108 protein-coding genes and 3 tRNA genes (2 of these 111 cut by a window edge) are annotated in these 111549 nt (G+C 71.5%); 64 read left to right on the plus strand and 47 right to left on the minus strand.

From position 1 onward, the window contains the following. Positions 1-25, minus strand: the 5' end (the start) of a protein-coding gene (locus tag P5G50_RS05835) for an SDR family NAD(P)-dependent oxidoreductase (protein ID WP_301210398.1). It extends 953 nt beyond the left edge of the window; 25 of the gene's 978 nt are visible here — the first part of the coding sequence; the start codon lies at positions 23-25; its stop codon lies off the left edge, out of view. A gap of 75 nt (positions 26-100) precedes the next feature. Between P5G50_RS05835 and P5G50_RS05840 the strand changes: the two genes are divergently transcribed. Then, positions 101-709, plus strand: a complete 609-nt coding sequence (locus tag P5G50_RS05840) for a DUF2231 domain-containing protein (protein ID WP_301210399.1) — start codon at positions 101-103, stop codon at positions 707-709. Positions 710-766: 57 nt separating this feature from the next. On the opposite strand, the gene P5G50_RS05845 is transcribed toward P5G50_RS05840, so the two are convergent. Both P5G50_RS05845 and P5G50_RS05850 read right to left on the minus strand, forming a co-directional pair. Further along, positions 767-1033, minus strand: coding sequence for a hypothetical protein (locus P5G50_RS05845; protein ID WP_301210400.1), 267 nt, complete (start codon positions 1031-1033; stop codon positions 767-769). 3 nt (positions 1034-1036) lie between these two features. Then, complete coding sequence (locus tag P5G50_RS05850) at positions 1037-1501, minus strand: Hsp20/alpha crystallin family protein (RefSeq protein WP_301210401.1); 465 nt, start codon at positions 1499-1501, stop codon at positions 1037-1039. Between the two features lie 141 nt (positions 1502-1642). On the opposite strand from P5G50_RS05850, the gene P5G50_RS05855 reads away from it, so the two are divergent. Both P5G50_RS05855 and P5G50_RS05860 read left to right on the plus strand, forming a co-directional pair. Continuing rightward, on the plus strand, positions 1643-1921 hold the full coding sequence (locus P5G50_RS05855) for a MerR family transcriptional regulator (protein ID WP_301210402.1): 279 nt from the start codon (positions 1643-1645) through the stop codon (positions 1919-1921). A 100-nt stretch (positions 1922-2021) separates the two neighbouring features. Next, positions 2022-3698 (plus strand): RecQ family ATP-dependent DNA helicase, encoded by a 1677-nt coding sequence (locus P5G50_RS05860; RefSeq protein ID WP_301210403.1) that lies wholly within the window; start codon positions 2022-2024, stop codon positions 3696-3698. A gap of 58 nt (positions 3699-3756) precedes the next feature. Here the strand turns inward: P5G50_RS05860 and P5G50_RS05865 are convergent, their stop codons facing one another. After that, the gene (locus tag P5G50_RS05865) at positions 3757-4548 is read right to left on the minus strand and encodes an MBL fold metallo-hydrolase (RefSeq protein WP_301210405.1); all 792 of its coding nucleotides are present in this window, start codon (positions 4546-4548) and stop codon (positions 3757-3759) included. A 169-nt stretch (positions 4549-4717) separates the two neighbouring features. Here P5G50_RS05865 and P5G50_RS05870 point away from each other — a divergent pair, with 169 nt between their 5' ends. From P5G50_RS05870 to P5G50_RS05895, 6 genes are all read left to right on the plus strand, one after another. Next, on the plus strand, positions 4718-5491 hold the full coding sequence (locus tag P5G50_RS05870; RefSeq protein ID WP_301210406.1) for an ABC transporter ATP-binding protein: 774 nt from the start codon (positions 4718-4720) through the stop codon (positions 5489-5491). Beyond that, entirely contained in the window at positions 5473-7044 is a 1572-nt protein-coding gene (locus P5G50_RS05875; RefSeq protein ID WP_301210408.1) for a transporter, read from the plus strand. The genes P5G50_RS05870 and P5G50_RS05875 overlap by 19 nt, the downstream gene beginning before the upstream one ends. Positions 7045-7094: 50 nt before the next feature. Next, positions 7095-7502 (plus strand): SRPBCC family protein, encoded by a 408-nt coding sequence (locus P5G50_RS05880; protein ID WP_301210410.1) that lies wholly within the window; start codon positions 7095-7097, stop codon positions 7500-7502. A gap of 16 nt (positions 7503-7518) precedes the next feature. After that, positions 7519-8073, plus strand: coding sequence for a dihydrofolate reductase family protein (locus P5G50_RS05885; protein WP_301210412.1), 555 nt, complete (start codon positions 7519-7521; stop codon positions 8071-8073). A gap of 207 nt (positions 8074-8280) precedes the next feature. Next, positions 8281-10023 (plus strand): ABC transporter ATP-binding protein, encoded by a 1743-nt coding sequence (locus tag P5G50_RS05890; protein ID WP_301210414.1) that lies wholly within the window; start codon positions 8281-8283, stop codon positions 10021-10023. Position 10024: 1 nt separating this feature from the next. Next, positions 10025-12118, plus strand: a complete 2094-nt coding sequence (locus P5G50_RS05895; protein ID WP_435870842.1) for an ABC transporter ATP-binding protein — start codon at positions 10025-10027, stop codon at positions 12116-12118. A gap of 97 nt (positions 12119-12215) precedes the next feature. Here P5G50_RS05895 and P5G50_RS05900 read toward each other — a convergent pair whose 3' ends face one another. The 6 genes from P5G50_RS05900 to P5G50_RS05925 form a co-directional block, all read right to left on the minus strand. Next, entirely contained in the window at positions 12216-12797 is a 582-nt protein-coding gene (locus P5G50_RS05900; RefSeq protein ID WP_301210416.1) for a hypothetical protein, read from the minus strand. Positions 12798-12812: 15 nt separating this feature from the next. Continuing rightward, positions 12813-13958, minus strand: coding sequence for a zinc-dependent alcohol dehydrogenase (locus P5G50_RS05905; protein ID WP_301210418.1), 1146 nt, complete (start codon positions 13956-13958; stop codon positions 12813-12815). Beyond that, positions 13958-15031, minus strand: coding sequence for a YihY/virulence factor BrkB family protein (locus P5G50_RS05910; protein ID WP_301210420.1), 1074 nt, complete (start codon positions 15029-15031; stop codon positions 13958-13960). The genes P5G50_RS05905 and P5G50_RS05910 overlap by 1 nt, the downstream gene beginning before the upstream one ends. 77 nt (positions 15032-15108) lie before the next feature. Continuing rightward, entirely contained in the window at positions 15109-15708 is a 600-nt protein-coding gene (locus P5G50_RS05915; RefSeq protein WP_301210422.1) for a DUF3618 domain-containing protein, read from the minus strand. After that, entirely contained in the window at positions 15705-16121 is a 417-nt protein-coding gene (locus P5G50_RS05920) for a phage holin family protein (RefSeq protein WP_301210424.1), read from the minus strand. The genes P5G50_RS05915 and P5G50_RS05920 overlap by 4 nt, the downstream gene beginning before the upstream one ends. After that, positions 16118-16984 (minus strand): hypothetical protein, encoded by an 867-nt coding sequence (locus P5G50_RS05925; RefSeq protein ID WP_301210425.1) that lies wholly within the window; start codon positions 16982-16984, stop codon positions 16118-16120. The genes P5G50_RS05920 and P5G50_RS05925 overlap by 4 nt, the downstream gene beginning before the upstream one ends. A gap of 233 nt (positions 16985-17217) precedes the next feature. Here P5G50_RS05925 and P5G50_RS05930 point away from each other — a divergent pair, with 233 nt between their 5' ends. Genes P5G50_RS05930 through P5G50_RS05940 form a run of 3 tightly spaced genes read left to right on the plus strand, consistent with a single transcriptional unit; the run spans position 17218 to position 18333 of the window. Continuing rightward, positions 17218-17508, plus strand: coding sequence for a hypothetical protein (locus tag P5G50_RS05930; protein WP_301210426.1), 291 nt, complete (start codon positions 17218-17220; stop codon positions 17506-17508). Positions 17509-17560: 52 nt separating this feature from the next. Continuing rightward, entirely contained in the window at positions 17561-17914 is a 354-nt protein-coding gene (locus P5G50_RS05935; RefSeq protein WP_301210427.1) for an ArsR/SmtB family transcription factor, read from the plus strand. Continuing rightward, positions 17911-18333, plus strand: coding sequence for an SRPBCC family protein (locus tag P5G50_RS05940; RefSeq protein WP_301210428.1), 423 nt, complete (start codon positions 17911-17913; stop codon positions 18331-18333). Before P5G50_RS05935 ends, P5G50_RS05940 begins: the two co-directional genes overlap by 4 nt. A 79-nt stretch (positions 18334-18412) precedes the next feature. Here P5G50_RS05940 and P5G50_RS05945 read toward each other — a convergent pair whose 3' ends face one another. Both P5G50_RS05945 and P5G50_RS05950 read right to left on the minus strand, forming a co-directional pair. Continuing rightward, positions 18413-18694, minus strand: a complete 282-nt coding sequence (locus P5G50_RS05945; protein ID WP_301210429.1) for a Fe-S cluster assembly protein HesB — start codon at positions 18692-18694, stop codon at positions 18413-18415. Positions 18695-18839: 145 nt separating this feature from the next. Further along, complete coding sequence (locus P5G50_RS05950; RefSeq protein ID WP_301210430.1) at positions 18840-19385, minus strand: type 1 glutamine amidotransferase domain-containing protein; 546 nt, start codon at positions 19383-19385, stop codon at positions 18840-18842. A gap of 58 nt (positions 19386-19443) precedes the next feature. Between P5G50_RS05950 and P5G50_RS05955 the strand changes: the two genes are divergently transcribed. Next, entirely contained in the window at positions 19444-20268 is an 825-nt protein-coding gene (locus tag P5G50_RS05955) for an aldo/keto reductase (RefSeq protein ID WP_301210431.1), read from the plus strand. Positions 20269-20305: 37 nt separating this feature from the next. Here P5G50_RS05955 and P5G50_RS05960 read toward each other — a convergent pair whose 3' ends face one another. After that, on the minus strand, positions 20306-22435 hold the full coding sequence (locus tag P5G50_RS05960) for a S9 family peptidase (protein ID WP_301210432.1): 2130 nt from the start codon (positions 22433-22435) through the stop codon (positions 20306-20308). A 107-nt stretch (positions 22436-22542) separates the two neighbouring features. On the opposite strand from P5G50_RS05960, the gene nagE reads away from it, so the two are divergent. Continuing rightward, a complete protein-coding gene (gene nagE, locus P5G50_RS05965) occupies positions 22543-24492 on the plus strand; it encodes an N-acetylglucosamine-specific PTS transporter subunit IIBC (protein WP_301210433.1) in 1950 nt (649 codons plus the stop codon). Between the two features lie 99 nt (positions 24493-24591). On the opposite strand, the gene P5G50_RS05970 is transcribed toward nagE, so the two are convergent. The 7 genes from P5G50_RS05970 to P5G50_RS06000 all read right to left on the minus strand — a co-directional run bounded on the left by P5G50_RS05970 (position 24592) and on the right by P5G50_RS06000 (position 30818). Next, a complete protein-coding gene (locus tag P5G50_RS05970; RefSeq protein ID WP_301210434.1) occupies positions 24592-25581 on the minus strand; it encodes an ROK family protein in 990 nt (329 codons plus the stop codon). Beyond that, positions 25578-26333: a copper homeostasis protein CutC gene (locus P5G50_RS05975; protein ID WP_301210436.1), complete on the minus strand. Its 756-nt coding sequence runs from the start codon at positions 26331-26333 to the stop codon at positions 25578-25580. The genes P5G50_RS05970 and P5G50_RS05975 overlap by 4 nt, the downstream gene beginning before the upstream one ends. After that, positions 26330-27346: an asparaginase gene (locus P5G50_RS05980; RefSeq protein WP_301210437.1), complete on the minus strand. Its 1017-nt coding sequence runs from the start codon at positions 27344-27346 to the stop codon at positions 26330-26332. Before P5G50_RS05980 ends, P5G50_RS05975 begins: the two co-directional genes overlap by 4 nt. Next, the gene (locus P5G50_RS05985; protein ID WP_301210439.1) at positions 27339-28304 is read right to left on the minus strand and encodes an amino acid ABC transporter permease; all 966 of its coding nucleotides are present in this window, start codon (positions 28302-28304) and stop codon (positions 27339-27341) included. Before P5G50_RS05985 ends, P5G50_RS05980 begins: the two co-directional genes overlap by 8 nt. Next, the gene (locus tag P5G50_RS05990; RefSeq protein ID WP_301210441.1) at positions 28301-28945 is read right to left on the minus strand and encodes an amino acid ABC transporter permease; all 645 of its coding nucleotides are present in this window, start codon (positions 28943-28945) and stop codon (positions 28301-28303) included. The genes P5G50_RS05985 and P5G50_RS05990 overlap by 4 nt, the downstream gene beginning before the upstream one ends. A gap of 113 nt (positions 28946-29058) precedes the next feature. After that, complete coding sequence (locus P5G50_RS05995) at positions 29059-30003, minus strand: glutamate ABC transporter substrate-binding protein (RefSeq protein ID WP_301210442.1); 945 nt, start codon at positions 30001-30003, stop codon at positions 29059-29061. A 62-nt stretch (positions 30004-30065) separates the two neighbouring features. Then, positions 30066-30818, minus strand: a complete 753-nt coding sequence (locus P5G50_RS06000; RefSeq protein WP_301210443.1) for an amino acid ABC transporter ATP-binding protein — start codon at positions 30816-30818, stop codon at positions 30066-30068. A gap of 139 nt (positions 30819-30957) precedes the next feature. On the opposite strand from P5G50_RS06000, the gene P5G50_RS06005 reads away from it, so the two are divergent. From P5G50_RS06005 to P5G50_RS06020, 4 genes are all read left to right on the plus strand, one after another. Continuing rightward, positions 30958-32160, plus strand: a complete 1203-nt coding sequence (locus P5G50_RS06005) for an ROK family transcriptional regulator (protein ID WP_301210444.1) — start codon at positions 30958-30960, stop codon at positions 32158-32160. Next, positions 32157-33098 carry a Gfo/Idh/MocA family protein gene (locus tag P5G50_RS06010; RefSeq protein WP_301210445.1) on the plus strand — a complete coding sequence of 314 codons (942 nt, stop codon included), beginning with the start codon at positions 32157-32159 and terminating at the stop codon, positions 33096-33098. The genes P5G50_RS06005 and P5G50_RS06010 overlap by 4 nt, the downstream gene beginning before the upstream one ends. 25 nt (positions 33099-33123) lie before the next feature. Beyond that, the gene (locus P5G50_RS06015) at positions 33124-34824 is read left to right on the plus strand and encodes an alpha-glucosidase (RefSeq protein WP_301210446.1); all 1701 of its coding nucleotides are present in this window, start codon (positions 33124-33126) and stop codon (positions 34822-34824) included. A 102-nt stretch (positions 34825-34926) separates the two neighbouring features. Then, entirely contained in the window at positions 34927-35367 is a 441-nt protein-coding gene (locus P5G50_RS06020; RefSeq protein WP_301210447.1) for an SRPBCC family protein, read from the plus strand. Positions 35368-35397: 30 nt separating this feature from the next. On the opposite strand, the gene P5G50_RS06025 is transcribed toward P5G50_RS06020, so the two are convergent. The 3 genes from P5G50_RS06025 to P5G50_RS06035 all read right to left on the minus strand — a co-directional run bounded on the left by P5G50_RS06025 (position 35398) and on the right by P5G50_RS06035 (position 38938). Then, positions 35398-35961 carry a TetR/AcrR family transcriptional regulator gene (locus P5G50_RS06025; RefSeq protein WP_301230573.1) on the minus strand — a complete coding sequence of 188 codons (564 nt, stop codon included), beginning with the start codon at positions 35959-35961 and terminating at the stop codon, positions 35398-35400. Between the two features lie 142 nt (positions 35962-36103). After that, positions 36104-38428 carry a transglycosylase domain-containing protein gene (locus P5G50_RS06030; protein WP_301210449.1) on the minus strand — a complete coding sequence of 775 codons (2325 nt, stop codon included), beginning with the start codon at positions 38426-38428 and terminating at the stop codon, positions 36104-36106. Between the two features lie 45 nt (positions 38429-38473). Beyond that, a complete protein-coding gene (locus P5G50_RS06035) occupies positions 38474-38938 on the minus strand; it encodes a MarR family winged helix-turn-helix transcriptional regulator (protein WP_301210450.1) in 465 nt (154 codons plus the stop codon). Between the two features lie 425 nt (positions 38939-39363). Here P5G50_RS06035 and P5G50_RS06040 point away from each other — a divergent pair, with 425 nt between their 5' ends. From P5G50_RS06040 to P5G50_RS06050, 3 genes are all read left to right on the plus strand, one after another. After that, positions 39364-40044: a PadR family transcriptional regulator gene (locus P5G50_RS06040; protein WP_301210451.1), complete on the plus strand. Its 681-nt coding sequence runs from the start codon at positions 39364-39366 to the stop codon at positions 40042-40044. 138 nt (positions 40045-40182) lie between these two features. Beyond that, positions 40183-41217: an ABC transporter ATP-binding protein gene (locus P5G50_RS06045; protein ID WP_301210453.1), complete on the plus strand. Its 1035-nt coding sequence runs from the start codon at positions 40183-40185 to the stop codon at positions 41215-41217. Continuing rightward, positions 41214-42044, plus strand: a complete 831-nt coding sequence (locus P5G50_RS06050) for an ABC transporter permease (protein ID WP_301210454.1) — start codon at positions 41214-41216, stop codon at positions 42042-42044. The genes P5G50_RS06045 and P5G50_RS06050 overlap by 4 nt, the downstream gene beginning before the upstream one ends. A 113-nt stretch (positions 42045-42157) precedes the next feature. On the opposite strand, the gene P5G50_RS06055 is transcribed toward P5G50_RS06050, so the two are convergent. Next, entirely contained in the window at positions 42158-42889 is a 732-nt protein-coding gene (locus tag P5G50_RS06055; protein WP_301210455.1) for a winged helix-turn-helix domain-containing protein, read from the minus strand. Positions 42890-43301: 412 nt separating this feature from the next. Beyond that, positions 43302-43934 carry a uracil phosphoribosyltransferase gene (gene upp / locus P5G50_RS06060; protein ID WP_301210456.1) on the minus strand — a complete coding sequence of 211 codons (633 nt, stop codon included), beginning with the start codon at positions 43932-43934 and terminating at the stop codon, positions 43302-43304. Positions 43935-43971: 37 nt separating this feature from the next. On the opposite strand from upp, the gene tadA reads away from it, so the two are divergent. Beyond that, positions 43972-44439, plus strand: a complete 468-nt coding sequence (gene tadA / locus P5G50_RS06065) for a tRNA adenosine(34) deaminase TadA (RefSeq protein WP_301210457.1) — start codon at positions 43972-43974, stop codon at positions 44437-44439. Positions 44440-44457: 18 nt separating this feature from the next. Here the strand turns inward: tadA and P5G50_RS06070 are convergent, their stop codons facing one another. Together P5G50_RS06070 and P5G50_RS06075 are read right to left on the minus strand one after the other, a co-directional pair. Continuing rightward, the gene (locus tag P5G50_RS06070; protein ID WP_301210458.1) at positions 44458-45216 is read right to left on the minus strand and encodes a glutamine amidotransferase; all 759 of its coding nucleotides are present in this window, start codon (positions 45214-45216) and stop codon (positions 44458-44460) included. Then, complete coding sequence (locus P5G50_RS06075) at positions 45213-46175, minus strand: cation diffusion facilitator family transporter (protein ID WP_301210459.1); 963 nt, start codon at positions 46173-46175, stop codon at positions 45213-45215. Before P5G50_RS06075 ends, P5G50_RS06070 begins: the two co-directional genes overlap by 4 nt. Before the next feature lie 23 nt (positions 46176-46198). On the opposite strand from P5G50_RS06075, the gene proC reads away from it, so the two are divergent. Beyond that, complete coding sequence (gene proC, locus P5G50_RS06080; RefSeq protein WP_301210460.1) at positions 46199-47047, plus strand: pyrroline-5-carboxylate reductase; 849 nt, start codon at positions 46199-46201, stop codon at positions 47045-47047. 81 nt (positions 47048-47128) lie between these two features. Here the strand turns inward: proC and P5G50_RS06085 are convergent, their stop codons facing one another. The 3 genes from P5G50_RS06085 to P5G50_RS06095 all read right to left on the minus strand — a co-directional run bounded on the left by P5G50_RS06085 (position 47129) and on the right by P5G50_RS06095 (position 50235). After that, a complete protein-coding gene (locus P5G50_RS06085; RefSeq protein WP_301210461.1) occupies positions 47129-47974 on the minus strand; it encodes a hypothetical protein in 846 nt (281 codons plus the stop codon). 163 nt (positions 47975-48137) lie between these two features. Next, positions 48138-48809, minus strand: coding sequence for a potassium channel family protein (locus tag P5G50_RS06090; RefSeq protein ID WP_301210462.1), 672 nt, complete (start codon positions 48807-48809; stop codon positions 48138-48140). After that, positions 48802-50235, minus strand: a complete 1434-nt coding sequence (locus tag P5G50_RS06095) for a TrkH family potassium uptake protein (RefSeq protein WP_301210463.1) — start codon at positions 50233-50235, stop codon at positions 48802-48804. Before P5G50_RS06095 ends, P5G50_RS06090 begins: the two co-directional genes overlap by 8 nt. Before the next feature lie 68 nt (positions 50236-50303). Between P5G50_RS06095 and P5G50_RS06100 the strand changes: the two genes are divergently transcribed. The 5 genes from P5G50_RS06100 (at position 50304) to P5G50_RS06120 (ending at position 51848) form a co-directional block, all read left to right on the plus strand. After that, complete coding sequence (locus tag P5G50_RS06100) at positions 50304-50732, plus strand: ArsR/SmtB family transcription factor (RefSeq protein ID WP_301210464.1); 429 nt, start codon at positions 50304-50306, stop codon at positions 50730-50732. 82 nt (positions 50733-50814) lie between these two features. Continuing rightward, the gene (locus tag P5G50_RS06105) at positions 50815-51024 is read left to right on the plus strand and encodes a helix-turn-helix domain-containing protein (RefSeq protein ID WP_301210465.1); all 210 of its coding nucleotides are present in this window, start codon (positions 50815-50817) and stop codon (positions 51022-51024) included. A 70-nt stretch (positions 51025-51094) separates the two neighbouring features. Next, positions 51095-51193 carry a 30S ribosomal protein bS22 gene (locus tag P5G50_RS06110; RefSeq protein ID WP_003792170.1) on the plus strand — a complete coding sequence of 33 codons (99 nt, stop codon included), beginning with the start codon at positions 51095-51097 and terminating at the stop codon, positions 51191-51193. A gap of 98 nt (positions 51194-51291) precedes the next feature. Next, complete coding sequence (locus tag P5G50_RS06115; RefSeq protein ID WP_301210466.1) at positions 51292-51552, plus strand: glutaredoxin family protein; 261 nt, start codon at positions 51292-51294, stop codon at positions 51550-51552. Further along, the gene (locus P5G50_RS06120; RefSeq protein WP_301210467.1) at positions 51549-51848 is read left to right on the plus strand and encodes a Dabb family protein; all 300 of its coding nucleotides are present in this window, start codon (positions 51549-51551) and stop codon (positions 51846-51848) included. The genes P5G50_RS06115 and P5G50_RS06120 overlap by 4 nt, the downstream gene beginning before the upstream one ends. A 75-nt stretch (positions 51849-51923) precedes the next feature. Here P5G50_RS06120 and P5G50_RS06125 read toward each other — a convergent pair whose 3' ends face one another. From P5G50_RS06125 to P5G50_RS06135, 3 genes are all read right to left on the minus strand, one after another. Then, positions 51924-52625: a GntR family transcriptional regulator gene (locus P5G50_RS06125; protein ID WP_301210469.1), complete on the minus strand. Its 702-nt coding sequence runs from the start codon at positions 52623-52625 to the stop codon at positions 51924-51926. Then, a complete protein-coding gene (locus P5G50_RS06130) occupies positions 52625-53251 on the minus strand; it encodes a GntR family transcriptional regulator (RefSeq protein ID WP_301210470.1) in 627 nt (208 codons plus the stop codon). The genes P5G50_RS06125 and P5G50_RS06130 overlap by 1 nt, the downstream gene beginning before the upstream one ends. A 135-nt stretch (positions 53252-53386) precedes the next feature. Continuing rightward, on the minus strand, positions 53387-53773 hold the full coding sequence (locus P5G50_RS06135; protein ID WP_301210471.1) for an SHOCT domain-containing protein: 387 nt from the start codon (positions 53771-53773) through the stop codon (positions 53387-53389). A gap of 110 nt (positions 53774-53883) precedes the next feature. Between P5G50_RS06135 and P5G50_RS06140 the strand changes: the two genes are divergently transcribed. Together P5G50_RS06140 and P5G50_RS06145 are read left to right on the plus strand one after the other, a co-directional pair. Then, a complete protein-coding gene (locus P5G50_RS06140; RefSeq protein WP_301210472.1) occupies positions 53884-55851 on the plus strand; it encodes a hypothetical protein in 1968 nt (655 codons plus the stop codon). Positions 55852-55948: 97 nt separating this feature from the next. Continuing rightward, on the plus strand, positions 55949-56803 hold the full coding sequence (locus P5G50_RS06145; RefSeq protein ID WP_301210474.1) for a polyphosphate kinase 2 family protein: 855 nt from the start codon (positions 55949-55951) through the stop codon (positions 56801-56803). A gap of 19 nt (positions 56804-56822) precedes the next feature. Here the strand turns inward: P5G50_RS06145 and P5G50_RS06150 are convergent, their stop codons facing one another. Next, positions 56823-58166, minus strand: coding sequence for an isochorismate synthase (locus P5G50_RS06150; protein WP_301210475.1), 1344 nt, complete (start codon positions 58164-58166; stop codon positions 56823-56825). Between the two features lie 122 nt (positions 58167-58288). Between P5G50_RS06150 and ubiE the strand changes: the two genes are divergently transcribed. From ubiE to P5G50_RS06165, 3 genes are read left to right on the plus strand one after another with little or no spacing between them, the layout of a single operon-like run. Next, the gene (gene ubiE, locus P5G50_RS06155) at positions 58289-59509 is read left to right on the plus strand and encodes a bifunctional demethylmenaquinone methyltransferase/2-methoxy-6-polyprenyl-1,4-benzoquinol methylase UbiE (RefSeq protein ID WP_301210476.1); all 1221 of its coding nucleotides are present in this window, start codon (positions 58289-58291) and stop codon (positions 59507-59509) included. After that, positions 59509-60588 (plus strand): polyprenyl synthetase family protein, encoded by a 1080-nt coding sequence (locus tag P5G50_RS06160; RefSeq protein ID WP_301210477.1) that lies wholly within the window; start codon positions 59509-59511, stop codon positions 60586-60588. The genes ubiE and P5G50_RS06160 overlap by 1 nt, the downstream gene beginning before the upstream one ends. An 18-nt stretch (positions 60589-60606) precedes the next feature. Beyond that, positions 60607-61980, plus strand: a complete 1374-nt coding sequence (locus tag P5G50_RS06165) for an FAD-dependent oxidoreductase (RefSeq protein ID WP_301210478.1) — start codon at positions 60607-60609, stop codon at positions 61978-61980. Positions 61981-62009: 29 nt separating this feature from the next. Here P5G50_RS06165 and P5G50_RS06170 read toward each other — a convergent pair whose 3' ends face one another. From P5G50_RS06170 to P5G50_RS06200, 7 genes are all read right to left on the minus strand, one after another. Then, positions 62010-64112 carry an acyltransferase family protein gene (locus P5G50_RS06170; protein ID WP_301210479.1) on the minus strand — a complete coding sequence of 701 codons (2103 nt, stop codon included), beginning with the start codon at positions 64110-64112 and terminating at the stop codon, positions 62010-62012. A gap of 68 nt (positions 64113-64180) precedes the next feature. Then, complete coding sequence (locus P5G50_RS06175) at positions 64181-64669, minus strand: YajQ family cyclic di-GMP-binding protein (RefSeq protein WP_301210480.1); 489 nt, start codon at positions 64667-64669, stop codon at positions 64181-64183. A 59-nt stretch (positions 64670-64728) separates the two neighbouring features. Continuing rightward, a complete protein-coding gene (locus P5G50_RS06180; protein ID WP_301210481.1) occupies positions 64729-67113 on the minus strand; it encodes a glycosyl hydrolase family 95 catalytic domain-containing protein in 2385 nt (794 codons plus the stop codon). Then, on the minus strand, positions 67110-68069 hold the full coding sequence (locus P5G50_RS06185) for an acetylxylan esterase (RefSeq protein ID WP_301210482.1): 960 nt from the start codon (positions 68067-68069) through the stop codon (positions 67110-67112). The genes P5G50_RS06180 and P5G50_RS06185 overlap by 4 nt, the downstream gene beginning before the upstream one ends. Then, complete coding sequence (locus P5G50_RS06190) at positions 68066-69154, minus strand: enolase C-terminal domain-like protein (protein ID WP_301210484.1); 1089 nt, start codon at positions 69152-69154, stop codon at positions 68066-68068. The genes P5G50_RS06185 and P5G50_RS06190 overlap by 4 nt, the downstream gene beginning before the upstream one ends. Positions 69155-69234: 80 nt before the next feature. Beyond that, positions 69235-71745 (minus strand): X2-like carbohydrate binding domain-containing protein, encoded by a 2511-nt coding sequence (locus P5G50_RS06195; RefSeq protein ID WP_301210486.1) that lies wholly within the window; start codon positions 71743-71745, stop codon positions 69235-69237. A gap of 101 nt (positions 71746-71846) precedes the next feature. Next, on the minus strand, positions 71847-74051 hold the full coding sequence (locus P5G50_RS06200; RefSeq protein WP_301210487.1) for an alpha-galactosidase: 2205 nt from the start codon (positions 74049-74051) through the stop codon (positions 71847-71849). An 86-nt stretch (positions 74052-74137) separates the two neighbouring features. On the opposite strand from P5G50_RS06200, the gene P5G50_RS06205 reads away from it, so the two are divergent. From P5G50_RS06205 to P5G50_RS06235, 7 genes are all read left to right on the plus strand, one after another. Continuing rightward, a complete protein-coding gene (locus P5G50_RS06205; protein WP_301210488.1) occupies positions 74138-75103 on the plus strand; it encodes a carbohydrate ABC transporter permease in 966 nt (321 codons plus the stop codon). Continuing rightward, on the plus strand, positions 75103-76059 hold the full coding sequence (locus tag P5G50_RS06210) for a carbohydrate ABC transporter permease (RefSeq protein ID WP_301210490.1): 957 nt from the start codon (positions 75103-75105) through the stop codon (positions 76057-76059). The genes P5G50_RS06205 and P5G50_RS06210 overlap by 1 nt, the downstream gene beginning before the upstream one ends. Continuing rightward, a complete protein-coding gene (locus P5G50_RS06215; protein WP_301210491.1) occupies positions 76056-78482 on the plus strand; it encodes a glycosyl hydrolase family 95 catalytic domain-containing protein in 2427 nt (808 codons plus the stop codon). Before P5G50_RS06210 ends, P5G50_RS06215 begins: the two co-directional genes overlap by 4 nt. Before the next feature lie 7 nt (positions 78483-78489). Next, positions 78490-79833: an ABC transporter substrate-binding protein gene (locus tag P5G50_RS06220; protein ID WP_301210492.1), complete on the plus strand. Its 1344-nt coding sequence runs from the start codon at positions 78490-78492 to the stop codon at positions 79831-79833. Positions 79834-79900: 67 nt separating this feature from the next. Continuing rightward, complete coding sequence (locus P5G50_RS06225) at positions 79901-81067, plus strand: ROK family protein (RefSeq protein WP_301210493.1); 1167 nt, start codon at positions 79901-79903, stop codon at positions 81065-81067. A gap of 44 nt (positions 81068-81111) precedes the next feature. Then, complete coding sequence (locus P5G50_RS06230) at positions 81112-82203, plus strand: mandelate racemase/muconate lactonizing enzyme family protein (protein WP_301210494.1); 1092 nt, start codon at positions 81112-81114, stop codon at positions 82201-82203. Positions 82204-82226: 23 nt separating this feature from the next. Beyond that, the gene (locus tag P5G50_RS06235; RefSeq protein ID WP_301210495.1) at positions 82227-83084 is read left to right on the plus strand and encodes a PHP domain-containing protein; all 858 of its coding nucleotides are present in this window, start codon (positions 82227-82229) and stop codon (positions 83082-83084) included. 156 nt (positions 83085-83240) lie between these two features. Here the strand turns inward: P5G50_RS06235 and P5G50_RS06240 are convergent, their stop codons facing one another. Then, entirely contained in the window at positions 83241-84005 is a 765-nt protein-coding gene (locus tag P5G50_RS06240; RefSeq protein ID WP_301210496.1) for an SDR family oxidoreductase, read from the minus strand. A gap of 173 nt (positions 84006-84178) precedes the next feature. Between P5G50_RS06240 and P5G50_RS06245 the strand changes: the two genes are divergently transcribed. The 14 genes from P5G50_RS06245 to P5G50_RS06310 all read left to right on the plus strand — a co-directional run bounded on the left by P5G50_RS06245 (position 84179) and on the right by P5G50_RS06310 (position 98909). Further along, positions 84179-84940 carry an SDR family oxidoreductase gene (locus P5G50_RS06245; protein ID WP_301210497.1) on the plus strand — a complete coding sequence of 254 codons (762 nt, stop codon included), beginning with the start codon at positions 84179-84181 and terminating at the stop codon, positions 84938-84940. 9 nt (positions 84941-84949) lie between these two features. Beyond that, positions 84950-85843 carry an RNA polymerase sigma-70 factor gene (locus P5G50_RS06250; protein ID WP_301210498.1) on the plus strand — a complete coding sequence of 298 codons (894 nt, stop codon included), beginning with the start codon at positions 84950-84952 and terminating at the stop codon, positions 85841-85843. Between the two features lie 85 nt (positions 85844-85928). After that, positions 85929-87326 carry an NAD(P)/FAD-dependent oxidoreductase gene (locus tag P5G50_RS06255; protein WP_301210499.1) on the plus strand — a complete coding sequence of 466 codons (1398 nt, stop codon included), beginning with the start codon at positions 85929-85931 and terminating at the stop codon, positions 87324-87326. Continuing rightward, positions 87326-88996: a cytochrome bc1 complex cytochrome b subunit gene (gene qcrB / locus P5G50_RS06260; protein WP_301210500.1), complete on the plus strand. Its 1671-nt coding sequence runs from the start codon at positions 87326-87328 to the stop codon at positions 88994-88996. The genes P5G50_RS06255 and qcrB overlap by 1 nt, the downstream gene beginning before the upstream one ends. Further along, positions 88944-89348, plus strand: coding sequence for a sigma-70 family RNA polymerase sigma factor family protein (locus P5G50_RS06265; protein WP_301210501.1), 405 nt, complete (start codon positions 88944-88946; stop codon positions 89346-89348). The genes qcrB and P5G50_RS06265 overlap by 53 nt, the downstream gene beginning before the upstream one ends. Before the next feature lie 105 nt (positions 89349-89453). Further along, entirely contained in the window at positions 89454-90455 is a 1002-nt protein-coding gene (locus P5G50_RS06270; protein ID WP_301210503.1) for an SIS domain-containing protein, read from the plus strand. A gap of 10 nt (positions 90456-90465) precedes the next feature. Continuing rightward, positions 90466-91389 carry a PfkB family carbohydrate kinase gene (locus tag P5G50_RS06275; protein WP_301210505.1) on the plus strand — a complete coding sequence of 308 codons (924 nt, stop codon included), beginning with the start codon at positions 90466-90468 and terminating at the stop codon, positions 91387-91389. A 35-nt stretch (positions 91390-91424) separates the two neighbouring features. After that, entirely contained in the window at positions 91425-92516 is a 1092-nt protein-coding gene (locus tag P5G50_RS06280) for a LacI family DNA-binding transcriptional regulator (protein ID WP_301210506.1), read from the plus strand. A 175-nt stretch (positions 92517-92691) separates the two neighbouring features. After that, on the plus strand, positions 92692-94008 hold the full coding sequence (locus P5G50_RS06285; RefSeq protein WP_301210507.1) for an ABC transporter substrate-binding protein: 1317 nt from the start codon (positions 92692-92694) through the stop codon (positions 94006-94008). Then, positions 94005-94994 (plus strand): carbohydrate ABC transporter permease, encoded by a 990-nt coding sequence (locus P5G50_RS06290; protein WP_301210508.1) that lies wholly within the window; start codon positions 94005-94007, stop codon positions 94992-94994. Before P5G50_RS06285 ends, P5G50_RS06290 begins: the two co-directional genes overlap by 4 nt. Next, positions 94988-95824, plus strand: a complete 837-nt coding sequence (locus P5G50_RS06295) for a carbohydrate ABC transporter permease (RefSeq protein ID WP_301210509.1) — start codon at positions 94988-94990, stop codon at positions 95822-95824. Before P5G50_RS06290 ends, P5G50_RS06295 begins: the two co-directional genes overlap by 7 nt. Before the next feature lie 7 nt (positions 95825-95831). Then, the gene (locus tag P5G50_RS06300; RefSeq protein ID WP_301210510.1) at positions 95832-97019 is read left to right on the plus strand and encodes an MFS transporter; all 1188 of its coding nucleotides are present in this window, start codon (positions 95832-95834) and stop codon (positions 97017-97019) included. Between the two features lie 125 nt (positions 97020-97144). Next, positions 97145-97918, plus strand: coding sequence for an alpha/beta fold hydrolase (locus tag P5G50_RS06305; RefSeq protein WP_301210511.1), 774 nt, complete (start codon positions 97145-97147; stop codon positions 97916-97918). A gap of 10 nt (positions 97919-97928) precedes the next feature. Beyond that, positions 97929-98909: an alpha/beta fold hydrolase gene (locus P5G50_RS06310; protein ID WP_301210512.1), complete on the plus strand. Its 981-nt coding sequence runs from the start codon at positions 97929-97931 to the stop codon at positions 98907-98909. 32 nt (positions 98910-98941) lie between these two features. Here the strand turns inward: P5G50_RS06310 and P5G50_RS06315 are convergent, their stop codons facing one another. After that, a complete protein-coding gene (locus tag P5G50_RS06315) occupies positions 98942-99085 on the minus strand; it encodes a hypothetical protein (protein WP_301210513.1) in 144 nt (47 codons plus the stop codon). A 59-nt stretch (positions 99086-99144) separates the two neighbouring features. Beyond that, positions 99145-99765 carry a TetR/AcrR family transcriptional regulator gene (locus P5G50_RS06320; RefSeq protein WP_301210514.1) on the minus strand — a complete coding sequence of 207 codons (621 nt, stop codon included), beginning with the start codon at positions 99763-99765 and terminating at the stop codon, positions 99145-99147. A gap of 66 nt (positions 99766-99831) precedes the next feature. Between P5G50_RS06320 and P5G50_RS06325 the strand changes: the two genes are divergently transcribed. From P5G50_RS06325 to P5G50_RS06335, 3 genes are all read left to right on the plus strand, one after another. Then, a complete protein-coding gene (locus P5G50_RS06325; protein ID WP_301210515.1) occupies positions 99832-100641 on the plus strand; it encodes an SDR family NAD(P)-dependent oxidoreductase in 810 nt (269 codons plus the stop codon). Between the two features lie 86 nt (positions 100642-100727). Continuing rightward, a tRNA-Tyr gene (locus tag P5G50_RS06330) sits at positions 100728-100812 on the plus strand. Between the two features lie 63 nt (positions 100813-100875). Beyond that, on the plus strand, positions 100876-101688 hold the full coding sequence (locus tag P5G50_RS06335; RefSeq protein WP_301210516.1) for an inositol monophosphatase family protein: 813 nt from the start codon (positions 100876-100878) through the stop codon (positions 101686-101688). Between the two features lie 48 nt (positions 101689-101736). On the opposite strand, the gene P5G50_RS06340 is transcribed toward P5G50_RS06335, so the two are convergent. Together P5G50_RS06340 and P5G50_RS06345 are read right to left on the minus strand one after the other, a co-directional pair. Further along, entirely contained in the window at positions 101737-103482 is a 1746-nt protein-coding gene (locus P5G50_RS06340; RefSeq protein WP_301210518.1) for a glycoside hydrolase family 13 protein, read from the minus strand. Between the two features lie 7 nt (positions 103483-103489). Then, on the minus strand, positions 103490-104563 hold the full coding sequence (locus P5G50_RS06345; protein ID WP_301210519.1) for a LacI family DNA-binding transcriptional regulator: 1074 nt from the start codon (positions 104561-104563) through the stop codon (positions 103490-103492). 234 nt (positions 104564-104797) lie between these two features. On the opposite strand from P5G50_RS06345, the gene P5G50_RS06350 reads away from it, so the two are divergent. Beyond that, complete coding sequence (locus P5G50_RS06350) at positions 104798-105004, plus strand: cold-shock protein (protein WP_301210520.1); 207 nt, start codon at positions 104798-104800, stop codon at positions 105002-105004. Between the two features lie 216 nt (positions 105005-105220). Beyond that, positions 105221-106315 carry a fatty acid desaturase family protein gene (locus P5G50_RS06355; RefSeq protein WP_301210521.1) on the plus strand — a complete coding sequence of 365 codons (1095 nt, stop codon included), beginning with the start codon at positions 105221-105223 and terminating at the stop codon, positions 106313-106315. Here the strand turns inward: P5G50_RS06355 and P5G50_RS06360 are convergent. Then, the gene (locus tag P5G50_RS06360) at positions 106300-107241 is read right to left on the minus strand and encodes a pentapeptide repeat-containing protein (RefSeq protein ID WP_301210522.1); all 942 of its coding nucleotides are present in this window, start codon (positions 107239-107241) and stop codon (positions 106300-106302) included. The two genes, P5G50_RS06355 and P5G50_RS06360, sit on opposite strands and share 16 nt — an antisense overlap. A gap of 95 nt (positions 107242-107336) precedes the next feature. Between P5G50_RS06360 and P5G50_RS06365 the strand changes: the two genes are divergently transcribed. The 5 genes from P5G50_RS06365 to P5G50_RS06385 all read left to right on the plus strand — a co-directional run. Next, positions 107337-108293 (plus strand): aldo/keto reductase, encoded by a 957-nt coding sequence (locus tag P5G50_RS06365; protein ID WP_301210523.1) that lies wholly within the window; start codon positions 107337-107339, stop codon positions 108291-108293. Between the two features lie 154 nt (positions 108294-108447). Then, positions 108448-108519 (plus strand) — tRNA-Thr (locus P5G50_RS06370). A 42-nt stretch (positions 108520-108561) separates the two neighbouring features. Continuing rightward, positions 108562-108635, plus strand: a tRNA-Met gene (locus P5G50_RS06375). Positions 108636-108803: 168 nt separating this feature from the next. Beyond that, positions 108804-110873: an endonuclease/exonuclease/phosphatase family protein gene (locus P5G50_RS06380; RefSeq protein ID WP_301210525.1), complete on the plus strand. Its 2070-nt coding sequence runs from the start codon at positions 108804-108806 to the stop codon at positions 110871-110873. Between the two features lie 9 nt (positions 110874-110882). After that, positions 110883-111549: the beginning of a discoidin domain-containing protein gene (locus tag P5G50_RS06385; protein ID WP_301210526.1), read on the plus strand. Its footprint extends 3326 nt past the window's final position; 667 of the gene's 3993 nt are visible here — the first part of the coding sequence; it begins with the start codon at positions 110883-110885; its stop codon lies beyond the right edge, outside the window.

The following is a 111549-nucleotide window of genomic DNA, read 5'->3' on the forward strand; positions in this document are numbered from 1 at the left end:
TGACGGCGACGGGGCTGTGAGTCATGCGCGGGACGCTAGCCCGGCGGAGGGAGGCCGCCCAGCCCTTGACTTGACGGCGCCGGAGGGCAGCATTCGTGCCATGAGCGCACCAGCATCCCCGTCAGCCGGACAGGACCCCTTCGGTCGTCAGGAGCCCGTGCCCGATGCCGCCGTGAACGCCCCAGGTGTGCTCGGGAGCCGCGCGGGCGACCCGGCCGCGGAGGCCCGTCTGCGCGCCGCCAAGCGACCGCGCAGCGTGATCGCCGGGCCGTACGGCCACCCGTTCCACGCCACGGCGATCACCATCCCGATCGGTGCGTGGACCGCCGCGATCGTCTTCGACATCGTCGGCCTGGTCGGCGCCGCGCCCGACGCCTTCGCGACGGGGGCGCTGTGGCTCGTGGTCATCGGCGTCATCGGGGCGGTCCTCGCGGCCGTGTTCGGACTCCTGGACTTCTCCAAGATCGCCCGCGGCACGAAGGCGCACCGCACGGCCCTCGCGCACCTCAGCCTCAATACGGCGGCCGTCATCCTGTTCGCCGTCAGCATCCCGGTGCGGGCCGCGGCCGACGGCCCGAGCGTCGGCGGCTTCGTGCTGTCGCTGATCGGCTACCTGATCGTCGGGGTCTCCGGGTTCCTCGGCGGGGAGCTGGCGTACCGCCACGGCGTGCGCGTCGCCGACGAGACGGATCAGGTGCGGGCCTACTGACGCGCTGCAGGCGCGGGACCCGAGCGGTCCCGCGCCCGCAGTCGTTCCGCCCCGCCCTCAGAACGCGATGCCGAGCGGGCGCGCCGCCTCCGCCAGAGCGGGGGTGACGACCTCCACGAGCAGCAGCGCGCAGCCGACGAAGAGCAGCGCCAGGGCGGTGCCGGAGGCCGCCAGTCCCGCGGCGAGCCGCAGGGCGTCGGAGCGGCGGATCGTGCGTCGCAGCGCCTCTACGCGGCGCCGGATTACGGTGCGGAGCCCGGTGCGGAGCCCGGCCGCGACCTCCGTCAGCCTCTCGGTCGAGAGCGGTGAGGGCAGAGCGGTCATGGGTTACGCGGTCACCTCCTTCTGCGCGTCTCCCGACTCGCGCGCCGACATCACGCGGTCGCCGTGGTCGCGGACCGACTCGACCGCGATCTTGCGCGGCTTGGCCCGCTCGGCGATCGGGATGATGACGCTCAGCACGCCGTTGTCGTAGGTGGCGCTGATGCCGTCGGTGTCGACGTCGTCGCCGATCGTGAACTGCCGCATGTAGGCGCCGAACGGGCGCTCCTGCACCAGCCAGCGGGTGCTGTCACGACCGCCGGCCGAGCGCTGTGCCCGCAGGGTCAGCAGGTGGCCGTCGACGTCGATGTCGACCGAGCCCGGGTCCACGCCCGGAAGGTCGGCACTGAGGATGTACTTGTCGCCCTCGCGGAACAGGTCGACAGGCATCATCCGCGGTTGGCGGCTGGTGTCGAAGACGCTCTGCGCGATCCGGTCCAGCTGGCTGAACGGGTCGAACGACATGGCCATGATGTGATCTCCTTCCTGCGATCTGAGTGTGTGCGCGGGATGGAGACTCCGCTGATCGGCGGAGGTCATCTCCATCGATTGCAGTAGATTTTATAGCCCATTCGCTTGACAAGCGCAAGAGGGAGGAACCACACTTCAGGGATGACCGATCGCGCCGGCGACACCCCGCTCTACAGCATCGCCGTGGCCGCCCAGCTGTCGGGACTGACGCCGGCCGCCCTCCGGCTGTACGAGGAGAAGGGGCTGCTCACGCCGGCCCGCAGCGAGGGCGGCACCCGCCGCTACAGCGAGGACGACCTCGCCCGCCTGCGCGAGGTGGCGCGTCTGCAGGACGACGGGATCAACCTCGCCGGCATCGGTCACGTCATGCGCCTCCAGGACGAGAACGCCGAGCTGCGCCGCCGCCTCGCCGAGTCGTGACATGACGTCGCTTCTCGGCGCGCGAACCCGCGTCTAGTCACGACTCGATCGCCGGTCAAGCGGGATGTCGTGCCGGGCTCCTCCCGGTACCGTCGAACACATGCAGCCCGAAGAGCGGAACCAGCACCGCGACCGGAACCAGCACCGCGAGCGGATCCGGCAGGTGGCGCGCGACTCCTTCGGCTGGGAGGAGCTGCGCCCCGGCCTCGCCGACGGCATGGCCGCGCTGCTCGACGGCCGCGACGTGCTCGCCGTCATGCCCACCGGCTACGGCAAGTCGTCGCTCTACCAGGTGACCGGCACGATCCTCGACGGCGTCACCGTCGTCGTCTCGCCGCTGATCTCGCTGCAGGAGGACCAGGTCAGGGCGCTCTCGGAGGCGCACGACGTGCCCCGCGCCGTCGCCATCAACTCCTCGGCGGGCGAGCGCGAGCGCGAACGGGACTGGGAGGCGCTCGCCGACGGCAGCGCGCGGTTCGCCTTCCTGGCTCCCGAGCAGCTGGCCAACGAGGCCGTGCGCGAGCGCCTCGCGGCGCTGACCGTCTCGCTGTTCGCGGTCGACGAGGCGCACTGCGTCTCGGCGTGGGGCCACGACTTCCGCCCCGACTACCTGCAGCTCGGCGACGTGATCGAGGCGCTCGGCCATCCGCCCGTCGTCGCGATGACCGCCACGGGCGCGCCGCCCGTCCGCGCAGAGATCGCCGAGCGGCTGGGACTGCGGCGGCCGCTCCGCCTCTCCACGGGGTTCGACCGGCCCGAGCTGCGGCTGGAGGTGGTGCGGCACGAGTCGGATTCCGAGAAGCGGGAGGCCGTGCTCGACCAGGCCGCGGCGGTCACGGGTTCGCGGCTGATCTACGCGGCCACCCGCGCCGAGACGGAACGGCTGGCCGAGGCGCTCGAGGAGCGCGGCGTCAGCGCCGCCGCCTATCACGCGGGCCTCAAGCGGGCCGAGCGCGACGACGTGTACGAGCGCTTCATCGAAGACAGGGTGGAGGTGGTGGCCGCGACGAGCGCCTTCGGCATGGGCATCGACAAGCCCGACGTGCGCGCGGTCGTCCACGACGCGGTCACGGAGTCGCTCGACAGCTACTACCAGGAGGTGGGCCGCGCCGGGCGTGACGGCGAGCCGGCGACCGTGACCCTGCATTACCGCCCGGAGGACTTCGCGCTCACGCGGTTCTTCGCGGGCGGCGAGCCCGACGCTGACGAACTGGCCCGTATCTTCACCGCCATCCGCGCCGAGCCCGGCATCTCGCGCACGCAGCTCGCCGAGCGCCTCGACGTGAGCACCCGCTCCCTCGGCCGCCAGCTCGGGCTGCTGCGCGACGCGCGAGTGCTCGACGGCGGCGACGATGCCCTCGAGCCGGCCGACGTGCGTCCTGGCCAGGCGGCCGCCGCAGCGGTGGCGGAGGCGGAGGCGCGGCAGCGCATCGAGCTGTCGCGCGCGCAGATGATGCAGGAGTATGCCGAGACGGGGATGTGCCGCCGGCAGTTCCTGCTCGGCTACTTCGGCGAGGAGCTGGCGGAGCCGTGCCGCAACTGCGACACCTGCTCGTCGGGCAGCGCCGACCGCTGGGCGGAGGAGCACGACGCGGGCGTCGAGGACGCCTTCCCGCTCGCGGCGCGCGTGCGTCACCAGTCGTGGGGCGCCGGCGTGGTGATGCACACCGAGGCCGACCGGCTGACGGTGTTCTTCGACGACGCCGGCTACAAGGTGCTGTCGCTCACGGCCGTGCGCGAGAATGACCTGCTGGAGGTCGTGAGCCCGGCGGCGTAGCCGTTCAGCCCTTCTCGACCGTTCAGCCCTTCTCGACCGTTCAGCTCTGGCCGACCGCTCAGCTCTTCCCGACGGCCCTGGCCGCCGCGACCGCCGCCTCCACCCCGTCGAGCCACGGCTCTCCGTGGCCGGGCAGCAGCACGCGCGCGCCCGTGATCCTCAGCGCGTCGAGCGACGCGAGTGCGCGCTCCGAGTTCGCGGTCGCGGCGCCCGCGATGATCTGCGCGCCGCGCTCGCCCTTGTACGGGTCGAGCGTGACGAGCGCGTCGCCGGTGAGCAGCGCGTCATGGTCGGGCAGATGCAGCGCGCAGTGACCGTCGGTGTGGCCGGGGCTGAAGACCACCTTCGGCCGGCCGGGAACGAGCACTGGGCCGGCCCCCGTGAGCTCGCGCGCCTCCTTCACGCCCTTCACCCGCAGCGCGCCCGCCGCCACCATCGCGGCGACGGGACCCACGGCTCGCGGATAGAGGAACGGATAGACCGCGGGCGTGCGCTCCCGGCGGTACCGGTACGGGTGCTCGGCGAGGTGCCGGTCGGCCGGGTGCACGTACACCGGCGTGCCCAGCTCCTCGATGGCGCGCTCGGCGAAGCCGACGTGGTCGAAGTGGCCGTGGGTGAGGAGGATCGCCTCCAGGTCGCGCAGGCGCAGGCCGACGTGGTGGGCGGCACGGGCGAGCACCTGCCACGTGGCGGGGAACGCGGTGTCGACCAGCGTCCACGCCGACCCCTCCTGCAGGATGTAGCAGTTCGTGGAGGCGTGCTCGATCCGGTGCACGCCGGGCACGACGTCCGGGGTGAGCCGCGGTGCACCGGGCCGGCGGCTGGAGGTGAGGGTCAGGGTGGAGGCCATGCGCCCGGTCTACGCGCCGGTCCCGCACGCGGTGAGCCCTTGACAGCGCCGGATGTCGTGTGGACCGGACGGGGGCCGCGGGCCCGGCGCGGCGTCCCCTACGCTGGGATCGAATCCATGACGCGAGGGGCGTGATGGTGCGTGGGTGCAGAGCGCCCGAGGAGGGGGAGTGCGCGTGGCCGACGACCACGGGCTCGCGGTGAGCATCCGCGGGCTGCACAAGCGATTCGGCGAGAAGATCGCCGTGGACGGCATCGATCTCGATGTGCCGTCCGGCAGCTTCTACGGCCTGGTGGGCCCGAACGGCGCCGGCAAGACCACGACGCTGAGCATGGCGACCGGCCTGCTGCGACCGGACGCCGGACAGGTGCTGATCCACGGCGTCGACATGTGGGCGCAGCCGCTGCAGGCGAAGGCGCTGGTCGGCGTGCTCTCGGACGGCGTGCGCCTGTTCGACCGGCTGACCGGCGAGCAGCTCGTGGAGTACGCGGGACTGCTGAGCGGCATGGACCGGCCGACCGCCTCGGAGCGCACCCACGACCTTCTGCGCCTCCTCGACTTGGAGTCGGCCGGCGGCACGCTCGTCGTCGACTACTCCGCGGGCATGACCAAGAAGATCGCGCTCGCCGCCGCCATGGTGCACGCACCGCGCGTTCTCGTGCTCGACGAGCCGTTCGAGTCGGTCGACCCGGTGTCGGCAGCGAACATCCGCGACATCCTCCACGGGTACGTGCAGGGCGGCGGCACCGTCATCGTCTCGTCGCACGTGATGGACCTGGTCGAGCGGATGTGCGACCACGTCGCCGTCATCACCGCCGGCCGCGTCGTCGCCGCGGGGACGGTGGACGAGGTGCGTGCCGGCTCGACGCTCGAGGACCGCTTCGTCGAGCTCGTCGGCGGCCGCCGCGTGGGGGAGGGGCCGGAGTGGTTGCGACGCTCGTAAGGCTGCGCCTGCTCGTCCTGCGCAATTCGTTCCGCCGCAGCACCGGGCAGCTCGTGGCCGTCATCATCGGCGCGATCTACGCCGTCGGCGCGCTGCTCGTCATCCTCGCCGCGCTGATCGGCCTCTCGTTCGTTCCCGCGGAGATCGCGCGCACGGCCACGGTCCTCGGCGGCTCGGCCGCGGTGCTCGGCTGGGCCGTGCTGCCGCTGCTGCTCTCGGGCGTGGAGCAGACCCTCGACCCGGCGCGGCTCGCGGTCTTCCCCATCCCGCTGAACACCCTGATGGTCGGGATGCTGCTGAGCGGCGCCGTCGGGGTCGCGGGAGCGGCGACCACGATCGCCTCGCTCGCGACTGCGTTGAGCTGGCTCACGGCGCCCGGCGTCGCGATCGTCGCCCTGCTGACGGGGGCTCTCGGCGCCGCCACCTGCATCGTCGCCTCGCGCGCGGTCACCTCGATGGCGAGCGGGCTCGCCTCCGGGCGGCGGTTCAAGGAGGCGTCGGGCCTCCTGGTGCTCATCCCGCTGATCCTCGCCGGCCCCATCATCATCGGCGTCACGCGCGGCCTGCGCTCGTCGGCCGACGCCCTCCCTGCTGTTGCCGACGGGCTGTCGTGGTCGCCGCTCGGGGCGGTCTGGGCGATCCCGTCCGCCGTCGCCGCCGGGGACCCCGTCGGCGCTCTGCTGCGGCTGCTGATCGCGCTCGCGACGATCGCGCTGCTGTGGCTCGTCTGGCGCTGGGGGCTGGCCCGGTCGCTGGTCACGCCGACCCGTGCCTCCTCGCGCTCCAAGGGGCAGGGCAAGCTGGGCCTTTTCGGCATCCTGCCGGGCACGGCTGCCGGCGCCATCGCCGCGCGCTGCCTCACCTACTGGTTCCGCGACCCGCGGTACCTGCGGCAGCTGCTGATCATCCCGCTGATGCCGCTGTTGATGTGGTTCTACTCGAGCCTCAACCACTCCACCGGCTACATCTTCGCCTCGGCGCCGGCGGTCGCGTTCGCGCTGGGGATCGGGATGATCGCCGACGTCTCGTACGACTCCACCGCCTTCGCGCTGCACATCTCCAAGGCCGTGCCCGGCCGGGCGGACCGCTGGGGCCGCGCCTCGGCGATGCTGACCTTCGGCGTCCCGGCCGTCGTGATCCTGTCGCTGCTCTCGGGCGGGCTGGAGGGCGACTGGCTGCCGGTGCCCGGCATCCTCGGGCTCTCGCTCGGCCTGCTGCTCTCGGGGGCGGCGGTGTGCTCGGTCACCTCGGCACGATTCGTGTTCCCGGTGCCGGAGCCGGGCGACAACCCGTTCCGCTCGCGTCCGGGCTCCAACATCTCGCTGATCGGCCCGACCTTCGCAGCCTGGGGCGTGATGGCCGTGCTGTGCCTGCCGGAGCTGGTGCTCTTCATCGTCTCGCTGGTCACCCGGCAGGCGGTGTGGGGCTGGCTTGCGCTGCTCGTCGGCGCCGTTGTCGGAGCGATCCTCCTCGTGGTCGGTGTGCGCGTCGGCGGCGCCGTGCTCGACCGGCGTGCACCCGAGCTGCTGCTCCAGCTGCGCAAGGACAAGTAGCCGCACCTGCACCCTGGACGCGGCGCGCTCGGTGCCGCAGGATGGACCGCATGAGCGGCCTCACCGTCGACCGCCGGCTGGCGGCGCCTCCGGACCGGGTCTGGCGCGCGCTCACCGACGCGGACGCGCTGGCGAGCTGGTTCTGGCCGCCGCGCTTCGCCGCCACCGCCCGGGTGGAGGCGCGCGAAGGAGGCGTGTTCCGCGTGGTCTCCGAGCCGGTCGGCATCGGCGTCACCGGGCGGGTGACCACCGTCGAGCCGTCCCGGTTGCTCGCGACCACCTGGCGCTGGGACGGCGATGACGACGAGACGGCCGTCGCCTTCTCGCTGGAGCCGTCGGGCGAGGAGACCGTGCTGACCGTGCGTCACGACGGCTTCCCGACCGACGACGCCGCGCGGGAGCACGAGCAGGGCTGGAACGACTGCCTCGACCGGCTTCCCGCCGCGCTGGGGCACTGAACAGGAGGAGGAGACGATGGGCGCCATCGCAGTCCACGAGTTCATTTCGCTCGACGGTGTCTTCGAGGACCCGCGCTGGACGGCCGAGTTCGGCTTCGACCCCGAGATGAGCGAGGACATCGGCCGGATCACCCGCGCCTCCGACGCCATCCTGCTCGGCCGCACGACGTTCGAGATGTTCGCGCCCGCCTGGTCGACGCGCACCGCCGAGGACGACCCCGGCGCTCCCTTCTTCAACGACACGCAGAAGACGGTGGTCGGCGACCTCGACGACGCGACCGCGGAGGCGACCTGGGCGAATTCGCGCTCGCTCGGCGCCTACGACACCGAGCGCGTGCGCGCCTTCAAGGAGAGCGTGGGAGGCGCTATCTACGTCAGCGGGAGCGGCACGCTCGTGCGCTCCCTCCTCGCCGACGGGCTCATCGACCGGCTCCACCTCTTCGTCTACCCGATCGTGCTGGGCAGCGGCGCCCACCTGTTCCCGCAGGGCTCGCCGACGACGCGGCTGCGGCTGCGGCAGCAGGACGTCTATGACAACGGCGTGCTGCACCTGGTCTACACGCCCGCCTGATTGCGGACACGAGCTGGCCGCAGCGCTCCATACGCTGGAGGCGAACGGATGCACCAGCACGGATGTCGTCCGGTCGCGCTACGGTAGACGCTGTTGGGGGGCACTCAACACAGCGTCGTGACGGTTCGGGGCCGGCGGGAGGCTGATTGACTGGGGCGTTCGCGCGCTCCACGCACCCACTCCACACCACGAATCCGGGGAATCATCGTGACTCTCGTTCGAATGACGCTGCGCTTCATCCGTCCCTATTGGCGGTCCGTCGTCGCCGTCGTGCTCCTGCAACTGATAGCGACGCTCGCGGCGCTGTACCTGCCCACCCTCAACGCCCAGATCATCGACAAGGGCGTCGTCACCGGCGACACCGACTTCATCTGGCGCACCGGCGGCATGATGCTGATCGTCTGCTTCGTGCAGGTCGCCGCCGCGATCACCGCGACGTACTTCGGCGCCCGCGCGTCCATGTCGGTCGGCCGCGACATCCGCCGCTCGTTCTACAGCAAGGTCGACAGTCTCCCATCGCTCGATCTCGCCCGCTGGGGCATGCCGACCCTGATCACCCGCAACACGAACGACGTGCAGCAGGTGCAGATGCTCGTGCTGATGACGCTGAACTTCATGGTGTCGACGCCGATCATGTGCATCGCCGGCATCATCCTGGCCGTCGGCGTCGACCCCGGGCTGTCGTGGTTGATCTGGGTCTCGGTGGTGGTGCTGTTCGTCGTGGTCGGCATCCTCGTCACGATGCTGCTGCCGATGTTCCGGGTCATGCAGGAGCGCATCGACGGCGTCAACGGCGTCATCCGCGAGCAGATCGTCGGCATCCGCGTGATCCGCGCCTTCGTCCGCGAGAAGTTCGAGACCGCGCGCTACGACGACGCCAACGCCGCGCTCACCCGCATCTCGGTCAAGGTCGGCAACGTCTTCGTGCTGATGTTCCCGCTGATCATGCTGATCCTCAACGCGGCGACGGTCGCGGTGCTGTGGTTCGGCGGGCAGCGGGTCGACGCGGGCGACATCCAGATCGGCGCGCTCACCGCGTTCCTGCAGTACCTGCTGCAGATCCTGGTCGCGGTCATGATGGGCGTCTTCATGGCGATGATGATCCCGCGCGCGATCGTCTGCGCCGAGCGCCTCGACGAGGTGCTGAGCGCCGAGCCGTCCGCATCATCCGACGAGAGCCGCGGCGGGCCGGCTGCGGAGCTTCCGGCCGACGGCCGCGTGCAGGTCGACGGCGTCACGTTCGGCTACCCGGGCGCCGAGCACCCGGTGCTCAGCGACGTGAGCTTCACAGCCGAGCCCGGCAAGGTGACGGCGATCGTCGGCTCCACCGGCTCCGGCAAGTCGACACTCGTCTCGGTGATCGCCGACCTGTTCACCCCGCAGTCCGGCCGCGTCCGCATCGGCGGCGTGCCGGTCGACACCCTGACCCGCCAGCAGCTCGCCGGCGTCCTGGGCCTGGTTCCGCAGCGGCCGTACCTGTTCTCGGGGACGATCGCGAGCAACCTCCGCTTCGGCCGCCCCGACGCGACGGACGAGCAGCTGTGGGAGGCGCTGCGCGTCGCCCAGGCCGAGGACTTCGTCCGAGCGAAGGACCATGGCCTCGCCGAGCGCGTCGCCCAGGGCGGCACCAACGTCTCGGGCGGGCAGCGGCAGCGGCTCTGCATCGCTCGCGCGCTGGTCGCGCACCCGAAGGTGTTCCTGTTCGACGACTCCTTCTCGGCGCTCGACGTCGCGACCGACGCGCGGCTCAGACAGGCGCTCTCCCGATCGACCGGCGACGCGACGGTGATCGTCGTCGCGCAGCGCGTGTCGACCATCCGCGAGGCGGACACCATCGTCGTGCTCGACGACGGCAAGGTCGTCGGCAGCGGCACCCACGACGAACTCATCGAGACGAGCGAGACCTACCGCGAGATCGTGGAGTCGCAGCTGAGCCTGGAGGTGGCCTGAGATGGCAAGCACCGACAAGACCAACGGACGTCGCAACCCTCGCGGCAAGCGCTCCGAGGCCGACGAGGCCGCCCGCCGGCTCGCCGAGGAGGCGACGCTCGAGGAACTCGACTACGAGTTCGAGCCGACGGAGTCCGACGGCGACATGTTCGGCGGCACCCCCGCCAAGAAGGCGGAGCACTTCTGGCCGTCGTTCAAGCGCCTGCTCGGCCTGCTGCGACCGGAGTGGCTCGGGATGGCGTGGGTGACCCTCCTCGTCGTCGTCTCGGTCGCCCTCACCGTCATCGCGCCGAAGATCCTCGGTCAGGCCACCGACGTGATCTTCAACGGCGCCATCGGGGGAGCGCTGCCGAAGGGCATCACGCTCGACCAGGCGGTGCAGGGCGCACGCGCGGCCGGCCAGGACCAGTTCGCCGACATGCTCTCCGGCTCGAACATCGTCCCCGGCCAGGGCATCGACTTCACCGAGCTCGGCCGCCTGCTGATGATCGTGCTGGCGATGTACGTGGTGGCGTCGCTGTTCTCGTGGTGGAACGGCTACATCCTCAACGCGCTCGTCATGCGGGTGATCTACCGCCTGCGTGCCGACGTGGAGTCGAAGCTGAACCGCCTCCCGCTGAGCTACTTCGACACCCGCCAGCGCGGTGACCTGATGTCGCGGGTCACGAACGACGTCGACAACATCCAGACCGCGCTGCAGCAGGCGTTCTCGCAGCTGATCCAGTCGGTCCTGATGGTGATCGGCATCGGGATCGCGATGTTCCTGGTCTCGTGGCAGCTCGCCCTGATCGCGCTGATCTCCATCCCGCTCTCCGGCATCATCGCGGGCGTGATCGGCTCCCGGTCGCAGAAGCTGTTCAAGCAGCAGTGGAACGCGACCGGATCGCTCAACGGCCACATCGAGGAGTCGTACTCGGGTCTCGACCTGGTGCGCGCCTTCGGCCGCGGCGAGGTGATGTTGGAGGAGTTCGACGAGCGCAACGGCAAGCTCCACGCGGCGCAGGTCGGCGCGCAGTTCGTGTCGGGCATGATCATGCCGGCGATGAACTTCGTCTCGTACCTCTCGTACGTGCTGATCGCCGTCGTCGGCGGTCTGCGCGTGGCGGCGGGCCAGATGACCATCGGAGACGCGACCGCGTTCATCCAGTACTCGCGCGAGTTCTCGCAGCCGATCGGCCAGATCGCGGGCATGGCGAACATGCTCCAGTCGGGCGTCGCGTCGGCCGAGCGCACCTTCGAGTTCCTGGACGCGGAGGAGCAGACGCCCGAGCACGACACGCAGCACCTCCCGGAGCGGGCGGACGGGCGCGTCGAGCTGGAGCAGGTCGACTTCTCGTACGACCCCGCCGTGCCGCTCATCCACGACCTCAGCCTCTCGGTGAAGCCAGGTCAGACGGTCGCGATCGTCGGTCCGACCGGCGCGGGCAAGACCACGCTGGTGAACCTGATCATGCGGTTCTACGAGCTGAACGGCGGCACCATCCGGCTCGACGGCATCGACACCACCGAGCTGTCGCGTGCCGAGCTGCGCGGCCAGGTCGGCATGGTCCTGCAGGACGCGTGGCTGTTCTCCGGCACCATCCGCGAGAACATCCGCTACGGCCGGCTCGACGCGACCGACGAGGAGGTCGTGGAGGCCGCCAAGGCGACCATGGTCGACCGCTTCGTGCGCCAGCTGCCCGACGGGTACGACACGAAGATCGAGGCCGACGGCTCCAACGTCTCTGCGGGCGAGCGGCAGCTGCTCACCATCGCGCGGGCGTTCATCGCGAACCCGTCGCTGCTCATCCTCGACGAGGCGACGTCGTCGGTCGACACGCGCACCGAGCTGCTGGTGCAGCACGCGATGGCGGCGCTGCGCACCGACCGCACGTCGTTCGTGATCGCGCACCGCCTCTCCACCATCCGCGACGCCCACACCATCCTCGTGATGGAGAACGGCAGCATCGTGGAGCAGGGCGACCACGCCACCCTGCTTGCGAAGCGCCGCGCCTACTACGACCTCTACATGACGCAGTTCCAGGGCGCCGCGACGGAGGAGCCGGAGCGGGAGGCCGACCGGCCGGCCGAGCCCGAGGAGGTCCCGGCCTCGTAGCCCGCCCACCACGGCGTCGAGGGGCGTCATCCGGTCGTGATTCCTGCGGAACAGCGACCGGATGACGCACCTCGTTCGGTGCGCGTGGGCGAGCGGGCTAGCGGCGGGCGAGCTTCGCGATCAGACGCACGGCCACCACGCCCGTGAGCACCCAGGGCCCGACCACGATGATCGGGTCGAGCCAGGTGTGCTTGAGGTCCGCGCGGTTCTGTCCGAAGCGCGACGAGATCGGGCGGTGCCCGGGCTCGGCGAGGATGCCCGTCTCGGTGACCGGGTTGTCGGGCCGCGCCGTGGCGAAGGATCGCAGGTGGCTGCCGACGGCATCCACCCGGTCCCCGAGCACCAGCAGCAGCCAGTGCGCCGTCTGACCCTCGCTGTAGCGGTCGTAGGCGAACCGCCGGATCGCGCCGGAGACGCCGTGGAGGGGCTGCGCCGTGCCGAAGACCGGCGGCAGCATCTCATGCTCCACCGACCGCTCCCGGTTGCCCGACGGCTCCTGGCGAGGGGGGAACGTCCAGTGGACGCCCGGCGCCGGCTCGCCCTGGCCGTCCGGCCCGCGCCGCTCACGCGGGTACGAGGGCCGGTCGGCGGGATCGCTGTCGACGCCCCACCCGGGGATGCGTGCCCGCAGCTCCTCGGGCGAGTACTTCTTCACGTGCTGGGAGGCTGTGTACGGCATGTCTGCTCCTCGCTCTCACGCGCCGGGGACGACGAGCGTCTTGATGCAGTCGTCCAGCTTGTTCGAAAAGATGTGGTACCCCTCGGCGATGTGCTCGAGCGGAACCCGGTGGGTGACGATCTCACTCGGCTTGAGATAGCCGTTGCGGACGTGCTCGAACAGCCGCGGCCACTGCCGCTTGACCGGGCACTGGTTCATCCGGAGCGTGAGCCCCTTGTTCATCGCGTCGCCGAACTTGATCGAGCTGAACAGCGGACCGTATGCGCCCATCACCGAGATGGTGCCGCCCTTGCGGACGGAGTCGATGGCCCAGTTGAGGGCGACCGGTGAGCCTCCCTGCAGCTTGAGCTTCGCCGAGGTGATGTGCTGCAGCACGGCGCCGTCCGCCTCCGCGCCGACCGCGTCGATCACGACGTCGGCGCCCAGGCCGTCGGTGTCGTGCTTCAGCGTGCGCACGATGTCGCCGGCCTCCACGAAGTTGTACGTCTCCGCATGCGCGAACTGGCGCGCCTTCTCCAGCCGGTAGTCGAGGTGGTCGACCACCACGACCCGGCCGGCGCCCATCAACCAGGCGGAGGCAGCGGCGTAGAGCCCGACCGGGCCGGCGCCGAACACCACTGCGGTGTCACCTTCCGAGATGTCCGCGAGCTGCGCACCGAAGTAGCCGGTGGCGAGCGCGTCGGTCAGCAGCACGGCGTCCTCGTCCGCCATCCAGTCGGGGATGATGGAGGGGCCGACGTCCGCGAGCGGCACGCGCACGTACTCGGCCTGGCCGCCGTCGTAGCCGCCGCAGGTGTGCGAGTACCCGTAGATCCCGCCGACCGCGGTGGCGTTGGGGTTCACGTTGTGGCAGTTGGAATACAGCCCCCGCACGCAGAAGTAGCAGGAGCCGCAGAACACGTTGAACGGCACCATCACGCGGTCGCCGACCTTCAGGTTCTGCACGTCGGGCCCGACCTCGTCGACGACGCCGATGAACTCGTGGCCGAACGTGTGCCCGATCCGCGTGTCCGGCATCATCCCGTGATAAAGATGCAGATCGGAGCCGCAGATCGCGGCGAGCGTCACCCGTACGATCGCGTCGCCGGGATGCTCGATCCGCGGCCTGTCCTTCTCCTCGACCCGGACCTTGTACGGGCCGCGATACACCATGGCTTTCATCAGTTCTCCTTCGATTCCGGGTTGTTCCGCGCCGCTTCGGTGCGGAGAGTACGCGCCTCGTCGACGAGCTTCTCCTCCTTGTACGCGCTCTTCTCGCTCTTGGCGGTGTCGCGGGGAGGCAGCTGGATGGTCTCCTCCGCCTCCATCCCCGCCTGCAGCTGGCGGCCGCGCTCGGTCTCGGCGTCGAACTCGGCGCCGAAGAGCAGGGCGAGGTTGGCGATCCACACCCAGAGCAGGAAGACGATGACGCCGGCCAGCGAGCCGTACGTCTTCGCGTAGTTGGCGAAGGTGGCGACGTACAGGCCGAACAGGAAGGTCGCGACGGCCAGCACGAGGATCGCGATGATCGCGCCCATGCTGATCCAGCGGAATCTCGGCTGCTTGGCGTTGGGCGTCGCGTAGTAGAGCACGGCGATGACCAGCACGACGATGACGAGCAGCAGCGGCCACTTCACGATCTCCCACACCACCTGGGGTGCGGTGCCGAGCCCGAGGGCGTCGCCGATGGCGCGCGTGACCGGGCCGGAGACGACGAGGATCACCGCGCAGATGCCGACCAGGACCAGCGTGATGACGGTGACGAGCAGCTGCGTGGGACGCAGCTTCCAGAACGGCCGTCCCTCGTCGATCTCGTAGATGCGGTTCATCGCACGCGAGAAGGCGCCGACGTAGCCCGATGCCGACCAGATCGCGAGCACGATGCCGAGGACGAGGCTGATGCCGGCCGCCGGGGAGTTCACCGCGTTCTGGATGGGTTCCCGCAGCAACTGCGCCGTGGAGCCGGGCGCGACCTGCTGGAGGATCTGCAGCAGCTGGTCGGCGGCCTTCTTCCCCTGGCCGATCACGCCGAGCAGGGAGACGAGCGCCAGGATGCCCGGGAAGAGCGACAGCACGCCGAAGTACGTGAGCGCCGCCGCCATGTCGGTGCACTGGTCGGTGGAGAACTCGCGGACGGTGCGCTTGAAGACGTGCTTCCACGACGGCTTCTCGAGCTTCGTCGGCGTGCCAGGCTTGCGGGAGTCCTCGGGGTGGGGAGCGTCGGCGAGCCGCTCGCTCGCGCCGATCTCTGACATGGCTGGTTCCTCTCAGGAAAAAGAACGCGGGCGGACGGCCGTCATCCGGCCGTCCGCCCGCGTGCGGCGTCCGACTGTCAGGAGTCGCCCTGCACGCGCTCGCGCGCGCCCTGGGCCTCGTCCTTCACCTCGCCCGCCTTCGTCTGGGCCTCGTCCTTGACGGTGGAGGCGGCCTCCTGCGCGGTCTCCTTGACCTGCTGGGCGGCCTGCTGAGCCGGCTCCTTGAGGTCATCGGCGACCTGCTTGGCCACGCCCTGCACCTCCTGCACCAGCGGCTGAGCCTTCTCCTTAACGTCGGCCGCGAGCTCCTGCTCCTTCTGGCTCGGCGGGATGAGGGAGGCGACCAGCGCGCCGACGCCGAAGGCGATCAGGCCGACGGCGAGGGGGTTGCCCTGCGCCTTCGCGACCGCCCGGTGGCCGACCTCGGAGACCTTGTCACCGGCGTCGCTCGCGAGCTCGCCGGGGGAGCGGTGACCGCTGCCGGTGCCGTAGCCGTCGTCGTCGTCGGAGCCCATGACTTTCTCGCTGAGCGAGTGGAAGGCGCCCTTGACCTTGCGGACCTGCCGGTCCGCGATCTTGCTGGGGGTGACCTTGTCGGCCAGCGCGTCCACGTCGCCGCTCAGATCGCGGCGGGTGGCCTCGATGTTGGCGCGGATCACGTCGGGGTCGTCGCTCATCGGTTCTCCTCATTTCGCTTGATGGTGTCCGGGAATTCTTTGACGGTCTCCACGGTCTGCGGAGCGCCCTTGATCTGGGCGAGCTGCTTGCGGCCCACCAGGTAGAGCACGAGGGCGACGATGGCCCAGATGATCGCGACGATGACGCCGGACCAGGCGTTGCCCACCAGGTAGCCGAGCGCCCACCAGAGGGCGATCGACAGGAAGAAGACGGCCATGAGGCCGGCGTATCCTGCGCCGCCCAGGAGGCCGGCGCCCTTGCCCGCGCGGGTGGCGGACTGGCGGATCTCGGCCTTGGCGAGCTCCATCTCCTGCCGGATCAGCGTCGACAGGTCACGGCTGACCTCGCCGAGCAGCTCGCCCAGGGAGGCGTTCGCGGCCCGCTGCTCGGAGGGGGTGAGCGGGTCGGTCATCGTCGGCCTCCGTCGAGGCCGGTGTCGTCCAGACCGCCCGTCCCGGTGAAGCCGCCCGGCTCGGTGTAGATGCCCGTGTCGGCTGCGCCGGGCCCTGCTGCACCGGGAGCGCCGAAGCCGACGTCCCCGACGCCTCCGACCGTTCCGGTCTCATCGAAGCCGGTCGGCGGGGCGGTGTAGGTGGCGGGCGGCGTGGTCGGCGGCGCGTCGTGCGAGCCGGCCGTGCCGGTGGTTCCCGAGCTGTCGGCGTCGTCGGAGGCGTTCGCGGCGAGCGACCGCCCGAGGCGACCCACCAGCGCGCCGGCGACGGCGGCGACCGCGATGAAGGTGCCCGGATTGCGCCGGGCGTACGACTTCACTTCGTTGAGCAGCGAGCCCGGGTCGCGGGCGCCGAGCCATTCGGCCACCGAGTGCGTGCGGTCGGCGGCCTGGCGGACCAGGTCGCTCGCGACGCCGTTCGAGTCCGACGCTGCGGCCATCTGGTGCAGCTCGTCGCTGACCGAGCGGAGCCCGTCGGCGACGCGCTCCTGCTGCTGAGCGGCCTGGTCGCGCAGCTCGCGCTGCGACTGGTGGTACAGGTCGCGGACCTGCGACTTCGCCTCGCCCGCGACGTTCTTCGCCTGCTCCTTGGCGACGCCGGCGACTTCGCGCCCGGCGTCCGCGGCGGTGCCGGCGACGTTCTTGGCCTCGTCCTTGACCTGGCCGGCGGTGCCCTGGCTTCCGCCGCCCTGGCTTGAGCCGCCCTGGCCTGCGCCGGCGGAGGTCGCGGTGTCGGTCTCGCTCCAGCGCGTCGCGTCCACCTGGCTGTCGTAGATCGGCGTCGTGGCCGGGGTCGTGGCAGACGGGTCGTCTGACGTGGTCATGGTGCCTCCGTTTCGTTCGCGGGGTGCTCCCCGCGTTGCGGGTGGTTCGCGTGGTTGCACAGCCACTGAACCTTCGGATCGGAGGCGGGTGGAGTCATTGACATCGGAGAGGCAGGGGCGGATAACTCGTTCCAGGAGTGTGCTCGGCACATCCCGCCTCCGCTGTCCGGGATACGGATGACTAGGCAGATGAACTAGTTGTGCGTCCGGCCGCGGCGGCGTATGACGGAGCGGTGACTCTCGATGAACGCCCCGCTCCGGTCTCCCCGGACCCCCGCTACGACTACGGCGGCTACCACGTCCGCATCGAGCCCACCGGCGGCTCCCCGGTGCGCTGGCGGGTGGTGGACGTCGAGGACGAGGACCGCTACTTCGGTGAGCTGGCGACCGCCGAGCCGGTGAAGGGCGAGCCGGAGATCCACTTCGCGGCCCACTTCCCGGACGAGGAGGACATTCCGCCGACGAAGATCGTGGCCGACTGGAGGGATGCGGTCGAGTTCCTGCTCGATGCGGGCAAATACTGATATCCGTCGGAGAATGTTGACACGTCGGGAATCTCCGACGTAACATCGGTGCATGTCCTCGGATGTCTTCGGCGCGCTGGCCAACCCCGTGCGCCGCGCGATCCTCACCTCCCTGCTGGAGGCTCCACGTTCGGTTAACGAACTCGCCGCGGGGCAACCGGTCGGCCGCCCCGCGGTGTCGGAGCACCTTCAGGTGCTCGTCCGCGCCGGCCTCGTGCGCGACGAGCGTCGCGGCCAGCAGCGCATCTACCACCTCGAGGGTGCGGCGCTGGCGGAGGCGGCGGAGTGGCTCCACCCGTTCGAGCGGTTCTGGAGGGGGCGCCTCCGGGCGCTGTCCGCCGCGCTGGACGAGGAGGCTGCGGAGTCCGAGGCGACCACACTCGGAACCACGGAAGGCCGACTATGACCGACACCGCCCCTGCTGTCATCGAATGCGACGAGTTCATCCCGCACCCGCCGAGCGCGGTGTGGCGTGCGCTCACCGATCCCGCCCTGATCGCGAAATGGTGGGCTGCTGCCACCGAGGTGCGTCCGGAGGTGGGCCACCGCTTCACGCTCGACATGGACCAGTGGGGCACGCAGCAGTGCGAGGTGGTGTCGGTGGAGCCGGAGCGTCTGCTCGCCTACACCTTCGCCGAGGGTGTGCTCGACACGATCATCAGCTGGACGCTCGTGCCGGAGGGGACGGGCACCCGCCTCCTCCTCCGCCACGAGGGCTTCGACCTCGACACGCCGCTCGGCCGCCACGCCCTGGAGGGCATGGGCCACGGCTGGCCGCACGTGCTCCCGCGCATCGCGACAGCGCTGGCCGAGCCGGCACGCTAGCCGCCGAGCACAGGAGAATGCCCCGGATCACAGCGATCCGGGGCATTCTTCCTGTGCTCGCGGGCTGACGCCCGCGGGGTTACGCCAGCGCGCCGATGGCGAAGCTGACGGCTCCCTGGTCGTCGACCTGGGCGTCCAGCACCTTGTCGTCGAGGACGACGGCCGCGCTCTGCTCGAGGAACAGGCGCGCGCCTCCCGACTCCACCACCTGGTCGGCGGGCTCTGGCACCTCGGCGACCGAGGCCGCGAAGGCGGTGGCGTCGGGGTTGCTGCTGCTGATGCGCAGGCCCGCGTCCTCCGTCGGCGACTGGTCGGTGAGGGTCTTGACGATCGTGCTGGCGTTCTCAGTGAGGGTGAGCATGTGCTCTCCTTCCGTTCGATTGCTCCAGGAGCCAGCCACGGTTCCGCACTCCGCGGAGGGCCGCAACCCCCGTGGCCGGCATTGCCAGGCAACATCCACGGAGCGTGGATGCCGGGCTCAGCCTGCGCCGTTCAATCTCCGGTGGTCAGCCTCCGAAGGCCGCGACGAGCTCGCGGTTGAAGGCGGGCAGGTCGTCGGGCTTGCGCGAGCTCACCAGGGTGAACGGGCCGTCGTCGACCACGACCTCCTGGTCCTGCCAGGTCGCCCCCGCGTTGCGGTAGTCGGTCTGCAGGCTCGGCCAGCTGGTGAGGGTGCGACCGCGCACGACGTCCGCCTCCACCAGCACCCAGCCGCCGTGGCAGATCACCGCGATCGGCTTGCCCGCGTCGGCGAACGCCTTCACCAGCGACACCGCCTCGGGGAAGGTGCGCACCTGGTCGCCGTTCGCGACGCCGCCCGGCAGGACCAGCCCGTCGAAGGCGTCTGCGGACGCGTCGGCGAGCGTCACGTCGACCGGGAACGTGTCGGCCGGGGTCAGGTGGTTGAACGCCTGCACCTCGCCCTGCTCCTGCGAGATCAGCTTCGGTGTGCCGCCGGCCTCCGTGACGGCCTTCCACGGCTCGGTCAGCTCGGCCTGCTCGATGCCCTCCGGGCCCACCAGGAACGCGATCGTCTTTCCGTCGAGTGCCATGTGCTCTCCTTTCGTCGTACCTCCATCGGTACGCCCGTGGAGCGGCAGAATGAAGGGCATGGCGAGCATCCCCCAGGTCCCTCTCAACGACGGCTCGAGCATCCCGCAGCTGGGCTTCGGCGTGTACAAGATCCCCGAGGCCGAGACGGTGGAGGCGGTGCTCACGGCCCTGGATGCCGGCTACCGGCACATCGACACGGCCGCGTTCTACGAGAACGAACGAGCCGTGGGGGAGGCGGTGCGTCGCAGCGGGCTGGCCCGCGGCGACGTGTACGTGACGACGAAGGTGTGGTGGACCGAGAACGGCTACGACTCGGCCCTGCGCTCCTTCGACGCGAGCCTCGACCGGCTCGGCTTCGACACGGTCGACCTGTTCCTCATCCACTGGCCGGCGCCGAAGCACGACAAGTACGTCGACACCTGGCGCGCGCTGGAGCGGATCCGCGAGGAGGGCCGCGCCCGCTCGATCGGCGTCGCCAACTTCCACACCCACCACCTCGACCGGCTCGCCCGCGAGACCGACGTCGTCCCGGCGGTCAACCAGGTGGAACTGCACCCCTGGCTGCCGCAGCAGGAGGTGCGCCGCTACGACGCCGAGCACGGCATCGTGACAGAGGCGTGGTCGCCGCTGGCCCGCGGCCGCGTGCTGGGCGACCCGACGCTCGACCGGCTCGCCGCGAAGCACGGCGTCTCTCCGGCCCAGGTGGTCATCCGCTGGCAGCTGCAGCTGGGCAACGTCGTGATCCCGAAGTCGGCCACACGCGAGCGCATCCGCGAGAACCTGGAGGTGTTCGGCTTCGAACTCGACGCCGACGACCTCCAGGCCATCGCCTCCCTCGAGACGGGCGAGCGCACCGGCAAGGACCCGGACGACCTGGGCTGACGGCCGGGCTGAGCGCCCGGGGCCGACCGCCCCGTCCTCACTCCCCGCTCGGGTGCGCCCCCACCACGTCGAGCAGCCACGCCAGCGAGAAGGCGCGCTCCCGCCACGCCGAGTACCGGCCCGAGACGCCGCCGTGGCCGGCAGCCATCTCGGTCTTGAGCAGCGCGTCGGCATCCGCGACGTCCCGCAGGCGCGCCACCCACTTCGCCGGCTCGACGTACAGGACGCGCGTGTCGTTCAGGCTGGTGACCGCCAGGATGCGCGGGTACCGGGTGTGGTGGACGTTCTCGAGCGGGGCGTACGACTTCATGTAGTCGTAGACCTCGGGATCGTGCAGCGGGTCGCCCCACTCGTCCCATTCGATGACGGTCAGCGGCAGTGACGGATCGAGGATGGTCGTCAGCGGATCGACGAAGGGCACCTCGGCCAGGATGCCGGCGAAGAGGCGCGGCGCGAGGTTCGCGACCGCGCCCATCAGCAGACCGCCCGCGCTGCCGCCCTGGGCGGCGAGCCGGTCGGGCGTGGTCCAGCCCTCGTCGACGAGCCGCTCGGCGCACGCGACGAAGTCGGTGAAGCTGTTGCGCTTGTGCAGCTTCTTGCCGTGCTCGTACCAGAGCCGGCCGAGCTCGCCTCCGCCGCGCACGTGCGCGATGGCGAAGACCACGCCCCGGTCGAGCAGGCTGAGCCGCGGGATGCTGAACGACGGGTCCATGCTCGCCTCGTACGACCCGTACCCGTACAGCACGAGCGGGGCCGGCTCACCCGGCGTGACGAGGTCGTTGCGGTAGACGAGCGAGATCGGGATGCGGGTGCCGTCCGGCGCGGTCGCCCACTCCCTCCGCTGCTCGAACAGCGACGGGTCGAACCCGCCGAGCACCGGCTGCTGCTTGCGCAGGGTCAGCTCTCCGGAGCGCACCTCGTAGTCGTAGACGCTCGACGGCGTGACGAAGCTGCCGTAGCCGAGGCGCAGGTGAGGCTGGGTCCACTCCGGGTTGCCGCCGACACCGACGGTGAACAGCTGCTCGTCGAAGTGGAGCTCGTGGAGGGTGTCGTCGCGGTCGTCGCCCTGTGGCACGCGCGCGACGGCGACGCGCGTCATGCCCTCGCGCCGGTACTCCAGGCTGACGAAGTCGCGGAACGCGTCGACGCCCTCGATTCGCACCGCGGGATCGTGCGGCAGCAGCATCCGCCGGTCGCCCTGCGGGTCGTCGGCCGCGACGCTGACGAGCTCGAAGTTGACGGCGCCGTCGTTGTGCACGATCAGGAGGCGGTCGTGGCCGTTCGCGACGGCGTGCTCGACGTCGTACTCCACTCCCTCCTTGCGGGGCCAGACGACGGTGAAGTCGCCGGTCGGGTCTGTCGCCCGGAGCAGCCAGGTCTCGCTGGTGATGTTGGAGCCGGCCTCGATGACGAGGAAGGCGCGACTGCGCGTCATCCCGACGCCGATCCAGTAGCGCTCGTCGGGCTCGTGGAAGACCTGGGCGTCCTCGGTCGACGGCCCATCGCCGACGGTGTGCCGCCACACGGTGTCCGGCCGCCAGGCGTCGTCGACGGTCGTGTAGAAGATGTAGTCGCCGCTCGCGTCGAACAGGGCGCCCGCTCCCGTCCCCGTGATCTCGTCGGGGAACGCGGTGTCGTCGACCAGCGATCGCACCCGCAGCGTGTACCGCTCGTCGCCCTCGGTGTCGACGCCGTACAGCAGCCGCGTGCCGTCGGCGCTGACGTCGAAGCTCCCGAGGGCGTAGAAGTCGTGCCCCTCCGCCTCGGCGTTGTCGTCGAGCAGCACCTGCTCGCCCGGCAGCCCGTTGCGCTGCGCCTCGTCGTCGAGCGCCGGCGGCTCCCAGTCGTCGGGCGACGCGATGGGCGCCCGGCAGTGGATGCCGTACTGCTTGCCCTCGACGGTCCGGGTGTAATACCACCAGTCGCCCTCGCGGGTCGGGACGCTCAGATCGGTCTCGCGCGTGCGCCGCTTGATCTCGTCGAAGAGCTGCTCGCGCAGCACGGCGAGGTGCTCGGTGCGGGCGTTGGTGTACGCGTTCTCCTCGTGGAGATGCGCCAGGACGGCCGGATCCTCCTTGTCGCGCAGCCATTCGTAGTCGTCGACCCAGACGTCCCCGTGGTGGACGCGTTCGGTCGGCTTCTTGGCGGTGACGGGAGGAGTGAGCATGCAGTCAGGCTATCGGGGCCGGCCGACAGGAGCATCGGGCGATCTGGAATGTCAGATGTCTCAGATAGTATGTCGCCGTCCTTCCTCACCCGTCGAGAGGTTCCCGAATGAAGTTCATGCAGCGGCTCGGCCGGTCGATCATGCTCCCGGTCGCCGTCCTGCCCGTCGCGGCCATCCTGGTGGGCGTCAGCTACTGGATCCGCTCCGCCGTGGGCGACAACGTGGCCTCCACGTTCCTCAGCGCGGCCGGCGGCGCGCTCCTCGACAACATGCCGCTGCTGTTCGCGATCGGCGTCTCCATCGGCATGGCGACCAAGAGCGACGGCACCTCCGCGCTGGCCGGGCTGGTCTCGTGGCTGACGATGACCCGGCTGCTGAGCCCGGAGACCGTCGCCGCCTTCCAGGGGGTCTCGGCGTCGCGGGTCGACCCGGCCTTCTCGAGCGTCGAGAACGCCTTCATCGGCATCCTGTGCGGGTTGATCGGCGCCTTCTCGTACAACCGGTTCAAAGACACCAGGCTGCCCGACGCGCTCTCGTTCTTCTCCGGCAAGCGGTCCGTGGCGATCGTCACCGCCGGCCTCTCCCTCGTCGTCGCGCTGGCGCTGCTGTTCGTGTGGCCGCTGGTCTACGGCGGGCTCGTGGCGTTCGGCACCTGGGTGGTCACCCTCGGTCCGATCGGCGCCGGAATCTACGGGTTCCTCAACCGGATGCTCATCCCGCTCGGGCTCCACCACGCGCTCAACTCGGTGTTCTGGTTCGACGTCGCCGGCATCAACGACCTCAACGACTTCCTCTCCGGAGACGGCGTCCACGGGGTGACGGGGCAGTACATGACCGGCTTCTTCCCGGTGATGATGTTCGGCCTCCCCGGCGCCGCCCTCGCGATGTACGTGACCGCCAAGACTGCGCGCAAGAAGGCGGTGGCGGGCATCCTGCTCTCGTCCGCCGTGGCGTCGTTCTTCGTCGGGGTCACCGAGCCGCTCGAGTTCTCGTTCGTGTTCCTGGCGCCGTGGCTGTACGTCATCCACGCCGTCTTCACCGGTATCTCGCTGGCGGTCAGCGCCTGGCTGCCGGTGCGCGAGGGCTTCGGCTTCTCGGGAGGCTTCATCGACCTGGTGCTCAACTGGGTGAACCCGCTGGCGGAGAACCCGTGGATCCTGCCGGTGATGGGAGTGTTCTGGTTCGTCGTGTACTTCGTCGTGTTCCGGTTCGTGATCCTGCGCTTCCGGCTGAAGACGCCGGGCCGGGAGGACGACGAGCAGGCTCCCGACGAGGCCGCGGACGCGGCCGAAGCGGGCGAGGACCGCTACGCGGCGACCGCCTCCCGGTTCGTGACCGCGCTCGGCGGAGCCGAGAACATCGTCGAGCTGGACAACTGCGCCACGCGCCTCCGAATGCAGGTCGCCGACGTGTCACTCGTGGACGACGCTGCCCTCAAGCGGGCAGGAGCCGCCGGGACGATGAAGCCGGGCGGGGGCGCCGTGCAGGTCGTCTACGGTCTCAACGTGCAATTCGTGAAGGACGCGATGGAGCGCGTGCTCTCTGGAGGCGTTCCCGCCGCCGTGCCGGCGGGAACCGTCGCGGAGGCGCCCGGGCAGGCAGCCCCTTCCACTGAGCCGTCGGCTGCGACGGAGGCGGACGCCGCCTCGACGGTCCTCGTGCTCCGCCAGCCCATCGCGGGCGCGGTGCATCCCCTCAGCGATGTGCCCGATCCGACGTTCGGCGAAGGGATCATGGGCCCCGGCCTCGCGATCGAGCCGAGCGAGGGACTCGTCGTGGCGCCCGCCGACGGCACGGTCGCGCACCTCACCAAGACGAACCACGCCATCGCGATGGTCCTCGACGGCGGGGTGGAACTCCTCATCCACGTCGGCATCGACACGGTCGAGATGGGCGGGAAGGGCTTCGAGCCCCTGGTGGAGGCGGAGACGGCCGTCACCGCGGGCACCCCGCTGCTGCGGTTCGACCTCGACGCGATCCGCGCCGCGGGTCACCCCACGATCACGCCCGTCGTCGTGCTGAACGACGAGCAGGCGAGCATCCGGTTCGACCGCTAGCCGACCGACAGCAGAGGGGTCCCGACACGCCGCTCCCGCCAAGCGCGGGCGGCGTGTCGGGACCCCTCTGTCGTTGCGCGCCAGGCGGACGGTCCGGCCTCAGGCGCCGGCCGCCCCGAACGCCAGCAGTGCCGCCCCCGCGCGCCCGGCGTCGCCGCCGAACGCGCTCCGCACGACCCGGGGCCGCTCGCGCCAGGCCAGTCCGGCCGACATCCGCTCGCCGAGCGGGTCGAACAGCGCCGCCCCGGCGTGCGAGACGCCGCCACCCAGCACGATCACACCCGGGTCGAGCAGCAGGGTGAGGATGTCGAGGCCCTGGGCGAGGACCGCCACCGCCTCCGACCAGATGCGGTCGGCGAGCGGGTCCGAGCCGAGCCGGGCGACGATCGCGCGGGTGCTCAGCGCCTCGCCGCCGGCCGCGCGATAGCGGCGTGCGACCCCGGCACCCGACATGTACACCTCGAGGCAGCCCCGCTGCCCGCAGGTGCACGGCTCGCCGTCGGGGATCACGGGGATGTGGCCGAACTCGCCCGCAGCGCCCGTCGCGCCGGTGATGGTGCCGCCCGCCGTCACGAGGGCGGCGGCGACGCCCGTGCCGATGGGCACCAGCACCACGTCGTCCTCGCCCTGCGCCGCACCGGCGGTGCGTTCTGCGAGCCCGGCCGCGCGCACGTCGTGCCCGACTGCGACGGGCAGGCCCAGGCGGTCGCGCACGATGTCGAGGAGCGGCACGTCGCGCCAGCCGAGGTTGGAGGCGTAGTGCACGAATCCGCGCGTCTCGTCCAGCATGCCCGGTGTCGCGACGCCCGCGCCGACGACGTTCAGCCCGTCGGCGACCGCGCCGTCGCGCAGGTCGGCGAGGAGGGCGACCAGCGACTCCAGGATGCCGTCGGAGGGTGTCGCGCGCGTGGCTTCGGCGACGACGCGGCCGTCCTCGCTCACGACGGCGCCCTTCATCGCTGTGCCGCCGAGGTCGACGGCGACGACGACGGGGCCGATGGGTGCGGTGGAGGCGGCGGAGGCGGCGGCCGCGGAGGCGGCGGGTGCAGCCGCACCGGCCGCCCCGCCCACGATCACGTCGGCGCTCATGCCGCCACCTCGCTCACAGAGGCCACGACCGCGGCGACGACGGCCTCCGAGGTCACCTCGCGCGTTCCCGTGTCGTACACGGAGGCGGTGGACGATGCGCTCGGCACCGCCTCCATCGCCCGCAGGTGCACCTCGCGCACGCCCGTCCGCCGGACGACCTCAGCCGCGTTGGCGGGCCGCACGCCGCCTCCGGCGAGGATCGTCACCCGGTCACCGGCCCGGCGCACCAGCTCGCCCAGCTCCGCCGCCCCGTCGAGAGCGCTCGGCGCTCCGCCCGAGGTGAGGATGCGCGTGACGCCGAGCGACACGAGTTGTTCGAGCGCCGCGATCCGGTCGGGGACCTGATCGAACGCCTTGTGGAAGGTCACGGGAGCTTCGCCGCACGCCTGTGCCAGCCGCGCGGTGGCCGGCAGGTCCACGGTCCCGTCCGGGGCGAGCGCGCCGATCACGAAGCCGAGTGCGACGCCGTCGGCACGGGGGAGGGAGCGCATGGCACGGATGTCCGCGACCATCGCCTCCACCTCCTCCGCCGTGTAGACGAAGTCGCCGGGCCGCTGTCGCACGAGCACGTTGACGTCGATGCGGCGCGCAGCCTGAAGTGCGCCGGCGACGGTGCCGATCGACGGCGTGATCCCGCCCTCGGAGAGCGCAGCGCACAGCTCGATGCGGTCCGCGCCCGCGCGCTCGGCCGCGCCGACGCCGGAGAGGTCGTCCAGGCAGATCTCGACGAGGACGCGGGAGGAGGGGCTCACGCCAGGCGCTCCAGCGCGGCGGCCAGGTCGCGACCGACCTCGATGGCGCCGACCGGCACGCCGCCGCCGAGCACCGGCAGCTCGACCAGCGCGTGCGCGCCGGCGATCGGGGTGCCGAGCGCCTCCAGCACGCGCAGGGCGAGCAGGGTGGTGGCGCGCGGGCTGCCGTCGACGATCTTCATCGCGACCGCGGTGCCATCGGGCGCCGCGACGCCGATGACGCCTTCCGCGCCGCCCTTGGCGAGCGCGCCGGGCACCGTCTCCATCAGCGTCGAGTTCTGGTGGCCGCTGCCGCCCACGTAGAAGGGGTGCTCGCGCATCGCGTCGGCGACCGCGCGCTCCGGGGTGCCGGGCTCGGCCTGCACCAGGCGGCCGAAGGCGCGAGCGATCCCGCGGACGGTCGTGCCGAAGAGCGGCGCGCCGCAGCCGTCGATCGCGTCGGCGCCGACCGGGACGCCGGTCACCTCCGCCATGGTCGCGCGGATGTGCTGCTGCAGCGGGTGCTGCGGGTCGAGGTAGCCCTCGGTCGGCCAGCCGTTGGTCGCGGCGGCCAGCAGCATCGCGGCGTGCTTGCCCGAGCAATTCATCCGCACGCGGGCGCGCGGCTCCCCGGCGCGGATCATCCGCTCGAACGTGCCCTCGTCCTCCGGCCGGTCGACCGGGCAGCCGAGCGCCTCGTCGTCGACGCCCGCGCGTGCCAGCAGCTCGCGCACGACGCGCACGTGCTCGTCCTCGCCGGTGTGGCTGCCCGCGGCGATGGCGAGCTCGGGGCCGGCGAGCTCCGCGCCCGCGGTCAGGCACGCGAGCGCCTGCAGCGGCTTCACCGTGCTGCGGGGGAGGATCACCGCGTCCGGGAGGCCCAGCTCGAGCACCGTGGCACCCGACGGGTCGACCGCCACGAGGCTCCCGAAGTGCCGGCTCTCGATCAGGCCCGACCGGCGGACGGCGGCCAGCTCGGCGAGCTCCTCGACGGCGGGCTCGACGGCGGGCAGGGGGGAGGCGGTGCTAGGCATGCGGTGCTTTCGTGTTCTCGGTCGACCCGTGCCCGGTGAGCGCGGTGTCGTCGTCCCCGGCGGCCGGCAGGGCGGGCAGCACGGGCTGGGTGGAGGGGCGGCGCCGGCGCGGGCCGCGCTGCAGCCGCGACGCGAAAGCCGACAGGCTGCCGTTGACGATGAGGTAGATGACCGTCACTGCGACGTAGGTGGGGATCAGCAGGTGCAGGTACGACGCGAGCACCTGGCCGCGGTAGAGCAGCTCCGTCCACGCCACGATGTAGCCGAGCGAGGTGTCCTTCAGGAGGCTGACGAGCTGCGTCACGAGCGACGGCGCCACGTTGCGGAACGCCTGCGGCAGCACGACGTAGCGCATCGCCTGGCCCGAGCGCAGGCCCAGGCTGAGCGCCGCCTCCTGCTGGCCCCGCGGGAGGCTGGCGATGCCGGCGCGGATGATCTCGGCGAACACGGCGGAGTTCGCGATGGTCAGCGGCACGACCAGCTTCCAGATGGTCGGCAGGTTGATGCCGAGCTGGGGGAGGCCGAACAGCATCAGGTAGATGACCAGTAGCACCGGCACGGTGCGGGCGATCTCGATGTAGAGCCCGCAGACGAACCGCAGCCAGCGCAGTCCGCTGATCCGGCCGAGCGCGAGCAGCACGCCGAGCGCACCGCCGAGCACGGCGACCAGCGCGGCGGCCTGGAGGGTGCCCCAGAGCCCGTTGAGCAGGTACAGCCAGATCGACCACTGGGTGAAGGGCGCCCAGCGCTCCGGCGCGAGCTGGCCGTGCGAGGCGAACTGCCAGAGCCCGGCGCCGAGCACGGCGACGATGACGAGGATGCTGACGACCGAGCCGATGGCGATGCGACGGCGGCCGCGCGGGCCGGGCACGTCGTACATGAACGCGGCATCGTAACGACGACGCGGCTTGCGGGCACGGGCGGGCGCCGGACGGTCCGGGATGAGCTGCGCGGTCATCGGGCGATCGCCACCTTCCGCTCGACCCAGCCGGCGGCGAGGCCGATGGCGAGCGCGATCGCCATGTAGACGATGCCGGCGCTCGAGAAGATCAGGATGGGCTGGGCCGCAACGAGGTTGATCTTGTTCACCTCGGCGGTCAGCTCGACGACGCCGACGGCGGCGGCGAGCGCGGTGTTCATCGCGAGGGCGATCATGACGTTTCCGATCGGCTGGACCACCGCGCGCAGCGCCTGCGGCACGACGACGTACCGCAGCGACTGGGCGAGGGTCAGGCCCAGCGCGCGCGACGCCTCCACCTGGCCGACAGGGACGGTGTTGACGCCGGAGCGCACGGCCTCCGCCACGTACGCGGCCTCGTAGACCATCAGCACGATGGTGGCCGTGGGCGTGAGGGGGAGGAGGACGCCGGCGTCGGGGAGGGCGAAGACCGCGAGCAGCAGGAGCGCCAGCAGCGGCACGTTGATGAAGAACTGGACGTAGAGGAACGCCGCCGCGCGCAGCACCGGGATCGGGCTGACGCGCGCGACCGTGATCAGCACGCCGAGCACGATCGAGCCGACGCCCGCGACGACGGCCATGAGCAGCGTCGTTCCGAGGGCCTGGGCCAGCGGCCCGAGGTTGTCGATCAGGGGGTTCATCGCTCACTCACTCGCGAAGGGGCGTCAGGGAAGAGGAGGGGAGGTGGGTCGGCCGGACGCGCGCGGACGTGGGGGGCGTCTCCACGCGCATCCGGCCGGTCTGGTGCAGCGGATCAGGAACCGGGGACGGAACCGATCTCCGGTGCGGTCGGGATGTCCGAGTCGGTCACGGTGCCGAGCGTGGTCTTCCACGCCTGGCCCCACTGGCCGCCGTCCTGGATCTTCTTCAGCCACTCGTTGATGAACTTCTTGAAGTCCGAGTCGCCGTGCTGCAGGCCGATGCCGTACGGCTCCTTGGTGAAGGGCTGGCCGACGACCTTGATCTGCTTCTCGCTGGCGGCGTCGCTGGCGAGGAGGGTGTAGTCCTGCACGTAGGCGTCGCCGCGGCCCTGGATGAGCGCCTGAACGGCGGCCGGGTCGGTGCCGAACGCGGTGACGGTCGCCTTCGGGGCGATCTTCGGCACCTCGGTCACGGCCGGGGTGTTGGCGCCGACGATGACCTTCTTGCCGTCGAGGTCCTTCTCGCTCTTGATGTCCTTGTTGTCGGACTTGACGGCGACGGCGAGGCCGGACTCGAAGTAGGGGCCGGCGAAGTCGATCTGCGTCGCCCGCTCCTCGGTGATCGTGTAGGTGTTGAACACGACGTCGACCGTGCCGTTCTGCAGCATCGCCTCACGGGTCTCGGACGCCGGGGGGACGATCTCGACCTCGGGCTTGCCGAGGATGTAGATCGCGAGCAGCTTCGCCAGGTCGGCGTCGAAGCCGTTGACCTGGTCGGGGTTCGTCGGGTCCTGCTGCGAGAGCAGCGGGGCGTCGAGCGCCTCGGCGACGATGAGCTTGCCGCGCTTCTTGATCTTCTCCATGGTCGAGCCGGGGATGATCAGGTCCTTGCCGGCCACGGGCGCGTCGGCGAAGACGGCGTCCTTGGTCGACGAGGAGGCGCTGGGGTCGCTGCCGGGGAGGTCGGCGCTGCCCGAGCAGGCCGTGATGGCCAGCGTCGTGGCCGCGAGCAGGACACCGGCGACGGTGGCCTTCCTGCGGAGGGTGAAGCGGGTCATGGGGAATCGCTTTCTGTCTGACGGGTAGGGGATGTGGAGCGGGTGGTGCGGGTCTCCGGCTGTCAGTGCGACAGGACGGAGGCCAGGAACGACTTCGCCCGTTCGGTGCGGGGCGAGTCGAAGAACTCGGCGGGGGTCGCCTCCTCGACGATCTGACCGCGGTCCATGAAGACGACGCGGTCGGCGGCGCGGCGGGCGAAGCCCATCTCGTGGGTGACGACGATCATCGTCATGCCCTCCTTGGCGAGGGAGGTCATCACGTCGAGCACCTCGCCGACCATCTCGGGGTCGAGCGCGCTGGTGGGCTCGTCGAAGAGCATCACCTTGGGCTGCATGGCGAGCGCGCGGGCGATGGCGGCGCGCTGCTGCTGCCCGCCGGAGAGCTGGGCGGGGTGGCTGTGCGCCTTGTCGGCGATCCCGACCCGGTCGAGCAGCTCCATCGCCGTCTTCTCCGCCTCGGCCTTGCGGGTCCCGCGCACCTTGAGCGGAGCGAGGGTCACGTTGTCGAGGATCGTGCGGTGCGCGAAGAGGTTGAACGACTGGAACACCATGCCGACCTCGGCGCGCAGCCGGGCCAGCGCCGCGCCCTCCTCGGGGAGCAGCTCGCCGTCGACGCGGATCTCGCCGCCGTCGATCGTCTCGAGCCGGTTGATCGACCGGCACAGCGTCGACTTGCCGGAGCCGGAGGGGCCCACCACCACGACGACCTCCTGGGCGGCCACGTCGAGGTCGATGTTCTTGAGCACGTGCAGGTCGCCGAAGTGCTTGTCGACCGAGCGCAGGCTCACCATGGGCCGGGTGTCGGAGACGGTCATCGGGTTCCTCGCATCGTCGGTGGGGCAGGTTGCGACGAGCGTACTAAGTGATCCGCCTTCAGTGCAATATTGGAATTAGTTAATCCGGAATTGGAGGAAGTCGGTACAGTATCCTCACTGCAGACGAGAGGACGGCGCCATGACGAGCACCATCGACGCACCGGGCCACGCCCCGGCGCACGCGGCGTCCACGCCGGGCGGCATCCTCGAGCTAGTGCGCTCCGGCCGCGCCCGGTCGCGCGCCGACATCGCGCGCAGCACCGGGCTCTCTCCCTCCACCGTGGCCCAGCGGGTGGACGCGCTCATCGGCGCCGGCTACCTCCGGGAGGCGGGAGCGGGGGTCTCGCAGGGCGGTCGCCGCCCGCGCGCGCTCGAGGTGGACCCGTCGGCCGGCGTCGTCTGCGCCGTCGATCTCGGGTCGCACCACGCGACCTTCGGCCTGTTCGACCTCGGCGGGCGGCTGCTCGCGCTGCGCAACGAGGCCATGCGGATCGCGGACGGCCCCGAGCGCATCCTGCAGTGGATCAGCGAGGTCGGCGCCGAGCTGACCGCCGCGCACGCCGCCCCCGGCCAGACGCTGCGCGGCTTCGGCATCGGCCTCCCCGGCCCCGTCGACTCCACCAGCGGGCGCATGGTGTCGCCCTCGCGCATGCCCGGCTGGAACGGCGTCGACGTGGCCGCCGAGCTGGCACGCCTCTCGGGCCTCCCCGCCGCCGCCGACAACGACGCCAACCTGATGGCGCTCGGCGAGCTGGTCGAGCTGAGCGAGGCCGGTGAGGAGGCGCAGCAGCTCGTCTTCGTGAAGGCGGGCTCCAGCATCGGCTGCGGCGTCATCGCCTTCGGCGGCGTCTACCACGGTCACCACGGCATGGCGGGCGACATCAGTCACGTCACCGTGCCCGGCGCCCCCGACGTGCTGTGCTCCTGCGGCCGGGTCGGCTGCCTCGACGCGGTCGCGGGAGGCGCGGCCATCGTCGCCTCCCTCCGTCAGTCCGGCGTCGAGGTCGCCGACACCGGCCATGTGCTCGCGCTGGCCCGCGACGCGCACCCCCGCGCGACGCTGATGCTGCGGGAGGCTGGCCTGCGCACCGGCAGTGTGCTGGCGACCATCATGAACTTCTTCAACCCGCAGCGGCTCGTGCTCGGCGGCATCCTCGGCGAGGCGGAGGCCTTCGTCGCGGGCGTGCGCTCGGCGATCTACTCCGACTGCCTGCCGATGATCACCGACCAGCTCGACATCGCGGTGAGCGTCGCGAAGGACCAGGCGGGCATCCGCGGCGCCGGCCGGCTCATCCTCGACGAGCTGTTCGCGCCGTCGCGTGTGAACCTCGTGGTGCGGTGAGCGCGGGCGCGCACGGCGCGGGAGCGGGCGCGGTCGCGATCGTCGGCGCCGGCCGGATGGGCCGGGCGCACGCCGCCGCCTGGGCGGCTCTCGGCGTCCCCGTCCGCTGGGCGGTGTCGCCGCGCACGCGACCGGACCTCCCCGGCGCCCCGGACGCGCGCTGGGCGCGGACACTGGAGGAGGCGCTCGCCGATCCCGAGCTGACCATCGTCTCCCTCTGCACCCCGACGCCCTCCCACGCGGCGCTCGCCACGCAGGCGCTGGAGGCCGGCCGCCACGTCCTGCTCGAGAAGCCGATCGCCCTCACCGTGGCCGACGCGGAGGCGCTGGCGGCGGTCGCCTCGCGGTCGACGGGCATGCTGATGGTGGCGCACGTGGTCCGGTTCTTCCCGGGCTACGCGGCGCTGGCCACGCGCGTTGCCGCAGGCTCGGTGGGGCGACCCCGCCTCGTGCGCGCCTCCCGCGTCTCCGCCGCACCCCGGTGGGCCGACTGGCTCGCCGACGAGGAGCGCTCGGGCGGCATGCTGGTCGACTTCGCCATCCACGACATCGACCAGGCGAACCTGCTGCTGGGCCGTCCGGTCGCGGTGACGAGTGTGGGCGCTGCGAGCGTCGGCGCGCCGGGCGGCGCGTTCGGTACCGCGGTCGCGACCACCATCGAGTACGAGGACGGCGGAGTGGCGCAGCTCACGAGCGCGGCCGACCTGCCGGAGGGCGAGCCCTTCCGCAGCGAGCTGGAGGTCATCGGCGACCGCGGCACCGACCGGGTGGCGGCCGCAGAAGGCGACCCGTTCGTGGAGCAGGCGAGGTACGTCCTGGAGTGCATCGCGTCGGGCGCAGCACCCGACCGCGCACCCGTCGCTGCCGCAGTGGATGCCCTGCGCGTCGCCCTCGCCGCCCGCGAATCCCTCCGCACCGGCGGCCGCGTCGAGCTCTGAGCCCGCTCTGAGTAGGGTGAACCCCGTGAGTGACAAGTGGTGGCAGTCCGCAGTCGTGTACCAGGTCTACCCGCGCAGCTTCGCGGACAGCGACGGCGACGGCATCGGCGATCTGCGCGGCATCATCGAGCACCTCGACCACCTGGAGGCGCTGGGCGTCGACGTCGTGTGGCTCTCGCCCATCTACGCCTCGCCGCATGACGACAACGGCTACGACATCAGCGACTACCGGGCGATCGATCCGCTGTTCGGCACCTCCGGCGACCTGGACGAGCTGCTCGCCGGGCTGCACGCGCGCGGCATCAAGCTGGTGATGGATCTCGTCGTCAACCACACCTCCGACGAGCACCCCTGGTTCGTGGAGTCGGCCTCGTCGCCCGACAGCCCCAAGCGCGACTGGTACTGGTGGCGTCCGGCGCGCGACGGGCGGCAGCCGGGCGAGGAGGGCGCGGAGCCGAACAACTGGGGCTCGTTCTTCTCGGGGCCCGCGTGGCAGCTCGATCCTGCCAGCGGCGAGTACTACCTCCACCTCTTCTCGCGCAAGCAGCCCGACCTCAACTGGGAGAACCCGGAGGTGCGGGAGGCCGTCTACGACATGATGAACTGGTGGCTCGACCGCGGCGTCGACGGCTTCCGGATGGACGTCATCAACTTCATCTCCAAGCAGCCGGGCCTGCCCGACGGCGAGGTGCCTCCCGGCGGGCTGTACGGCAACGCGCACCCGCACATCGCGCAGGGGCCGCGCATCCACGAGTTCCTGCACGAGATGCACGAGCGGGTTCTCGCCGGGCGCGACGACCGCTACCTGACCGTCGGCGAGATGCCGGGCGTCACCATCGACGACGCGGTGCTCTTCACCGATCCGGAGCGCGGGGAGGTCGACATGGTGTTCCAGTTCGAGCACGTCGACCTCGACCACGGCCCCGGCGGCAAGTGGGATCACCGCCCGATCGGCGTGCTCGACCTCAAGCGCAACCTCGCCGCCTGGCAGGAGGGCCTCGCCGAGCGCGGCTGGAACAGCCTGTACTGGAACAACCACGACCAGCCGCGCGTCGTCAGCCGGTTCGGCGACGACGGCGAGCACCGGGTCGTGTCGGCCAAGGCGCTCGGCACGGTGCTGCACCTCATGCGCGGCACCCCGTATGTCTACCAGGGCGAGGAGCTCGGGATGGCGAACGTGCCCTTCGACGCCATCGGCGACTTCCGCGACATCGAGACGCTCAACCACTACGCGCAGGCGGTGGAGCTGCAGGGGCAGCCCGCCGAGGAGGTGCTGGTCGCGCTCCGCCGCACGAGCCGCGACAACGCCCGCACGCCGATGCAGTGGTCCGACGCTCCCGGTGCCGGCTTCACCACCGGAGAGCCGTGGATCGCCCCGAACCCGGACTACCCGGAGGTGAACGCGGCGGCCCAGGTGGGCGACCCGGACTCGGTGTTCGCGCACTACCGGGCGCTCATCGACCTGCGGCACCGCTCCGAGGTGGTGGCGACCGGCGACTTCACGCTGGTGCTGCCCGAGCACGAGCAGATCTTCGCATACGCGCGGCGGCTGGGCGACGCCTCCCTCCTGGTGCTGGCCAACCTCAGCGGGGAGCCGGCGACGTACGACGTGGAGGCGGTCGCCGAGTGGCAGGACGCCGAGCCGCTGCTCGCCAACACCCCCGATGCGGCGCCCTCGCCGACCGGCTCGCTCGCGCCCTGGGAGGCCGTGGTCTACGCCCGCTGACGGCGGCCCGCCCCATCGGACGCTTGTGCCCGCCACCGTCGCTGGTGTGTGATTGCGCCCAGAGAAGGCGGCACAGGGACGGCGGACGGGCGGGAGGCGGCGATGGGGAACTACGTGGCGCGGGCCGAGATCGACGTGGAGGCGCCGCGGCGCACCGTGTGGCGGGTGCTGACGACCAACGGTCGCCATCCCGAGATCATGTTCGGCGCGGAGGTGCGTTCGGACTGGCGAATCGGCTCACCCATCGTCTGGCGCGGCACGTGGGAGGGCCGTTCGTTCGAGGACCACGGCCGCGTCATCGAGCTGGAGGACCGCGAGGAGCCCTGGCGCATCGTGCTCACGCACTTCAGCCCGCTCAGCGGTGAGCCCGACGTGCCCGAGAACTACCACACTCTCCGCTTCGAGCTCGACGAGATCCCCGGCGGCACGCATGTGACGCTCGACCAGGACAACAACCCGACCGCGGAGGCCGCACGCCACTCGCGCGAGAACTGGGTGACGATGCTGGAGGGCGTGCGCGCCGTCTCCGAGCGCGGCGACTGAGCGAGGAGGGGCGACTGAGCGAGGAGGGGACTAGCCCGCCGCCTGCACCGCCCGCGCCTCGGCGTCTTCGAAGGCCTCGCGCTCGAACGCCGCCATGAACACGTCGAAGGCGGCCATCGTCGCGGTGCGCTCGCCGGTCAGCAGGAAGCCGAAGTGGAGGCCGGCCGCGGTGTCGACGAGCCAGTTGGCGAGCACGCCGGCACGTCGGGTGTCGATGCCCTGCTTCTTGAGCCACGCCTTCACGAGATCGCGCCACGCCTTGAACGACGTCGTGACGCGCTGCCCGATGTCGGGGTCGACCGGCTCCAGCGCGCCGGCCTCGAACTGCAGCCGGAGGCTGGTGCGGCTGCCGTCCTGCAGGGAGGCGCGGAACGCCTCCCGGTACCAGTCGTGGAACTGCGCCCGGTCGAAGGCGGAGAGGTCGACGCTCGTGAGCGCCTCGGACTGCTGCCGAACGCCCTCCTCGAGGATGGCGTCGATCATCTCCTGGCGGGAGCCGAAGTGGTACACGAAGGAGTACGTGCTGACGCCGAGCGCGCTCGCCAGGCTGCGGAACGTCATCCGCGACAGCGGCTCCGTGGCGACATGGTCCATGATGCGAGCCAGGAGCTCCGGCTTGCGATTGGGATCAGGTGTACGGCCCACGCTGCTAACGATAACGGCGCGTGTCGGTTTCTCTGCTGGTCAATCCGTGTGCTGAGAACAACTTCAGTGTGTGCTGCGCGGAACCCCGTGATCAGCCGCGGCCGGGCGGGTTGCCGCCGTTGCCGTTGCCTCCGCCGGGCCCGCCGTTGCCGCCGCCGTTCTGCGCGGGCGGCGCCGGCTGCGCGGGCTGCCCGGGCGCGGGCTTCGGAGCCGTCGGCTTCGGCGCGGGCGGGGCGCTGAGGTACTTGGCGGGCGGGGCCGGGAAGGCGGCGCCGCCGTACGTGGCGTTGAGTGCGGCGAGGATCGGCTTGGCGATCGCGAACTTCACGTTGCCGCCGCCGATGCCCTGGAAGCTCTGGCTGCGGAGCGCGACGCCGCCCTCCACGTTGCCCACCCAGGTGGCCTGGGCGACCTTGCTGGTGGAGGTCACGAGCCAGTTCTCGACCGAGTCGTCCGTCGTGCCCGTCTTGCCGAAGATCGGCACGCCGTCGCCGGGGTTCGCCGACACGGCGGTTCCTCCGCCGCGCAGGACGCCCTGCAGCGCGAAGATCGCGGCCGCTGCGACGCCGGGATCGATCGGCGTCGTCGAGCACTGCGTCTTCGGCACGGCGTGGTTGCGGCCCTGCGCGTCCACGATCTTGTCGATCGCGACCGGGCTGCATGCGACGCCGTTGTTGGCGATGCCCGCGTACGCGGTCGCCATCGTCAGGGGGGCGATGTAGTTGGTGCCGAGCACGGAGGAGGGGTTCGCCATGAACGGGTTCACCGCCTCGTCGGCACCGTGCACGAGGAGGTCCTTCGCCCGCTGCTTGATGCCGCAGAGGTCGAGCTGGGTCGCCATCTTGGCGAAGATCGTGTTGATGGACTGCGCCGTCGCGTTCATCACCGACGTGCTGCTGACGGACTCGCCCTCGTCGTTCGCGACGTTCCACGGGAGGCCGCCGATGTCGTTGCACGGGTCGCTGGAGTGGAAGGACGTCTGCGGGAAGGAGTGCTGCGTGCCGTTGACGCTCGCGTACAGCGAGTGCCCCTCCTGCAGCCACTCCAGCAGGTCGAACGCCTTGTACGCGGATCCGGTTTGGAAGCCCTCAGAGCCGCCGTAGTTGCTGTCGGTGGTGTAGTTGACCGCGGTCGTTCCCGGTGCCGGCTCCGCCGTGTTGTCGTACGGCCGGTTCTGCACCATCGTCACGACCCGGCCGGTGCCGACCTCCACCGACACGTTGGCGGATCCGAGGTCGAGGTTGGGGTGCGTCGGCGGGATGTACGCGCTCAGTGCCGACTGCGCCGCGCCCTGCAGGTCGAGGTTGAGCGTCGTGTAGATCTTGAGGCCGCCGCGGTTGAGGTAGCTGGTGCGGGCGTCCTCGGTCTTGCCGAACGCCGGGTCCTGCTCGATGACCCGCTCGACGTAGTCGCAGAAGAACGCGGCGTTGTACTGCTGGGCCGTCATGCAGCCGTTCTGCACGGGCGTGATCTTGGGCTCGACGGGCGACTTGATGGCGGCGTCGTGCTCCTCCTGCGTGATCTTGCCGTTGATCAGCATCCGGTCGAGCACGTAGTTCCGGCGGTTCAGCGTCTCCTGGTAGTGGTTCGCCGCGCCGTTCTCCTTGTCGTTCGGGCGGTCGATGCGGAGGTTGTCCGGGTTGTTGAGGATCGCGATGAGGGTCGCGGCCTGCTGCAGGTTCACATCCTTCGCCGAGACGCCGAAGTAGTAGGAGGCCGCCGACTGCACGCCGTAGACGCGGCCGCCGAACAGCGCGATGTTGAGGTAGCTCTGCAGGATGTCGTTCTTCGAGTACTCCTTCTCGAGGCCGATGGAGTACCGCATCTCCTTGAGCTTGCGGACCGGGTCGACCTCGGTGGCGTCCTGGTAGCACTTCTCGTAGGCGTCCTGCTGCTTCTTACGCACCTCGTCCGACGCGGTCGGGTCGGGCTGCTTGCCCTCGCAGCGCTGCACCAGGATGTTCTTGACGTACTGCTGCGTGATCGAGGAGCCGCCCTGCACGGACTTGTGCAGCGCGGTCAGCACGGCGCCGCGCAGGGTGCCGGTCACGTCGATGCCGCCGTGCTCGTAGAAGCGCGGGTCCTCGGTGGCGACCGCGGCGTCCTTGAGGTTCTGCGAGATGGCGTCCCAGCCGACCTCGACGCGGTTCTGGGAGTAGAAGTTCGCGATCGGCACGTCGCGGCCGTTCGACTTGGCGTACATCGTCGACGCCTGCGCGAGCGGCTCCACCTTGATGTACTCGGGCAGCCCGTCGAACACGCTGATGGTGTTGTCGGCCGCCGACCCCGTGAGCGCGACGGCCGGGGTCACGGCCGCGGCGGCGAGCAGGCCGGCGACGCCGCTCAGCGCGACGAAGCCCACCAGGGCGGGGGCCCATCCCCATCTCCAGCGACGTCTCGGCTCGGTCCGACTCATGGAGTCATGATACGCGGACGGGGTGGAACCCCCCGGAGGGGGCACTCAGGATGCGCCACGCAGCTTGTCGCACAGCGCCGCCAGCTGCTCGAGCTCGTCGGGGTCGAGGCGGCCGCCGACACGGGCCGTGATCGTCTTCATGTGGTCGACAGCGACGCTCCGGAACATGTCGTACCCGGTCTCGGTGAGCCGGATGACCGTGCCGCGCGCGTCGTTCGGCTCGGGGCACTTGGCCACGAGGCCGCGCGCCACCAGCCGGTCGACGAGCCGGCTGACGCTGGGCTGCGTGAGGAGGACGTGCTTGTTGAGGTCGCGCAGCCGCAGCTGGCGGTCGGGCTGCCGCGACAGGTTGAACAGCACGTCGTACTCGTTGAACGAGATGTCCCGCGTCGGGAATTCGGCTGCGAGCGTGCGCATCACCGCGACCTGTGCCCGGAACAGCGACTCCCAGGCCGTCACGGCGTTGATGCGATGCCGGGCGGGCGCCGCCGCCGTGCCTTCGCTGCCCATCCCCAGTGCCTCCCGTGCTCGAACGCGTCATCGATGCATTCGCATCTTCCCATGATGCGCCGACACGCCCATCCGTGCCACCACGGGGATGACACCGCGTGACCGGAGGCGGGAGAAGAGGAGGGATGTGCAGAAGGGTGCCCGAGACAGATCGAGGGCCGACCGCAGAGGCTAGCGGCCGGCCCTCTCCCTTGCACCAAGAGTGTCCTGCAATCACATTCCGCGATGGTCGCCACAGCAAACGACCACTGCCCTTCGACTATATAACGGAAGGGTAACGGTGCCTAGTTATCAAGTCGTTATTTTTTCTGCGAGTTCGCTTTGCGCGCGTGAGCGCCGTCGCAGAGTCCCTGCGTTGCTCTTGCCCCCATACTCGTCGTCGGATACTCTGTCACGAGTAATCGGCAACGAGTAGGAGGTGGCGAATGACCAAGCGCGCGGTGTCCAACCCGTTGGCGCTGGCGGTGCTCGCCTGCCTGTGGGAGAAGCCGATGTACCCGTACGAGATGACGACGACCATGCGCGAGCGCGGCAAAGAGGACAGCATCCGCCTCAACTTCGGCTCGCTCTACACCGTCATCAAGGCGCTGCAGAAGCACGGCTTCATCGAGGTCGCGCAGACCGAGCGCGAGGGCAACAGGCCCGAACGCATCGTCTATGCGATCACCGACGCGGGCCGTCGGGAGTCGGAGGAGTGGTTGCGCGAACTGATCGCGGTGCCCGAGAAGGAGTACCCGGCGATCGAGACCGCGCTCTCGCTGCTCCCCCTGCTCCCTCCCGACGCCGCAGCCGACCTGCTGGAGCAGCGCGTGGCCGGGCTCGACGCCGACCTCGCGTCCCGCCGGGCCGAGAACGAGCGCGCGGCCGGCCTCGGCCTCCCCGAGCTCCTCCTGATCGAATCCCACTACCGGGTGGCGATGCTCGACGCCGAGCGCGCCTTCGTCGCCGATCTCGCCGCGCGCGTCCGCGCCGGCACCGTCGGCGGCGCGGAGTGGTGGCGGCAGCTGCACGCGCTGCTCGCCGACGGCCTCAGCATGGATGACATCCGCTCGCGGGTGACATCGGGCGACTTCGGAACGGAGGCGGCCGAGCTGCTGGGGAACTGACAACGAAGTGATGGCCGGGGAGCGGCAACTCCCCGGCCATCCAGACCACCGATTGCGTTCCGTGAGGAACCTGCGTCAACAGTCACCGAGGGTCGTATTCCATGATATTCCCCCTCGGTGGCGGGAAAGGAGCCCGTCGTGGCACCCACCACCGGCTCGGCGCTCGCCGCCGAGCACCTCGTCAAGTCCTACAGCGGCGGGAGGGGCAAGCCTCCCGTCCGCGCCCTCGACGGCCTCGGTTTCGAGGCCGCCTCCGGCACCGTCTTCGGCCTGCTCGGACCCAACGGGGCCGGCAAGTCGACGACCATGAAGATCCTCTCGACCCTCGCGCGCGCCGACAGCGGCACGGCGTTCGTCGCCGGGATCGACGTCGCCCGCCATCCCGCGCGCGTGCGGAGGGCGATCGGCTTCGTCGCCCAGAAGCCGGTCTCCGACCCCATGGGCACCGGCGTCGAGAACCTCGTCCTCGCCGGGCGCCTGCAGGGGATGCGGGCGGGGGAGGCGAAGGCAAGGGCCGCGGAGCTGCTCGACCGCTTCGGCCTCACCGAGCACGCCCGCCGGCAGGTCAAGACCTACTCCGGCGGCATGGCCCGCAAGCTCGACGTCGCCATCGGCCTCATGCACCGACCGCAGGTGCTCTTCCTCGACGAGCCGACCACCGGCCTCGACCCGGAGGCGCGGGCCGAGCTCTGGCTGGAGCTCGACCGGATGACCGCTGCCGAGAACCTCACCGTGCTGCTGACCACGCACTACCTCGACGAGGCCGACCGCCTCGCCGACCGACTGGCGATCGTCGACCACGGTCACGTCGTCACCGAGGGCACGCCCGACGAGCTCAAGAGCGGGCTGCGCGGCGACGCGATCGTGGTCGAGCTGGCCGCCGACGGCGCCGACCCCTTCACGGCGCTCGGCGCGGTGCAGCGCGTCGACGCGCTCCGCGAGGTCGGCGGCGACGGACGCACGCTGCGCGCACGCGCCGACGACGGCGCAGCGACCCTGCCGCTCGCGCTCGCCGCCCTGGAGGCCGCCGGCGTCGCCGTCGCCTCCGCCACCGTCGCCCGACCCAGCCTCGACGACGTCTACCTGCGGCACACCGGCCGCACCTTCACCCGGGCGCAGGAGTCCGCCTCCCTTCAGACGGGTGCAGAGCAGCTCGTGGAGTCCGCATCATGACCACCATCGCCACCACCACCTCCGCCGCCCGCCCGGTGCGCCGGGGCGGGCCGACGTTCCTCAGCCACACCCTCCTGCTCACCGGTAGGCAGGTGCGAGCCGCACTGCGGATGCCCGCCTTCCTGGTCATGAACATCGTGCAGCCGGTCATCTGGCTGCTGCTGTTCGGCCAGCTCTTCAAGTCGGTGATCGAGATCCCCGGCTTCGGCGTGGGGCAGAGCTATCTGGAGTACCTGACACCGGGCGTCGTCATGATGCTGGCCCTGTTCGGCAGCGCGTGGTCGGGGACCGTCTACATCCAGGACATGGACCGCGGAGTGATGGACCGCTTCCTCACCTCGCCCGCCAACCGGGGCGCGATGATCGTGTCGACGCTGGTCTACCAGTCCCTGCTGGCCGTGCTGCAGTCGCTGGTGGTGCTCGGGATCGCGTTCTGGGCCGGCGCCCGGTTCGAGGGCGGCGTCGCGGGCATCCTGCTGCTCCTGCTCGGGGTGGTGCTGCTGACGGCGGTGTTCTCGTCGCTGTCGAACGCGGTCGCGCTGCTCGCGCGGGACCAGACGGCGCTGATCGGCATCTCGCAGCTGATCACCCTCCCGCTGATGTTCCTCAGCTCGGCGATCATGAACACATCGCTCTCACCCGAGTGGGTGCGGAACGTCGCCGCCTACAACCCGTTCGAGTGGGCGGTCATCGTGGGACGGGAGGCGCTGAGCGCGACCCCCGACACCGGGGCCCTCTGGGGCCACGTCGCGCTGCTGGCCGCGCTGGCCGCCGTGATGGCGACCCTCGCGACGCTCGCCTTCCGCGCCTACCAGCGCCAGGCCTGACCTGCCCCCGCGCCCGCTGGCAAACCGCCGAGTACGCGGATTTTCCGCGTACTCGGCGGTTTCCGGTCGAATTCGCGCGTACTCGCGGGTCCGGGGAGGGCCCGGCCGGCGGGTCAGAAGAGGTCGGGGGAGGGGGCGCCCGAGTGGCGGATGGACACGTCGGCGTGGCGGTCGAAGCGGTAGCCGACGCCGCGCACCGTGCGCACGATGTCCTCGTAGCGGCCGAGCTTGGCGCGCAGGCGGCGCACGTGCACGTCGATGGTGCGCTCGTTCGGGATGTCGTCATCGTCGGCGTTGCTCCACAGCGACGAGATCAGCTCCGAGCGCTCGATCGTGCGGCCCTCGCGCAGCACGAGGTACTGCAGCAGCTCGAACTCCTTGTAGGTGAGCGCGACGGTCTGGTTGTCGAGCACGAGGCGCTTGCGCGAGATGTCGACGACGACGCCGGAGGCGGCGCGGTCCTCGTCCTCGTCGATCGTCGCGGCCTGGCGGTGCTTGGCGATCGCGGACGGGTCCTGCAGCGCGAGGCGGACGACGTCGACGTCGCGGCCGCCGGCGCCGGCCGGGGCGAGGGCGACGGCGGCGTAGGTCTCGGCGGTGGGCGCGAGCTCCGCGGTCAGGCGCTTGAGCGCCTCCACGATGCGGCCGAGATCCGTGCCGGCGGCAGCGGCCTTCGCCTCGTCGATGCCGACGTAGAGGACGAAGCCGCGGGCCTCGGTGCCCTCGGGGACGGCGCGGATGCGGGCGGCCGGCGCGGGCGCCTCGACCGGGGCGGGCGCGGCGGCGACGGGGGCCGGGCGGACGGCGGCGGCGGTGGGGAAGGTGTCGATGGTGGCGAGAGACATGGGAGGAGGGTCCTTCGGATGATGATGTTCCGCGGATCCCGCTGATGCCGGTGGGGCGGTGCCCCGGGTACGAGTGAACGGCGGATGATACGGTGATCCGGTGGGGAGCCGTGTCAGATACGGCGTGTGTGCGCGGGAGGCGGGGTGGCGCTCCCGGGGAGCTCGCGCCTCGTCAGGACCGGATGCGGTCGGAGGGCGCTGCGCTCGGCGAAGGGGTCGTCAGATCAGCGGCACATTCGGCAACACATGACTGCGTCGCGGCCGGCCATCATCATGCCGGCATTCCCAAGGGCCTCGAAGGAGGTCAGGGTACGCGCGTTGTCAGTCATGTGCGGTAGTAAACCCGTGCATGACTCGCCGTGTCAAATCATGACGGAATGTTTCACGCGCTCTGCGAACGCTCAGACCGGCGTCAGACCGTGCCGTAGAGGCGGTCGCCCGCGTCGCCGAGGCCAGGAACGATGTAGCCGTTCTCGTTCAGCCGCTCGTCGAGCGCGCCGAGAACGATGGTGACGTCGCGACCCTCTGTCGCCTTCTCGAGCGCCTCCAGGCCCTCCGGTGCGGCGAGCAGGCAGATGGCGGTCACGTCGACCGCGTTGCGCTGGAACAGGAACTCGATCGCGGCGCCGAGCGAGCCTCCGGTCGCCAGCATCGGGTCGAGCACGAAGCACTGCCGGTCGGAGAGGTCCATCGGGAGGCGCTCGGCGTACGTCGTCGGCTCCAGCGTCTCCTCGTTGCGGACCATGCCGAGGAAGCCCACCTCGGCGGTCGGCATCAGCCGGACCATGCCCTCCAGCATCCCGAGCCCGGCTCGGAGGATGGGGACGACGAGCGGTCGCGGCTGGCTGAGCGCGAGCCCGGTCGTGGTCGTGACGGGCGTCTGGATCTCGACGGGCTCGACCCGCACACCGCGGGTGGCCTCGTACGCGAGGAGGGTGACGAGCTCCTCCGTCAGCTGCCGGAAAACCGGCGACGGGGTCGACTTGTCACGGAGCACCGACAGCTTCTGGGTGATGAGGGGGTGGTCCGCAACGTGCACTCGCATAGGCTCAAGGCTAGCCGAACATCCGCTTGGAGGAGCCGTGAGCCTGCCCGTCCCCGCCGTCTACGAGGAGTGGATGCGCCGAGCGATCGCGGACGCGCGCCTCGCCTTCGACACCGGAGACGTGCCCGTCGCCGCGCTCGTGCTCGACGAGACCGGAACGGTGATCGGGACGGGCCGCAACGAGCGCGAGCTGCACCATGACCCCACCGCGCATGCCGAGGTGCTCGCCCTGCGCGAGGCGGCCTCCACCCGCGACGACTGGCACCTCGAGGGCTGCACGCTCGTCGTCACGCTCGAGCCCTGCGTCATGTGCGCGGGCGCGGTGCTCGCGGCGCGTCTCCCGACGGTCGTGTTCGGCGCGTGGGACGAGAAGGCGGGAGCGGCGGGATCGGTCTACGACGTGCTCCGCGACCGGCGGCTCAACCACCGGGTGGAGGTCTTCGCCGGCGTGCTCGCGGAGGACTGCGGGGAGCTGCTGCTCGACTTCTTCCGCGCGAAGCGCTGAGGCGTTGAGGCCGGGGCGTCAGGCGGCCGGCGCGGCCCCTGCCGCCGTGCCCCGCTTCGCGTCGAGCGCCGACAGCCACTCCGAGAACGCCGCGCGCGACGCCTCCTGCATCCTCGCCGAGTACTCGACGCGCTCGCTGCGTAGGGCGTCCGGGTCGATCGCGAGCTCGTCCAGCTCGTTGTAGCCGTCCGCGACCCACTCCTCGTGCATCTCGTCGGTGACCTCGGGATGGAACTGCACCGCGAGCGCGAAGTCGCCGATCGCGAACGCCTCGTTGGAGTAGTCGCTCGACGAGGCCAGCAGCGTCGCGCGCTCCGGCAGCTCGAACGTGTCGCCGTGCCACTCCACCACCGGCACGCCGTCGAAGTGACGGATGGGGGAGTCGGCGCCCGCCTCGGTCGGCTCGACCCGGCGGAAGCCGATCGCCTTCGTGTCGCCCTTGTAGACGCGCTCGCCGAGGGCCCCGGCCATGAGCTGCGCGCCGAGGCAGACGCCCAGGGTGGGGAGCTCGGCATCGATGCGCTCGCGCAGCAGCGCCTTCTCGTCGTTCAGGAAGGGGAACTTCTCGGTCTCGTAGGCGCCCATCTCGCCGCCGAGGACGACGACGAGGTCGGCCTCGGTCGGGTCGATCGCCGCGACGTCCTCGGTGGAGGCATCGACCACGCGCAGCTCGTAGCCGTGCTCGACGAGCGTCGGCCCGATGTTGCCGAGGTGGATGGTCGGGTCGTGCTGCAGGATCAGCGCGGTGCGAGCGCCTGTCTGCTCTGTGCCGGTCACTCCAGTCCCTTCAGGATGATCGTGTCGGTGGCGGGGGCCGCCTCGTTCGGGTCGACCCAGACGTCCGGCTCGATGTAGATGACGCGGGCGGCGGGGACCGCCTCCCGGATGCGGCGCTCGATGGTGTCGATCGCGGCGGCGACGTCGGCCAGCCGCTGGTCGCCCGCGAGCGCCAGCTTGGTCGCGACCATCAGCTCGTCGGGGCCGAGGTAGAGCGTCTTCATGTGGATGATCCGCTCGGCCTCGTGACCCGCGAGCACCGCCTGCTCGATCGCGGCGACGTCGGCGTCGCTCGCGCCCTCGCCGACGAGGAGGCTCTTGGTCTCGATGCCGAGGATGATCGCCACGGTGATCAGCAGCGCGCCGATGAGGACCGTGCCGATGCCGTCCCACACGGCGTCGCCCGTCAGCACCGTCAGCCCGACGCCGAGCAGGGCGAAGGCGAGTCCGGTGAGCGCGGCCACATCCTCCAGCAGCACCACGGGCAGCTCGGGCGCCTTGGCGCGGCGGATGAACTGCGGCCAGGACAGCGCCTTCTTGTGCGGGCGCGACTCCTTCACCGCGGTGCGCAGCGAGAACGACTCGAGGCAGATCGCGATGACGAGCACCAGGATCGGCAGCCACGCGTTCTCCAGCGGGTGCGGGTGCGTCAGCTTCTCGACGCCCTCGTAGACGGAGAACACGCCGCCGACCGAGAACAGGATGATGGAGACGACGAACGCGTAGACGTACCGCTCGCGGCCGTACCCGAACGGGTGCTCCCTGTCCGCCTTCTTCTTGGCCTTGCGGCCGCCGAGCAGGAGGAGCAGCTGGTTGCCGGAGTCGGCGACCGAGTGCACGCCCTCGGCGAGCATCGAGGACGAGCCGGAGAAGAACCAGGCGATGAACTTGGTGAGAGCGATGCCCAGGTTGGCGGCGAAGGCCGCGACGATCGCTCTGGTCCCACCTGATGCGCTCATGGCCCCCATCCTAGGATGTGCCCATGAGCCAGACGCAGTCCGTGACCCTCCCGACGATCGCCATGCTGGGCGCCGGATCGATGGGGCGTGCCATCCTCAGCGGCCTCCTCGCCCCCGGCGTGACGGTGGAGGGGGGCATCCGCGTCACGAACAGGTCGGAGGAGCGCGCGGCGACGTTCGCCGACACTCCCGGCGTCACCGCGTACGCGACCGAGACGCAGCCGGACGCCAACCGGCAGGCGGTGGAGGGCGCCTCCATCGTCATCGTCGCCGTGAAGCCTGCCATGGTGCCCGACCTGCTGCGCGAGATCGGCGACTCCCTGCTGCCGGGCGCCGTCGTGGTGAGCGTGGCCGCCGGCGTGACGACCGCGACCTTCGAGTCGCTGCTGCCCGAGTCGGTCGCCGTCGTGCGCTCGATGCCGAACACGCCGGCCGTGGTCGGCAAGGCGGTGACCGGGATCAGCGCGGGTGCGCGCTCGGAGCCGTCCGACGTGGAGCTGGTGCGTGCGCTGTTCTCGACCGTGGGGGAGGTCGTGGAGGTGCCGGAGTCGCAGCTGGACGCCCTCGGCACCATCTCGGGCTCCGGCCCCGCGTACGTGTTCTTCCTGATCGAGGCGCTGACCCAGGCGGCCGTCGAGAAGGGCTTCACCCCGGAGCAGGCGGCGACGCTGGTGAACGGCACCTTCCTGGGCGCGGCGGAGCTGCTGGTCGCCTCCGGCGAGGACCCGGCCGAGCTGCGCCGCCGCGTCACGAGCCCCAACGGCACGACGGAGCGCGCGATCGCCGTGCTCGCCGCCGCCGACCTCCCCGCCCTCTTCACGCGCGCCACCGACGCGGCCCTCGCCCGCTCCCGCGAACTCGCCGCCGGCTAGCGCTAGCCGCGCCTGACCGCCGAGTACGCGGATTCTCCGCGTGCTCGGCGGTTCTGGCGCGATTATGCGCGTACTCGGCGGTTACTTCGTGAGGGATCGGCGGAGGGCGGTTCGGACGCGGGATGCGACTTCGGGGAGCGGATCAGCTGCCGTCACGAAGATCACGTCCCAACCCCAGGCCACCAGGCGCTCGCGGCGGTGGATGTCGTCGCGGTATGCGGACGCTGTGGCGCGATGGTGGTCACCGAGGTACTCGATTGCCACGCGGTAAGCGGGATAGGCGAGATCGATCATCGCTCGTGCCTCGCCGGCGGACCCTTCGACGCGGTAGTTGAGCTCGGGACTCGGCAGTCCTGCGTCCTCGAGCGCCAGTCGCACCCGTGTCTCCTGCGGCGAGAGCGACCCATAGCGAACCCGTTCGGCAGCGAGACGCAGGTTGCGCACGCCTCGGTGACGCCCGTGGCGATGAAGCGCTCCGTCCAGCAGCCTACGGGTGGTGGGAGGCGGATCCTCGGAGTAAGGCTCATTGCCCGTGATGACATAGTCGCCCGCGATGATCAGCTCTTCGACGGTCAGCAGTGCTCCGAGCTGTACCCATACCTCCTCAGCCGCGAGGATGCGCAGGCCGTCGCGCTCGACAACGCGTTGCCCGGTCGGGGTCAGCTGGTGTCCGATGACTCCCCGCGCGCGGGGAGTGCGATCGGGCTCGAAGACGGCGACCTCCACCGATTGCGGCTGCGCTCGGAACGGCAGCGGGAACCCGTGCAGCGCGGCCGCCGATCGGTGCGAGAACACGGCGCCGGGCGGTAGCGCGAGAGTGGCGGCGCGGCACAGCTCGCGGTGCTCGGTCGGCGCCGTCCGGGTCCGTACTCCGTGGAAGGGTCGATGGAATCGACCGTTGTAGAGGTCGGCGCGGGTGACGCCCATCGCCGGAGCATCGCGAGATCGGAACCGTTCCATCCCCCCACCCAACCGACCTGGCCCGCGTTCCGCAGATTCTCTCCACAGCCTCACCATCGAGTACGCGCAAAATCGCCCGAAAACGCGCGAGTACGCGGAGAATCTGCGTACTCGGCGGTTGCCGGCGGGGTCAGGACTCGAGGGCCGCGAAGGACTCGATGTCGGTGGAGGTGCCGGCGACGATCACGAGGTCGTGGTTGCTGACGACGGTGTCGGCCGTCGCGTAGGTGAACGGCTTGCCGGGGCTCTTCACGCCGACGACGGTGACGTTGTACTTGCGGCGCACGCCGGAGTCGCCGAGGCGCATGTTGCGGATGGGCTTCGGCGGGTACATCTTCACCAGGGCGAAGTCGTCGTCGAACTCGATGAAGTCGAGCATGCGGCCCGAGACCAGGTGCGCGACGCGCTCGCCGGCCTCCCGCTCCGGGTAGATCACGTGGTTGGCGCCGATCCGCTCCAGGATCTTGCCGTGCGACTGCGAGATCGCCTTCGCCCAGATCTGGGGCACGCGGAGGTCGACCAGGTTCGCCGTGATCAGCACGCTGGCCTCGATGGAGGAGCCGACGGCGACGACGGCGATCGAGAAGTCCTCCGCACCGATCTGACGCAGCGTCTCGATCGAGCGGGCGTCCGCCTGGACCGTGTGCGTCACGCGGTCGGCCCACTTCTGCACGAGGCCGCCGTCGGTGTCGATCGCGAGCACCTCCCGCCCCAGCCGGTCGAGCTGGCCCGCGGTCGCGGCGCCGAACCGGCCGAGCCCGATCACGAGGACGGGGGCGTTGTGCTTGATCCGGTCAACCAACGAGCGGCCTCTCCTCGGGGTTCTGGTACAGCTGCTTGCGCTGGCTCTGGGCCAGCGCGGCAGCGAGAGTCACTGTACCAACGCGCCCACAGAACATCGTCGCGGCCATCACGTAGATCCCGGGCTCCGGGAGTTGCGCGGTGAGACCCGTCGACAGGCCGCAGGTCGCGAACGCCGAGATGACGTCGAACAGCACGTGGTCCAGCGGCGCCTTGGTGATCTGGAGGAGCACGATCGTCGACACCGCGACGATCGTCGCGCCCCACAGCGCCACCGCGACCGCGAGCCGCAGCACGTCGATCGGGATGCGGCGCCGGAACGCGTCCATCGACTCCACCCCGCGCGCCTCGGCGAAGGCGGCGAGGAACAGCACGGCCAGCGTCGTGACCTTGATGCCGCCGGCGGTGGAGGCCGAGCCTCCGCCGATGAACATCAGCATGTCGGTCACCAGCAGGCTCGACCCGTGCAGCTCGCTGATGTCGATCGTCGAGAACCCGCCGGACCGCGCCATCGTCGACAGGAAGAACGACTGGAAGATCGTGTGCCCGGCGTCGAGCGAGCCGAACGTCTTGGGGTTGTCGTACTCCAGCACGATGTACAGCAGCCCGCCCGCGACCAGCAGGATCACCGACATCAGCAGGGTCAGCTTGACGTGGATCGACCAGCGCCGCCGTTTCTGGCGGAGGTTGGAGGCGATGGCGAGGATCACCGGGAACCCGATCGCCCCGAGGAACACGCCGATCATGAGCGCCCCGAGGAACCAGAAGTCCTCCGCGAACGGCGTGAGCCCCTCCGCGTTGGGCGCGAAGCCGGTGTTGGTGAAGGCCATCGCCGAGTAGTAGAGGCTCTCCCAGAGCGACGCGCCGAAGCCCATCCCCGCGATCAGCATCCGCGGGAACAGCAGAAGGGCGACGCCTCCCTCGATCACGACCATGCTGATCGCGACGGTCGTCAGCAGCTTGCCGACCTCGCCCAGCCGCACGGCCTGCCCCTCGGCGACGGGACCGGCGTGGATGCGCAGCGGGTTGCTGTCGCTGGCCGCCATGAGCTTGGCCCGGAGGCCGAGCTTGCGCGAGATGACGAGGCCCAGGATGCTCGCCATCGTCAGCACGCCGACGGCGCCGATCTGCACGCCGAGGTAGACCAGCAGATGGCCGAACACCGACCAGTGCGTCGCCATGTCCACGGTGGAGAGGCCGGTCACGCAGATGACGGACACGGCGGTGAACAGCGCGTCCGCGAGGGGCGTCACGGTGCCGTCCGCCGACGCGATCGGCAGCGAGAACAGCAGCGTGAACACCAGGATCAGCATCGTGAAGACGAGGATCGCGAAGCGCGAGGGGCTGCGCGCGGCGAAGCCGTTGAGCGCGGCGCGCGCCCGCCCGATCGGCGCCGGGCCGCGGCGGACCGCCCGGATCGTGCTCATCGTGCGACTCCTCCCACCGACAGGCTCCCGACATGGTACTGCGCCCGGTGAATGACTAGCCTGGTGCAATGGCCGACATCTTCGACGTGATCGCCGACCCGACGCGGCGCGAGATCCTCCGCGTACTGCTCGACCGCCACTCGGACGACGCCCATCCTGCCGGCGAGATCTCGGTGTCGGAGATCGTGGCCACCCTCGAGCTCAGCCAGCCGACCATCTCCAAGCACCTCAAGGTGCTGCGCGAGGCGGGCCTCGTGACGGTCCGCGAGGAGGGGCAGCACCGCTACTACCGGCTCGACGCGACCCCGCTGGAGGCGATCGAGGACTGGGTGATCCCCTTCACCGCCGCCGACGTCGACATGGCCTCGCTCGGCGCGCAGCTGGCCGACGAGACCCGCGAGTTCGCGAGCACGGTCGGCAAGGTGCTCGCCGACACCCGGCACCGCGTCTCCAGCGCCACCGAGCGGGTCACGCCGCGCAAGTGGCGGCGCGACTGACGGGTTGCCGCGGGGCCGGAGGGCGGCATACAGTCGGACCACTCGACCGAAGCGGTGCGAGAAGGCGGAGAAGAAGGACGAGATGGCTCATCAGTCGGGCTCAAGCGCTCTGCGCGACGTGCGCTTCCTGACGGTCGCCGAGGTGGCCGACATGATGCGCGTCTCCCGCATGACCGTGTACCGGCTCGTGCACGCGGGCCAGCTGCCGGCCATCCGCTTCGGGCGGTCGTTCCGGGTCCCGGAGTCGGCCGTGACGCGGGCGCTCGAGAATCATGTCGCAGACAGCGCCTGACCTCGGGTAGACTTACTCCTTGTGTCGCCGCGCGTCCCGCGGCAAACCCCCTAACTTTTGTGAGGTCTACGTGGGTTCCGTTATCAAGAAGCGTCGCAAGCGTATGGCGAAGAAGAAGCACCGCAAGCTTCTTCGCAAGACGCGCCACCAGCGTCGCAACAAGAAGTAGACCCCGGTCTGCGGCTCAAGCGTCGGTCCGTTCGGCCCGGCGCTTTTTGCTGTGCGCACACTTTGGTGTGCGCGCCGCAGCCGACCTAGGCTGATCACGTGCCTCCCGTCACCCTCACCCTGATCGGCAAGCCCGGCTGCCACCTCTGCGACGACGCGCGCGAGGTCATCCGCTCGGTCATCGCCGAGCTGCCGGCCGACGCCGTCCCGGTCGTCGAGGAGAGGAACATCCTGGAGGACCCCGTGCTGCACGAGCAGTACGTCGAGGACATCCCGGTCGTCCAGCTCGACGGCCGCAACCACACCTACTGGCGGGTCGACCCCGCCCGACTGCGCGCCGCGCTCCTGGAGGCCCGATGACCATCCGCCACGTCGTCATGTGGAGGCTCGCGACGACCGACGACGCCGAGCGCGCCGAGCAGGCCGCGACCGTCAAGGCGAAGCTGGAGTCGCTTCCTCCGCTCGTCCCCCAGCTGCAGCGGCTGGAGGTGGGAGTGAACGCGCTGCCCTCCGGCGACTTCGACGTGGTGCTGATCAGCGACTTCGCCGACGAGGAGGCGTTGCGGGGCTACCAGGAGCACCCGGAGCACGAGAAGGTCGCTGCGTACATCCGCTCGGTCGTGGGCGGTCGCGCCGCCGTCGACTTCCTGGTCTGAGCGACAGCGCGCCCCTACGACGAAGCGCCCGGCTCCGCGAGGAACCGGGCGCTTCGCCGTCGGTGGCGGTCGACGCTACGCGATCGGGCTCTCGTCGATCTCGGCGTCGCTGCGGCGGTACTCCGAGAGGAACTGCGTCAGCGTCGGCTCGTAGAAGGCGTGGATGAGGTCGGCCGTCTTCTCGCCGTCTCGCGCCTTCGCGGCCTCGAAGATCTCGGTGACCCGGCCGGTGATGTCCTTCGTGTCGAAGGGCAGCTGCCAGACCGACACGTAGCGCAGCAGCTGCGGGCTGAGGCCCTCGCTGATCGTCAGCAGCACCTGGTTGTCGCTGTCGCGCTCGAACTCGAGGAAGAAGTCGTTGAGCGCGCGGCCCAGCGTCGGCAGGTCGTTCGCCTTGGCGGCCTTGCGGACGTCCTTCAGCGCCTTCTCGAGCCGGCCGACGGCCGCGTTGTCGAGCGTCGGCACGACGGTGCGGGCCGCGAACTCGTGCAGCAGGCCGGTGGTGTAGATCGCCTCGTCGATGGCCCGGAGGTCGATGGGCGCGACCCGGGTGTAGCGGTTCGGCGCCATCTCGACGAGCCCGATGTCGGCGAGCTTCATCAGCGCCTCCCGGATCGGGGTGCGCGAGACGCCGAGCCAGGTGGTCAGCTTCTCGTCGAGCAGGGTCTCGCCGGGCTCCAGGGTGCCGTCGAGGATGCCCTCGTACAGCCGGTTGTAGACGACGTCGCGCAGCAGCTGGCGCTCGACCGGCGCGCTGTCCTTCACGGGGAGCGGCATCAGGCTTCCTTCCTCTCCTGGGCGGCGAAGTCGTCGACGACGGCCATCATGACCGTCTCGTAGAACTCGCCGACGCCCTGCGCGGCCTTCTCGGCGTCGCCGGCGGCGGCGGCCTCCACGGTGGAGGCGATCAGCGGCACGCCCTTCTGGAACGGGACGTTCGAAGGGGCGGCGATGAGCGCGCGGCGCACCTCGGGGAGGTGGCGCGAGAGCAGCCGGCCGATCGTCTTGTTGTCGAGGCGGCGCACGAAGACGTTGTTGAAGCCCTCCGTGAGGTAGCGCTCGCGGGCGAGGTCGCTGAGCTGGGCGTCGGCGGCGCGGGTCGCGAACTCGCGCAGCTCGGCCTTGTCGGCGTCGGTCAGCAGCGGTGTCGTGTCCCGCACGATGCCGCGCAGGAGGGTGCCGAAGGTCGCGAGCAGCGCGCGGAGGCGGGTCGGGTCGATGGGGGTGACCCTCGTGCGCTTCTGCGGCATGATCTCGACGAGCCCCATGGCGGCCAGCTGGTTGAGCGCCTCGCGGACGGGGGTGCGCGAGACGCCCACCCACTTCTCGATCTCGGCGTCGTACAGCTGCTCACCCGGGGTGAGGTCCCCCTCGACGATGGCGTCGAGCAGACGAAGGAACACTTCGTCCCTGATCAGCCGTCGGGGACTGACGGCCTCGGTAACGGGTACAGGCATACATGAATATTACATCCCCTCGCGTCGGATGCAAGGCTCAGGAACGGCATGTCCCAGCGCGCTTCGCCCGGCCCGGAACGACTAGAACCGCTGCCCGAGCGCCTTCGCCTTCAGAGCCTCGAACTCGCCCTGGCTGATGACCCCGCGATCGAGCAGCGACTGGGCGCTCGCGATGTCGGCGGCCGGTGTGGTGGACGCGGTCGGATGGGCTCCCCAGCTGTCGTCCTCCGGCACGGACTGTCGTTGCCGCGCCGTGCGCTCCGCCATCCCGCGACCGCGTGCGATGAGGTACACGAGGGCGGTGAGGAACGGCACGAAGATGAGGAAGATGATCCAGACGGCCTTCCACCACCCGTTGAGCTTCTCGTCGCGGAACATGTCGATCAGGATCGAGAACAGCACCATCAGGTAGGCGACGAAGGCGAACGCCCAGAAGAACAGCCAGAAGAAGTTCCAGAATCCGGTCATCACAGCTCCCTCGCTCGTGGGCGACACGGTAGCGCCCGCGCGAGCGTTCTGGCTACGGGTGTTATTGCACGGCAGGAGGGGTGTCGGAGGCCGCGGGTTAGGCTGACCGCATGCTCCCGCAGCTGCCACCGCGCCTCTGGCGGGGGCGGTCCGCGGGCGGCCGGGCCGCGCTGATCGCGGGACTGGTCCTCGGTGTGCCGGTCGCGTTCGTGGCCGGGCTCGCGTTGCTCGTTCTCGGCGCCGTGGCGGCGGTGGTGGGGCTCGTCGGCCGGCTGATCGGTGTGGTGGCCGCATGGGTCTGGACGGCGGTGCAACGGGCGCGGCGCCTCCCGTATCCCTTCGAGCAGCGTTCGACGGGGACCAGGCGGGGGAGGCGCGTCGCGCTCAGCGGGCTCTACCTCTCGCTCGCGCCGCGCACGATCGGCGGCGTGGCCAGGGTCGCCGGGCTGCTGTTCGGGCCGCTCGCCCTGCTCGTGGGCGTCATCGGGCTCGTCCTGCCGCGGTGGCGCGCGCGCCCGTACCTGGCGGTGTTCACCCTTCCCGGCCTCCTGCGCAAGGTCGTCGGGCTCGGGAGGCGGCGCGGGCTGCTGCGCGACGGCCAGGACACCGTGCTCACCGGGTACGACGAGCTGCTGACGGCCGCGTTCCCGCTGATCCGCGACGTGCTCGACTGGTGGCGCGACCCGCAGGCGCCCGACGACTACGTGCCGACGCCGGGCCTCGCCGATGTGCCGGCCGGCCTGCTGGGGCTCCCGCTCGGCCCGGCTCCCGACCCGCTCGGGCAGCCGGGCATCGCGGCCGGTGCGATGCGCAGGCGCTCGATCGGCTCGGTGCGCGAGCTGCTGCTCAGCCAGCGCGAGATCGACGACCTGTGCGATCCCGACCTCGACGACCGGCCGGACACCGCGCTGATCCGGGTGGTGCGGTGCTCGGCGGAGTGGCAGGGTGCTGACGCAGACGGGGTGGAGGCCGCGCGCCCGGTGCGCTGGATCGTGCAGCTGCCGAGCACGCGGTCGTGGCACCCGCGCGCCGGGGCGGCGCCGAACGATCTGACGGCCGACCTCGTGATCGGTGCGGACGAGGAGGCCACGCTCACCCTTGCCGCGCTCGATGCCATGCGCGCGGCGGGCATCCTCCCCGGTGAGCCGGTGCTGCTCGCGGGCTTCAGTCTGGGCGGCATGGCGGCGGCGCAGACGGCCGTGCGAGCCGTCCGCGCCGGGTTCGCCGTGACGCATCTCGTGGTGGCCGGGGCGCCGCTCGGCCGGCTGCCGGTGCCCGCGTCCGTGGCGGTGCTCGCGCTGGAGCACGTGCTCGACCCGGTGCCTCGCATCGAGGCCAGGGAGAACCCGGTGCGCGTGGAGGTGCGGGAGACGCGCGAGCGGCCGTTCCTCACGGTGAAGGCAGGGCCTCCGCTCTCCGTCGGATTCCGGATCGGGGCGCTGCACCAGTCGACCGCCTACGCGGACACGGCCGCGGCGATCGAGGCGGAGCCGCCGGACGCGCGCGTCGCCGAACTCCTGATCGAACTCCGCACGTTCTTCGGCGCGCGTCAGACGATCGACGACCGGGCGGCCCGGCGTGCGGGCGGGCTGCCGCCGCGGCCGTCGGTGCCGCTGTATCTGCACAGCACGGTCGAGGAGGGGATCACGCGCGGAACGCTCCGCCAGACCGTGCGCCGCCTCCCGGGGGTCTACGCGGTGGACGTCTACCAGTCGCGCGCCGGCTTCGCGACGACGATCCTCTGGAATGCCGACATCCTGGTGCGAGAGCTGGAGCCGTGGTTGGAAACCGCCGGCCGCACCGCGGTGTACCGGGGACTGCTCTCGCTGCTGGCGCGGCGGCGCGCGGTCGGCGTGCACCTGCGGCTGCAGGCGCGCCGCACGCCCGGGATCACGTGGGAGGCGACCGTGCAGCGCCTCGCCGACGGCCGCTGGCGCGAGTCGATCGACATCACCGTCGACGACCGGGCGGATCCGGCGGAGGTGGCGCGGCTCTTCCCGGGCGGCACGGCGCCGGTGGTCGTGCTGCACCCGCCGGACACGTTCGAGCCGGTGCTGGACGTGGCCCGGGTGCGGTGACGCGGGTGGCGGTGATGAGGCGGGGACGCGGGCGGCGCTGACCGCGGGGCTACCATGGGCCGCGATCCGGGCATCCGGCTCGGCGGAGGAGGCGGTGGTGGGGCGCGAGACGTACTGGAAGAGCGATCCCGACGAGCTGCTGCGGGTAGCCGGCGACTTCCGGCTGGCCGACCGGGACACCGGGGCGACGCCGGGGTTCGACGGCGACAAGAAGGACGGGCAGAAGGCGCTCGCCGAGGGCGCCGGCATCCTCGCCGACCTGCAGGAGCGGCTGTTCGCGGCGGGGACGCACGGCGAGCGGCGCAGTGTGCTGCTGGTGCTGCAGGCGATGGACACCGCGGGCAAGGGCGGCATCGTCTCGCACGTCGTCGGCGCGATGAACCCGGGCGGCGTGCGCTACGCGGGCTTCAAGAAGCCGACGCCGGAGGAGCTCGCGCACGACTTCCTCTGGCGCGTCGAGAAGCGGCTGCCCGCGGCGGGGGAGGTGGGCGTCTTCGACCGCTCCCACTACGAGGACGTGCTCGTCGCGCGCGTGCACGAGCTCGCGCCTCCCGACGAGATCGAGCGCCGGTACCGCGCGATCAACGACTTCGAGCGCGAGGTGTCCGAGAGCGGGACCACGATCGTCAAGGTGATGCTGCACCTGGGCAAGGACGAGCAGCGCGACCGGTTGCAGGCGCGACTCGACGAGCCCGACAAGCACTGGAAGTTCAACCCCGGCGACGTGGACGAGCGCCTCCGCTGGGACGACTACCAGGAGGCGTACCAGCTCGTCTTCGACCGCACCTCCACGCCGTATGCGCCCTGGTACGTCGTGCCCGCCGACCACAAGTGGTACGCGCGCATCGCGGTGCAGCACCTGCTCATCGACGCGCTGGAGTCGCTGAACCTCGAGTGGCCGGAGGCGGACTACGACGTGGAGGAGCAGAAGGCGCGGCTCGCGGCCTCCTGATCGGCCGGTCGGGCGGCGGTCAGCCGAACGCCTCCACCACCGGGCGGAACTTCATCGTCGTCTCTGCGAGCTCGCGCTCGGGGTCCGAGTCCGCGACGATGCCCGCTCCCGCGTAGGCGGTGAGGTCGCCGTCGTCAGTCAGTTGCGCGCAGCGCAGCGCGATGGCCCACTCCCCGTCGCCGTCGCCGCCCACCCAGCCGACGGGTCCGGCGTACCGGCCGCGGTCGAACGGCTCGAGCTCGTGGATGAGCGCGAGCGCGTCCCGACGGGGCGTGCCCGCGACCGCGGCGGTCGGGTGCAGCGCCTCGGCGAGGTCGAGCGAGCTGGAGCCGTCGCTCAGCGTGCCGGCGATGTCGGTCGCGAGGTGCCACAGGTTCGGCAGCTTGAGTGTGAAGGGCTCGTCGTCCGCCTCCAGGTCGGCGCTGTGCGGGCCGAGGGCGTCGAGCACGCTGGAGACCGCGAAGCGGTGCTCGCCCTGGTCCTTCGCGCTGGCGGTGAGGGAGGCCGCGGCGGCGGTGTCGGAGGCGGCGTCGCGCCCGCGCGAAACGGTGCCGGCCAGCACGCGGGCGGTGACCGTGCCGTGGTGGACGCGCACCAGGGTCTCGGGGGAGGAGCCGATGAGGCCGTCGACCGCGAACGTCCAGCACTCCGGGTAGCCGAGCGCGAGCTCCACGAGGGCGCGGCGCACGTCGGACTCGCGCGGCAGGTGACCGCCGAGGTCGCGGGCGAGCACGACCTTCGACAGCCCGTGCTCACGGATGCGCTCGACGGCGGACGCGACCGCCGCCTTGTAACCCTCGCCGCCGAGGGCGCCGGGCAGCAGGCTCAGCCGGTACTCGTCGCCGAAGGCGGTGGGCTGGGGGAGCGGCGCGTTCGTCGTGGGGCGGCGGGAGGCGGCGGAGGAGCCGGGCGCCTGCGCGCCGGCTCCGCTCGTCGTCTGGTCGGCCGTCGGGTCGCCGGTGTCGTCGATCCGGCGGATGCGGGTGATCCAGCTGCGGCCCGCGCGGCGGCCGAGGACGATCTCGGGCACGATCAGCGTGCTGGTCGCGGCGCTGTCGTCGGCGAAGGCGAACGTGCCGAAGGCGACCAGCCCGGTGCCGGGGGTGTGCACGGCGTCCTCGACGGTGGCGAGCGCGGCCGTCTCGCGCCAGACCCGGGAGGCCTCGCGGATGCGGTCGGGCCCGGTGAACTCCAGTCGCAGCGCCTCGCCGATCCCGGCGATCCCCTCTCCCTTGCGGAGCCACACGAGCGGGTGGCGGGAGTCGAGGAAGGGGATGAGCTGGCGGACGTCGTCGAGGGGGGTGGTCTCGACCGCGAGAGCCGTCACGTCCGTCGCTCGTCGCGTGGTCGCTGGTGCTGTCACCCGATCAGCCTACGCCCGGGAGACTGTGCGCCCGATGCGCGCCGGCTGAGCGTGCACTGCCGGTGTGGCCGCGCGCACGCGCGGAAATGCACGTGTTCTGCGGGGCAGCCTAAGCTGGTGGGGTGAGTAAGGCCGACCTCAGCAAGCAGCCCGCCCAGGTCGCCGCCATGTTCGACGAGGTGTCGACCCACTACGACCGGACCAACACCGTCCTCTCGATGGGGAACGCGGCGCTCTGGCGAGTGGCGACGACGCGAGCCGTCGCGCCGCAGGCGGGCGAGACCATCCTCGATGTGGCGGCCGGAACCGGCACCTCCAGCGCGTCGCTCGCCCGCAACGGGGCCAACGTGGTCGCCGCCGACTTCTCCGAGGGGATGATCGAGGTCGGCCGCCAGCGCCAGGCGGGCAACCCGTTCGTGAGCTTCGTGCAGGCGGACGCGACGGCCCTCCCGTTCGACGACGACACGTTCGACGCCGTCACCATCTCGTTCGGCCTCCGCAACATCGTCGACCCGCAGAAGGCGCTCGCCGAGTTCTTCCGCGTCCTCAAGCCGGGCGGCCGCGTCGTGATCTGCGAGTTCTCGCGTCCGCCGCTGGCCCCGCTGCGCGCGGGCTACGGCCTCTACCTCAAGTACGGCATGCCCCTCCTCGCCAAGGCGGCCAGCTCGAACCCGGCCGCGTACGAGTACCTGATGGAGTCCATCCAGGCCTGGCCGAGCCAGCCCGCCCTCGCCGGCTGGCTCCGCGAGGTCGGCTTCGAACGCGTGGCCTGGCGCAACCTCACCGCCGGCATCGTCGCCCTGCACCGCGGCTGGAAGCCGGAGCGGACGGCTGCGCCGGTCGAGGCGAACGGTGCGGCTTCCGACGAGGCGGCCCCGGCTTCGGACGGCGGCGCCCTGCCTGAAGCCGCTGTCGTTTCAGAAGTAGCTGCGCCCGCCAAGGCCGCGCCGAAGAAGGCAGCTGCGTCTGCCGCGAAGCCGAAGCCTGCCGCGTCTGCCGCGAAGCCGAAGCCGAAGCCCGTGGCCGCCACGAAGCCCGCGCCTGCCTCGAAGCCCGAGCCGAGCCCCGACGCATCGGCCGCCAAGCCGAAGCCTGCCGCCTCCGGCGCTGCGAAGCCCAAGCCTGCCGCGTCCGGCGCTGCGAAGCCGAAGCCTGCCGCGTCCGGCGCCGCCAAGCCCAAGCCTGCCGCCTCTGGCGCTGCCAAGCCGAAGCCCACCCCCGCCGCGCCCGCCGAGCCCGCCGGGGCATCCGGCGGGGGCGCGCGCTCCGAAGAGTCAGCGCGGCCCGCGGGGCCCGCGGGGCCTGCCGGGGGTCCGTCGTCCGTCCCGTCCGAGGGGGAGTAGTGCCACGTAGTGTTCCGGCTGTGCGGCGACCGCCGTCGCTGACCAGCCAGCTGGGGCTCACCGAGCGGATCTTCATCCGCGGGGAGGATCGCGAGCTGGCCGCCGCCGTCGATGCGGGGCTCGCCGAGGTCGAGGAGGGGCTGCACCGCGAGATGCGGTTCGCCGACAACCTCGCCGACGTGACCGCGCGCTACCTCCTGGAGGCCGGCGGCAAGCGGGTGCGGCCCATGCTCACGCTGCTCGCCGCCCAGCTCGGCAGGGGTGCGACGCCCGAGGTGCTGCAGGCGGCCAGGGCCGTCGAGATCACGCACCTCGCCTCCCTCTATCACGACGACGTCATGGACGACTCGCAGATGCGCCGCGGGGTGCCGAGCGCGCAGTTCGTCTGGGGCAACTCGGTCGCCGTGCTGACCGGCGACCTGCTGTTCGCGCGGGCGAGCAAGCTCGTCTCGGCGCTCGGCGAGCGCGCCATCCAGCTGCAGGCCGACACGTTCGAGCGGCTCTGCCTCGGCCAGCTGCACGAGACCATCGGCCCGCAGGAGGGCGAGGACCCCGTCGCGCACTACATCCGCGTGCTGGAGGACAAGACCGGCTCCCTGATCGCCGTCGCGGCGCAGATGGGCGTGGTCTTCTCGGGGGCGCCGGAGGAGTACGAGCAGCCGGTGGTGACCTTCGGCGAGAAGATCGGCGTCGCCTTCCAGATCATCGACGACGTCATCGACCTGTCGCCGAAGGGTGTCGCCGAGACGGGCAAGACGCCGGGCAACGACCTCCGCGCCGGCGTCGCCACCCTGCCGGTGCTTCGGCTGCAGGAGCGGGCCGCCACCGACCCGGAGGCCGCCGACCTGCTCGAGCGGCTCGAGCGCGACGTCATCGGCACCGCCGACGAAGGGCCCGCGACACCGGAGGCGACCGCGGCCATCGCGGCGCTGCGCGAGCACGAGGTGACGCAGCAGACCCTGGAGGAGGCGCACCGCTGGGCGCGCGAGGCGGTCGAGGCGCTCGCGCCCCTGCCCGACGGGCCCGTGAAGAAGGCGCTGGTGCGGTTCGCCGACACCATCGTCGAACGATCCAGCTGAGCACGAAGGAATCAACGCATGACCAAACTCCGACTGGCCATCGTCGGCGCCGGCCCGGCGGGCATCTACGCCGCCGACATCCTGCTCAGGGCGGAACGCAGCTTCGACGTGTCGATCGACCTGTTCGAGCAGCTGCCCGCCCCCTACGGGCTGGTGCGGTACGGCGTCGCGCCCGACCACCCGCGCATCAAGGGCATCATCACCGCGCTGCGCGAGGTGCTCGACCGGGGTGACATCCGCATCTTCGGCAACGTGAACTACGGCACCGACATCACGCTCGACGACCTCAAGCGGCACTACAACGCCGTGATCTTCGCGACGGGCGCCGTGCACGACTCCCCGCTCGACATCCCGGGCATCGACCTCGAGGGCTCGTACGGCGCCGCCGACTTCGTGAGCTGGTTCGACGGCCACCCCGACGTGCCGCGCACCTGGCCGCTGGAGGCGCAGTCGGTCGCCGTCATCGGCAACGGCAACGTCGCGCTCGACATCTCGCGCATGCTGGCGAAGCACGCCGACGACCTGCTGCCGACGGAGATCCCGGACAACGTGTACGAGATCCTGAAGGGGTCGCCCGTCACCGACGTGCACGTCTTCGGCCGCCGCGGGCCCGCGCAGGTGAAGTTCACCCCGTTGGAGCTGCGCGAGCTGGGCGAGCTGCGCGACGTCGACATGATCCTCTACGACGAGGACTTCGAGTACGACGAGCAGTCGAAGGCGGCGATCGCGAGCAACAAGCAGGTCATGGTCATCGACCGGGTGCTGCAGCAGTGGCGCAAGCGGGAGGTGGGCTCGGCGTCGCGCCGGCTGCACCTGCATTTCTACGCCAAGCCGCTGGAGGTCGTCGGCGACGAGGACGGCCGCGTGAAGGCGTTCCGGTACGAGCGCACGGAGCCGGACGGCGAGGGCGGCGTGCGCGGCACGGGCGAGATCCGCGAGGTGGAGGTGCAGGCGCTGTACCGCGCGGTCGGCTACTTCGGCTCGCCGCTGCCCGGCATCCCGTTCGACGCGCGCCACGGCGTGATCCCGAACCACGAGGGTCAGGTGCTGCGGCCGGACGACAACGAGCGCATGTACGGCGTGTATGCGACCGGGTGGATCAAGCGCGGCCCCGTGGGGCTCATCGGTCACACCAAGTCGGATGCCATGGAGACGATCAAGCATGTGATCAACGATCAGGGCAACTGGTGGTCTCCCGCAGACCCCGCGGAGGAATCTGTGGAGAACCTGTTGCGCGAGCGGGGTGTGGAGTACACGAACCTCGACGGCTGGCACAACCTCGACGCGCACGAGCAGGCGCTCGGCGCCGAGCGCGGCCGCGTGAGGATCAAGGTCGTGCCGCGCGACGAGATGGTGCAGGTGTCGAACGCGGTGCCGGCCCAGGCGGACTGACACCGCAGCCCGACTGAGCCGGGCCGCGCTCAGCCCGCGAGCACGCCCGCGAACGCCTCGCGCATCGCGGGCACCAACCGCAGCACGTACGTGCTGATCGGGTGCCAGGTGTCGCGCTTGACGAGCGTGTCGCCGGCGAAGGCCGGGCACCGTCCCTCGACGCAGAACCAGGCCAGGTTGTCGACGACGGAGCCGCTGTGCGCCGCGGCGACCTCGCCGAGCATGGCCATCGAGGTCCGGTAGTCGGACTGCGACACCTTCGTCAGGCAGGCGGAGGGCGCCGTGCGCGGCGAGTAGCAGTCCGCGAGGTTGGCGCCGTACGGTGGCGGCGGGAGAACGACGAGGTTCCCGTAGGAGCCGTCGAGCGCCGACAGCTGCCGGTCGAAGCCCGCCCGCCAGGCGGGGAGTGTGGCCTTCTTGCCCGTGTCGACGTCGTTGCCGCGCAGGTAGGTGTTCGACACGATGACGAGATCGGGGTGGATCGAGCGCACGAGGTCGACCTCGCTCTGCCTGCGCGCTGCGCACGTCTCGGCGGCCCGGGCGGACGCGCCGATGCGCACGTCGACGAAGGGGCACGCGTAGAGGGCGGCCGAGCTCAGCCTCCACTCGCCCGATCCGACGACCTGAGCCAGGGCGGGGAGGTACGCGGCCGCGATGGAGTCGCCCACCAGCACCGCCGTGTGCGGCGCGTTCGGGTCGCCCCAGGTGCACTCCGCCTGGCTGTAGCCGCCGGAGGAGCACTTGTCGAAGTCGCGGTCGACCTCGACGCCGACGGGGTCTCCCGGGTCCTGCTGGAGCTGCGGCCAGGCGGTCGCGGAGAGCGCGGCCGTCAGCTGCTCCTGGAGGTCGGCGGTCGCGGCGCCCTGGCCGGCTTCACCTGCCGTCGGCGGGGTGGAAGGGGTGGAGGGCGCGGAGGGCGAGACCGGGCCGGCTGCAGCGCCTCCCGCCGTCGCAGCAGGGCCACGGTCGAGCAGGAGCGCGAACACCACGCTCGCGCACGCCAGCGCCGCCAGCGCGGAGATGCCGACGGTCGTGGAGCGGCGGACGCTCGTCTCCGACCGCTCGCGCCGCGGCTCCAGCCACTGGGAGCGGCGCACCGGCTCCTCGACGTAGCGGTACGACAGCGCGGCGAGGCCGCCGCTGACGACGACGGCGACCACGGCGGGGAGGGGTGTGCCGTCGCCGTCCGCGATCAGCACGATCGCGGGGAAGTGCCACAGGTACAGCGAGTACGAGATGTCGCCGAGGTAGCCGGAGATGCGGTTGGTCAGCGGGTGCAGCCTCCCGTACCGCTCCGGCTCCCACGGGAAGGCGAGCACGAGCGACGTCGAGACGACCGCGAGCGCGGCCCAGGGGGCGGGGAACCCGGCGCCGCTCGGGGTGACGAGCGCGGCGGCGACGATCCCGGCGAGCCCGGTCGTGGCGAGCGCCGCGCGCAGCCACGGAGCCGCCCGCTGCGTCAGTGGGAGGGCCAGAGCGACGGCGCCGCCGAGCGAGAGCTCCCACAGGCGGGCGGGCGTGACGAAGTATGCCGAGCCGGGGTCGGCGTCGGTCAGCGTGAGCGCGAGGACGAACAGCAGGAGGGTCGCCCCGAGCGTGAGCAGCGCGACCGCCGGGCGGCGCAGGGCGCTGGAGGCGGCGAGTACGCACAGCATCAGCAGGCCGAGCGGCCACACCAGGTAGTACTGCTCCTCCACCGAAAGCGACCAGAAGTGCTGCAGCGGCGACGTGGCCGACCCCTGCTGGAAGTAGTCGGTCTGGAGGCTCGCGAAGCGCCAGTTGGAGACGAAGCCGAGCGCGCTCGCCGCATCCAACAGCGTCGCCTGGAAGCGCCCCGACGGGAACAGCAGCCACGCACCGCCCACAGTGACCGCGACGGTCGCCGCGGCGGCGGGGAGCAGCCTCCTGGCGCGTCGACGGTAGAACGCGAGGAAGCGGATGCGGCCGGTGCGGTCGAACTCCCGGTACAGCACCGAGGTCATCAGGAAGCCGGACAGCACGAAGAAGACATCCACCCCGACGAAGCCGCCCGCTGGCACCCCGAATGCGTGATCGGCGACGACGAGCAGGACGGCGACGGCGCGCAGGCCCTGGATGTCGCGGCGGTGACCGGGGGCAGGACGGGACGGCAAGACGGACTCCTCGGGTGAAAGGAGTCAGTACAGCAGGTGCGCCGTGTGCCCTGTTCGGGGGTGGGCGCCTAGCGCATGTTCACGAACTGCAGGGCGACGTCGAGGTCGGCGCCCTTCAGGAGGGCGATCGTCGACTGGAGGTCGTCGCGGCTCTTGGAGGAGACGCGCAGCTCGTCGCCCTGGATCTGCGACTTGACGCTCTTGGGGGCCTGGTCGCGGATCAGCTTGTTGATCTTCTTCGCCGCCTCCTGGTCGATGCCGTTCTTGAGGCCGATCTCGATGCGGAACTCCTTGCCGGAGGCGTAGGGCTCGCCCGCGTCGAGCGACTTGAGGGTGATGCCGCGCTTGATCATCTTGGACTCGAGCACCTCGAGGACCGCCTTCACGCGCTCCTCGGTGCTGGCCTTGAGCAGGATCTTCTCGCCGCTCCACTCGACCGAGGCGCCGACGCCCTTGAAGTCGTAGCGCTGGTCGACCTCCTTGCGGGCCTGGTTGACGGCGTTGTCGGCCTCCATCTTGTCGACCTTGCTGACGACGTCGAACGAGGAGTCTGCCATGAGTGTGTTCCCATCTAGTCGAAGACGCGATCCAGTCTACGGACTGCGGCGGTGGTGGGTCAGAGGGTCGCGCTCTCGCCCGTCGCCAGCGTCAAGGTGACCCGGTCTTCGCCGACGCGGACCGTCACCGGACCGTCGCCTGCGACGCGCGTGACCGTCGCGTGCGAGAGTCTGCCCGCCTCCCACGTCAGGTCGACCGAGACGCCGCCGCGGGCGCGGAGGCCGGTGACCGACCCGGAGGGCCAGCCAGGGGGGAGGGCCGGGAGCAGGTGCAGCTCGCCCGCGTGGCTCTGCAGCAGCAGCTCGGCGATGGCCGCGGGGAGGCCCAGGCTGATGTCGACCTGGAAGGGCCGGTGCGCGCGCAGGAACGTGGGCACGAGGCCGCCCCAGGTCCAGCGCGGAGCGCCCCGCAGCTCCGGATCGCCCTCCTCCGGGAGGAAGGTGCTGCGGAGGACGGCCTCGGCAGCGGCTCCGTCGCGGAGCCGCGCCCGCAGTGCGATCGACCAGGCCCACGGCCAGCCTTCGGCGGGGTGCGCCCGCGAGGACACGAAGGCGGCGGCCGCGGCCGCGAGCTCCGGGTCGCGGTCGGCGTCGATGCGGCCGAGCGGGTACAGGCCGACGAGCGCAGAGAAGTGGCCGTGCGCGGGGTTCGGGTCGGCGCGGTCGACGTGCCACTCGCGGATGCGGCCGTCGGCGCCGACGGCGTCCGGCTCGATGCGCGGTCGCGCCGCGCGGGCCCGTGCCACGACCTCGTCGTCCACGCGGTCGAGCGCAGTGGCGGCCTCCACGAGGTCGTCGAGGAGCTGGGAGATCAGCGCGCGGTCGATGGCGGTGGCGCGGTCGACCGCGGCAGCACCCTCCCCGTGCACGAAGTGGTTCTCGGGCGAGGTGGAGGGCGAGGTCACGAGCCACGGACCGCCCTCGTCGAGCAGCCAGTCGAGGGCGAACTCGGCGGCGCCGCGCAGGATGTGCCAGGCACGGTCCGCCAGCCAGTCGCGGTCGAGGGTGAACCGGTAGTGCTCCATCAGGTGCGTGGCCGGCCAGGTGCCTCCGGTCATCCAGATCGCCCAGGCGGGATCGCCGTGGCCGCGGCCGACCGGGAGCGGCCAGCCCCAGAGGTCGGTGTTGTGGTGGGCGACCCAGCCGCGGGCGCCGTAGAGCTCGCGCGCGGCCTCCTCTCCGGTCCTGGCCATGAGCTCCAGGAGGTGGACGAGCGGCTCGACCGTGTCGGCGAGCCCGGTCGTCTCCGCGGCCCAGTAGTGCATCGGCACGTTGATGTTCGTCGTGTAGTTCGAGGACCACGGCGGGCGGAGGTCGTCGTTCCAGAGGCCCTGCAGGTTCACGGCGGGACCGCCGGGGCGGGAGGCGGACACGAGCAGGTAGCGGCCGTACTGGAACAGCGCCGGTGCGATCACGGCGTGGTCGTCGTCGGCGGGCAGGCGGTCGACGGTCACCTCGTCCGGGGTGCCGGCGAGACGGAGGGACGCCGCGGTGAGGAGTGGCCGCACATCGTCGCGGTGGCGGCGCAGCGCGTCGGCGGAGGGGTGAGCCAGTGCGGCGGTTGCGCGCGCGTGTGCGCGGGTCTCGTGCCGGTCGAGACCCGGCTCGGCCGAGCCCTCCCGGAACCAGTCCTCGGCTGCGGTCGAGGAGGCGATGGTGAGGCGGACGCTCGTCGCGTCGCGGATCACGAGGCGGTCGCCGACGACCTCGGCGGCGCCGTCGGTGGCGACCGCGACGGCCGCGGCGGCGAGGTTCTGCCAGCCGTCGTCGCGTGTGTCGGCGGGGTGGCCGGGCCGCGCCGGGTCACCGGACCAGCGGAAGGGCTCGACGTCCTGCTCGTGCAGGGGCGCGCCATCCACGGGGAGCTCGATGCCGAGGACGAGGGAGTCGGCGGTGAGCGTCCGGCTGCGCTCCCGCAGCCGTGTGGTGAGGCGCAGGTGCAGGTCGAAGCGGCCGCGCTCTGCGGTCAGCTCCACGATGACGGCGTCGTCGGGGCGGCTCGCCCACGAGCGGCGGACGACCGAGACGAGGTCGTTCTCGACGCGGTCGGTGTACACGGCGTCCTCCAGGTCGAGGGTGCGGCCGGTGAAATCGAGGGCGGCACCCGCGACCTCCAGCTGCGCGCGGACGTCGATGTACGGCAGGAACTCCTGGCTGTAGGTGCCCTCGAAGCGCATCAGCAGGCGCTCGGCGTCGTGCACGCGGCCGTCGCGGAGGGCGCGGCGCACCTCCTCCAGCGCCTCCGGCCCTGCGCCGCCCTGGACGAGGGCCGCCAGCTCGGAGCGCCAGGCGCCGGGGTCGCCCGACCAGACGGTGCCGTCGTTGACCTGCAGGTGGAGGCTGTCGCGGTCGCCGAGGATCATCGCGCCCAGCCGGCCGTTGCCGATCGGCGAGCCCTCGACCCAGCGGGCGGGCGGGGACTGCCAGCGGAGGCGGCGGGTCATGCGCGCGCCTCCCCGGTGCCCGAGCCGGCGCTTGCATCGGCGCCCGCGCCGAACCGCTCGCGCAGTACCGCGATCGCGCCCTGCCGGTCGGCGGTCGCTCCGGCCTCGTGCCCGGCGCCCGGCCACTCCCGGAAGACCACCGGAGCCGCGTACTCCTGCGCGGCGGCCCGGGCGGTCTCGGGCGGGCAGATGTCGTCCTCCAGGCCGTCGCTGATCCAACCGGGTGCCACGGCGTGCCGGGCGGAGGTGACGCCGTCGACGTAGGCCAGCGTCGCGGCGACCCTCGCGGCCCGGTCAGGGTGCTCGGTCAGGTACGCGCGCAGCTCCAGCCACGGGCCGTTCTGGGCGAAGCGGAGGCCGTCCGGCGCGTCCGTCAGGAAGGGGGCCTGCGCGAGGACCGCCACCAGGTCGGGCACGAGCGCTCCGACGCCCAGGGCGATGCCGCCGCCCTGGCTGTTGCCGATCGCGGCGACGCGCGCCGGGTCGACCGCGTCGAGCGAGCGGAGGGCGTCGACCGCGCGGGCGGCGTCGACGAAGACGCCGCGGTAGTAGGAGCGCCGCGGGTCGTCGATGCCGTCGAGGAGGTGGCCGGTGCTCCCGCCGCCCTGGCCGTGCGTGTCCACGACGAGGTGGGCCCAGCCCGCGGCCGACCAGGTGAGGTCGTCGATGGGGGAGAGGCGGCCGGCTCCGTAGCCGTTGGCGTGCAGGACGGCGGGGAGCGGGCCCGTGCGGTGGCGGGGGAGGCGCAGCCAGCCGCGCACGCGCCTCCCGTCGGCGCCGGCGAACGAGAGGTCGAGCACGTCGATGGTGGCCAGGCCGGAGTCGACCGCTTCGGCGCGAAGGTCGAGCGGGTGCCTGCGAGCCTCCTCCAGCGCCTCCGCCCAGAACACCTCGTAGTCGTCGGGCGTCGGCAGCGGATCGTGGCCGAGCAGCGCCGTGAACTCTCGGCGGGTCATGCGGCGAACCGATCGAGGCCGGCCGGGTAGTCGAGCCCGGCGGGGAGGGCGATGCCGGGCGCGGTCGGCGCGTGCAGCATCCCGTCCGCATCGACGGCGGCCTCGCGGCGCACGGGGTTCGAGGTCACGAGCGACTCGTAGTAGGTCGTGTTGGGGATCGCCATGCAGAGATGGTGGGTCGGCAGGTCGGAGCCGTGCACCTCCGCCCGCAGCAGGAAGGAGTCGGCGAGGTGGGCGGTGCGCATCGCGCCGGTGATGCCGCCGCGCAGGTTCGTGCTGGTCCGGACGCCGAACGTGGCGGCTCCGGCGCGGATGAAGTCGGCGGAGTCCATGTGGGCGCCGTCGGAGGTCTCGCCCACCAGCAGCGGGATGCGCACGGCGCGGGCGAGGGCTGCGTAGGCGCTCACGCTGAACTCGCGCATCGGCTCCTCGTACCAGAGGTAGCCGGCGTCGCCGAGCGCGTGGCCCAGCCGGATCGCGTCGGGGAGGTCGAAGCCGGCCGAGCCGTCGTACATGAGCGGCACCTCCGGCCCGACATGCTCGCGCAGCGCGTGGGCGAGGGCGGCGTCGCGGCGGGCGTCGCCCCAGGCGTGCAGCTTGATGCCCCGGTAGCCGAGCGCGAGTGCCTGGTCGGCCACGTCGAGGTATTCGGGGATATCGGCGAAGGTGCTCGTCGACGCGTAGGCGGGGATCGCGGTGCGGTAGCCGCCGAGCAGCCGCCAGACGGGCTCGCCCTGGAGGCGGCCGGCGAGGTCCCACAGCGCGGTGTCGACCAGCCCGAGCACGAACAGCGGGAGCTCGTGGATGCGGTCGAGCTCCCACACGCGATGCCAGAGCCACTCACGTTGCAGCGGGTCAGCGCCGATCAGCTCGGGGCGGAAGACGTTCTCGGCGAGGTACGAGAGCATCGCCCAGGCGCCGGGACGGGAGAGGAAGGCGACCCCCTCCGCGCCGGTGTCCGTGCCGATCCTCAGCACGGCGCCGTCGCCCGTGGCGGGGCTGCCGCTCAGACCGTCGCGCCAGAGGAACGGCGGGTCGGCGGGAGGGACGTCGACGCGGAACGCCTCGACCTGGGTGATCTTCATGGGGGCTCCAGGGGTCGGAGAGTGGAGGGGAGGGTGGGCCGGGAGCATCCCCGGCCCACCCGTGGATCAGCGGCGGGGGATCAGCGGACCGTGTAGCGGACGGCGTCGGCGCGCATCACGTCGCCCGACTCCTTCACCGCCATCACGGTGTGCTCGCCGTTGCGCAGGCCGGAGGTGCTGAAGACCTCCTGCTGCGTGCGGCGGGTGTCGCTGTGGGTGTCGACGCGCTTGGCCAGCTTTCCGTCGATGTACACGTCGACGACGCCCTGGTCGGGACCGGTCGGCGCCAGCAGGGAGACTCCCGTGCCGCGGAAGGTGTACGACACCGAGGCGCCCGCGTCCTTGGTCGCGTGCACGTCGTCCAGGTGGTCGCCGCGGAAGCCGACGTTCAGCGTCGTCGCGCCGAGCGGCAGCGTCGCGAGGTACGCCGTGCTCAGCGTCACGGTCGAGCCGGACACGGTGAAGTCGGCGCCCTTCTTCAGCGCGGCGCCGTTCGCGGTGATACCCGTGAACTCGTCGGCGTCGCGCAGGACCGAGAAGGTCGCCGCGGCGGGCGCCTTCGTGTCGTACGACACGGCCGACGGGTCGATGAGGCTCGGCTGGAGCACGTCGAGCCGGTCGAGCAGCATGAACCGCCCGGACTTCATCACCACGCGCAGCGTGTGCTGCCCGTTCGTGAGGTCGTTCGTCGTGAACACGGTCTGCTGCGGCACGTGCGGATTCGCGGGATCGCTGGAGGCGCTCACGGTCTTCACGAGCTGCCCGTCGATGTACACGTCGGCGTCGCCCTCCGACGAGTCGAGCTCGGTCAGGTACGAGATGCCCGTGCCCGTGAAGGTGTACGAGAACGCGTCTCCGGGATGCTCGGCGTAGTGCACGTCGTCCTGGTGGTCGCCGAAGCCGCGGCCCGAGCTGTAGCCCCACTGGCCGGAGTAGACGATGGCCGGGTCGGTGTCGTTGACCGCCGTGGTGCGGACCGGTCCCGTCGAGGTCGGCGGGGCGGGCGTGCCGGTGTCGGTCACGTTGACGGTGAGCGGCTGCGTGGTGGAGGCCACCTCGGCGCCGCCGTTGCGCGTCCAGCTGCCGCCGTACTGCACACCGAGCGCGTCGTCGTTCACGGTCACCGTCGCGCCCTTGTCCGGCGTGACCTTCAGCAGGCGGGCGCCGTGGATCGGCACGTCCTGGGCGGTGAAGCCGTCTGCGGCCTTGCCGAGGTTCTTGCGCGCCCACAGGTCGCGCACGGTCGCCGACCCGTCGAGGCCGATGTCGGACCAGTTCGCGGTGACGTCCGCCTCCGCCCGGCCCAGGTTGAACAGGGCGACCGTGTAGCTGCCGTCGGCGTTCAGCGCATACCAGACCTGCTGCTTGGTGGAGGTGGAGACCGGGCGGGCGGGCACGCCGGCCTGGTCGACGGCCACGACCTCGGGGTTGGTCAGCAGCTCGACGCCGAGCTTGTCGAGCTTCGTCATGTCGTTGCCGATGGAGAGCGGTGCGGCCGAGATCGACCACAGTGTCATCGCGGTGCGGCGCTCGTCGGGCGTGAGGCCGTCCATCTTCCCGTTGCCGACGTTGAGGGAGTCGAAGTCGTTCCAGCCGCCGGGGCCCGCGTGACGCCACCAGTCGGCGGCCCGCGGGAAGAGCCGGTTGATGTTGTCCCACTGGGTCAGGGCCTCGCCGTTGCAGTAGCACTCGACGTCCCACTCCACGCGCCAGCCGTTGGCGTACTGCTTCCACAGGTCGGCGTAGTTGATGTCGAGCGCCCACGAGAGCTCGAACCAGATGCCGTGCTTCTTGAGCGCCTTCGACCATGCGGCGACGTCGTCGCGGGCGTCGAGCGAGAGGTCGCTCACGCCCGAGCCGGGGGTGACGCTGTCGAACTTCAGGAAGTCGACGCCCCACGCGGCAAGCTGGTCGACGATCGAGTCGACGTACTTCTGGGCGCACGGGTTCGCGAAGTCGATGCGGTAGCCGATCTTCCAGTAGTCGGCCTGCTGCAGCGGCTGCTTCGCGATGTCGTGCGTGGTGCAGCCCGGCGCGTTCGCGATGGGGTATGCCTTCTCGTAGACGTCGGGGGAGATGCCGGGGATGAGGTACAGCCCGAACTTCTGCTTGTTGGCGTGCACGTGGTCGATGACCTTCTGCAGCCCGTCGGGGTAGAGCTTCGTGCTGGGAGCCGGGCGGCCGTTGTCGTCGGCGTGGTCGCTCCAGCCCGAGTCGACGTTGATATGGTCGTAGCCGGCCTTCTGCAGCTTCGCCTTCATCGCGTCGGACTGGGCGATGATCTGGTCGGCGGTGATCCACTGCGCGGTCGTGTAGACCTGCATGCTGTAGCTGCTCCAGCCCATGTACGGCTTGAGCGCCCAGGGGTCGGCGGTGGAGGCTGCCGGGGGCGTCGGGGTGGGGACGGTCGGGGTCGGGGTCGGGGTCGGGGTCGGGGTGGGCGTGGGCTTCGGCTTGGCTGCCGTGGCCGGTATCGCAGAAGGGGTCGGCGTCGCGGCGGCGGGCAGGGCGGCGCCTGCCGCCAGTCCCAGGGCCGCGACCGTCACGACGAGGGCTCGGAGCCCCCGGCGCGCACGTGTCGTGCTGGTCATGCGTTCTTCCTCTCTGAAGAGCCCCGGCGCGTCGGTGCGCGGAGGCGATCGGTGCGGTGGGCCGTTCGAGGGGCAGGACGCCCGGTGACCGGCCGGCGGCGTCAGGCCGTCCGGACGAGGTCGAGGAGCATCGCCTGCTGCGGGTTGAGGGTGGGCAGGGGGACGCCGGCGACGGCGAGCACCGCGCCGGGGAGGGAGACGCCGTCCGGCGTGAGCGCGGCGGTCACCCAGCTCGGGTCGGCGCTCTGGTGCCGGCTGGCGACGCCGAGCTCGTCGCGGACGCGCACGGTGTAGACGGCGTCCTGGTCGAGGCCGGGGAAGCGCACGCGCCCCGACTGCCCGGGAGCGGAGGTGGCCAGCCGCGCCCAGGTGTAGACGGCCCGGGAGCCGTCGGCGGCGACGATCCCGCTGAGCACGGTCGCGTCGTCGGCGAGGTCGGCGTTGACGACCCGGCCGCTGTGGAGCAGCCCGCGCAGCTCGCGGTAGAGGGCGCCCCAGCGCGTGATCAGGTCGAGCTCGGCGTCGGACGCCTCCTGCAGGTCCCACTCGATGCCCGCGTGCGCGGTCAGCGCGACGGTGAGCCGGAACGACAGGTCGGTGCGGCGGGAGGTGGTGTGCGAGCGCTCGGCGCCGAGGTGCGAGCCGATCAGCTCGGGCGGGAGGAGCATCCGCGTCCAGCGCTCGATCTGGAGCCGCTCGACGGGGTCGTTGCAGTCGGAGGCCCAGACCCGGTCGGTGCGGTCGAGGATGCCGAGGTCGACCCGGCCGCCGCCTCCCGAGCAGGTCTCGATCTCGAGGTGCGGGTGCCGCGCGCGGAGGGTGTCGAGCATCCGGTAGAGGGCGAGCGTCTGCTCGTGGACCGCCGGCCGGTCGACGCCGACGAAGCCGCTCACGGCCTCAGACAGATCGCGGTTGTGATCCCACTTGATGTAGTCGACGGCGTACTCGTCGACGATCGCGCTGATCTGGTCGAGCACGTGCTCGTACGCGTCGGGCCGGGTGAGGTCGAGCACGTACTGGGAGCGGGCGGTCGCGCCGAGCTGCTGCCGCGGGCCGAGGACCCAGTCGGGATGCGCCCGAGCGAGGTCGGAGTCGAGGTTGACCATCTCGGGCTCGAACCAGATGCCGAACTGCATGCCGTGCGAGCGGACCAGGTCGACCAGCGGGCTGAGGCCGTCCGGCCACACCGCGCGGTCCACGACCCAGTCACCGAGGCCGGCGTTGTCGTCGCGGCGGCCGTGGAACCAGCCGTCGTCGAGCACGACGCGCTCGACGCCGACGCGCGCGGCGCGCTCGACCAGGGCGGTGAGGCGCGTCAGGTCGTGGTCGAAGTAGACCGCCTCCCACGAGTTGAGGGTGAGCGGGCGCGGCGAGCGCGGGTGCGACGGCCGGGCGCGCAGGCGGCGGTGGAGGCGGTCGGCGAGGCCGTCGAGGCCGGCGTCGGACCAGACGAACAGCGCGGTCGGGGCGACGTAGCGGTCGCCGTCGGCCAGGGCGATCTCGCCCGGCCGCAGCCCCTCGCCGACGCCGATGGTGGCCGAGAGCGCGCCGGCCCCCTCGGTGAGCCGCTCCACCACGTACTCGGCGTCTCCGCTCCACGCGAGATGGGTGGCCCACGCCTCGCCGCGGCCGAAGCCGAGGTCCTCTGTGCCGGCCACGACGAGGAACGGGGCATCGTGTCCCGGCTTGCCGCGGCGCGCCCGCCGGACGTGGCTGCCGAAGAAGAGCGGCCCGCGCTGCGGAGCACGCTCGCGGCACCACTTGCCGGTGAAGTCGAGGATGTCGACGGCGCGCTCCGGCACCGGGAGCAGCACGCGGAGGGCGTCGAGCGTGTACGGGACGGCGGCGCCGTCGCTCGCGAGCGACGCGTCGCGCATCATCGTGACGTCGACGGAGAGCACGCCGAACCGGTCGAGCGCGATGGTCATGGTCGAGCGCAGGGCGGTGATCTCGTCGGCGAGGTCGATCTCGACCGTCCCGCCGCCCGCGGCGTCGACGCGGTGGCGGACGGCTTCGGTGGCCGGGCGCGGAGTGGTCGCCGAGCCGGCGGCGTGTCCTTCCTGCGCCGGCGTGCCCGCCCACCCTTCGAACTCGGTCGGCCACAGGCTGAACGTGCGCGGGATGTCGGGCGAGTTGTTGAGCACGGCCGGTCCGCCGGACTCGCGCAGCGCGTCGGCGGCGGCCGCGTCGAGCGGTCCGAGATCGGCTCCCCAGTGCAGCACGCGCGGCACGCGTCCCGCCGTGTCGAGGACGAGGGAGGTGCCTGCTGCGCGCAGGACGAGAACGGCGCCATAGCCGTCGAGCATGGGGAGCTCCTTGCGGATGTCGGTTACTTGACAGTGTCAATTAACCATGCCTAGTGTGTCCACTGCAACCCTGAGAAGGAAGACCAATGACGATCTCCAACGCCCCCATCGGGCTCGAACCGGCGCCGCCCGCCGGGCGCTCGAAGCGCCGCCCGCGCCGCGCCCTCAACGCAGGAGCCCCGTCGCACCGCGGTGACGCGAAGCTCGCCTGGATCCTCATCGCACCGGCGATGATCGGCTTCCTCGTCTTCGCCCTGTATCCGACTGTGCGCGGCATCTACCTGAGCTTCACCGACTTCCGGCTGCTCAGCGCACCGACCTGGATCGGCGTGCAGAACTTCGTCACGATGTTCCAGGACGACGTCTTCTGGAAGTCGCTCGGCATCACGGTCTACTTCGTGGTCATCGCCGTCGCCCTCACGCTCGCGGTCTCGATCGTCACCGCGGCGGTGCTGCACCGCGTGACGGAGTCGACGGTCCTGCGCGGGCTCATCATCCTGCCCTTCCTGATCTCGGGCGTCGTCGCGGCGACGGTGTGGTCGTGGATGCTCGACGCGCAGTTGGGCATCGTCAACCAGCTGGTGCACGCGCTGGGCGGGGACGGCATCCGGTTCCTCACCGCCCGCGAGTGGGCTGTCCCGTCGCTCGCGCTGATCCACGTGTGGAAGAACATGGGCTACACGTCGATCATCATCTTCGCGGGGATGCAGACCATCCCGCCGTCGATCTACGAGGCCGGCCGCCTCGACGGCGCGAGCGAGCCGAAGATGTTCATGCGCCTGACGCTGCCGCTGCTGCGGCCGATCCTGGCGCTCGTCGTCGTGCTCAACGTGATCGGCGCGTTCCAGGTCTTCGACATCGTGTCGGTCGCCACCAAGGGCGGCCCGGCGGACGCCTCCAAGGTGCTGCAGATGTACATCTACCAGAAGGCCTTCGGCCAGTTCGACTTCGGATACGCGTCGGCGATGTCGCTGGCGCTGTTCGCCATCCTGATCGTGATCACCTTCGTGCAGATGCGACTGCTGCGCGCGAGCGAATCGGACAACGCCTGATGACCACCACGACCGCACCCCGCCCGACGAGCCCCGCCCCGGCCGCGCCGGTCGCGGCCCCCGCACGCCGCCGCCGGCGTCGCCGGCCCTCCGCCGGACGGACCGTCGCGTGGGTCTACCTGATCGTCATCGTCGTCATCACGGTGTTCCCCTTCTACTGGATGCTGCGCTCGGCGCTCTCGAACAACTACGCGATGATCGCGAACCCGTCCTCGCCGCTGCCGGTCGGCTTCACCTTCGGGCCCTTCCTCCGGGTGCTCGGGCTGGAGGACCCGCAGGAGGCGATCGCGCAGGGCGGGTCGGGGGCGACGGTGCAGATCCTGCACTACCTGGTCAACTCGGTCGTCTACGCGACCATCTCGACCGTGCTGATCGTCTTCTTCTCGCTGATCGCCGCCTACGCGTTCGCTCGGCTGCAGTGGCGCGGGCGCGAGCTCGTCTTCTCGCTGTTCCTCGCGGCGCTGATGGTGCCGGGTATCCTCACGCTGCTGCCGAACTTCGTCCTGATCAAGGAGCTCGGCCTGCTGAACACCTTCGCCGGCATGATCCTGCCCGGCGCGCTGTTCTCGGCCTTCAACATCTTCTTCCTGCGGCAGTTCATGCTGGGGCTGTCGACGGAGGTGGAGGAGGCGGCGCTGATCGACGGCGCCGGGCGCCTCCGCGTGCTGTTCCGGCTCACCCTGCCGATGACCAGCGGACCGATCATCACGCTGTCGATCCTCGGCTTCATCGGGATGTGGAACGACTACTTCTGGCCGCTGCTGGTGACCACCGACTCCACCGTCCAGCCGCTCACGCTCGGACTCGCGGTGTTCAAGCAGTCGTCGCCGCAGACCCAGCCGGACTGGGCGGGTCTGATGGCCGCCACCCTGGTCGCGGCGCTGCCGATGCTGATCCTGTTCATGGTGTTCGGCAAGCGCATCGTGAACTCCATCGGCTTCTCGGGGCTGAAGTGACCGCGCGCACGCTGCAGCTCGCCTGGCGCGAGCCGGCCCGGCACTGGGAGGAGGCCCTCCCGATCGGCGACGGCCGCCTCGGCGCGATGGTCTTCGGCGGCGCCGACGGCCGCTACCAGGTGAACGACGCCACGGTCTGGTCGGGCACGCCGGACGGTCCGGCGGAGGGCCTGCGCCAGGTGCTCGCGGCCGGTGCAGGGCCCGAGCGGTTGCGGGAGGTGCGGGAGGCGCTCGCCGCCGGCGACCTCGACCGCGCCGAGGCGCTCCTGCTCACCTTCGAGGGCCGGTACAGCCAGGAGTTCCTGCCGTTCGTCGACCTGGTCGTGGGAGTTCCGGGCGCCGTGCCCGTCGACGGCGAGCCCGCCCGCGTGCTCGACCTCGACCGCGCCGTCGTCGAGGAGGCTCTGCAGGTCGGCGCAGCACGGGTCACGCGCACCTCGTGGGTCGCGGGCGGCGTGCTGCTGGTGAGCATCGCCTCCGACGAGCCCCTGCAGGAGGTGCGGCTCGCGCTGAGCACACCGCTGCGGTCGCTCGGAGTGGCTGCCGGGGATGGCGTCATCGCCCTCGATGTCGCCGTCCCGGTCGACGGCGCGCCCCTCCACGAACCGTCCGTCGTCCCTGCGCTGCGCTACGCGGAGCCGGGCGACGGCTACGACGGCTTCGCCGCCGCGGCCCTCGCGGTGCGGAGCGACGGCACGACGGAGACCGACGACTCCGGTCTGACGATCCGTCGTGCGCGTCGGCTGCTGATCGCCCTCTCGTCGTCGACCCGCGCTGAGTCGTGGTGGGCCGGCGCGGACGACGAGGGGCGGACCGTCTCGCCCGAGACGATCCGGGACCGCGCCACGGCCCGCGCCCTCGACGCCGTCGCCGGGGGAGCGGAGCCGGCCGCGGGTGACGCGCCACGTCACCCCGCGGCGGCGCGGTTCGCGATCGGCGGCCGGCGCGACGGTCGCTGGGACGTCGAGGCCGACGTGCTGCGCGGCGGCGACGACGCTCTGCGGGCGACCATCGCCGCCGAGTACGGCCGCTACCTGCTGCACTCCTCGTCGCGCGCCGGCAACCCGGCCGCGAACCTCCAGGGCATCTGGAACGGGGAGCTGCGCCCGGCCTGGTCGTCGAACTATACGATCAACATCAACACGCAGATGAACTACTGGGCCGCCGGCCCGCTCGGGCTCACGGCCGACGCCGAGCCGCAGCTCGCGCTGGTGGAGCGGATGGCCGCGACCGGCCGAGACGTCGCGCGCGAGCTCTACGGCGCCCGCGGCTGGGTCGCGCACCACAACAGCGACCTCTGGGGCTGGAGCCTCCCGGTCGGCATGGGCCGCGGCGCGCCGAGCTGGGCGATCTGGATGATGGGCGGCGTCTGGCTCTGCCACTCGCTCTGGGACCACTACGAGTTCTCCGGCGACACCGCGCTGCTGCGCGACCGCCTCTTGCCCCTGCTGCGCGGCGCCACCGAGTTCTGCCTCGACTGGATGCAGGTCGGCGACGACGGGGAGGCGGTCTTCGCCCCCTCCACCTCGCCCGAGAACACGTACCGCGACGCCGCCGGGACCCCGCGCGCCCTGGGGCTCACCGCTACCGCGGACCGCGAGCTTGTCCGCGGCCTGTTCCGGCGCACACTCGTCGCCCTCGAGGTGCTCGGCATCGACGACCCTCTGCGACGGGAGGTGGAGGCGGCGCTCGCCGTCATCCCGGAACCCGGCGTGGGCAGCGACGGCCGTTTGCTCGAGTGGTCGCGGGAGGTCCCGGAGCACGAGCCGGCGCACCGGCACCTCTCGCCGCTGGTCGGCCTGTACCCGCTGGACCTGATCACGCCGGACGGGACGCCCGCGCTGGCGGAGGCCTCCCGGCGCTTCCTCGACGCCCGTGGCGACGGCGCCATGGGCTGGTCGTGGGCATGGAAGATCGCGCTGCGCGCGCGCCTGGGCGACGGCGAGACCGCGCACGAGCTGCTGCAGCAGGCGCTCACCCCGTACGACGGCGACGCCAGGAGGCACGGACCCGTCGACGGCTCCGAGTGGGGCGGCCTGCTGCCGAACCTGTTCAGCACCCATCCGCCGTTCCAGATCGACGGCAACCTGGGCTTCTCGGCGGCCATCGCCGAGCTGCTGCTGCAGAGCCACACGGGCGTGCTGCACCTGCTGCCCGCGCTGCCGGCGGCCTGGCCGGAGGGCCGCGTCGACGGGCTGGGCGCCCGCGGCGGCCTGACCGTCGACCTCGCCTGGTCGGCGGGCCGCCTGGAGGGCGCCGTCCTCCGCAACCCGCACCCCGAGCCGCGCGACGTGCGCGTGCGGCTCGGCGCCGACAGCTTCGACGTCTGCCTCCCCGCCAACGGGGAGCACGTCGTCACAGACCCACCACAACAACCCGCCCCCACCCCGACACCGACGATGGTGTCCGGGCAATCACAGTGAGGAACTCATGAAGAAGCTCCGCATCATCGCCGGCATCGCCGCGGCCGGAATCGCGGCCCTCGGCCTCGCCGGGTGCTCGACCGCCGGCGGCGGCTCCGGCGACAAGGTCACCGTCAACTGGTGGACCTGGGACGACCACCAGGCCGCCAACTACAAGCTGTGCATCCCCGGCTTCGAGAAGGCCAATCCCGACATCACGGTGAAGATCTCGCAGTACAACGTCAACGACTACTTCACCAAGCTGACCGCCGGGTTCGTCTCGGGCACCGCCCCTGACGCGTTCCAGAACAGCGTGCCGCTGCTCGGCCAGTACGCCGGCCAGAAGCAGATCATGCCGCTGGACGATCTGATCAAGAAGACCGACTTCGACATGAAGAAGTTCGACATCGGCGTCGACTCGTGGAAGTACACCGACGGCAAGCAGTACGGCATCCCGCTCGACTGGGCCGGCTCGGCGATCTACTTCAACGAGGACATGGTCAAGGCGGCCGGCCTCACCGACCAGGACATCAAGACCATGACCTGGAACCCGGACGACGGAGGGACCTTCGACAAGATCGTTTCGCACCTCACGATCGACCAAAACGGCAAGCGCGGCGACGAGCCCGGCTTCGACAAGGCGCACGTGAAGACGTACGGCATCGGCACCCTCGCCGCCGGCGACTTCAACGGCCAGACCTCCTGGAACCCGTTCGTCACGACCCTCGGCTGGAAGCTGGCCGGCGACGTGAAGGCGTGGCCGAAGACGCTGCCGTTCGACGACCCGCGCCTGGCCAAGACGCTCGACTATGTGCGCACCCTCGGCGACCGCGGACTGATGCCGAAGTTCGGCCAGTTCACCGTCTCCGCCTCCGAGCAGATGGGCGCCGGCCAGGTCGCCATGGCCCAGGACGGCACGTGGAACGCGACCAGCATCACCAAGGTGCCGAACCTCAAGGTCGGCATCGCCCCGACGGTGGAGGGGCCGGAGGGTCGCGGCATGATCAGCAACTCCAACGCGAACAACATCTTCGTGGGCACCAAGCACGTCGACCAGACGTGGAAGTGGGTCTCGTACATGGGCACCGTGGAGTGCCAGACCACCGCGGGCAAGACGGCCACCTTCCTCCCCTCGATCGCGGAGGCGCTGCAGTCGACGGTCGACGCGCAGAAGGCCGACGGGGTCGACATCTCGAGCTTCGTCGACGCGCTGAAGAAGGGTGAGCTGTACCCCTCCCCGCCGGTCGCCAACGGACAGGAGCTGACCGATACGCTTCAGCCCATGTTCGAAGGGTTCTTCAACGGCGACGGCACCACGTCGTTCCTGAAGACGGCGCAGGAGAAGTCGGAAGAGATCCTCGCCAAGAAGTAGCAACCCGGGTGCGGCGGGCGGGGTCACCACCCCGCCCGCCGCTCCTGCCCGACAGAGGGAGCACCACATGAACGACGAGACGCAGACGCGGACCGCGCTGCTCGGTTCGTCGTCGGACGCGGCCACCCGCGTCTTCACCACGATCCTCACCCGCAGCCCGATCAGCCGCATCGACGTGGCCCGCATCACCGGGCTGTCGCAGGCGGCGGTCACCAAGGCCGTGACGCCGCTGGTCGCCGCCGGGCTCGTCAACGACACGCTCGACGCGAAGCCGACCGGCCTGCCCGGCCGCCCGGTCAGCCCGGTCGCCGTCGTACCCGACGCCGTCGTCGCGCTCGGCGTGAAGGTGAACATCGACGAGCTGGTCGGGGTCGCGACCGACCTGACGACCCGCATCATCACCTCCGACCGCCTCCCGCTGACCTCGCACGACCCCGTCGCGGTGGCCGACGCCATCGTGGAGATGTGCGACCGGCTGAAGGGGGAGCTGGGCGGCCTGCAGCCGCGGCTCGCGAGCGTCGGCGTCTCCGTCTCGGGCGACGTGGACACCGAGACCGGCGTCGTGCGCGACTCGGCCCAGATGGGCTGGCGGGGCGTGGAGCTGGGCGCGGCGCTGCGGGAGCGGCTCGGCCTGCGCGTGGTCGTCGACAACGACGTGCGCGCGCTCACCATCGGCGAGCACTGGTTCGGCGTCGGACTCGGCACCAACTCGTTCGCGATCGTCACGATCGGTCGCGGCATCGGCAGCGGCCTGCACCTGAACGGCGAGGTCGTCGAGGGCGCCTACGGCGTCGCGGGCGAGATCGGCCACCTCCCGCTGACCTCGCCCGACCGCATCTGCGCGTGCGGGCGCCGGGGCTGCGTGGAGGCCGTGGCGGCGACGAACGCGATCGTCGCCGCGATCTCGGCCGCGCACGGCAGGGACGTCTCCATCGAGGAGGCCGTCGACCTGGCCCGCGCCGGAGACGCGGCCGCCATCGACGCCTTCGGCGAGGCCGGAGCGGTGATCGGGCGGGCCATCGCCAGCCTGGTGAACATGGTCGGCCCCGAGCTCGTCATCATCGGCGGGGAGGGCGTCGCGAACTTCGACCTGTTCGAGGAGCGCCTGCGCCGCGCCTACGGCGAGCACGTCTTCGCGTCAGCCGACCGCTGCCGCATCGCGGTGCGACCGCACACCTTCGAGGACTGGGCGCGCGGGGCCGCCGCGACGGCCATCCGGTCGCTCGTCGTCTGACCCGGCCCACACCTCCACCACCTCCGAACCCCGAAAGGACAGCGATGGACGGCACCATCGTCAGCGCTGAGGCCTGGCTGAGCGACCTCGCGGTCGAGACCGTGCGCACCGACGCGGTGCAGTCGTTCCTCAAGCAGGAGACGATCTTCGTGCGCCTGCGCACCGCGGACGGCGTCGAGGGCATCGGCTACAGCTACACGATCGGCACCGGCGGCCGTGCCGTGCTCAGCCTGCTGCGCGAGACGCTGCTTCCCGTGCTCATCGGCAAGGATGCGAGCCGGCCCGAGGAGGTCTGGCGGTCGCTCCACGCTTCGACGCGCGCCACCTCCGTCGGCGTCATCACCTCCCTTGCGCTCGCCGCGGTCGACACCGCCGTGTGGGACGCGCGCTGCCGAGCGGCGGGGGTTCCGCTGTGGCAGGCGGCGGGAGGCGCCCAGCCGAGCATCCCGCTGTACGACACCGAGGGCGGCTGGCTGCATCTGCCGGCCGACGAACTCGTCGAGCAGGCCCTCGCATCGCAGCGCCGCGGGCTCGGCGGCGTGAAGCTCAAGGTCGGCAAGCCGGCCGCCCGCGAGGACGCCGAGCGTCTGGCGGCGGTGCGTGCGGCGGTGGGCCCCGGCCTCGACATCATGGTCGACGCCAACCAGTCCCTGACGGCCGCGGAGGCCATCCGCCGGGCGGCGCTGTTCGAGGAGCTCGACATCGGCTGGTTCGAGGAGCCGCTGCCCGCGGAGGACGTCGCCGGTCACCGCCGGCTCGCCGCCTCCACGAGCATCCCGGTCGCCGTCGGCGAGTCGGTCTACTCGGTCGGGCACTTCCGCGAGTACCTCCAGGCCGAGGCCGCCTCGATCGTGCAGGTCGACGTCGCCCGGGTGGGCGGCATCACGCCGTGGCTCAAGGTCGCGCACCTGGCCGAGGCGTTCAACGTCGCCGTGGCGCCGCACTTCCTGATGGAGCTGCACGTGTCGCTGTGCTGCGCGGTGCCGAACGCGCTCTACCTGGAGCACATCCCGCAGCTGCGCGCCATCACGCGCTCGGAGCTGACCGTGCAGGAGGGGCGGGCGCTCGCGCCGACGACGCCGGGCCTGGGCATCGAGTGGGATCTCGACGCGGTCGACGACCTGCGGGTGGCCTGAGCCGCGCCCGCTAGCATCGCGGCATGGGGATGCTGCCGGGCGACGGTCATGTGCACAGCGAGTGGTCGTGGGACACCGGTGGTCCGCACTCGGAGGCGGTGGGCCGGATGCGCGCGACCTGCGCCCAGGCGGTGCGCATCGGACTGCCGGCGCTGGTCTTCGGCGAGCACCTCGACATCCCGGGGAGCTGGCGGGCGCAGCCGGAGGACCTGCTGCCGCACCAGCGGCACTACGTGCAGCCCGACGGCCGGGTGGTGTTCGAGCCCTTCGACGCCGACGGGTACTTCGCGAGCATCGAGCGGGTGCGGCACGAGTTCCCGGAGCTGCGCATCCTCACGGGGGTCGAGTTCGGGCAGCCGCACCTGTACGAGGAGGAGGCGCGCCGGATCGTCGACCTGAGCCGCTTCGACCGGGTGAACGGCTCCCTCCACACGCTCGACCTCGGCGGCGGGCGCGCCGAGCCGAGCCGGCTGCTGCAGGAGCATCCCGCGGCCGACGTGATGAACGCCTACCTGGCCGAGGTGCCGCGGATGGTGGCGGGCTCCGACGCGTTCGAGGTGTTCACGCACCTCGACTATGCGCTGCGGCATTGGCCCGCCGCCGAGGCGGGGCCGTTCGACCCGCGCGACTTCGAGGACGGCATCCGCTCCGCGCTGCGGTCCATCGCCGAGGGCGGACGGGTGCTCGAGCTGAACACCCGGCGCCTCTGGTCGTGGCTGCCGCAGTGGTGGGCGGAGGAGGGTGGCGAGCGGATCACGTTCGCCAGCGACGCGCACACGCCGGACGCGCTCGCGAGCCGGTTCCCGGAGGCGGTCATCCTGGCCGAGACGTTCGGTTTCCGGCCCGGCCGGACGCCGGAGGAGCCGTGGTGGCGGCGGTGACCAGCGTGACGACGAGGGTGAGGCCCCGGCGGCGGGTGGGACCAGCCGCGCTCTGCTTGGCGCTGCCCCGTGGGGGTCGGGACCGCCTGAAACCCGGTGTTCCCGCTCTCATCTCGCGGCTCGGCCGGGGCCTCGTGTCGATGCTCGTGCTGCGGGTCAGCGACCGGTCGGTGCCGCCTGCTGCGCGCTGAGCCACTGCTCGAACGTGGTCGGGAAGACCTCGGCGTCCGGCGCGGGGACCAGCTCGCGGTCGGTGAGGTGCGCACCGAAGTAGCGGGCGTCGGGGTCGTCGACCACCGTGCGGCTGTCGCCGCGGGCGGCGAGGCCGCGGGTGATCAGCTCGGTGAGCCGGAACTCCTCCGGGCCGCTGACCTCGTGCACGCCGTTGACCGGCTCGCCGGCGGCCGCACGCGCGACGGCGGTCGAGACGTCCTCCGCCGCCATCGGCTTGATGAACACCGGGGCGAGGCGAACGGTGTCGCCGTCGGTGGCCGCGTCGGCGATCGACTTCACGAACTCGTAGAACTGGGTCGCGTGCACGATCGTGAACGGGATGCCCGACTCCGTGATCAGCGTCTCCTGCGCGACCTTGGCCCGCATGTAGCCGCTGTCGGTCATGCGCTCGGTGCCGACCACCGACAGGGCCACGTGATGCTTGACGCCCGCCTTCCTCTCGGCGGCGATCAGCGTGTTCGTGGCGGTCGTGAAGAAGTCCATCACCGCCTTGTCCTCGAACGACGGCGAGTTGGAGACGTCGACCACGACGTCCGCGCCGGCGAGGGCGGCATCCACACCCTCCCCGGTCAGCGTGTTCACGCCGGAGTTGGGGGAGGCGGCGACCGCTTCGTGCCCGTGCGCGTTCAGCTTCGCGACGACTTTCGAGCCGATCAGGCCGGTCCCTCCGATGACGACGATCTTCATGTGCTTCTCCTCGTTGTTGCGATGTCAGGATGCGCGCCCGGAACGGCCTCGCAACAGCTCTGACCGGACTCCGCCCACGGTTGTGACAGGAGGTGCGTGTCACATTCCCGCCCCCTGCGCGGTCGTAGTTGGTGACGCGGCGCGAACGCGCGCGCGAAGAAACGGAGAAGAGCATGAAGATCGTCGTCATCGGAGGGACCGGCCTGATCGGCCGCGGGGTGGTCGAGCTGCTGCGCGAGCGCGGGCACGAGGCGGTGGCGGCGTCGCCGTCGACCGGTGTCGACGCGGTCACCGGGCAGGGCCTCGCGGAGGCGCTCGCCGGCGCGGACGTCGTGGTCGACGTCCCCAACGCTCCCTCGTTCGAAGACGGCCCGGTGCTCGAGTTCTTCGAGCGCTCGACCGGCAACCTGGTGGAGGCCGAGAAGGCGGCGGGCGTCGGGCACCATGTCGTCCTCTCCATCGTCGGTGCCGACCGCATGCCCGACATCGGCTACATGCGGGCGAAGGTCGCGCAGGAGCGGATCGTGGGCGAGAGCGGCATCCCCTTCACGATCGTGCGGGCGGCGCAGTTCTTCGAGTTCATCCCGGCGCTCGCCGACGGGGCCACGCAGGGCGACACCGCGACCCTGTCGGACGTGCTGATGCAGCCGATCGCAGCGACCGACGTCTCGGCGGCGCTCGCCGAGGTGGCCGTCGTGTCGCCGGCGAACGACGTGATCGAGCTCGCCGGCCCGGAGCCGCTGCGGCTCGACGACCTCGCGCGCCAGGTGCTGGCTGCGCGCGGCGACGCGCGCACGGTGCGGACCGACCCCGCGGCGGGGTACTTCGGCGGGACGGTGGACGACACCTCGCTGGTGCCGGGCAACGACCCACGGGTGACGGATCAGCGCTTCGGGGCGACGTCGTTCTCGCAGTGGCTGGAGGCCGGGCACTAGCATTCGATCATGTCCATCGGGAGCCAGGCGGAGCGGGACCTCGACACGGCGGCGGAGACGTTCGCCGCCGTGCGGCCGCGCCTGTTCGGAATCGCCTACCGGATGCTCGGCACGGTGGCCGACGCCGAGGACCTCGTGCAGGAGACCTGGCTGCGCTGGCAGGCGTACGACCGGGCGAGCGTGCGCGAGCCGGCGGCGTTCCTCGCCACGACCATCACCCGGCTGGCGATCAACCAGGCGCAGTCCGCCCGCGCCCGCCGCGAGACCTACATCGGGCCGTGGCTGCCCGAGCCGGTGGACACCAGCGCCGACCCGTCGCTCGGGGCCGAGCGGGGGGAGGCGCTGGAGTTCGCCGTGCTCGTCCTCCTCGAGAAGCTGCCGCCGACCGAGCGCGCGGCGTACGTGTTGCGGGAGGCGTTCGACTACCCGTACGCGCAGATCGCGGACATCATCCAGGCGTCGGAGGCGTCGGCCCGGCAGCTCGTCAGCCGGGCCCGCAAGCACCTCACCGAGGAGCGGCACGTGCGCGAGGTGACCCACGAGGAGCAGCGGAGGATGCTCGGCGCGTTCCTCGAGGCGGCGCAGTCCGGCGACATGGCCGCGCTCGAGAGCCTGTTCACGGCCGACATCGTGAGCTACTCGGACGGCGGCGGCCTGGCCCGCGCCTCCCGCATCCCGGTGCGCACCCGCGAGGTCGTCGCCAAGTACGTGCACGCCTTCGCGGACCGCTTCTGGGTCGGCGAGGTGCGGATCGTGGAGGCGAACGGCGCTCCGGCGGCCGTGCTCGTGCGCGACGGCGCGATCGTCGCGTTCATCACGCTCGACGTCACCGCCGACGGCATCCGCCGCCTGCAGTGGGTGCTCAACCCGCAGAAGCTGGAGCGGCTGCCCCTGCCCGTGTGAATCCTGCGCCGGCCGTCACAAACGGCGGCCCTGTCCGGTCTTAACAGGTGAAGACATTCCTGACCGGATGGGGAGGTTCATCGACATGCGTCGCATCCTCGTGGTGGGCGGCGGCTACGCCGGGTTCTACACGGCCTGGGGCCTGGAGAAGCGGCTGAAGCCGGGAGAGGCCGAGATCACGGTCGTCGACCCGCGGCCCTACATGACCTATCAGCCCTTCCTGCCGGAGGTCGCCGCCGGCTCGATCGAGGCACGGCACGCGGCCGTCTCGCTGCGCAGCCACCTCCGCCGCACGCGACTGGTGCACGGCACCGTGACGCGCATCGAGCATGCGCGGCATGCCGCGACGGTCCAGCCGCCGGACGGCGAGCCGTTCGAGCTCGGCTACGACATCGTCGTGGTGACGGCGGGCGCTGTCACCCGCACCTTCCCGATCCCGGGCGTCACCGAACAGGCCATCGGCATGAAGCACGTGGAGGAGGCGATCGCCATCCGCGACCGGCTGCTCGACGCCTTCGACCGGGCGTCCCTGCTCCCGGCAGGGCCCGAGCGGTCGCGGCTGCTCACGGTCGCCTTCGTCGGCGGCGGCTTCTCGGGCGTCGAGGGGTTCGCCGAGCTGCTCTCGCTCGCGACGGCGCTGCTGCGCTCGTATCCCGAGCTGCGGTTCGACGACCTCTCCTTCCACCTCGTGGAGGCCCGCGACCGCATCCTGCCCGAGGTCACCGACAAGCCGGGCGAGTGGGTCGTGCGGCACCTGGTCGAGCGCGGGGCGCGCATCCACCTCGGCGCCCAGCTGCTGTCGGCGGAGGACGGCCACATCGTGCTCTCGACCGGCGAGGAGTTCGACGCGCACACCATCGTGTGGACCGCCGGCAACGGCGCGAACCCCGTCGTCGCGAACAACACCGACCTGCCCGTCACGGCACGCGGCTCGGTGATCGTGCGAGCGGATCTGCGGGTCGGCACGGCCGACGCGATCGTCCCCGACGCGTGGGCGGCGGGCGACGACGCGGCGGTCCCCGATCTCGCCTCCGCGGTGGAGGGCGCGATCACCGTCCCGAACGCCCAGCACGCCGTGCGGCAGGGCCGCCTCCTCGCGAAGAACATCGCGGCGTCGATCCGCGGCGGCCGCGTCCGCGACTACGTGCACCACAGTCTCGGCGTCGTGGCGACGCTGGGGCTCGGCAAGGGCATCTTCGAGTGGCGCGGCATCGTGATCAAGGGATTCCCGGCCTGGGTGATGCATCGCGGCTACCACGTGCTCGCGATCCCGACCTGGGAGCGCAAGGTGCGGGTGGCGCTCGTCTGGGCCACCGCGCTGCTGTTCGGGCGCGACATCGTGTCGCTGCTGTCGGTGCAGCACCCGCGGCAGGCCTTCCTGCGAGGCGGCCGGGTGGAGGCGGAAGCAGCCACCACCGTGCCGCCCCGGCCCGCACCTGAGCCCGCCGCCGCGACCGCCGCCGCCGGGGCCGGGAGCCTCTGATGCCCGTGCAACGGCGCCGCCGCCCATCCCTCACCGACCGCCTCGCCGGCCTCGCGAGCACGACCTCCGCGGGTCGGCGGGCGGGCGGCCTGCGCGCCTCGCTCGCCGCCCGCCGGGTGACGCTGCGCTGGTCGAACCTGTTCGGCGTGGTCGCGGCCGCGTGCGTCGCCGTGCTGTTCGTCACGGGCTTCGTGCTCATGTTCGTCTACGCGCCGACCAGCGACCGGGTGGTCTACGACGGCCCGTACGCGCCGCTCGCCGGGGTGGAGATGTCGAAGGCGCTGCAGTCGACGCTCGCCATCTCGTTCGAGCTGCCGGGCGGCCTGCTGCTGCGGCAGGCGCATCACTGGGCCGCCCTGCTGCTGCCGGCGGCGCTGATGCTGCAGCTCGCGGTGTCGTTCTTCACGGGCGCGTTCCGCCGTCCCCGCCGGCTCTCCTGGGTGCTGCTGTTCGGCCTCCTGATCGTCGCCCTGGTCGGTGGCTGGAGCGGGTACGCGCTGCCCGACGACATGCTGTCGGGCACGGGTCTCCGCATCGTCGAGGGCATCGTGCTCGGCATCCCCGTGGTCGGCACCTGGCTGTCGTGGCTGCTGTTCGGCGGTGAGTTCCCCGGCCGCATCATCGAGCACCTGTACCCGATCCACATCGCGGTCGTGCCGGTGCTGCTCCTGGTGCTCTACGCGGCCCGGGCACGCCTCGCGTACCGGGAGCGCCCGCTGCGCTCCGCGGGCGAGGAGCCCTCGGTCGGCCTGCCGGTGTGGCCGCACGTCGCGCTCCGGGCGGGAGGCCTCCTGACGATCGTCGCCGGCGTCATCGTGCTCGTCTCCGCCACCGTGACGATCAGCCCGATCTGGCTGTACGGCCCCTCCTCGCCCGGCGACGCGTCCGCGGGCAGCCAGCCCGACTGGTACACCGGCTTCCTCGACGGCGCCCTGCGGCTGGTGCCCCCGGGCTGGGAGGTGGAGTGGCTCGGCCGCACCTGGACCCTGGCGATCCTCGTGCCGCTGATCGTCGTCGGGCTGTTCCTCGCCGCCGTCGCCGTCTACCCGTTCATCGAGGAGTGGCTGAGCGGCGACACCGCCGAGCACCACCTCCTTGACCGGCCGCGCAACGCGCCCACCCGCACCGGTCTCGGGGTCGCCGGCATCGTCTTCTACGGCGCGCTGTGGGGCGCCGGCAGCGCCGACCTGGTGGCCACGCACTTCCACCTCTCGGTGGAGGCTGTGGTGCACGCCTACCAGGCGGCCGTGCTGCTCGGACCGATCGTCGCCTTCGTGGTGACGCGGCGCGTCTGCCTCGCGCTGGAGCGCAAGGACCGCGACATCCTGCTGCACGGCTACGAGACCGGCCGCATCGTGCGGCTGCCGGGCGGCGAGTACGTCGAGGTGCACGGCGCGGTGGAGGCGCACGAGCGTTATCGACTCGCCGGACCCGTGGAGGCGCACCCCTTCGAGGCTCGCCCCCGGCCGGACGGCCGGCTGCGGCTCGCCGACCGCCTCCGAGCACGGGCGTCGCGGTTCTTCTTCGAGGACCGCCTGACGCCGCTGCCCGGCCCGGGCGCGGAGGCGACCGGCGCGCTGCCGGGCGGTGACGACGACGTCGACGATGGGCGGATGGATGACAGCACGCGGGAGCGGATGCCGGCGCAGGAGGCGGCGGTGGCACGATGAGCTCGCGCTGGCGCGCCTCGTCGCCGGGTTCCGCGACGCCTACGCGATGGAGGATCTCGCCGCGCTCGCGCGCATCCTCGGGCCGTGGGTGCGGATCGCCGTCGACGCCGGCGAGCAGGCGACGGCTCCGCCGCCGGCCCTCGGCGTCATCGCGGTCATCGGCCTCCTCCACCAGGTGCTCGGACCGCCCGGCGACCTGACCCTGGAGGTGCGCTCGGTGAATGGCGGCCCGGGTCTCCTCGTAACACGGTGCGGAGACCCGGTCGCCGTCGTCGTGCTGCGCGGACGGGTCGGCGCGGTGACGGACCTGTGGGTGGTCGCGGACCCCGGGAAGCTGCTGCGCTGGCGGTGACGCCGTGGCCCGCGAGCCCTCTGCGCTTGCCCTTCGGCCGGACATCTGCCACGATTGGAACGCATTGATACCGGTATCAATGGGTGAGCCGGTGGAGGGAGACACATGCTGGGCTTCAACGAAGAGGAATTCCTGGAGCAGGCGCGGAGCACCGTGGCGCTCCGGCCGCAGATCGAGCAGCTGGTGGAGCGCATCCAGGGCGGCAGCTGGAAGAACATCTACTTCATCGGCGCGGGCGGCACGTACGCCGCCGCGCTGCCGTACGAGCGGTTCTTCCAGACCCGCTCGGCGTTCCCGGTGCGCGCCGTGATCGGCAAGGAGTTCATCCTCGCGCCGGACCCGCAGTTCGGCCCCGACTCGGTCGCGATCTTCGCCTCCGTCTCGGGAACCACGGAGGACATCCTCGAATGCGTCGAGTTCGCACGCGAGAAGGGCGCGCTGACCATCGGCTTCACCGGTTACCCGGAGAGCCCGATCGCCACCGCGGTCGACGAGGTGCTGCTGTCGGCGCCCAAGGCGTGGCCGTTCGACGTGCAGTTCCTGCTGTTCGGGGCCGCGTTCCTCGCCGCGCGGGGCGAGTTCGAGGGCTATGATCGGTTGGTCCAGGACCTGCAGTACGTCCCGGAGGCGCTGGTCGCCGTCACCAAGCAGGCCGATGCGGCGGGGGAGGCCTTCGCCGAGAAGCACGCCGAGACCGACTACCACTTCCTCGTGGGGTCGGGGAACCTGTGGGGCTTCACGTACCTGTATTCGATGTGCATCCTCGAGGAGATGCAGTGGCTGCGCACGACGCGCGTCCACGCGGCGGAGTTCTTCCACGGCTCGCTCGAGCTCATCGAGAAGGACACCAGCCTCCTGCTCTTCATGGGCGAGGACGAGACCCGGCCGCTCATGGACCGCGTGCTCGGCTTCGCGACGGAATACAGCGACGACGTCACGGTGATCGACACCAAGGACTACGCGCTGCCGGGCGTGAGCGACGAGTTCCGCAGCCTGCTCGCCCCGATGATCGCCGACGCCGTCGTCGACCGGTTCAGCAAGCACCTCGCCCGGGTGCGCGACCACTCGCTCGACCTGCGCCGCTACTACCGCGTCGTCGCGTACTGATCGAGGCGCGATGAGCAACGTGCGCGTCCTCGGCTTCGGGGACAACATCGTCGACCGGTTCGTCGACCGCGGGGTGGAGTATCCGGGCGGGAACGCGGTGAACGTCGCGGTCTTCGCCCGGCGGCTCGGCGCCGAGGCCGGCTACCTGGGGGTCTTCGGCGACGATGAGCGCGGCGCGTTCGTCCGGGGCGCCATCGAGGAGTGCGGGGTCGACACCTCGCTCTCCGCGGTGCGCCCCGGGCCGAACGGCGTGACCGAGATCGAGACCGTCGACGGCGAGCGGCGCTTCCTGGGCTGGAACCAGGGCGGCGTCACGCTCAGCGACCCGATGCGGCTGGGCGAGGAGGAGCTGCGCTACGCGGCCGGCTTCTCGCTCATCCACTCCAGCGCCTATTCGGCCTCGGTGGAGGAGCTGCCGAAGCTCGCGCCCACGCGGGCCCTGCGCTCCTACGACTTCTCGTCGGAGCCCGAGTTCCGCACCTCCGAGTACCTCGACGCGGTCGGACCCTGGATCGACCTGGCCCTCGTGTCGTGCGGCGACCTCAGCCGCAGCGAGGTCTGGGCGGAGCTGCGCCGCGTGGCAGGGCACGGTCCGCGGCTGGTGCTGGGAACCCGCGGACAGGCGGGCGCGATGCTGTTCGACGGCGAGGCGTACTACTACTCCGAGGCCGCGCCGGTGCCTGGGCCGTTCCTCGACACGATGGGCTGCGGCGACGCCTATCTCGCGGCGTTCGTGGTTGAATTGCTCCGTTCCGGCTGGCGCAGGAACGCCCGGCCCGGGGGCGTCGCGCTCCACCGGTCGATGCGGCAGGCGGCGCAGTTCGCGGCCCTCCAGTGCACGGTCGATGGAGCCTTCGGCCACGGGCGTCCCATCGAGGGCGCAGTGGAGGTCGGGAGTCCGATCGGAGGAGTTGCGGCCGGCGACGCCGGGTGATCCGGGCGTCGCCCCGCGCGGAGGAAGGGGTGGCGATGTCCACGGAACGCGAACGGACGCCGTCGCCGACGATCTCCGAGGTGGCGGAGGCGGCCGGCGTCGGCCGCGCTACCGTGGCGCGCACCCTGGGCGGCTACGGCTCCGTGAGCCCGAAGACCAGGGACAGGATCCTCGCCGCGGCCAAGGAGCTCGGCTACCGCCCCAACTCGATCGCCCGCAGCATGACGACGGGCGAGACGCGGACGCTCGGCGTCGTGCTCGCCGATGTCGGCAACCCCTTCTTCGCGGGCGTGCTGCGCGGGATCAGCGACGCGGCGCGCGAGGCCGGATACGACGTGATCGTGCTCAGCACGGACGAGAGCGTCGAGCAGGAGGCCGCGGCGATCGAGGTGCTCGTCGACAAGCAGGTCGACGGCATCGCGCTCGCGCCCGCGGCCGGCCGGCGCGAGACGCTGCCGCACCTCGACGTCGTCGCCAAGCGGGGCATCCCGCTGGTGCTGCTCGACCGGCTCGTCGACACCGTCGCGGCCGACGCGGTCGTCATCAACAACCGCGAGGCGTCGCGGGAGGCGGTGGAGGCGCTCATCGCGCAGGGTCACCGGCGCATCGGTTTCGTCTGGGGCCCGGTGACGAACGAGCCGGCGGCCGACGCCGACGACCTCCGGCGCATCCTCGACCATGCCCTGTGGAGCGACGGCGAGCGTCTGCTCGGCTACCTCGACGCGCTGGAGCGCGCCGGTATCCCGTTCGACACCTCCCTCGTCACCCATGTGCTCAAGAACGAGCAGCAGGCCACCAGGGCGGTGCTCGGGATGCTCGCCCTCTCGGACGCCCCGACCGCGATCTTCGCGACCGAGACCGACGCCCTCACCGGAGCCTTGCGCGCCATGCGGCAGCGCGGGCTGCTCTGCCCCGAGGACATCTCGCTGATCGGGTTCGACGACAGCTCGTGGGCGAGCGTGATGACGCCGCCGATGTCGGTGGTGGCGCAGCCGATGCACCGGCTCGGCGTGCTGACGGCGGAGTGCCTGCTCGCCCGGGTCGCCGGCAGCGACGCGCCGGTCGCGACGCACGTGCTCGAGGCGTCGTTCATCGCGCGCGACTCGGTCGCCCCGGCCGCGCGCTGACCCGTCCGGCTTCGCCGTCTGAACGTCGGACGGCGATGTCCTGATACCGATGTTGATACCGGTACCAATTTCCCGTATAGTCGTCGCAACCGGCGCCCGAGACAGCCGGAGAAGCGATCCAAGGACGGGTCAGCGGTGAACGATCTCCGCCCGACCCGGATGACGGGAGAAGAGCGTGAAGAAGACCAGAACCATCGCCACAGCCGCGGCGGGCGTCCTCGCCCTGGCGCTGACCGCGTGCTCCTCCGGTGGAGGCAGCAGTGCCGACATCGCCGCGAAGCCCGACTTCTCCGGCAGCCTGAGCATCCTCACCGCCGGTGCCGGCGACCCGATGAGCTCCTACTTCGAGGATCTGGTCGCCGACTACAAGAAGCAGCACCCCGACGTGAAGATCACGCTGGCGCAGGAGACCGACGACAACGCCATCAAGGACAAGGAGAAGGTCCTGATCGGCTCGCAGTCGCTGCCCGACATCTACTTCAGCTATGCGGGCAACTGGGGCGAGAACTTCGCCGAGAACGGCCTCGCCGCCGACCTCAGCTCGGTGATCGCGCCCGGCACCGCCTGGGGCGACACGTTCGGCACGGGCTCGGTCGACGCGTTCAAGTACGGCGGCAAGTACTACGGAGTCCCGCTCTACAACGACGCCAAGTTCATGGGCTACAACACGAAGATCTTCTCCGACCTCGGCCTCGACGTCCCGAAGACGCTCGAGCAGCTGATCTCGGACTGCTCCACGATCAAGGCGGCCGGCTACGTGCCGATCGCGTTCGGCAACAAGGACGGCTGGCCCGGCCTGCACTACCTCGGCCAGCTGTTCGCGTACGACGTCCCGCGCGACGCCCTCGACGACGACCTGCTCCCCAAGACGGCGAAGTACACCGACCAGGGCTACGTGGAGGGCATGAAGCAGTTCCAGCAGCTCGTCACCGCGTGCACGGGCGACGGCTCCAACTCGAACGGCGTCACCTACACCACCGCGCAGCAGCAGCAGGCGACCGGCAAGGCGGCCATGTACTACCAGGAGCTGATCGAGTTCGACTCGGTCAACACGGACGACAGCCAGCTCCACAAGGACGGCTTCGGCATCTTCCCGCTGCCGGCTCCCGAGGCCGCCGCGGGCGACGCGAAGACGCTCGAGGCCGCCCCCGAGGGCTACATGATCAATCAGCGCAGCAAGAACGCCGCCCTGGCCCTGGACTTCCTGAAGTTCGTCACGAACGAGAAGAACGCCACGACGCTCTCGGCTCCGCCGTACGGCCAGCCGAGTGCCGTCAAGGACGTCGTCACCGAGGACATCGCGACCCCCGCCGTCGTGGAGGGCACCAAACTCGTCAACGACGCGCCTTCGACCGTCGTCTGGCTCGACATGGCGAACGTGCCGTCGGTGGCCGACGCCTGGGTCGCCGCCTCGGAGGGCCTCGTCTCCGGCAGCCTCAGCCCCGAGGACGCCCTGGCGTCGGTGCGTCAGGCCTCCGAGAAGGCGAAATGACCACCACCCAGGCGCCCCAGGCGCCCGTGCGGACCCGCCTCGAGCGGGGCCGCACGGCGCCCGCGGCGGGCGCGCCGGGCACCGGGGCGCCCGGGGCGGCACGGCGCCGCGGCGCCGCTTGGCGCGGGCTGGTCTGGCTGCTTCCGGCGCTCGCCGTGCTGGCCGTGTTCGTCTACTGGCCGCTGATCCAGAACATCGTGTTCAGCTTCCTGAAGTGGAACATCTACAGCGGCGAGCAGACCTTCGTCAGCGTCGACAACTACTCGGCGCTCGCGGAGGACCCGGTCTTCTGGAGGGCCCTCGGCAACAACGCCTGGTACGCGGTGCTCTCGATCGTGTTCCAGGTGCTCGGCGCGCTGGTCCTCGCCGCGATCGTGGAGAGCGTGCGCAGCGACCGCTGGCGCAAGGCGTTCCGCGCGATCTACTTCATCCCGTCCGCCATTTCGCTCACCGTCGCGGGCCTCCTCTTCTACTTCGTGTACCAGCCGCAGACGGGCCTCCTGAACGTCTTCCTCGACGGCATCGGGCTGGGGCAGTTCTCCCAGGCCTGGCTCGGGCACGAGAGCACGGCGATCTTCGCGATCATCGCGATGAGCCAGTGGCAGGGCTTCGGCTACAGCGTGCTGCTGTTCTCGGTCGCGCTGCAGCGCATCCCGCAGGAGCTGTACGAGGCGGCCCAGCTCGACGGGGTCGGGCCGGTGCGCCGCTTCTTCACCGTCTCCGTGCCGCTCGTGCGGGAGATGACCGGGCTCATGATGATCGTCACGATCTCGGGAGCGTTCCAGGTCTTCAACGAGGTCATGGTGATGACCTCGGGCGGACCCAACAACTCCAGCCAGGTGCTGGGGACCTGGCTCTATCACGCCGGCTTCGTGACCAACGACTTCGGCTCGGCGGCGGCCATCGGCGTGGCGATCTTCGTCATCACGCTGCTGCTCGCGGTCGCGCAGCTCGCCTACTCGAGGAAGCGGAGAGTGGAATGGTGATCCTCGCCCGGCTCGGACGCGGTGTCCGTTCGGCGGCCATGTGGGCGCTGCTGATCGTCCTCGCGATCGTGGTCCTGTACCCGCTCGTCTGGATGATCATGAACGCGCTCAAGACGAACGCGGAGCTCTTCACCGACCCGTTCGCGCTGCCCGCGAGCCCGCTGTGGCAGAACTTCGCCACGGCATGGCGGCAGGGCGTCGGCGACTTCGTGCTCACGAGCGTCTCGCTGACCGTCCTGGCGACCCTGATCACAGAGCTGATCAGCGCGTGGGCGGCGTACGGGCTGACCCGGGTGAGCATCCCGCTCAACCGCACCTTCACCGTCATCGTGCTCGCCGGCCTGATGCTGGCGCCGACGGTCGCGCTCATCCCGCTGGTGAAGATGTTCCAGGGCATGGGGCTCTACGACTCGTTCCTCGGCCTGCTGATCCTCTACACGGCGTTCCGCATCCCGTTCACCGTGTTCCTCATGCGGGCGTACATGCTCGATCTGCCCCGGGAGGTGGACGAGGCGGCCTCGATCGACGGCGCCTCCCGTGCCGCCACCTTCTGGCGGATCATCCTGCCGATGAGCATGCCGATCATCATCACGACGATCGTGCTGAACGTCCTGCAGAACTGGAACGAGTACCTGTTCGCGATGGTGTTCACCTCCGGGACCGGCGTGCAGACCCTCCCGGTCGGGCTGGCCGATCTGATGTCGAAGAACGGCACGCAGTACCCGGTCGTCTTCGCGGGCATGGTGATGGCCGCTGCCCCGATGGTGATCCTGTTCTTCGTCTGCCAGCGCTACTTCGTTCGCGGGCTCGCCGGCGGGGTCGGCAAATGACCTGCTGATGCGGGTCTACCTCGACCTCGTCCGGCTGCCGGGCGTGGTGCGGATCACCGCGTCCCAGCTGCTGGCGCGGTTCCCCCTCGGGATGCTGTCGCTCGCCGTGCTGCTGCACGTGCGGGAACTGACCGGCTCGTACGCCGTCTCCGGGCTGGCGGTCGCGTGCCTCAGCGTCGGGCAGGCCGTCGCGATGCCGGTCACCAGCAGGCTGGCCGGCCGCCTCGGCATCCGGAGGACGATCGCCGCGCTCACCGCGGCGAACGCGGTGGCGCTGCTGGTGCTGACCGTGACACGACCGGGGACCCCGGGCCTCCTCGCGCTCGGGCTCGCCATCGGGCTCTCGGTGCCGCCGCTGATGCCGGTGGTGCGCGCGCTCTACCCGCGGCTGGCGCCGCAGGAGAGCGTCGGCGCGCTGTTCGCGCTCGACACCTCGGCGCAGGAGCTGATCTGGATCCTCGGCCCGGTCGTCGCGACGACCCTCGCGGCGACGGTGTCGACGGCCTTCCCGCTGCTCGTCGCCGCCGCCGTGTCGCTGGTGGGAACAGCCTGGTTCCTCCTGAGCCGCCACGTGGGTGAGGTGCGCCTCGAGCGCAACCGCTCACCCTTCGGGCGCGTGCTGCTGCGGCCGGCGATGCGCTTGGCGCTCGCGGCGAGCTTCGGACTGGTGGCCTCGTTCGGGGCCCTGGAGCTGGCGCTGGTCTCGCGGTTCGACGAGTCGGGACCGCTCGCGGGGATCGCGATCGCGGTTGCGAGCCTCGGGTCGCTGGTGGGAGGGATCGCGATCGGCCACCGGAGGCTGCGTCGGGGCCTCCTCGCCCTCATCCTGCTCGGGATGGCCGCCGCCACGGCCGCGGCGGCGCTGACGACAGCGCTTCCGCCCTTCCTCGCGCTGATGTTCGTCGCCGGGCTGGGCTTCGCCCCGTCGCTGGCTGGGCTCTACGCGCTCGTCTCGTCGGCGCTGGCATCGTCGTCACAGGGGGAGGGGGAGTCGGCGGAGGCCTTCGGCTGGCTGAACACCGCGGGCACCGTCGGCGGAGCCGTCGGAACGGCCGTCGGCGGCTTCGCGGGGCAACTCGTCGGGACCCTCTCGCCGGTCGCCGGAGCCGGTCCGTTCGCCGCCTCGACGCTGTTCGTGCTCGGGGCTGCGGCTGTGCCGCTGCTGCCGGGATTCCGACGCGCGGCAGAGGCGTAGACCGCTCGACCGAACGGGGGCTCGGGATTCCTCGCCGGGCGCTGCCCCGTCACAGCGGCGGGGCGCGCGCGGTCAATGCTGTGAGCGCGTCGCATCGGGCGGCGCCCATCCGAGAGGACATCACCATGACCGAACAGCTCCCCACCGTCGTGCTCGTGCACGGCGCCTTCGCCGAGTCGGCCAGCTGGAACGGCGTCATCGAGCGGCTGCGCGCCCGCTCCGTTCCGGCCGTCGCCGTCGCGAACCCGCTGCGCAGCCTCACCGGCGATGCCGGTTACGTGCGCGACGTCATCGCGAGCATCGACGGGCCGGTCGTGCTCGTCGGCCACTCCTACGGCGGGCTCGTCATCAGCGAGGCGGGCGCAGCGAACGACGCGGTCGCCGCCCTCGTCTACGTCAACGCGTTCGTGCCCGAGCACGGCAAGACGGCCTTCGACCTGTCGACCGAGTTCCCCGGCAGCACGCTCCCCGACGCGCTGGCGCCGCGGACCCTCGCCGACGGCTCGGTCGAGCTCACCATCCGGCCAGACGTGTTCCGGCACCAGTTCGTGGCCGATGTCTCCGAGGCGGAGGCCGCCCTCATGGCCGCGACGCAGCGCCCGGTGACGCAGGCCGCGCTGACCGACCCGCTGCCGACCAGCACGCCCGCGTGGACGACCACGCCGTCGTGGTTCGTCTTCGGCGACCAGGACCTCAACATCCCCGTCGCCGAGCACCGCGCGGGCGCCGAGCGCGCAGGAGCGAACGCGCGCGGCGTGCGCGAGGTGGCGGGCGGCTCGCACGCGCTGAGCGTCTCACGACCCGACGTCGTGGCCGAGGTGATCCTTGAGGCGGTCGAGGCCGTCGCCGCGGGCGCCGGCGCCGGCGTCACCACCGCAGCGTTCCAGACCGGGGCCTGAGGCGGAGCGCATGCACGACACGACCCGCCCGCCGGGACCGGGGGCCACGGGCGCACCTCAGCCGGACGCCCTCGGCCCGCTGCGGCGCGCGCAGACGCCCGAGCTCGACGTGGCGTTCCACGAGCTCGGCCCGGCGGGCGGGCCGGCCGTCCTCCTGCTGCACGGGTACCCGTACTCCGTGAGCAGCTACGTGGAGGTCGCACCGCGGCTCGCCGCGCACGGCCTCCGCGTGATCGTGCCGCACCTCCGCGGGCACGGACCGACGCGGTTCCGCGACGACAGCACGCCGCGCAGCGGCCAGCAGGCGGCGCTCGCGACGGACGCCGTCGACCTCCTGGACGCCCTCGGCATCGACTCCGCGGTGCTGGCCGGCTACGACTGGGGCGGCCGCGCGGCGTGCGTGGCCGCCGCGCTCCAGCCCGAGCGGGTGCGCGGCATCGTGTCGGTCAACGGCTACCTCATCCAGGACATCGCCGCGTCGGGGAACCCGCTGCCGCCACGACTGGAGGCGGGCTTCTGGTACTTCTTCTACTTCCTCACGGAGCGCGGACGCGCCGGCCTGACCGCGGACCCGCGCGGCGTCGCCGAGGTCATCTGGCGCAGGAACTCTCCCGAGTGGGCGTTCACCGACGCCGAGCTGGATGCCGCCGCAGCGGCCTTCGACAACCCGGACTACGTGGAGGTCGTGCTGCACTCCTACCGGCACCGGCTCGGTGCCGCGCCGGGGGCGCCAGCCTATGTGGCGGCGGAGTCAGTGCTCGCCACGTTGCCTCCGATCCCCGTCCCGGCCGTGACGCTCGACGGGATGGCCGACGGCAACTTCCCGGCGACGGACGGCTCTGCGCAGGCCGTGCGGTTCACCGGACCGCGCGAGCACCGCCAGGTCCCGCATGCGGGCCACAACCTCCCGCGGGAGGCGCCGGACGCCTTCGTGGCGGCCGTGCTCCGGGTGGAGGAGCTGGCGCCCCCTGAGGCCGTCTGGGCCCCTTAGGCGGTCTGCGCCGTCTAAGCGGTCTGCGCCGTCTAAGCGGTCTGCGCCAGCTCCGCGTAGTAGGTGACGTGGCACCCGTCACCGTTGCACTCGACGCACACGGTGATCTCCTCGCTGTGCTGGGACGGGTCGGCACCCGATCCGTCGCACCGTTCGCAAATCTCCAGGGTTCTCATGCCGACGATTCTGCGCCCGACCTCCGACATCGGCGGCAGGCGCACGGGTGTGTCGTGGATCATTCCGGTGACCGGGAGGGCGCGACCGCGAGCCAACGGAGTGCGGCGTCGACGGCGTCGGCCGGCGCGCTCGCGCCGTCGGCCGACGCCCACTCGATCAGGGCCGTATGGGCCGCCGCCTGGTAGGCCGAGGCGACCGCCCGGCGCGCCGGCTCCGGCATGGTCGGCTCCGCCCGGCCCAGGTGCGCGGCGATGATCCCCTCCCACGCGTGATACGCGGGAGCGGCGGAGGCGGCGAGCTGCGGCTCCGTCGACACGAGCCGCGCCCAGCGGGAGCCGAGCCGGCGCACGAAGTCGCTGCGCGAGACGGAGTGCACCACGGCCTCCCGGAGCACATCGGCCAGCGGTCTGCCCGGCTGCGCGGCCTCGAGGGAGTCGCGGAGCCGGTCGGAGGCCGCCTCCAGCCCGACCCAGGCGATCGCCGCGCGCGTGGGGAAGTGCCGCATCAGCGTGCGGGCGCTGACCCCGGTTGCTGTTGCCAGGTCGTTCCAGCTGGTGCCGGAGAACCCGCGCGCGCTCCACAACTCGATCGCGGCCTCGGCCACGGCGTCGACGTCGACCACGCTCGGACGCCCTCGCCGCGCGGGCCCGGCGGCGGTGTGCTCGTTCGGCGTCTCCATCCGAGGAACGATAGCAGCGGAGCCGCTTTTTGACGTAGAGTGACAAAAAAGAGTGAGGAGCTCCCCATGCCACGCACCTACGTCGTCACCGGTTCCGCCTCCGGGATCGGCGCCGCCACCGCCGCCCTGCTCCGCGAGCGCGGCGAACGCGTCATCGGCGTCGACCTCCGCGGCGCCGACGTCGAGGCCGACCTGAGCACGAAGGAGGGCCGCATCGCCGCGGCCGCCGCCGCGAGCGACCTCGCCGGCGGCGTGGTCGACGCCGTCATCGCGTGCGCGGGCATCTCCGCACCCGTCCCGAAGACCATCTCGGTCAACTTCTTCGGCGTCACCGAGTTCGTGGAGGCGCTGCTGCCCGCCCTGCGCGCCTCGGACGCGCCCCGCGCCGCCGTCGTGTCGTCGATGGCCTCCCTCCAGCCGAACTCGGCCGAGATGGTGGAGGCGGCGCTCGCCGGAGACGAGGCGCGCGCCCTCGAGATCGCCCAGGGCTTCGTCGGCGACGACCCGATGACCGGCTACATCGTGTACCCGTCGTCGAAGCGCGCGCTCGCCCGCTGGGTGCGCCGCGAGTCGATCACCGAGGCGTGGGCAGGCGCGGGCATCCCGCTCAACGCCGTGGCCCCCGGCACGGTCGTCACCCCGATGACCGCCGAGCTGCTGGCGACCCCGGAGGGCGCGGCGATGGTCGACAGCCAGGTGCCCATGCCGCTCAACCATCACCAGCCTCCCGAGTCGATCGCGAACCTCCTGATCTGGCTCACCAGCGTCGAGAACACGCACATGGCCGGCCAGGTGATCTACGACGACGGCGGTGCCGACGCGACCCTGCGCGGCGACGACATCTGGTCGTGGAACGACGCTCCCGGGGCGGCCTGACCGGCTGATTTCGCGTGCGGGCGCGCGCCGAGTATCCTTATGTGGCGCCTCCGCTCAGCAGCTGACTGGTGGTCGGGAGCGCGAATGGCGAGTTACCCAAGCGGCCAAAGGGATCTGACTGTAAATCAGCCGGCGTAGCCTTCGGGGGTTCGAATCCCTCACTCGCCACCATCGGAAGGGACCGGGCGTCATGCCCGGTCCCTTTTCCGTTGCCGGACGTGCCACGCTTGACCCATGCCCTCCAACGTCGAGCTGCAAGAGATCGCTGTCACCGTCGCCCGGCGCGCCGCCGTGCTCGCCTTCCAGCGGAGGCGGGACGGAGTCGAGATCGCCGCCTCCAAGTCGAGCATCGTCGACATCGTCACGCGGGCCGACCAGGAGGCCGAGCGGCTCATCCGCGACGCCATCGCGGCCGCGCGACCGCGGGACGGGTTCCTCGGCGAGGAGTCGGGGGCCGGTGAGGGCACCAGCGGGCTGACGTGGGTGGTCGATCCGATCGACGGGACCGTCAACTACTACTACGGCATCCCCGCCTACGCGGTCAGCATCGCTGTCGTCGAGGGGGACCCCGACCCGGCGACCTGGACCGCCCTCGCGGGCGCGGTCGTGAACCCCGAGACGAAGGAGACCTTCGCCGCCGCCGCCGGCCACGGCGCCACGCTCAACGGGACCGCCCTGCACGTGAACCTCGACGTCGAGCTGCCGCTCGCGCTGGTCGGCACGGGCTTCGGGTACGACCCGGAGGTGCGGGTGCGGCAGGCGGCGTTCGTCCACCAGCTGATCGGACAGGTGCGCGACATCCGCCGGGCCGGCGCCGCCTCCCTCGACCTGTGCTCGGTCGCGGCGGGCCGGCTCGACGCGTACTACGAGCGCGGGCTGAACCCGTGGGACCACGCGGCGGGCGCGCTCATCGCGGCCGAGGCCGGCGCGCGCGTCGGGGGACTCGACGGCACGCCGGCCGGGAAGCGGCTCCTGCTCGCGGCCGCGCCGGAGCTCTACGACCGGCTGCACCCGATGATGCAGGAGTACTTCAGCGCCTGGGAGTGATCGACTCGGGAGTGATCGACCCGGGAGTGACCCCGGCGCCGCGGACGCTCAGCGCAGCCACACCGTGGTGTCCTGCGGCAGGAGGCGTCCCTCCACCGGGCCGCTCTGCAGCACGATCTCGCCCGCGGGCAGCTCCACCGGCTTCTCGCCGAGGTTGACGACGACCGTCACCGCGCCCGAGCGGAACAGCAGGGTGTCCTGGCCGAGGTCCGACCACTCCAGCTCGCCGAACGCCAGGTCGTGCTCGCGGCGGGCCGCCAGCGCCTCCTGGTACATCGTCAGCGTCGAGCCGGGCACACCGCGCTGCGACGAGCGCGTGTACTCCGCCCACGACGCGGGCTGCGGCAGCCAGCTCGCCGCACCGGGTCCGAAGCCGTACGACGGGTCGGCGCCCTCCCACGGGATCGGCACGCGGCAGCCGTCGCGGCCGTAGCGCTCGCCGCCGGTGCGGAACCAGGTCGGGTCCTGGCGGGCCTCGTCGGGCAGGTCGATGGCCTCAGGGAGGCCGAGCTCCTCACCCTGGTAGAGGTACGCCGAACCGGGCAGCGCGAGCATCAGCGCGGTCGCGGCGCGGGCCCGGCGCAGGGCGAAGGCCGGGTCCGGGATGCCCGTGCTCTTCGGCCCGATGCCGTGGCCCTGCGGGTTGTCGCCGGTGAGCGCCAGGCGGGTCGCGTGGCGCACGACGTCGTGGTTCGACAGCACCCAGGTGCTCGGCGCGCCGACGCTGCCGAAGACCGAGATGGAGCGGTCGATCACCGTGCGCAGCGCCGGGGCGTTCCACGGCGTCTCCAGGTAGCCGAAGTTGAAGGTCTGCTGCATCTCGTCCGGGCGCACCCAGCGGGCCAGCTTCTCCAGCGGCTCCACCCACGCCTCGCCGCAGAGCACGCGGTCTCCCTCGTACTCCTCCAGGACTTTGTGCCAGTCGCGGTAGATCTCGTGCACGCCGTCCTGGCCGAAGTAGGGCGGGGTCGCCGGGTCCTGCTCGGCGTGCGCGGCGATCTCGGGCTCGAGCGGGATGCCGCCGGTCGTGGTGGGCAGCTCGGCGCCGGTCATGCTGCCGGCCCCTGCGGGCGGCGTGTAGTCGGGGAGGCCCTCCTCCTTGATCATGCCGTGGGCGACGTCCACGCGGAAGCCGTCGACCCCGCGGTCGAGCCAGAACCGCAGGATGCCGCGGAACTGCTCCCACACCCACGGGTTCTCCCAGTCGAGGTCGGGCTGCGACTTGTCGAACAGGTGCAGGTACCACTGGCCGGGCTGCCCGTCGGCCTCGGTGATGCGGGTCCAGGCCGGGCCGCCGAAGATCGACTCCCAGTTGTTCGGCGGCAGCTCGCCGTGCTCGCCCTGGCCCTCGCGGAAGATGTAGCGGGCGCGCTCGGGGCTGCCCGGACCGGCTGCCAGCGCCTCCTGGAACCACGTGTGGTCGCTGGAGGAGTGGTTGGGCACCAGGTCGATGATCACGCGGAGGCCGAGGCCGTGGGCCTCGTCGAGCAGCGCGTCGAAGTCGGCGAGCGTGCCGAACAGCGGGTCGACGTCGCAGTAGTCGGCGACGTCGTACCCGGCGTCGCGCTGCGGCGAGGTCTGGAACGGCGACAGCCAGACGGCGTCGACGCCCAGCTCGGCCAGTGCGGGCAGGCGGCGGGTGATGCCGGGCAGGTCGCCGATGCCGTCGCCGTTCGCGTCCGCGAACGACCGCGGATACACCTGGTAGATGACGGCGGAGCGCCACCATTCGCGGCCGGGCGTGCTCGGCGACAGCGGGGAGGGGGTGGGGGAGGTCGTGGCGATGATCGTCACCTCTCTGTCATGCGTTTCTCGTGGTGGGGGTCGGGTGGTCCGCCGGAGCGGCCGTGCTCGTGCGCACGACCAGGTCGACGGGGGAGTGGAGGGTCGTCGGCGCGTCGTCCGCGGCGGGCCCGTGCCGGCGCGGCGGGTCGATCGTGCGCAGCAGCAGCTCCGCGACCTGCTCGCCCTGCCGCTCGACGTGCTGGGCGACGGTGCTGAGGCCGAAGAAGGCGGCGAGCGGGTGGTCGTCGACGCCGATCACCGACAGGTCGCCCGGCACGGAGAGCCCGAGTTCGCGTGCGGCCAGGACGGCGCCGATCGCCATCTCGTCGGAGGCGGCGAAGACGGCCGTCGGTCGCCGCTGCGCCGACTCCAGCAGCGCCGGCTCCAGCAGCCTCCGCGCCGCCTCATGGCCGCCCGGGATGGTGAAGTCGCCTGCGACGGAGAGCGCAGGGTCGGGGGCGATGCCGGCGGCGAGCAGCGCGGCCTCGTAGCCGAGCCTCCTGCTGGTCGGCACGTGGAACTCGAGGTCGAACTCGGGGCGCCCGCCGAGATGCGCGATGCGGCGGTGGCCGAGCGCGAGGAGGTGCTCGGTGGCGAGGCGGCCGACGTGCACGTCGTCGATCGTGACGGTGCTCGCGCCGGGCAGCGGGCCGCCGACGCCCGCGACCGGCTTGCCGATGGCCAGGAGGCGGCCGATCTCGTCCTCGGTGAGCTTGAGCGCGACCGCGATCACGGCATCCACGCGGCCCCGCAGCAGGTGGTGCTCGAAGACGCGGGGGCGCTCCTCCCCCTCTCCGCCGAGGTTGTAGAGCGTCACGTCGTAGCCGCGCTGCAGCAGCACGCGCTGCGCTCCCTCGATCACGGCCGTGAAGTACCAGCGGCTGAGGTGCGACACCACGACTCCGACATTGCGGGTGCGGCCGGAGGCGAGGCTGGAGGCGTCGGAGCTGACGACATACCCCAGCGAGGCCGCCGCCTGGGTCACCCTGACCCTGGTCTCGGCGGACACGGCGCCGTTGCCGCTGAGCGCGCGCGAGACCGTCGCGGTGGAGACGCCGGCGAGGCGGGCGACGTCGGAGATCCCGGGCATCGGGGGCTCCCTTCCCGGTCGGCGGACGCGGTGCGAACGGTGTCGGATCGGCCGCCGGTAGCGGCCGTGGCGAGTATATCGGCGGGGCGGGAGGGGGATGCAAGCGTTTCCAGTGAGATCCCTGAGCGGTACTGCGCCCGGATTCCGTGTAGGGTGGGCCACCAACCGTGCTATTTAAAGCTCGGTTACGGGTGCGGGAGTTCCAGCACCCGAGATAACACGAAGGAAGAAACGATGGCCAACGGCACCGTCAAATGGTTCAACTCGGAGAAGGGGTACGGGTTCATCACTCCGGATGACGGCAGCGCCGACGTCTTCGCCCACTTCAGCGAGATCGCGTCGCAGTCCGGTTTCCGGAACCTGGAGGAGAACCAGAAGGTCGAGTACGACCTGACCCAGGGCCCGAAGGGTCTGCAGGCGTCCAACATCCGCGTCCTCTGAGCGACCAGCTCTGAGACGCGCACAGGCGCGGGAAGGGCGTCCGGCTTCGTGCCGGGCGCCCTTTCTTCATGCCCGTGCGCCCTTCCTTCATGCCGTGAGCGGCATGCATGGCTCGATGCCCGGCCGCTGCCCAGGCTTCGAGGATACGGTGGCGACATCTAGGGCATCCGCCCACTCCTCGGCTGGGAAGTCGGTTCGACACAGCGGAGGACGTGCATGTCCGTATCCACTCTCGGCCCCGTGCGACGCACGCGGCCCCGTGCCGAGGGCCGTGCCCCGGTCACGAGCACCTACAACGAGCTCCTCGCCCGCGTCAGGGCCGACGGCCTGCTGGAGCGCAAGCGCGGCTTCTACATCGGCATGTTCAGCGCGCTGGTGCTGGCGCTCGCCGGACTGGCCACGGGCTTCGTGCTGCTGGGCGACTCCTGGTTCCAGCTGCTGATCGCTGCCGCGCTGGGCCTGATCCTCACGCAGTTCGCCTTCCTCGCCCACGAGGCGTCTCACCGGCAGGTGTTCGCCTCCGGGCCCGCCAACGACCGGGCGGGGCGGCTCACCGCCACCTGGCTGGTCGGCATGAGCTACCAGTGGTGGATGACCAAGCACACCCGGCATCACGCCAACCCCAACACGATGGGCAAGGACCCGGACATCGCCTTCGACACCGTCTCGTTCACCGAGGAGGATGCGGCGAAGCAGCGCGGCCTCCTCGCCGTGATCACGCGGAGGCAGGGGTACCTCTTCTTCCCGCTCCTGCTGCTCGAGGGCGTGAACCTCCACGTCACCTCGATCCGCTCGCTGTTCGCCCGCGGGCCGGTGGAGCGCCGCTCGGCAGAGCTGACCGCGATCGTGCTGCGGCTCTCGGTGTACGTGGCGATCGTGTTCCTGATGCTGCCGGTCGGCATGGCGTTCGCGTTCCTGGGGGTGCAGCTCGCCGTCTTCGGCGTCTACATGGGCGCCTCATTCGCCCCGAACCACAAGGGCATGCCCCTCATCCCGGAGGGGAAGCGCGTCGACTTCCTCAGCAAGCAGGTGCTCACCTCGCGCAACATCCGCGGCGGCTGGTCGATGAACCTCCTGATGGGCGGCCTCAACCACCAGGTCGAGCACCACCTGTTCCCCAGCATGGCGAGGCCCCACCTCGGCCGGGCGCGGAAGCTCGTGCGCGAGCACTGCGCGGCCCACGGCATCCCCTACACCGAGACGACGCTCATGCGCTCGTACGCCATCGTCATCCGGTACCTCAACCGGGTCGGACTGGCCGCGCGGGATCCGTTCGACTGCCCGGCCGTGCAGCGCTACCGGCGGGCCTGAGCGCCTTTCGGCTGCGTGCCTCTCGGCTGCGTGCCTTTCGGCCGTGCGCCTTCCGCCTGTGCGCCTTCCGCCTGCGCGCCCGTCCAGTGCGAGGGGCGGGTCAGGCCGGCGGGGAGGCGCGTGCCCGCGTCGCCCCGAGCCGCGTTGACCTGCAGCTGCGTGAGGTAGATCGCGCCGGTCAGGTCGGCGCCGTCGACACGGGCGTCGCGCAGATCGGCCCCGATCAGCTCCGTCGCGGTGAGGTCGGCGCCACGGAGGTCGGCCGCGATCAGCAGCGCGCCGCGCAGCTCCGCCCCGCGGAGGTCGGTCGTGCGCAGGTCGGCGCCGAGCAGGTCGGCGCCCGGGCGCAGGCGGTCGCGGCGGGCGGTGGCACGGGCATCGCGCTGCGGGCGGCCCGGCAGCGTTTCGCGGGTGAGCCGGGCGGCGTCGCGCAGCAGCGCTGCGGCCGGTGCGCGCAGCTCCTCGATGTCGAGGGCCAGGATGAGCGCCGGTTCGGCCTCGGACGCGGCGAGCACCTCCCGCTCGGCCTGCCGGAGGGCCGGGTGGAGGGAGGCGGCCGCCGGCATCGTCAGCGCCTCCCGCAGATAGAACAGCAGCTCGTGAAGCTGCCGGACGATCGGGAAGACGGCGAACATCCCGTCGCGCACCTCCGCCCCGTCGCGCCAGGTCGCGCCGCCGTAGAGGGACTGCGTGACGTGCTGGCCGGCGCCGAAGCAGTCGAAGACCGTGCAGCCCTTGAAGCCGCGGTCGCGCAGCCGGGGATGGATGCGGCAGCGGAAGCCGTCGTCGAGGTTCACGCACTCCTCGCCGGCCGCCTTGTCGAACGCGAAGTCGGCGGACTTCGCGAAGGCGAGCGCAACGCAGCAGAGCCCGGCGCAGCGCGAGCAGTCGGCGGTGAGCTCCCGCGGCGAAGTGGAGGTGTGCATGAAACGACCTTTCCACATCTTCAGACGCCGCCGGAATAGCGCCAGGGTCGCGGCGTTAGCGTGAGAGGACGACCCCGGCAGAAGGAGACGGACGCATGACCGCACCCCGTCGCACGATCGGCACCTCGGACCTGGAGGTCCTCCCGCTCTCGCTCGGAGGCAACGTGTTCGGCTGGACGGCCGACCGCGACACCTCCTTCGACGTGCTCGACGCGTTCACGGCGGCGGGCGGCGACTTCGTCGACACCGCGGACGGCTATTCGGCCTGGGTGCCCGGCAACACCGGCGGCGACTCGGAGCGGATCCTCGGCGAGTGGTTCTCGGCGCGCGGCAATCGCGACCGCGTGGTGCTCGCCACCAAGGTGAGCCAGCACCCCGACTTCCGCGGTCTCGCGGCCGACAACATCCGCCGCGCCGCCGACGCCTCGCTGGAGCGCCTGCAGAGCGACCACATCGACCTCTATTACGCCCATTTCGACGACGAGACCGTGCCGTTGGAGGAGACCGTCGGCGCCCTCTCCGCGCTGGTCGACGCCGGTAAGGTGCGCTACATCGGCATCTCGAACTACACGCCCGAGCGCATCGAGGAGTGGTTCCGGATCACCGAGCGCGACGGCCTCCACCGCGCGGTGGCGCTGCAGCCGCACTACAACCTGGTCGAGCGCGGCTACGAGCAGGCGTACCGCCCGATCGCCGAGCGCGAGCAGCTCGGCGTGATGCCGTACTTCGCTCTCGCCGCCGGCTTCCTCACGGGCAAGTACCGCGACGGGGCCGAGGTCGACAGCCCGCGCGCCGGCGGCGCCGCCAAGTACCTCGACGACGACGGCCGCCGCGTGCTCGCCGCCCTCGACGAGGTCGCCGCAGCCCACAAGGCCGAGGTCGCGACCGTCGCCCTCGCGTGGCTCGCCGCCCAGCCGACCATCACCGCCCCGATCGCGAGCGCGCGCACGCTGGAGCAGCTCCCGGCCCTCCTCGCCTCGACCGAGCTCGAGCTCACCGCCGACGAGCTGGCGGCCCTCGACGGCGCCTCGGAGGCAGCCAAGGCGGCGTAGGAGGCTCGGCGGGCAGCGCGTCGTGCGCTGCCCGCCGCGCCGCCCGCCGCGGACCCCGCCGCGGACGGTCACACGTGGTTCGGAGCACCCCCGCCGGGATGGTATTCTCTTCTGGTTGCCGAAAACGTCCCGCCGTCTGGCAGGCGCCGGCTCCGCCCCCTTAGCTCATTGGTAGAGCACTTCCTTGGTAAGGAAGAGGTAGTGGGTCCGATTCCCACAGGGGGCTCCGCCTCCCCGCTCATGCACTCCGGTGCGACGGGGATGCCGCGGCGGGGTAGCTCAGGTGGTTAGAGCACACGGCTCATAATCGTGGTGTCGCGGGTTCGAGTCCCGCCCTCGCTACAAGACACGAACGAAACGGCGGTCCAGGATGGACCGCCGTTTCGTCGTTTCCGGGCGGCGCTCCCGGGGCCGAGGCTTGCGTCCTGCGGCCCTCGCATGCTTTCATGGCGTTCGCCGAAACGTTTCGGCTGCGCGCTCGCGCAGAACCCCGCTCGATGAGGAGACGCCATGACCGCACGGACTTCTGCCTGGCGCCGGTGGTTCGCGGTGGGAGCCGTCGCCGCCGCGCTCGTGGTCGGCGCCGGCGTCGGTGCCGCCCCGGCCGCCGCAGCCGTTCCGGCGATCAGCGTCACGGCCCCCGAGATCGGTCTCGGCGACACGGTCACCATCGCCTATGACGCCGGCGGGCCGGGAGCCGCGAAGAACTGGGTCGGGATCTACCGGCACGGGACGAAGCCGGGCAGCGGGACCTCCTCCCTCGACTGGCGGTATGCGCCGGGGGCGTCCGGCAGCTTCGCCTGGGGGCCGCAGAAGCGTGACGGATGGACGCAGGAGGCGAACGCGATCGGGGCCGGCGACCTGGACGTCTACCTGTTCGCGAACGACGGCTACACCGTTCTGGCCGGACCAGCAGCGCTGCGGGTGACCGCTACAGCGACGCCCCCGAAGCCGTCGGTGGACGGCAAGAGCGAGCTCAACGTGCTCTCGCTGAACCTGTGGAAGGGCGGGTCGGTCGTCAAGGACGGCATCCACCACGCCGCGGAGGTGATCCGCCAGGCGGACGCGGATGTCGCCTTCCTGCCGGAGCGGTTCGACCCGAAGCTCAACGATGCGACGCCGGCCCTCGCGGGCGAGCTCGGGTATCACGCGGTGTCCGATACCGATACGGGCGTGGTGTCGCGCTACCCGATCGTCTCGACGGCGACGGTCGGAACGCGATGGACCAAGGCGATCATCGACGTCAACGGCACCGAGGTCGTGGTCTACGGCGGCCATCTGGAGTACCGCTGGTACTCCGAGTACCTGCCGCGCGGCTACGGCCCGACCGCGGTGGGCGACTGGCCTGCGGAGTACCGGAGTGGTGCGGAGCTCAGCGCGCCCGTGACCGACGTGCCGACGATGCTCGCGATGAACGAGCAGTCGGGGCGTCCGGACTCCGCCCGGCAGCTCCTCGCCGACATCGGCTCGGAGAAGGCCGCAGGACGGCTGGTGGTCGTCGGCGGCGACTTCAACGAGCCGTCGACGCAGGACTGGACGGCCGCGACCGCGGACCTGTTCGACCACCGCGGAACGGTGGTCCCGTGGCAGACCACGCAGACGCTCATCGACGGCGGGCTCACCGACTCCTACCGGCGCGCCCACCCCGACCCCGTGCGCAACCCGGGGTTCACCTGGCCGGCCGGCAACCCGAACGTCTCGATCGCCAGCTTGACCTGGGCGCCGAAGGCCGACGAGCGCGACCGCATCGACTACGTCTTCTACGCCCCGTCGGATCGCCTCGCGCTGGCATCGTCGCAGGTGGTCGGCCCCTCGGCCTCGATCGTGCGCAGCCAGCGCGTCGAGGACGACAGCGACGACGTCATCCTCACCCCCGGCGCCACCTGGCCGAGCGACCACAAGGCTGTGCTCAGCAGGTTCACCGTGTGCGCCGAGGGCTGCGACCCGAAGCCGCCTGCCGGTCCCACTACGGGGCACGAGGCGCTCGCGGCGCCCGGCGGGCTGCAGGTGGGAGGCGCCGTCGGCATCCGTGGCACCGGCTTCGTCCCCGGCACGACCGTGGCCCTCGAACTGCACTCGACGCCCGTCGCGCTCGGGACGGCGACCGCGGACGCCAACGGCGGGTTGCGGCTGGACGCGACCATCCCCGCCTCCGTGACGCCGGGAGCGCATGACCTCGTCGCGCTGATCGGTGGAGTGGAGGTGGCTCGCACGACGGTGCAGATCGCGGCGGCCGCGAGCGGCGGTGGTGGTGGCGGGTCCGATCCTGGCGGGTCGGGCGGCTCTGGCGGGCCTGGTGGCTCCGGCGGCTCGGGCGGGTCTGGCGGCTCCGGCGGCTCGGGCTCCGGCGGTTCCGGCCCCGGCGGGTCGGGTTCGGGAGGGTCCGGCGCCGGCTCGGCCGGCCCCGGCAGCGGCGCCTCGACCCCCACAGGCGTCGCGCCGGGGGACACCACCGCACCCGCCCGCACGCTCGCGAGCACGGGCAGCGATGAGACCGCGGGGGCGGTGCTCGCCATCGCGGCGCTCACCGTCGGCGGACTCCTGTACAGCCTGCGGCGTCGTCCGCAGGCACGTCGATAAGGAGCAGGCATGGCATCGGGAGCATTAACCCGCTGGCGGAGGCTGATCGTGCGGGTGCGCCGGGCGGCTGTCACGGGCGTCGGCGTGATCGCGCTCGCCCTTTCGCTGGCCGCTGCGGGCGCGACGGTTCCCGCGCAGGCGGCGGACGCACCCGCATACGGCGCGCCCGACGCCACCGCGGCCGGGTACTACAAGGCGCTCCTGCGGCACACGCAGTGGGTGAACACGGTGTGGGATGCGTCGATCGGCGCGTACAAGCTGGCCGACTTCGACTTCGCTGTCGTGCTGGGCAACGCCGTCCTCGTCACCCACGGCGACTACGACGAGCAGTTGGCGGGCATCTCCAAGGAGGACCTGCGGCAGCGCACGGTGGCGACGATCACGCACTACGCCGCCTCCAACCGGTTCGTGGACCCGAAGGGCACCTGGGGCAAGCAGCTGTTCTGGGACTCGACGTTCCAGTCGTACTTCCTCGACGCCGGCCGGCTGATGTGGGACCAGTTGGACGCCGCCACCCGGGCCAACCTGGTGACGATCGCGGCCGGGCAGTCCACCTACACCGCGGACCTGAACCACGGGCGCGACCCGATGTCCGGTTCGTGGACGGCGGAGTGGCCGGATGGCCGCCACGAGGACGACACGGCGCTGGAGGAGTCCGGCGTGTACACGCAGGCGC

This window comes from Leifsonia williamsii (genome assembly GCF_030433685.1).
Classification (GTDB): Bacteria; Actinomycetota; Actinomycetes; order Actinomycetales; family Microbacteriaceae; genus Leifsonia; species Leifsonia williamsii.

What these genes read in the sequence shown, in the direction of transcription:
- P5G50_RS06310 (WP_301210512.1), top strand. Translation starts at nt 97,929, where the DNA reads ATGCACGACACGACCCGCCCGCCGGGACCGGGGGCCACGGGCGCACCT.
- P5G50_RS06100 (WP_301210464.1), top strand. Translation starts at nt 50,304, where the DNA reads ATGGCCGACATCTTCGACGTGATCGCCGACCCGACGCGGCGCGAGATC.
- P5G50_RS06335 (WP_301210516.1), top strand. Translation starts at nt 100,876, where the DNA reads ATGCCCTCCAACGTCGAGCTGCAAGAGATCGCTGTCACCGTCGCCCGG.
- P5G50_RS05970 (WP_301210434.1), bottom strand. Translation starts at nt 25,581, where the DNA reads ATGAGCGCCGACGTGATCGTGGGCGGGGCGGCCGGTGCGGCTGCACCC.
- P5G50_RS06315 (WP_301210513.1), bottom strand. Translation starts at nt 99,085, where the DNA reads ATGAGAACCCTGGAGATTTGCGAACGGTGCGACGGATCGGGTGCCGAC.
- P5G50_RS05990 (WP_301210441.1), bottom strand. Translation starts at nt 28,945, where the DNA reads ATGAACCCCCTGATCGACAACCTCGGGCCGCTGGCCCAGGCCCTCGGA.
- P5G50_RS05905 (WP_301210418.1), bottom strand. Translation starts at nt 13,958, where the DNA reads ATGAAAGCCATGGTGTATCGCGGCCCGTACAAGGTCCGGGTCGAGGAG.
- P5G50_RS06105 (WP_301210465.1), top strand. Translation starts at nt 50,815, where the DNA reads ATGGCTCATCAGTCGGGCTCAAGCGCTCTGCGCGACGTGCGCTTCCTG.
- P5G50_RS06030 (WP_301210449.1), bottom strand. Translation starts at nt 38,428, where the DNA reads ATGAGTCGGACCGAGCCGAGACGTCGCTGGAGATGGGGATGGGCCCCC.
- P5G50_RS06265 (WP_301210501.1), top strand. Translation starts at nt 88,944, where the DNA reads ATGACAGCACGCGGGAGCGGATGCCGGCGCAGGAGGCGGCGGTGGCAC.
- P5G50_RS06175 (WP_301210480.1), bottom strand. Translation starts at nt 64,669, where the DNA reads ATGGCAGACTCCTCGTTCGACGTCGTCAGCAAGGTCGACAAGATGGAG.
- P5G50_RS05960 (WP_301210432.1), bottom strand. Translation starts at nt 22,435, where the DNA reads ATGCTCACTCCTCCCGTCACCGCCAAGAAGCCGACCGAACGCGTCCAC.
- P5G50_RS05910 (WP_301210420.1), bottom strand. Translation starts at nt 15,031, where the DNA reads ATGTCAGAGATCGGCGCGAGCGAGCGGCTCGCCGACGCTCCCCACCCC.
- P5G50_RS05940 (WP_301210428.1), top strand. Translation starts at nt 17,911, where the DNA reads ATGACCGACACCGCCCCTGCTGTCATCGAATGCGACGAGTTCATCCCG.
- P5G50_RS06240 (WP_301210496.1), bottom strand. Translation starts at nt 84,005, where the DNA reads ATGAAGATCGTCGTCATCGGAGGGACCGGCCTGATCGGCTCGAAAGTC.
- upp (WP_301210456.1), bottom strand. Translation starts at nt 43,934, where the DNA reads ATGCGAGTGCACGTTGCGGACCACCCCCTCATCACCCAGAAGCTGTCG.
- P5G50_RS05915 (WP_301210422.1), bottom strand. Translation starts at nt 15,708, where the DNA reads ATGAGCGACGACCCCGACGTGATCCGCGCCAACATCGAGGCCACCCGC.
- P5G50_RS05885 (WP_301210412.1), top strand. Translation starts at nt 7,519, where the DNA reads ATGGGCGCCATCGCAGTCCACGAGTTCATTTCGCTCGACGGTGTCTTC.
- P5G50_RS06245 (WP_301210497.1), top strand. Translation starts at nt 84,179, where the DNA reads ATGAAGATCGTCGTCATCGGAGGGACCGGCCTGATCGGCCGCGGGGTG.
- P5G50_RS05955 (WP_301210431.1), top strand. Translation starts at nt 19,444, where the DNA reads ATGGCGAGCATCCCCCAGGTCCCTCTCAACGACGGCTCGAGCATCCCG.
- P5G50_RS06120 (WP_301210467.1), top strand. Translation starts at nt 51,549, where the DNA reads ATGACCATCCGCCACGTCGTCATGTGGAGGCTCGCGACGACCGACGAC.
- P5G50_RS06270 (WP_301210503.1), top strand. Translation starts at nt 89,454, where the DNA reads ATGCTGGGCTTCAACGAAGAGGAATTCCTGGAGCAGGCGCGGAGCACC.
- P5G50_RS06165 (WP_301210478.1), top strand. Translation starts at nt 60,607, where the DNA reads ATGACCAAACTCCGACTGGCCATCGTCGGCGCCGGCCCGGCGGGCATC.
- P5G50_RS06290 (WP_301210508.1), top strand. Translation starts at nt 94,005, where the DNA reads ATGACCACCACCCAGGCGCCCCAGGCGCCCGTGCGGACCCGCCTCGAG.
- P5G50_RS05950 (WP_301210430.1), bottom strand. Translation starts at nt 19,385, where the DNA reads ATGGCACTCGACGGAAAGACGATCGCGTTCCTGGTGGGCCCGGAGGGC.
- P5G50_RS06320 (WP_301210514.1), bottom strand. Translation starts at nt 99,765, where the DNA reads ATGGAGACGCCGAACGAGCACACCGCCGCCGGGCCCGCGCGGCGAGGG.
- P5G50_RS05945 (WP_301210429.1), bottom strand. Translation starts at nt 18,694, where the DNA reads ATGCTCACCCTCACTGAGAACGCCAGCACGATCGTCAAGACCCTCACC.
- P5G50_RS06380 (WP_301210525.1), top strand. Translation starts at nt 108,804, where the DNA reads ATGACCGCACGGACTTCTGCCTGGCGCCGGTGGTTCGCGGTGGGAGCC.
- P5G50_RS06250 (WP_301210498.1), top strand. Translation starts at nt 84,950, where the DNA reads ATGTCCATCGGGAGCCAGGCGGAGCGGGACCTCGACACGGCGGCGGAG.
- P5G50_RS06125 (WP_301210469.1), bottom strand. Translation starts at nt 52,625, where the DNA reads ATGCCGCTCCCCGTGAAGGACAGCGCGCCGGTCGAGCGCCAGCTGCTG.
- P5G50_RS06345 (WP_301210519.1), bottom strand. Translation starts at nt 104,563, where the DNA reads ATGCCCGGGATCTCCGACGTCGCCCGCCTCGCCGGCGTCTCCACCGCG.
- P5G50_RS05985 (WP_301210439.1), bottom strand. Translation starts at nt 28,304, where the DNA reads ATGACCGCGCAGCTCATCCCGGACCGTCCGGCGCCCGCCCGTGCCCGC.
- P5G50_RS06210 (WP_301210490.1), top strand. Translation starts at nt 75,103, where the DNA reads ATGACCACCACGACCGCACCCCGCCCGACGAGCCCCGCCCCGGCCGCG.
- P5G50_RS06365 (WP_301210523.1), top strand. Translation starts at nt 107,337, where the DNA reads ATGACCGCACCCCGTCGCACGATCGGCACCTCGGACCTGGAGGTCCTC.
- P5G50_RS06355 (WP_301210521.1), top strand. Translation starts at nt 105,221, where the DNA reads ATGTCCGTATCCACTCTCGGCCCCGTGCGACGCACGCGGCCCCGTGCC.
- P5G50_RS06300 (WP_301210510.1), top strand. Translation starts at nt 95,832, where the DNA reads ATGCGGGTCTACCTCGACCTCGTCCGGCTGCCGGGCGTGGTGCGGATC.
- P5G50_RS06040 (WP_301210451.1), top strand. Translation starts at nt 39,364, where the DNA reads ATGACCAAGCGCGCGGTGTCCAACCCGTTGGCGCTGGCGGTGCTCGCC.
- proC (WP_301210460.1), top strand. Translation starts at nt 46,199, where the DNA reads ATGAGCCAGACGCAGTCCGTGACCCTCCCGACGATCGCCATGCTGGGC.
- P5G50_RS06050 (WP_301210454.1), top strand. Translation starts at nt 41,214, where the DNA reads ATGACCACCATCGCCACCACCACCTCCGCCGCCCGCCCGGTGCGCCGG.
- P5G50_RS05980 (WP_301210437.1), bottom strand. Translation starts at nt 27,346, where the DNA reads ATGCCTAGCACCGCCTCCCCCCTGCCCGCCGTCGAGCCCGCCGTCGAG.
- P5G50_RS06025 (WP_301230573.1), bottom strand. Translation starts at nt 35,961, where the DNA reads ATGGACCATGTCGCCACGGAGCCGCTGTCGCGGATGACGTTCCGCAGC.
- P5G50_RS05895 (WP_435870842.1), top strand. Translation starts at nt 10,025, where the DNA reads ATGGCAAGCACCGACAAGACCAACGGACGTCGCAACCCTCGCGGCAAG.
- nagE (WP_301210433.1), top strand. Translation starts at nt 22,543, where the DNA reads ATGAAGTTCATGCAGCGGCTCGGCCGGTCGATCATGCTCCCGGTCGCC.
- P5G50_RS05900 (WP_301210416.1), bottom strand. Translation starts at nt 12,797, where the DNA reads ATGCCGTACACAGCCTCCCAGCACGTGAAGAAGTACTCGCCCGAGGAG.
- P5G50_RS06350 (WP_301210520.1), top strand. Translation starts at nt 104,798, where the DNA reads ATGGCCAACGGCACCGTCAAATGGTTCAACTCGGAGAAGGGGTACGGG.
- P5G50_RS06000 (WP_301210443.1), bottom strand. Translation starts at nt 30,818, where the DNA reads ATGACCGTCTCCGACACCCGGCCCATGGTGAGCCTGCGCTCGGTCGAC.
- P5G50_RS06200 (WP_301210487.1), bottom strand. Translation starts at nt 74,051, where the DNA reads ATGCTCGACGGCTATGGCGCCGTTCTCGTCCTGCGCGCAGCAGGCACC.
- P5G50_RS05850 (WP_301210401.1), bottom strand. Translation starts at nt 1,501, where the DNA reads ATGGCCATGTCGTTCGACCCGTTCAGCCAGCTGGACCGGATCGCGCAG.
- P5G50_RS06295 (WP_301210509.1), top strand. Translation starts at nt 94,988, where the DNA reads ATGGTGATCCTCGCCCGGCTCGGACGCGGTGTCCGTTCGGCGGCCATG.
- P5G50_RS06095 (WP_301210463.1), bottom strand. Translation starts at nt 50,235, where the DNA reads ATGAGCACGATCCGGGCGGTCCGCCGCGGCCCGGCGCCGATCGGGCGG.
- P5G50_RS06220 (WP_301210492.1), top strand. Translation starts at nt 78,490, where the DNA reads ATGAAGAAGCTCCGCATCATCGCCGGCATCGCCGCGGCCGGAATCGCG.
- P5G50_RS06280 (WP_301210506.1), top strand. Translation starts at nt 91,425, where the DNA reads ATGTCCACGGAACGCGAACGGACGCCGTCGCCGACGATCTCCGAGGTG.
- P5G50_RS05920 (WP_301210424.1), bottom strand. Translation starts at nt 16,121, where the DNA reads ATGACCGACCCGCTCACCCCCTCCGAGCAGCGGGCCGCGAACGCCTCC.
- P5G50_RS06005 (WP_301210444.1), top strand. Translation starts at nt 30,958, where the DNA reads ATGACGAGCACCATCGACGCACCGGGCCACGCCCCGGCGCACGCGGCG.
- P5G50_RS06225 (WP_301210493.1), top strand. Translation starts at nt 79,901, where the DNA reads ATGAACGACGAGACGCAGACGCGGACCGCGCTGCTCGGTTCGTCGTCG.
- P5G50_RS06235 (WP_301210495.1), top strand. Translation starts at nt 82,227, where the DNA reads ATGGGGATGCTGCCGGGCGACGGTCATGTGCACAGCGAGTGGTCGTGG.
- P5G50_RS05855 (WP_301210402.1), top strand. Translation starts at nt 1,643, where the DNA reads ATGACCGATCGCGCCGGCGACACCCCGCTCTACAGCATCGCCGTGGCC.
- P5G50_RS06275 (WP_301210505.1), top strand. Translation starts at nt 90,466, where the DNA reads ATGAGCAACGTGCGCGTCCTCGGCTTCGGGGACAACATCGTCGACCGG.
- P5G50_RS06190 (WP_301210484.1), bottom strand. Translation starts at nt 69,154, where the DNA reads ATGAAGATCACCCAGGTCGAGGCGTTCCGCGTCGACGTCCCTCCCGCC.
- P5G50_RS06135 (WP_301210471.1), bottom strand. Translation starts at nt 53,773, where the DNA reads ATGACCGGATTCTGGAACTTCTTCTGGCTGTTCTTCTGGGCGTTCGCC.
- P5G50_RS06020 (WP_301210447.1), top strand. Translation starts at nt 34,927, where the DNA reads ATGGGGAACTACGTGGCGCGGGCCGAGATCGACGTGGAGGCGCCGCGG.
- qcrB (WP_301210500.1), top strand. Translation starts at nt 87,326, where the DNA reads ATGCCCGTGCAACGGCGCCGCCGCCCATCCCTCACCGACCGCCTCGCC.
- P5G50_RS06325 (WP_301210515.1), top strand. Translation starts at nt 99,832, where the DNA reads ATGCCACGCACCTACGTCGTCACCGGTTCCGCCTCCGGGATCGGCGCC.
- P5G50_RS06230 (WP_301210494.1), top strand. Translation starts at nt 81,112, where the DNA reads ATGGACGGCACCATCGTCAGCGCTGAGGCCTGGCTGAGCGACCTCGCG.
- P5G50_RS05840 (WP_301210399.1), top strand. Translation starts at nt 101, where the DNA reads ATGAGCGCACCAGCATCCCCGTCAGCCGGACAGGACCCCTTCGGTCGT.
- P5G50_RS06195 (WP_301210486.1), bottom strand. Translation starts at nt 71,745, where the DNA reads ATGACCAGCACGACACGTGCGCGCCGGGGGCTCCGAGCCCTCGTCGTG.
- P5G50_RS05845 (WP_301210400.1), bottom strand. Translation starts at nt 1,033, where the DNA reads ATGACCGCTCTGCCCTCACCGCTCTCGACCGAGAGGCTGACGGAGGTC.
- P5G50_RS06085 (WP_301210461.1), bottom strand. Translation starts at nt 47,974, where the DNA reads ATGGGCGTCACCCGCGCCGACCTCTACAACGGTCGATTCCATCGACCC.
- P5G50_RS06140 (WP_301210472.1), top strand. Translation starts at nt 53,884, where the DNA reads ATGCTCCCGCAGCTGCCACCGCGCCTCTGGCGGGGGCGGTCCGCGGGC.
- P5G50_RS06075 (WP_301210459.1), bottom strand. Translation starts at nt 46,175, where the DNA reads ATGAGCGCATCAGGTGGGACCAGAGCGATCGTCGCGGCCTTCGCCGCC.
- P5G50_RS05995 (WP_301210442.1), bottom strand. Translation starts at nt 30,003, where the DNA reads ATGACCCGCTTCACCCTCCGCAGGAAGGCCACCGTCGCCGGTGTCCTG.
- P5G50_RS06180 (WP_301210481.1), bottom strand. Translation starts at nt 67,113, where the DNA reads ATGACCCGCCGCCTCCGCTGGCAGTCCCCGCCCGCCCGCTGGGTCGAG.
- P5G50_RS06255 (WP_301210499.1), top strand. Translation starts at nt 85,929, where the DNA reads ATGCGTCGCATCCTCGTGGTGGGCGGCGGCTACGCCGGGTTCTACACG.
- P5G50_RS06205 (WP_301210488.1), top strand. Translation starts at nt 74,138, where the DNA reads ATGACGATCTCCAACGCCCCCATCGGGCTCGAACCGGCGCCGCCCGCC.
- P5G50_RS05925 (WP_301210425.1), bottom strand. Translation starts at nt 16,984, where the DNA reads ATGACCACGTCAGACGACCCGTCTGCCACGACCCCGGCCACGACGCCG.
- P5G50_RS06305 (WP_301210511.1), top strand. Translation starts at nt 97,145, where the DNA reads ATGACCGAACAGCTCCCCACCGTCGTGCTCGTGCACGGCGCCTTCGCC.
- P5G50_RS05935 (WP_301210427.1), top strand. Translation starts at nt 17,561, where the DNA reads ATGTCCTCGGATGTCTTCGGCGCGCTGGCCAACCCCGTGCGCCGCGCG.
- P5G50_RS06055 (WP_301210455.1), bottom strand. Translation starts at nt 42,889, where the DNA reads ATGTCTCTCGCCACCATCGACACCTTCCCCACCGCCGCCGCCGTCCGC.
- P5G50_RS05880 (WP_301210410.1), top strand. Translation starts at nt 7,095, where the DNA reads ATGAGCGGCCTCACCGTCGACCGCCGGCTGGCGGCGCCTCCGGACCGG.
- P5G50_RS06185 (WP_301210482.1), bottom strand. Translation starts at nt 68,069, where the DNA reads ATGACCCGCCGAGAGTTCACGGCGCTGCTCGGCCACGATCCGCTGCCG.
- P5G50_RS06035 (WP_301210450.1), bottom strand. Translation starts at nt 38,938, where the DNA reads ATGGGCAGCGAAGGCACGGCGGCGGCGCCCGCCCGGCATCGCATCAAC.
- P5G50_RS05865 (WP_301210405.1), bottom strand. Translation starts at nt 4,548, where the DNA reads ATGGCCTCCACCCTGACCCTCACCTCCAGCCGCCGGCCCGGTGCACCG.
- P5G50_RS06360 (WP_301210522.1), bottom strand. Translation starts at nt 107,241, where the DNA reads ATGCACACCTCCACTTCGCCGCGGGAGCTCACCGCCGACTGCTCGCGC.
- P5G50_RS05860 (WP_301210403.1), top strand. Translation starts at nt 2,022, where the DNA reads ATGCAGCCCGAAGAGCGGAACCAGCACCGCGACCGGAACCAGCACCGC.